Source organism: Hymenobacter sp. BT730 (genome assembly GCF_030542105.1).
In the GTDB taxonomy this organism is placed as follows: domain Bacteria; phylum Bacteroidota; class Bacteroidia; order Cytophagales; family Hymenobacteraceae; genus Hymenobacter.
The window spans coordinates 1,437,427-1,552,769 of sequence record NZ_JAUOFB010000001.1 but is presented as its reverse complement, the minus strand read 5'-3'; the positions used below and the strand labels follow the sequence as shown (position 1 = coordinate 1,552,769).

General features: G+C 55.6%; 92 protein-coding genes, 1 tRNA gene and 1 pseudogene (2 of these 94 only partly in view). 49 read left to right on the top strand and 45 right to left on the bottom strand.

Going from position 1 to position 115,343, the window contains the following annotated elements:
- Positions 1–1,222, bottom strand: partial view of a D-alanyl-D-alanine carboxypeptidase/D-alanyl-D-alanine-endopeptidase gene (locus Q4G72_RS06695; RefSeq protein WP_303310626.1) — the 5' portion only. The gene continues 134 nt to the left of window position 1, outside the view; only the first 1,222 of its 1,356 coding nucleotides appear in the window; the start codon lies at positions 1,220–1,222; the stop codon falls past the left edge of the window.
- Between the two features lie 366 nt (positions 1,223–1,588).
- On the opposite strand from Q4G72_RS06695, the gene pyrG reads away from it, so the two are divergent.
- The 3 genes from pyrG (at position 1,589) to Q4G72_RS06680 (ending at position 5,990) form a co-directional block, all read left to right on the top strand.
- Positions 1,589–3,232, top strand: a complete 1,644-nt coding sequence (gene pyrG / locus Q4G72_RS06690) for a CTP synthase (RefSeq protein WP_303310625.1) — start codon at positions 1,589–1,591, stop codon at positions 3,230–3,232.
- Between the two features lie 273 nt (positions 3,233–3,505).
- A complete protein-coding gene (gene yidC, locus Q4G72_RS06685) occupies positions 3,506–5,329 on the top strand; it encodes a membrane protein insertase YidC (protein WP_303310624.1) in 1,824 nt (607 codons plus the stop codon).
- 103 nt (positions 5,330–5,432) lie between these two features.
- Positions 5,433–5,990, top strand: a complete 558-nt coding sequence (locus Q4G72_RS06680; protein WP_303310623.1) for a DUF6438 domain-containing protein — start codon at positions 5,433–5,435, stop codon at positions 5,988–5,990.
- Between the two features lie 69 nt (positions 5,991–6,059).
- Here the strand turns inward: Q4G72_RS06680 and Q4G72_RS06675 are convergent, their stop codons facing one another.
- Complete coding sequence (locus Q4G72_RS06675) at positions 6,060–7,727, bottom strand: ABC transporter substrate-binding protein (protein WP_303310622.1); 1,668 nt, start codon at positions 7,725–7,727, stop codon at positions 6,060–6,062.
- A gap of 253 nt (positions 7,728–7,980) precedes the next feature.
- On the opposite strand from Q4G72_RS06675, the gene Q4G72_RS06670 reads away from it, so the two are divergent.
- The 6 genes from Q4G72_RS06670 to lepB all read left to right on the top strand — a co-directional run bounded on the left by Q4G72_RS06670 (position 7,981) and on the right by lepB (position 14,550).
- Complete coding sequence (locus tag Q4G72_RS06670) at positions 7,981–8,787, top strand: ParA family protein (RefSeq protein ID WP_303310621.1); 807 nt, start codon at positions 7,981–7,983, stop codon at positions 8,785–8,787.
- 252 nt (positions 8,788–9,039) lie between these two features.
- Positions 9,040–10,746 (top strand): PA14 domain-containing protein, encoded by a 1,707-nt coding sequence (locus Q4G72_RS06665; protein WP_303310620.1) that lies wholly within the window; start codon positions 9,040–9,042, stop codon positions 10,744–10,746.
- 204 nt (positions 10,747–10,950) lie between these two features.
- Positions 10,951–11,901 carry a ParB/RepB/Spo0J family partition protein gene (locus Q4G72_RS06660; RefSeq protein ID WP_303310619.1) on the top strand — a complete coding sequence of 317 codons (951 nt, stop codon included), beginning with the start codon at positions 10,951–10,953 and terminating at the stop codon, positions 11,899–11,901.
- Between the two features lie 8 nt (positions 11,902–11,909).
- Positions 11,910–12,551, top strand: a complete 642-nt coding sequence (locus Q4G72_RS06655) for a DUF5683 domain-containing protein (RefSeq protein WP_303310618.1) — start codon at positions 11,910–11,912, stop codon at positions 12,549–12,551.
- Positions 12,552–13,271 carry a 4-hydroxy-tetrahydrodipicolinate reductase gene (gene dapB, locus Q4G72_RS06650; protein WP_303310617.1) on the top strand — a complete coding sequence of 240 codons (720 nt, stop codon included), beginning with the start codon at positions 12,552–12,554 and terminating at the stop codon, positions 13,269–13,271.
- A 112-nt stretch (positions 13,272–13,383) separates the two neighbouring features.
- Positions 13,384–14,550, top strand: a complete 1,167-nt coding sequence (gene lepB, locus Q4G72_RS06645; protein ID WP_303310616.1) for a signal peptidase I — start codon at positions 13,384–13,386, stop codon at positions 14,548–14,550.
- A gap of 104 nt (positions 14,551–14,654) precedes the next feature.
- Here lepB and Q4G72_RS06640 read toward each other — a convergent pair whose 3' ends face one another.
- On the bottom strand, positions 14,655–15,320 hold the full coding sequence (locus Q4G72_RS06640) for a uracil-DNA glycosylase (protein WP_303310615.1): 666 nt from the start codon (positions 15,318–15,320) through the stop codon (positions 14,655–14,657).
- Between the two features lie 111 nt (positions 15,321–15,431).
- On the opposite strand from Q4G72_RS06640, the gene apaG reads away from it, so the two are divergent.
- From apaG to Q4G72_RS06625, 3 genes are all read left to right on the top strand, one after another.
- A complete protein-coding gene (gene apaG / locus Q4G72_RS06635; RefSeq protein WP_303310614.1) occupies positions 15,432–15,818 on the top strand; it encodes a Co2+/Mg2+ efflux facilitator ApaG/CorD in 387 nt (128 codons plus the stop codon).
- A gap of 48 nt (positions 15,819–15,866) precedes the next feature.
- Complete coding sequence (locus tag Q4G72_RS06630; protein WP_303310613.1) at positions 15,867–16,697, top strand: O-methyltransferase; 831 nt, start codon at positions 15,867–15,869, stop codon at positions 16,695–16,697.
- A gap of 235 nt (positions 16,698–16,932) precedes the next feature.
- Entirely contained in the window at positions 16,933–17,916 is a 984-nt protein-coding gene (locus tag Q4G72_RS06625; protein ID WP_303310612.1) for a hypothetical protein, read from the top strand.
- 93 nt (positions 17,917–18,009) lie between these two features.
- Here the strand turns inward: Q4G72_RS06625 and kdsA are convergent, their stop codons facing one another.
- Both kdsA and Q4G72_RS06615 read right to left on the bottom strand, forming a co-directional pair.
- Positions 18,010–18,834 carry a 3-deoxy-8-phosphooctulonate synthase gene (gene kdsA, locus Q4G72_RS06620; RefSeq protein WP_303310611.1) on the bottom strand — a complete coding sequence of 275 codons (825 nt, stop codon included), beginning with the start codon at positions 18,832–18,834 and terminating at the stop codon, positions 18,010–18,012.
- A 5-nt stretch (positions 18,835–18,839) separates the two neighbouring features.
- A complete protein-coding gene (locus tag Q4G72_RS06615) occupies positions 18,840–19,460 on the bottom strand; it encodes a methyltransferase domain-containing protein (RefSeq protein WP_303310610.1) in 621 nt (206 codons plus the stop codon).
- 111 nt (positions 19,461–19,571) lie between these two features.
- Here Q4G72_RS06615 and Q4G72_RS06610 point away from each other — a divergent pair, with 111 nt between their 5' ends.
- A complete protein-coding gene (locus tag Q4G72_RS06610) occupies positions 19,572–20,519 on the top strand; it encodes a DUF8428 domain-containing protein (RefSeq protein WP_303310609.1) in 948 nt (315 codons plus the stop codon).
- A gap of 152 nt (positions 20,520–20,671) precedes the next feature.
- Here Q4G72_RS06610 and cphA read toward each other — a convergent pair whose 3' ends face one another.
- The 5 genes and pseudogenes from cphA to Q4G72_RS06585 form a co-directional block, all read right to left on the bottom strand.
- Positions 20,672–23,311 carry a cyanophycin synthetase gene (cphA, locus tag Q4G72_RS06605; RefSeq protein ID WP_303310608.1) on the bottom strand — a complete coding sequence of 880 codons (2,640 nt, stop codon included), beginning with the start codon at positions 23,309–23,311 and terminating at the stop codon, positions 20,672–20,674.
- A gap of 257 nt (positions 23,312–23,568) precedes the next feature.
- A tRNA-Cys gene (locus tag Q4G72_RS06600) sits at positions 23,569–23,639 on the bottom strand.
- A gap of 599 nt (positions 23,640–24,238) precedes the next feature.
- A pseudogene (gene rpsA, locus Q4G72_RS06595) lies at positions 24,239–26,020 on the bottom strand (30S ribosomal protein S1); the annotation flags it as partial.
- Between the two features lie 162 nt (positions 26,021–26,182).
- Positions 26,183–26,833 carry a hypothetical protein gene (locus tag Q4G72_RS06590; RefSeq protein WP_303310606.1) on the bottom strand — a complete coding sequence of 217 codons (651 nt, stop codon included), beginning with the start codon at positions 26,831–26,833 and terminating at the stop codon, positions 26,183–26,185.
- An 89-nt stretch (positions 26,834–26,922) separates the two neighbouring features.
- Complete coding sequence (locus Q4G72_RS06585) at positions 26,923–27,987, bottom strand: fatty acid desaturase family protein (protein WP_303310605.1); 1,065 nt, start codon at positions 27,985–27,987, stop codon at positions 26,923–26,925.
- Positions 27,988–28,389: 402 nt separating this feature from the next.
- On the opposite strand from Q4G72_RS06585, the gene Q4G72_RS06580 reads away from it, so the two are divergent.
- Positions 28,390–29,238: an alpha/beta fold hydrolase gene (locus Q4G72_RS06580; protein ID WP_303310604.1), complete on the top strand. Its 849-nt coding sequence runs from the start codon at positions 28,390–28,392 to the stop codon at positions 29,236–29,238.
- Positions 29,239–29,321: 83 nt separating this feature from the next.
- Here Q4G72_RS06580 and Q4G72_RS06575 read toward each other — a convergent pair whose 3' ends face one another.
- From Q4G72_RS06575 to tsaD, 5 genes are all read right to left on the bottom strand, one after another.
- A complete protein-coding gene (locus tag Q4G72_RS06575) occupies positions 29,322–29,816 on the bottom strand; it encodes an HNH endonuclease (protein WP_303310691.1) in 495 nt (164 codons plus the stop codon).
- Positions 29,817–30,067: 251 nt separating this feature from the next.
- Positions 30,068–30,871 (bottom strand): C40 family peptidase, encoded by an 804-nt coding sequence (locus Q4G72_RS06570; RefSeq protein ID WP_303310603.1) that lies wholly within the window; start codon positions 30,869–30,871, stop codon positions 30,068–30,070.
- 104 nt (positions 30,872–30,975) lie between these two features.
- Positions 30,976–31,449, bottom strand: a complete 474-nt coding sequence (gene smpB, locus Q4G72_RS06565) for an SsrA-binding protein SmpB (RefSeq protein ID WP_054411663.1) — start codon at positions 31,447–31,449, stop codon at positions 30,976–30,978.
- 93 nt (positions 31,450–31,542) lie between these two features.
- Entirely contained in the window at positions 31,543–31,947 is a 405-nt protein-coding gene (locus Q4G72_RS06560; RefSeq protein WP_303310602.1) for a thioesterase family protein, read from the bottom strand.
- Positions 31,948–31,956: 9 nt separating this feature from the next.
- Positions 31,957–32,967 (bottom strand): tRNA (adenosine(37)-N6)-threonylcarbamoyltransferase complex transferase subunit TsaD, encoded by a 1,011-nt coding sequence (tsaD, locus tag Q4G72_RS06555; RefSeq protein WP_303310601.1) that lies wholly within the window; start codon positions 32,965–32,967, stop codon positions 31,957–31,959.
- Positions 32,968–33,215: 248 nt separating this feature from the next.
- Between tsaD and Q4G72_RS06550 the strand changes: the two genes are divergently transcribed.
- The 12 genes from Q4G72_RS06550 to Q4G72_RS06495 all read left to right on the top strand — a co-directional run bounded on the left by Q4G72_RS06550 (position 33,216) and on the right by Q4G72_RS06495 (position 48,331).
- Positions 33,216–37,784: a translocation/assembly module TamB domain-containing protein gene (locus Q4G72_RS06550; RefSeq protein WP_303310600.1), complete on the top strand. Its 4,569-nt coding sequence runs from the start codon at positions 33,216–33,218 to the stop codon at positions 37,782–37,784.
- 101 nt (positions 37,785–37,885) lie between these two features.
- On the top strand, positions 37,886–38,779 hold the full coding sequence (locus Q4G72_RS06545; RefSeq protein WP_303310599.1) for a cell division protein FtsX: 894 nt from the start codon (positions 37,886–37,888) through the stop codon (positions 38,777–38,779).
- A gap of 76 nt (positions 38,780–38,855) precedes the next feature.
- Complete coding sequence (locus tag Q4G72_RS06540) at positions 38,856–39,164, top strand: DUF3098 domain-containing protein (RefSeq protein WP_303310598.1); 309 nt, start codon at positions 38,856–38,858, stop codon at positions 39,162–39,164.
- A complete protein-coding gene (locus Q4G72_RS06535; RefSeq protein ID WP_303310597.1) occupies positions 39,165–39,956 on the top strand; it encodes an undecaprenyl-diphosphate phosphatase in 792 nt (263 codons plus the stop codon).
- Positions 39,953–40,813, top strand: a complete 861-nt coding sequence (truB, locus tag Q4G72_RS06530; RefSeq protein ID WP_303310596.1) for a tRNA pseudouridine(55) synthase TruB — start codon at positions 39,953–39,955, stop codon at positions 40,811–40,813. The genes Q4G72_RS06535 and truB overlap by 4 nt, the downstream gene beginning before the upstream one ends.
- A 4-nt stretch (positions 40,814–40,817) precedes the next feature.
- Positions 40,818–41,771 (top strand): bifunctional riboflavin kinase/FAD synthetase, encoded by a 954-nt coding sequence (locus tag Q4G72_RS06525; protein WP_303310595.1) that lies wholly within the window; start codon positions 40,818–40,820, stop codon positions 41,769–41,771.
- A 219-nt stretch (positions 41,772–41,990) separates the two neighbouring features.
- Complete coding sequence (locus Q4G72_RS06520) at positions 41,991–42,698, top strand: CoA transferase subunit A (protein ID WP_303310594.1); 708 nt, start codon at positions 41,991–41,993, stop codon at positions 42,696–42,698.
- A 57-nt stretch (positions 42,699–42,755) separates the two neighbouring features.
- Positions 42,756–44,063 carry a serine hydrolase domain-containing protein gene (locus Q4G72_RS06515; RefSeq protein WP_303310593.1) on the top strand — a complete coding sequence of 436 codons (1,308 nt, stop codon included), beginning with the start codon at positions 42,756–42,758 and terminating at the stop codon, positions 44,061–44,063.
- 23 nt (positions 44,064–44,086) lie between these two features.
- Positions 44,087–44,743: a 3-oxoacid CoA-transferase subunit B gene (locus Q4G72_RS06510; protein WP_303310592.1), complete on the top strand. Its 657-nt coding sequence runs from the start codon at positions 44,087–44,089 to the stop codon at positions 44,741–44,743.
- 306 nt (positions 44,744–45,049) lie between these two features.
- The gene (locus tag Q4G72_RS06505) at positions 45,050–46,594 is read left to right on the top strand and encodes a bifunctional GNAT family N-acetyltransferase/carbon-nitrogen hydrolase family protein (protein WP_303310690.1); all 1,545 of its coding nucleotides are present in this window, start codon (positions 45,050–45,052) and stop codon (positions 46,592–46,594) included.
- Between the two features lie 217 nt (positions 46,595–46,811).
- Positions 46,812–47,447 carry an energy transducer TonB gene (locus tag Q4G72_RS06500; RefSeq protein WP_303310591.1) on the top strand — a complete coding sequence of 212 codons (636 nt, stop codon included), beginning with the start codon at positions 46,812–46,814 and terminating at the stop codon, positions 47,445–47,447.
- A gap of 161 nt (positions 47,448–47,608) precedes the next feature.
- Positions 47,609–48,331 carry an SDR family oxidoreductase gene (locus tag Q4G72_RS06495; protein WP_303310590.1) on the top strand — a complete coding sequence of 241 codons (723 nt, stop codon included), beginning with the start codon at positions 47,609–47,611 and terminating at the stop codon, positions 48,329–48,331.
- A 92-nt stretch (positions 48,332–48,423) separates the two neighbouring features.
- Here Q4G72_RS06495 and Q4G72_RS06490 read toward each other — a convergent pair whose 3' ends face one another.
- Positions 48,424–49,143, bottom strand: coding sequence for an RDD family protein (locus Q4G72_RS06490; protein ID WP_303310589.1), 720 nt, complete (start codon positions 49,141–49,143; stop codon positions 48,424–48,426).
- A gap of 179 nt (positions 49,144–49,322) precedes the next feature.
- On the opposite strand from Q4G72_RS06490, the gene Q4G72_RS06485 reads away from it, so the two are divergent.
- The 7 genes from Q4G72_RS06485 to Q4G72_RS06455 all read left to right on the top strand — a co-directional run bounded on the left by Q4G72_RS06485 (position 49,323) and on the right by Q4G72_RS06455 (position 58,023).
- Positions 49,323–50,276: a stage II sporulation protein M gene (locus tag Q4G72_RS06485; RefSeq protein WP_303310588.1), complete on the top strand. Its 954-nt coding sequence runs from the start codon at positions 49,323–49,325 to the stop codon at positions 50,274–50,276.
- Between the two features lie 25 nt (positions 50,277–50,301).
- The gene (locus tag Q4G72_RS06480) at positions 50,302–51,258 is read left to right on the top strand and encodes a hypothetical protein (protein ID WP_303310587.1); all 957 of its coding nucleotides are present in this window, start codon (positions 50,302–50,304) and stop codon (positions 51,256–51,258) included.
- 28 nt (positions 51,259–51,286) lie between these two features.
- The gene (locus Q4G72_RS06475; RefSeq protein WP_303310586.1) at positions 51,287–52,072 is read left to right on the top strand and encodes a DUF4129 domain-containing protein; all 786 of its coding nucleotides are present in this window, start codon (positions 51,287–51,289) and stop codon (positions 52,070–52,072) included.
- On the top strand, positions 52,072–53,373 hold the full coding sequence (locus tag Q4G72_RS06470) for a DUF4350 domain-containing protein (RefSeq protein WP_303310585.1): 1,302 nt from the start codon (positions 52,072–52,074) through the stop codon (positions 53,371–53,373). The genes Q4G72_RS06475 and Q4G72_RS06470 overlap by 1 nt, the downstream gene beginning before the upstream one ends.
- Positions 53,374–53,385: 12 nt before the next feature.
- Complete coding sequence (locus Q4G72_RS06465) at positions 53,386–54,447, top strand: AAA family ATPase (protein WP_303310584.1); 1,062 nt, start codon at positions 53,386–53,388, stop codon at positions 54,445–54,447.
- A 48-nt stretch (positions 54,448–54,495) separates the two neighbouring features.
- Complete coding sequence (locus Q4G72_RS06460) at positions 54,496–55,848, top strand: DUF58 domain-containing protein (protein WP_303310583.1); 1,353 nt, start codon at positions 54,496–54,498, stop codon at positions 55,846–55,848.
- An 87-nt stretch (positions 55,849–55,935) separates the two neighbouring features.
- On the top strand, positions 55,936–58,023 hold the full coding sequence (locus Q4G72_RS06455; protein WP_303310582.1) for a beta-N-acetylhexosaminidase: 2,088 nt from the start codon (positions 55,936–55,938) through the stop codon (positions 58,021–58,023).
- Between the two features lie 81 nt (positions 58,024–58,104).
- Here the strand turns inward: Q4G72_RS06455 and Q4G72_RS06450 are convergent, their stop codons facing one another.
- The 19 genes from Q4G72_RS06450 to Q4G72_RS06360 form a co-directional block, all read right to left on the bottom strand.
- Positions 58,105–61,779 carry a DUF8818 domain-containing protein gene (locus Q4G72_RS06450; protein ID WP_303310581.1) on the bottom strand — a complete coding sequence of 1,225 codons (3,675 nt, stop codon included), beginning with the start codon at positions 61,777–61,779 and terminating at the stop codon, positions 58,105–58,107.
- Between the two features lie 89 nt (positions 61,780–61,868).
- The gene (locus Q4G72_RS06445) at positions 61,869–65,600 is read right to left on the bottom strand and encodes a sensor histidine kinase (protein ID WP_303310580.1); all 3,732 of its coding nucleotides are present in this window, start codon (positions 65,598–65,600) and stop codon (positions 61,869–61,871) included.
- A gap of 87 nt (positions 65,601–65,687) precedes the next feature.
- Positions 65,688–66,092: a DUF983 domain-containing protein gene (locus tag Q4G72_RS06440; RefSeq protein WP_303310579.1), complete on the bottom strand. Its 405-nt coding sequence runs from the start codon at positions 66,090–66,092 to the stop codon at positions 65,688–65,690.
- Positions 66,092–66,349, bottom strand: coding sequence for a hypothetical protein (locus Q4G72_RS06435; RefSeq protein WP_303310578.1), 258 nt, complete (start codon positions 66,347–66,349; stop codon positions 66,092–66,094). Before Q4G72_RS06435 ends, Q4G72_RS06440 begins: the two co-directional genes overlap by 1 nt.
- Before the next feature lie 52 nt (positions 66,350–66,401).
- Complete coding sequence (locus Q4G72_RS06430) at positions 66,402–66,956, bottom strand: DUF420 domain-containing protein (RefSeq protein WP_303310577.1); 555 nt, start codon at positions 66,954–66,956, stop codon at positions 66,402–66,404.
- Positions 66,931–67,608, bottom strand: coding sequence for an SCO family protein (locus Q4G72_RS06425; protein WP_303310576.1), 678 nt, complete (start codon positions 67,606–67,608; stop codon positions 66,931–66,933). Before Q4G72_RS06425 ends, Q4G72_RS06430 begins: the two co-directional genes overlap by 26 nt.
- Before the next feature lie 3 nt (positions 67,609–67,611).
- A complete protein-coding gene (locus Q4G72_RS06420; RefSeq protein ID WP_303310575.1) occupies positions 67,612–67,956 on the bottom strand; it encodes a cytochrome C oxidase subunit IV family protein in 345 nt (114 codons plus the stop codon).
- 90 nt (positions 67,957–68,046) lie between these two features.
- Entirely contained in the window at positions 68,047–68,817 is a 771-nt protein-coding gene (locus tag Q4G72_RS06415) for a cytochrome c oxidase subunit 3 (protein WP_303310574.1), read from the bottom strand.
- A 21-nt stretch (positions 68,818–68,838) separates the two neighbouring features.
- Positions 68,839–69,426 carry a cytochrome c oxidase subunit 3 gene (locus tag Q4G72_RS06410; RefSeq protein WP_303310573.1) on the bottom strand — a complete coding sequence of 196 codons (588 nt, stop codon included), beginning with the start codon at positions 69,424–69,426 and terminating at the stop codon, positions 68,839–68,841.
- 92 nt (positions 69,427–69,518) lie between these two features.
- On the bottom strand, positions 69,519–70,376 hold the full coding sequence (cyoE, locus tag Q4G72_RS06405) for a heme o synthase (RefSeq protein ID WP_303310572.1): 858 nt from the start codon (positions 70,374–70,376) through the stop codon (positions 69,519–69,521).
- A 52-nt stretch (positions 70,377–70,428) separates the two neighbouring features.
- Entirely contained in the window at positions 70,429–71,505 is a 1,077-nt protein-coding gene (locus Q4G72_RS06400; RefSeq protein ID WP_303310571.1) for a COX15/CtaA family protein, read from the bottom strand.
- Positions 71,506–71,653: 148 nt separating this feature from the next.
- Complete coding sequence (locus tag Q4G72_RS06395) at positions 71,654–73,513, bottom strand: cytochrome c oxidase subunit I (protein WP_303310570.1); 1,860 nt, start codon at positions 73,511–73,513, stop codon at positions 71,654–71,656.
- A 22-nt stretch (positions 73,514–73,535) separates the two neighbouring features.
- Positions 73,536–74,603, bottom strand: a complete 1,068-nt coding sequence (locus tag Q4G72_RS06390) for a cytochrome c oxidase subunit II (protein WP_303310569.1) — start codon at positions 74,601–74,603, stop codon at positions 73,536–73,538.
- A 78-nt stretch (positions 74,604–74,681) separates the two neighbouring features.
- Positions 74,682–75,986 carry a quinol:cytochrome C oxidoreductase gene (locus Q4G72_RS06385; RefSeq protein WP_303310568.1) on the bottom strand — a complete coding sequence of 435 codons (1,305 nt, stop codon included), beginning with the start codon at positions 75,984–75,986 and terminating at the stop codon, positions 74,682–74,684.
- Between the two features lie 6 nt (positions 75,987–75,992).
- The gene (locus Q4G72_RS06380) at positions 75,993–76,736 is read right to left on the bottom strand and encodes a c-type cytochrome (RefSeq protein ID WP_368408965.1); all 744 of its coding nucleotides are present in this window, start codon (positions 76,734–76,736) and stop codon (positions 75,993–75,995) included.
- Positions 76,736–77,260: a DUF3341 domain-containing protein gene (locus Q4G72_RS06375; protein WP_303310567.1), complete on the bottom strand. Its 525-nt coding sequence runs from the start codon at positions 77,258–77,260 to the stop codon at positions 76,736–76,738. Before Q4G72_RS06375 ends, Q4G72_RS06380 begins: the two co-directional genes overlap by 1 nt.
- Positions 77,253–78,710, bottom strand: coding sequence for an NrfD/PsrC family molybdoenzyme membrane anchor subunit (nrfD, locus tag Q4G72_RS06370; protein WP_303310566.1), 1,458 nt, complete (start codon positions 78,708–78,710; stop codon positions 77,253–77,255). Before nrfD ends, Q4G72_RS06375 begins: the two co-directional genes overlap by 8 nt.
- Before the next feature lie 71 nt (positions 78,711–78,781).
- The gene (locus Q4G72_RS06365) at positions 78,782–81,814 is read right to left on the bottom strand and encodes a TAT-variant-translocated molybdopterin oxidoreductase (protein WP_303310565.1); all 3,033 of its coding nucleotides are present in this window, start codon (positions 81,812–81,814) and stop codon (positions 78,782–78,784) included.
- 103 nt (positions 81,815–81,917) lie between these two features.
- A complete protein-coding gene (locus tag Q4G72_RS06360; RefSeq protein WP_303310564.1) occupies positions 81,918–83,261 on the bottom strand; it encodes a cytochrome c3 family protein in 1,344 nt (447 codons plus the stop codon).
- 382 nt (positions 83,262–83,643) lie between these two features.
- On the opposite strand from Q4G72_RS06360, the gene rpsF reads away from it, so the two are divergent.
- The 6 genes from rpsF to priA all read left to right on the top strand — a co-directional run bounded on the left by rpsF (position 83,644) and on the right by priA (position 91,603).
- Positions 83,644–84,021, top strand: coding sequence for a 30S ribosomal protein S6 (rpsF, locus tag Q4G72_RS06355; protein WP_054411596.1), 378 nt, complete (start codon positions 83,644–83,646; stop codon positions 84,019–84,021).
- A 4-nt stretch (positions 84,022–84,025) separates the two neighbouring features.
- Positions 84,026–84,277: a 30S ribosomal protein S18 gene (gene rpsR / locus Q4G72_RS06350; protein ID WP_044514807.1), complete on the top strand. Its 252-nt coding sequence runs from the start codon at positions 84,026–84,028 to the stop codon at positions 84,275–84,277.
- A gap of 2 nt (positions 84,278–84,279) precedes the next feature.
- On the top strand, positions 84,280–84,723 hold the full coding sequence (rplI, locus tag Q4G72_RS06345) for a 50S ribosomal protein L9 (RefSeq protein ID WP_303310563.1): 444 nt from the start codon (positions 84,280–84,282) through the stop codon (positions 84,721–84,723).
- A gap of 236 nt (positions 84,724–84,959) precedes the next feature.
- Positions 84,960–86,831 (top strand): GSCFA domain-containing protein, encoded by a 1,872-nt coding sequence (locus tag Q4G72_RS06340; protein ID WP_303310562.1) that lies wholly within the window; start codon positions 84,960–84,962, stop codon positions 86,829–86,831.
- 58 nt (positions 86,832–86,889) lie between these two features.
- Positions 86,890–88,932 carry a thioredoxin domain-containing protein gene (locus Q4G72_RS06335; RefSeq protein WP_303310561.1) on the top strand — a complete coding sequence of 681 codons (2,043 nt, stop codon included), beginning with the start codon at positions 86,890–86,892 and terminating at the stop codon, positions 88,930–88,932.
- A 130-nt stretch (positions 88,933–89,062) separates the two neighbouring features.
- Positions 89,063–91,603 (top strand): replication restart helicase PriA, encoded by a 2,541-nt coding sequence (gene priA / locus Q4G72_RS06330; protein WP_303310560.1) that lies wholly within the window; start codon positions 89,063–89,065, stop codon positions 91,601–91,603.
- Positions 91,604–91,686: 83 nt separating this feature from the next.
- Here the strand turns inward: priA and Q4G72_RS06325 are convergent, their stop codons facing one another.
- Complete coding sequence (locus Q4G72_RS06325) at positions 91,687–92,253, bottom strand: hypothetical protein (protein WP_303310559.1); 567 nt, start codon at positions 92,251–92,253, stop codon at positions 91,687–91,689.
- Positions 92,254–92,798: 545 nt separating this feature from the next.
- On the opposite strand from Q4G72_RS06325, the gene Q4G72_RS06320 reads away from it, so the two are divergent.
- The 3 genes from Q4G72_RS06320 (at position 92,799) to Q4G72_RS06310 (ending at position 95,300) form a co-directional block, all read left to right on the top strand.
- A complete protein-coding gene (locus Q4G72_RS06320) occupies positions 92,799–93,581 on the top strand; it encodes a class I SAM-dependent methyltransferase (protein ID WP_303310558.1) in 783 nt (260 codons plus the stop codon).
- Positions 93,582–93,618: 37 nt separating this feature from the next.
- On the top strand, positions 93,619–94,842 hold the full coding sequence (locus Q4G72_RS06315) for an S-adenosylmethionine:tRNA ribosyltransferase-isomerase (RefSeq protein WP_303310557.1): 1,224 nt from the start codon (positions 93,619–93,621) through the stop codon (positions 94,840–94,842).
- Between the two features lie 92 nt (positions 94,843–94,934).
- Complete coding sequence (locus Q4G72_RS06310) at positions 94,935–95,300, top strand: hypothetical protein (protein WP_303310556.1); 366 nt, start codon at positions 94,935–94,937, stop codon at positions 95,298–95,300.
- Between the two features lie 78 nt (positions 95,301–95,378).
- On the opposite strand, the gene Q4G72_RS06305 is transcribed toward Q4G72_RS06310, so the two are convergent.
- Positions 95,379–97,937, bottom strand: coding sequence for a M14 family zinc carboxypeptidase (locus Q4G72_RS06305; protein ID WP_303310555.1), 2,559 nt, complete (start codon positions 97,935–97,937; stop codon positions 95,379–95,381).
- Between the two features lie 113 nt (positions 97,938–98,050).
- Entirely contained in the window at positions 98,051–98,335 is a 285-nt protein-coding gene (locus Q4G72_RS06300) for a hypothetical protein (protein WP_303310554.1), read from the bottom strand.
- A 188-nt stretch (positions 98,336–98,523) separates the two neighbouring features.
- Between Q4G72_RS06300 and Q4G72_RS06295 the strand changes: the two genes are divergently transcribed.
- Both Q4G72_RS06295 and Q4G72_RS06290 read left to right on the top strand, forming a co-directional pair.
- A complete protein-coding gene (locus Q4G72_RS06295) occupies positions 98,524–99,003 on the top strand; it encodes a hypothetical protein (protein WP_303310553.1) in 480 nt (159 codons plus the stop codon).
- Between the two features lie 105 nt (positions 99,004–99,108).
- The gene (locus Q4G72_RS06290; protein ID WP_303310552.1) at positions 99,109–100,020 is read left to right on the top strand and encodes a prohibitin family protein; all 912 of its coding nucleotides are present in this window, start codon (positions 99,109–99,111) and stop codon (positions 100,018–100,020) included.
- Positions 100,021–100,105: 85 nt separating this feature from the next.
- On the opposite strand, the gene Q4G72_RS06285 is transcribed toward Q4G72_RS06290, so the two are convergent.
- Complete coding sequence (locus tag Q4G72_RS06285) at positions 100,106–101,548, bottom strand: RagB/SusD family nutrient uptake outer membrane protein (protein WP_303310551.1); 1,443 nt, start codon at positions 101,546–101,548, stop codon at positions 100,106–100,108.
- A 24-nt stretch (positions 101,549–101,572) separates the two neighbouring features.
- Positions 101,573–104,596: a SusC/RagA family TonB-linked outer membrane protein gene (locus Q4G72_RS06280; RefSeq protein ID WP_303310550.1), complete on the bottom strand. Its 3,024-nt coding sequence runs from the start codon at positions 104,594–104,596 to the stop codon at positions 101,573–101,575.
- 202 nt (positions 104,597–104,798) lie between these two features.
- Here Q4G72_RS06280 and Q4G72_RS06275 point away from each other — a divergent pair, with 202 nt between their 5' ends.
- Entirely contained in the window at positions 104,799–105,968 is a 1,170-nt protein-coding gene (locus tag Q4G72_RS06275) for a ribonuclease D (protein WP_303310549.1), read from the top strand.
- A 126-nt stretch (positions 105,969–106,094) separates the two neighbouring features.
- On the opposite strand, the gene aceA is transcribed toward Q4G72_RS06275, so the two are convergent.
- Both aceA and aceB read right to left on the bottom strand, forming a co-directional pair.
- Positions 106,095–107,375, bottom strand: a complete 1,281-nt coding sequence (gene aceA / locus Q4G72_RS06270; RefSeq protein ID WP_303310548.1) for an isocitrate lyase — start codon at positions 107,373–107,375, stop codon at positions 106,095–106,097.
- Positions 107,376–107,523: 148 nt separating this feature from the next.
- Positions 107,524–109,155, bottom strand: a complete 1,632-nt coding sequence (aceB, locus tag Q4G72_RS06265) for a malate synthase A (protein WP_303310547.1) — start codon at positions 109,153–109,155, stop codon at positions 107,524–107,526.
- 210 nt (positions 109,156–109,365) lie between these two features.
- On the opposite strand from aceB, the gene Q4G72_RS06260 reads away from it, so the two are divergent.
- On the top strand, positions 109,366–110,850 hold the full coding sequence (locus Q4G72_RS06260; protein ID WP_303310546.1) for a helix-turn-helix domain-containing protein: 1,485 nt from the start codon (positions 109,366–109,368) through the stop codon (positions 110,848–110,850).
- A gap of 59 nt (positions 110,851–110,909) precedes the next feature.
- Positions 110,910–111,947, top strand: coding sequence for an endolytic transglycosylase MltG (gene mltG / locus Q4G72_RS06255; protein ID WP_303310545.1), 1,038 nt, complete (start codon positions 110,910–110,912; stop codon positions 111,945–111,947).
- A gap of 4 nt (positions 111,948–111,951) precedes the next feature.
- Here the strand turns inward: mltG and Q4G72_RS06250 are convergent, their stop codons facing one another.
- Positions 111,952–113,502, bottom strand: coding sequence for a glycosyltransferase family protein (locus Q4G72_RS06250; protein ID WP_303310544.1), 1,551 nt, complete (start codon positions 113,500–113,502; stop codon positions 111,952–111,954).
- A gap of 60 nt (positions 113,503–113,562) precedes the next feature.
- Here Q4G72_RS06250 and dtd point away from each other — a divergent pair, with 60 nt between their 5' ends.
- Positions 113,563–114,018, top strand: coding sequence for a D-aminoacyl-tRNA deacylase (dtd, locus tag Q4G72_RS06245; RefSeq protein ID WP_303310543.1), 456 nt, complete (start codon positions 113,563–113,565; stop codon positions 114,016–114,018).
- 88 nt (positions 114,019–114,106) lie between these two features.
- Positions 114,107–114,433 carry a nucleotide pyrophosphohydrolase gene (locus tag Q4G72_RS06240; protein WP_303310542.1) on the top strand — a complete coding sequence of 109 codons (327 nt, stop codon included), beginning with the start codon at positions 114,107–114,109 and terminating at the stop codon, positions 114,431–114,433.
- A gap of 5 nt (positions 114,434–114,438) precedes the next feature.
- Here Q4G72_RS06240 and Q4G72_RS06235 read toward each other — a convergent pair whose 3' ends face one another.
- Both Q4G72_RS06235 and gcvT read right to left on the bottom strand, forming a co-directional pair.
- Positions 114,439–115,152: a 2-phosphosulfolactate phosphatase gene (locus tag Q4G72_RS06235; protein ID WP_303310541.1), complete on the bottom strand. Its 714-nt coding sequence runs from the start codon at positions 115,150–115,152 to the stop codon at positions 114,439–114,441.
- Positions 115,153–115,309: 157 nt separating this feature from the next.
- Positions 115,310–115,343, bottom strand: partial view of a glycine cleavage system aminomethyltransferase GcvT gene (gcvT, locus tag Q4G72_RS06230; RefSeq protein WP_303310689.1) — the 3' portion only. 1,073 nt of this gene lie beyond the right edge of the window; only the last 34 of its 1,107 coding nucleotides appear in the window; its start codon lies beyond the right edge, outside the window; it ends in the stop codon at positions 115,310–115,312.

Below are 115,343 nucleotides of genomic sequence, written 5' to 3'. Positions count from 1 at the left end.
GGTTGTGGGTGTTGGAAAGGGTGCCGGTTTTACCCCACACCCAGGGGCCGCGCTGGTCGTGGTAGAGGCGGCGGAGCGTGCCGTGCCCGCCTCCGGCGGCCAGCAGGCTCAGCAGGCGCTGCTCGGGCACTTCCTGGTGCAGCTTCAGCAGCAGCACGGTCATGTCCCGGGGGGTGATGAGGTTCTGGCGGGAGAGGCCGGAGCCATCTACCCACACGGGTGCATCGGGCAAGTCAGAGAGGTAACGCTGCTTCATGATGCGGATGGTGCGGGCAGTATTCAGGGAATCGGGACCCAGGCGGCTGGAGCACATGAGCAGCAGCTGCTCGGCCAGGAAATTGTCGCTTACTTGAATCATGCGGCGGTACAGCGAATCGACGGGCAGGCCGGCTACGGTGTGTACCTGCTCCTGGGCGCGCGGCTGCCACGGAGCCGGCAGTATAGGCCGATGCAGGGTATCCTGCAGCAGAGTCATCAGCAGGGCCGGGCTGGTGCGGAAGGGCGTTTCATCCACCCAATTTTTCTGGATGGGCATGACGTAGAACCGGTTTTCCAGTGCGGCCCGCCGCACATGGTCATAGCTGTTGAGGTAGCCGGAGGGGGCGGGCTCTACGCTGGCCGTGAATACCTGAGGCAGCACCAAGGGCTGAGCTTTGCCGGCACGGGCGTAGAAGCGCACCGTGTGGCCGTAAATGGGAAAGGGTCCGCGCTCGGGCTGGTAATAGTAGTTGTAGTCGTCCCAGCTCCAGCCGGGGCCGAAGGGCTCTACGCAGGGAATCTGGGCATAAAACAGCTTCTCGGGGCGGCGCTGCAGGAATTGAAAGGCTGCGCGGGAGGGGACGTCGCCGTGCAGGAGGGTTGGGTCGCCGGTGCCCCAGAAGATGAGAGAGTCCTGGCGCACTACGTAGCGCAGGCTGGGCAGGGAATCACCCAGCAGGTGCAGGCCAGCATACAGGCTGAACAGCTTCATGGTACTGGCCGGCACAAAGTATTCTTCGTCGCGGTAGCCGAAGACTCGCTCCCCGGTAGCAGCATCGGTAATGCTCAGGCCCACCTGGTGCTGCTTGAGGACTGGCGAGTGCGCCACCAGCTTATACAGCCAATGCGGGCCCTTATTACCGAAAAGCGCCATTTCGGCTGCCTCTTTCTCATCGTTGGCCCTGGCTTGAAAAGCCATACCAAAGCCTAAAAGAAGTAACAGGAAGTAGAGCTTACGGCGCATAGGCTAGTTGCGCCTGCAATTTTGCTTTCAGCGCTGATTACATGTGAAGTAATAGCACCTAATTAAAGCAATACTTTAATATAATGTCAAGCATTTATTTCACAATGATATCTTTTACTTCTGTTAGTCAGATACTTAAGATATCAATTATTTTTTCTAATCTACTTTTATATTGATTCTCAGCGCTTTTTACAGTGGATAGATGACTTGAATTAGGGCTGATACTGCTGGTCTGAATAGCCAGTTGCTACCTCCCACCAGAAGCCTCCCCTACCCTGTTAGTCAAACCAGATGAAGGTGTTTTTTCGGGCAAATGTGTTTCCGGTCCGTCGGCCTTCAACTTATTCCCTACCTTTGTTTCCCGTTATGCCAGACCGAATTCTCCCCCCCACGGCTGCAACGGCCAAGTTCATTTTCGTAACCGGAGGAGTGACCTCCTCGCTGGGCAAAGGTATCATCTCAGCCTCCCTGGCTAAGCTGCTGCAAGCCCGCGGCTTCCGTGTCACCATCCAAAAGTTCGACCCCTATATCAACATCGACCCCGGCACGCTGAACCCCTACGAACACGGGGAATGCTACGTGACCGACGACGGCGCTGAGACTGATCTGGACCTGGGCCACTACGAGCGTTTTCTGAACGTGCCCACCTCCCAGGCCAACAACGTAACCACGGGGCGCATCTACAACCACGTCATCAGCAAGGAGCGCGAAGGTGCCTACCTGGGCAAGACCGTGCAAGTAGTACCGCACATCACCGATGAGATTAAGCGGCGCATGCTGCTGCTGGGTCAGGACGATAAGTTCGACGTAGTCATCACCGAAATCGGGGGCTGTATTGGCGACATTGAGAGCCTGCCGTTTGTGGAAGCGGTGCGCCAGCTGCGCTGGGAATTGCCGCCGAATGATTCACTGGTCATTCACCTTACCCTCCTGCCCTACCTGAAAGCGGCCGGTGAGTTGAAAACCAAGCCCACCCAGCACTCCGTGCGTGACTTGCGTGAAGCGGGCTTGCAGCCCGATATTCTGGTGTGCCGCTCGGAGTACCCGATTCCGGCCGAAATGCGCCGCAAAATTGCGTTGTTCTGCAACGTTAAAATCAACTCGGTTATCGAGAGCCTGGACGCAGACAGCATCTACTCGGTGCCGTTGCTCATGCTGAAAGAGCAGCTCGACGACCGGGTTATCAAGAAAATGAAGCTGACGGGCGGCACTGCCCTCCCCGATCTGGAAGCCTGGAAAGACTTCCTGGGCCGCCTGAAAAACCCCACCGAGGAAGTTACTATTGCACTGGTTGGCAAATACGTGGAGCTTCCCGATGCCTACAAGTCCATCAACGAATCCTTTGTGCACGCCGGCGCTCAGAACGAGTGCAAGGTTACCGTACGCAGCATTCAGTCGGAGAATATCAACGCCGAGAACGTAGCCCAGCTGCTGCACGGCGTAGATGGCGTGCTGGTAGCGCCGGGCTTTGGTGAGCGGGGCTTCGAGGGCAAAGTAGCGGCCATTAAGTATGTGCGCGAAAACGGCATTCCGTTCTTCGGTATTTGCCTGGGCATGCAGTGCGCCGTGGTAGAGTTTGCCCGCAACGTGCTGGGGCTGAAAGATGCTTCCTCCACGGAAATGGATCCGCACACGGCCAACCCCGTCATTGCCATGATGGAGGAGCAGAAAAGCATTACCCAAAAGGGCGGTACCATGCGCCTGGGGGCTTATGACTGCGAGCTGCGCAAGGGCTCCAAAGCCGCCAAAGCCTACGCCCGCAACCACATCAGTGAGCGGCACCGCCACCGTTATGAGTTCAACAACGAGTACCTGCAGCAGTTTGAGCAGGCCGGCATGCTGGCCTCGGGCATCAACCCCGACACTGGCCTGGTGGAAGTGGTAGAGCTTAACAACCACCCGTGGTTTGTGGGCGGGCAGTTTCACCCGGAGCTGAAAAGCACCGTGCAGAACCCGCACCCGCTGTTTGTGCGCTTTGTAAAGGCGGCTATTCAGTATCACAAAGGGTAATATTTGCTTGAAGTGATATCAGCTTTTGGCTCTTCAAAATGAAAGCCGGCCGCTATACAAGGGGCTTCCTGAGGGGAGCCCCTTCGTTATTTCTTTCACCTGCACCTGGTGCGCTCCACCCTTATTTTGGGATATCCAGCCAAAGCCTCTTGGCATCTGATATATCACAACTGAATATTCACCGATAACTGCGACCTTTGTGGCCGCATTGCCGGGCTTTTGTCGGGCGGCTTTTCCTTCTGCAACTCTTTTTTTGCCCTCACCTCTTCCTAAATGGATAGAAATCAAGCAACCGGCCTGTTTTTAATTTCGGCCATGCTCCTCGCCTACCTGTTTTTCTTCAGGCCTACGCCGAAGGAGCCAGTTGCCGAAAAAGCCGCTACTACTGCTTCAGCCAAAGTAGCAGCCGATAGTACGATAAGCGCCCCGCTGGATTCGGCTACTGCCGTGCGCACTTTGGGCGCTTTTGCCGCCGCTGCTCAGGGCACTGCCCAGCAGGTAGAGCTGAAGAACGACCGTCTGGCCATGACTTTCTCTACGAAAGGTGGCCGGATTGAAGCGGTTCGTCTGAACGAGTATAAGACCTTCTTTGGGCAGCCGCTGTTCCTGTTTGATAAGCAGAGCGCCCAGATGGACCTGAGCCTGCGCACCAACGACGGACGCACGGTGAAGTTCTCGGACCTGTATTTCCAGCCCACGCAAGTGCAGGCGGTAACGGTAGACAATAAGAAAGGCCAGCAGTTGGCTTTCACGGCCAGCGTGGCCGGCGGCACCGTTCAGCAACTCTATACGCTGTTCGATAACAGCTATGAGGTAGGCTACGACCTGCGCCTGAATGGTCTGAACACGGTGGTAGCGCAGCAGCCCGTAACATTCACCTTCGTGGATAACGTGCGCCAGACCGAGCAGGACAAGCAGCAAAACCGCAACCACTCCACCATTAACCACTATCTGGCCAACGACGACCACGGCGCCCTGGCCGAGGCCAGCGAGAAGCCGGAAGAAATTGTGGTGAACGAACCGCTGAAGTGGGCCGCGCACAAACACGACTTCTTTGTAGCCGGTATCATTGCCAACTCCACCTTCGCCACCGGTAAGTTTGTGTCGAACGTGAATCTGGCGGATTCCACTTTCATCAAAACGCTCAGCACCACGCTTACCATTCCCGCCGCCGATGTGCAGCAGGGCAAGGCGCAGCTCCGGTTCTTCTTCGGTCCTAACTCCTTCAGCCTGCTGAAAGACGTAGCGCCCGGCTTCGACCGGAACGTCTACCTGGGCTGGGGCTTGTTCCGCTGGGTAAACCGCTTTGTGGTGCTGCCCGTGTTCCACGTGCTGGAGCAGTTCATCAGCTCCTACGGTATTATCATTGCCATTCTGGTGGTGCTGATTAAGCTGGTGACCTGGCCTTTGACCTACAAAACCTACGTGTCGCAGGCGCGCATGAAAGTGCTGAAGCCGGAGATTGACCAGATCAAGGAAAAGTACGCCGATGACCAGGTAAAGCAGCAGTCGGAAACGATGAAGCTGTACCAGAGCATGGGCGTTTCGCCGCTCAGTGGCTGCGTGCCCATGCTGCTGACGATTCCGATTCTGTTTGCCATGTTCCAGTTCTTCCCCAACGCCATTGAGCTGCGCCAGCAGCCTTTCCTATGGGCCAAGGACCTGAGCACCTATGACGTGTTCATCAAGCTTCCGTTCTACGTGAAATGGTACGGCGACCATGTGAGCATGTTTACCTTGCTGATGACGCTTTCCACGCTGCTGATGACGTGGCAGAGCAACCAGATGAACACGGCCATGCAGGGCCCCATGAAAATGTACAGCTACCTGATGCCGCTGATTTTCATGTTTGTGCTGAACAGCTTCTCGGCTGGTCTTACCTGGTACTACTTCATGTCGAACATCGTCACCTTCGCGCAGCAGGCCATTACCCGCCGCTTTGTAGACGACTCCAAGATTCGGCAGCAGCTGGAGGCCAACAAGGTGAAGAACAAAGACAAAAAGCCCAGCGGCTTCCAGGCCCGCCTGGCCGAGGCCATGAAGGCCACGCAGGAGCGGGAGTCGGATGCCCGCAAGGAAAGCAAGAAGAAAAAGTAACACCAGCGCTTCCCGCTAAGTAAAATGCCTTTCTGCCGATGCGCGGAAAGGCATTTTTATTTTCGGCTCCTTGTTACGCACTAGTACCCTTCTCTCTTCCATCATGCGTTTTGTCTTCTGCTTTCTGTTGCTGATGGCCTTCCATTACTTGCCCGCCCTTGCGCAGCCAGGCTCGGCTCCTGCCCCCATTCGCTACAACCCACCCAAAGCCAAGCCGAGCGTTTCGTCTCCCCAGGTCTTGCAGGATACGCCGGTGGTAGCCCCCAAAAAGCAGGAAATGGCCAAGCTGCCCGTGCTCATTTTTGAGAAAACGCCCTGCTTTGGTCGCTGCCCCACTTACAAAGCCACCGTTTACCGCAATGGGCGTCTGAGCTATGAAGGCACTAAAAACATGCCCCTGCTTGGCCGGCATGAGCTGCAGCTACCGGCCACGGCAGTCACCTATATCCTGAAAGAGTCCCAGAGAATAGGATTTTCTAAACTGCAGGGCGTGTATTCCCAAAACACCTCAGATCTGCCCTCCACCTATATTTCCATTCTACAGCCTGACTGCAACTTAAAAGAGGTGCGAGTGGAAGAAGGCGCTCCGGAAGAATTGAATAAGCTCATCCAATATATTCATGAGCAGATTGTAAAAGTAGCACTGCCCCCTACCAGGTAAAGCAAGCACTAAAAAAGCCCTGCCAAAGTATGGCCGGGCTTTTTTAGTGCTTGTTCAGTTGATTACAAGCTACTCTTTCCGCACCCGCTCCAGAACCAGTTGATTCATGGGGTTGGGCGTTAGGCCGCGCACGTTGTTCTGCGTCAGCCGCACGACTTCATCATAATACAGGGCAATAACGGGGCATTCTTCTACAATGATGCGGTCCATCTGCCGGTAGAGGTCATAGCGTTTATCGATATTCTGCTCCAGCTTGGCCTGTTCGTAGAGCTTATCGTAAGCTGCATTTTTGAAATGCGTTTTGTTAGGGCCGGCCGGGGAGAAGTTTTTGCTGTAGAACAGAGCCAGGTAATTTTCCGCGTCGGGGTAGTCGCCCAGCCAGGATTTGGTGAAGAAAGCGGCCCGGCCGTTATCTACCATTTCCTGCTGCGCGGCCGATTGATTTACATCAATTTCCACCTGCACCCCCACATCAGCCCAGTTCTTCTGCAGATATTCGCACACTTCTTTGCGCTCCGCCACGGTTGTCAGGCGCAGGCGCAATGGCTTACCCGGACCAAAACCAGCGGCCCGCAGTAGCTCCCGGGCTTTTTGAGGCTGATAGGTATAGCCGGGCACTTGCTTCTGACTGAATGAAGGCAAAGAAGCGGGCACGAAGCCGGAAGTACCGGGCACACCCACGTTGTTCAGAAAATAAGCTAACAGTTCGGGGCGGTTCAGGGCATAGCTCAGGGCCTGGCGCACGCGCTTATCCCGCAGCGCCGGGTTGGCAGCTTCTCCGCGCAGATTGGTAGGGTCCTGCTGCAGGCCCAGATATTCCGTGTTTAGATAGGGCACTTTCTGCAGCTGAAACTTGCCCTGAAAATCCTCGCGCACCGTGCCGTCGGGGTGCATAATCAGGTCCCGGGAGCCGGCCCGGATGCCGCTGAGAAAATCCAGGCGGCCCTGCATAAAGGTTAGGAACTCCGTTTTGCGGTCCTGAATAAAGCTGATCTGGACGGCATCCAGGTACGGCAGCTGCTTACCCTGGGCATCCTTTTTCCAATAGTGGGGGTTGCGGTGGTACACAATGGCGTTGCCTTCATCCCACTCCTTAAATACAAAAGGGCCGGTGCCTACCGGGTGCTCCCGAAAATCTTTACCGTAGCGCTGCACTGCCTCACGGGACACTACATAGGCGTAAGGCATGGTCAGGATTCCCAAAAATGGAATGAAAGGCTCCTGCAGATGAATGCGCAGCGTGGAGTCGTTCACAGCTACAAAGCAGGTATCGGAAGGCTCACCCTGGCCATTTTCCAGCACCTTGCCCCGAAAAATCCAGCCGCCAGGGCTGGCGGTGGGGGCGTCCAGCAGACGACGAAAGCTGTAAACAAAATCCTGCGCCGTTACCCGGCGGCCTTGACCGTTGGCAAACACCTCGGAATCGTGAAAAAACACATTGGGGCGCAGCGTGAAGGTATACTGGCGACCACTGGGCGAGATGCTGTAGCGCCGGGCAATAGAGGGACCGGGCTTGAGCTGCTCATCGAGCTCCACTAGCCCGTTGTAGAGCTGCGTGGTAGCCCAGATGTTAGCCTGGTTGCGAGCAAAGGCAGGGTCCAGGGAGGTAAGTGCCTCAGGCTGGTTGTAGCGGAATACGCGCCGGGCGTCGGTAGTTTGCTCGCTCCCGCCGCAGCTGGCCAAAGCAGGCAGCAGCAGAAAGACCATCCGGTAAAAGCGACGCGAAAACGGAATCATGGGAAAGACGAAAGCGTGTATATTTGTGCAAGTGTAAGGGTTCAGGGGTTAGCCATTGCCTTTTGGCTGGCAGCTTTTCTCCAGGAGCCCACTGTACTTGCCTCTCCCCTTGCCGGAGAATCAGTGCTACGGCGCCTTGTTGAAACTCTTATATTGTCATAAACTAGCAGTCGGCTGATGCCCCTGGTTATCGGCTTTTTTGCGACATCCTCTTACCAACTAGCTGGCAGCCAACGGCTGATAGTGCAAGCAAATGGGAAAAATCATTGCGGTAGCCAATCAGAAAGGCGGGGTGGGCAAAACCACCTCCTCGATTAACCTCGCGGCCTCGCTGGCAGCGCTGGAGTATCGCACCTTACTGGTAGACGCCGACCCTCAGGCTAACGCCACTTCCGGCGTCGGCTTCGATCCGAAAGACATTCAGAACAGCATTTACGAGTGCATGGTGGATGGCATCAATGCCCAGGATATTATTCTGACCACCAACGTACTACCCCACCTCGACCTGATGCCCTCCCACATTGACCTGGTAGGCGCTGAGGTAGAGATGATTAACCTGCCCAACCGCGAAGAGCGGATGAAGGAGGCGCTGCGCCCCCTGGCCGATCAGTATGATTTCATCATTATTGACTGCTCTCCTTCCCTGGGTTTGATTACGGTCAATGCCTTAACGGCGGCCCATTCGGTTATTATTCCGGTTCAGTGCGAGTATTTCGCCCTGGAAGGCCTGGGCAAGCTGCTGAACACCATCAAAATTATTCAGAGTCGCCTGAACACGGAGCTGGAAATTGAAGGCATTCTGCTCACGATGTATGATGTGCGCCTGCGCCTGAGCAACCAGGTGGTAGAGGAAGTAAAGTTGCATTTCCAGCAGTTGGTGTTCGATACTATCATTCCACGCAACGTAAAGCTCTCGGAGTCGCCGAGCTTTGGCATTCCCGTTATTCTGCACGATGCGGAGAGCAAAGGCTCCATTAGCTACCTCAATCTGGCCCGCGAAATTGTGGAAAAGAATGCCGTAGATGCCACCCCGGAGGCCGCCGAAGACAGCGCAGCCTAATAAAATCAGTCAGAAAAAAAGCCCCCAACTTGTTGAGGGCTTTTTTTATGCTCTTTGTAAACAGCACAAATTTGACTCTTTTTATTAAGCCCTAAATATACCATACAAGACTAGAAAAGCTGTTTTTCAAAAACATACGGCAGACTAAGTACAAATTTTACTGCGCCTGAATTGGCTTGACAAATACAGAAGCTGTAAATTCCGGTCTTCTTTTGAGGTATCATCGGCCACATCCGCCCAAAATCGTTTCCTGTGCATTATCCGTTGTTTTGCTCCCTACTGACTGGTCTTGTCCTGGCGGGTGCCACGCCCGCCAGCACTCCTGCCTGGGCGGGCCCAACCAGTAAACTTCCTGTTCCTACTACCAGTGTCCCGTCGGTTGTGGCAGGCAGTGGCCTTACAGCCAGCTATTACCCTAATGGCACTTTTGCCGGAGCCCCGGTGCTGCGCCGCATCGATGCTTCCGTGGATTTTAACTGGGGGTTGGGCGCACCATCAAAGGACCTGCCTACCGATTACTTCTCGGTTCGTTGGGAAGGCCTGCTGGCAGCCCCTACCACGGGCACTTACCGCTTTCAGGTGCCCACCAACGACGAAATTCGGCTGTGGGTGAATGGCAAAAAAGTACTGGATACCTGGGATGGTCGCCGGGAAGACAATGCCAATGCCTTTGTACAGTTGGCGGCCCACGAAAAAACCAGCATTAAGCTGGAGTATGTAGATGCCGATGGCGAAGCCCACCTGCAACTGCAATGGATGCCACCTGGTCAGGGCGCGCAGATTATTCCCATGAGTAACCTCTTCCCCTTGGGCTCCAGTCTGCTTCCCGACTCTGGCGTACCCGCTCCGGCTGTAGCAGCAGCTCCGGTGAAGCCCGCGCCAACTCCCATCGTTGCGGCTCCTGCCCCGGCTCCCGTAGTTCCTACTCCTAAGGCTCCTGCACCTACCCCCAAACCAACGCCTCCACCTGTTGCCGCAGCCCCGGTGCCGGTAGCGGCAAAGCCAGCGCCGCCCGCTCCGAAACCAGAACCTAAGCCAGTTCAGAAAGCAGTAGCCACCTCCCAAAAAGCAGTGGCCCCGCCTCAGAAAGCAGCTGCTACGCCTGCTGTAGTGGCCAAACCCAAGCCCACTCCCGCACCGCCAGCGCCGGCCGTAGTAAAAGCTCCTGCCCGGGTAGAACCTGCGGTTTACATCATTACCTCTCGCACAACTGGCAAGCCTCTGGAAGTGCACGACCCTAGCCGCCCTAATATGCGGGCTTATCAAACAGCCTCTGCGGGTGGCATGGCAACCAGCCCTCAAAATGAGGCCACACATTGGCGTATTGAGCAGCAGAACGATGGTTTCTACCGCCTCATGGTACCCGGAAATAACCGTGTGCTGGAAGTACTGGGCAGCTCTACCTCTAACGGCGCGGCCCTGAACCTGTGGCCCTATTATAGCGGCAACAACCAGCAGTGGAACATTGAGCTGACCGAAGACGGCTATTATAAGATTGTAGCCAAGCACAGCAAAAAAGCCCTTACCGCCCGTGATTCTACAGACAGCGGGGTAGTGCAATGGCGCTTTAAGGACAATGAAACCCAGGATTGGAAGCTGACTAAGGTGGTACCTAGTCAAAACCGGGAGTTGATGCAGGCTGCCGTTGAACGTCCGGGCATTGGCGCTAACCGCATGAGTCTGTACCCCAACCCCAGCAACGGAGTAGTACAGCTGACATACCGTTTGCCAGAGGAATTACCAGTAGGCTGGGTATTATATAACCAGAATGGCGCAGTAGTACGCGTATCAGACTACCGCCGCCGCACTACCGGCATCCAGCTGCAGACGCTGGAGTTTACTGACCTTCCCCCCGGCGACTATTACCTGCACCTGACGGTTGGCACCACTACTACCCGCCATCCGCTGAAGCTGCGCAAACCCACCGCCTCGGCTCCAGAGGCCAGCGCTGAGCAATAGCCAGCAGGCATCGGAAATAAATTCTTCGCGGCCAGCGTTATCCAAAGGATAGCGCTGGCCGTTTTTTTCGTTGAGACGCAAGCAGATACTACCGTCGCAAAGCCCGCCCTTCTGCTTCCCAACAAAATTTCCCATCCTTCCCGGGCGTTTGTGTATTTTTGAATCCTGCTTTTGCCCGGTGTTGGGCAAAAGCCTATTGCAGGTATGTCAGAGAAACCCGAAGAGAAATCTACGCCAGCGGCGGCACCCAAGCGTAAAATAGGTGGACTGGGCCGGGGGCTCAACGCCCTGATTGAAGGTAGCTACGAGAAGAAGAGTGACCGGCTCGTCTCGCACCCCGTCAACTCGGTGGGCTTTATTCCAGTGGCCCATATTGAGGCTAACCCCTACCAGCCTCGTACTCATTTTGATCAGGAAGCGCTGCAGGAACTGGCCGAAAGCATCCGGATTCAGGGCATCATTCAGCCCGTAACGGTACGTCAGACGGGCACGAACGCCTACCAGCTCATCAGCGGAGAGCGGCGTTTGCAGGCCTCCAAGCTGGCTGGCCTGGATACGATTCCCGCCTACATCCGCAAGGCCGATGACCAGCAGATGCTGGAAATGGCCCTGATTGAGAACATCCAGCGGGAGAACCTTAACGCCATTGAAATTGCCCTCAGCTACCAGCGCTTGGTGAGCGAGTGCAACCTCAAACAGGAAGAGTTGGGCGACCGGGTCGGCAAAAACCGCTCTACGGTAACCAACTACCTGCGTTTGCTGAAGCTGCCACCCGATATTCAAGTAGGCCTGCGCGACGCGGTTATCAGCATGGGTCATGCCCGGGCCCTGATCAGCATTGAAGATGCCGAGCAGCAGCTGGCTTTGTTCCGCCGTATTGTAGCTGAGGAGCTGTCGGTGCGCCGGGTAGAGCAGCTGGTGCGCGCCGGAGCCGGTGCGTCCAAGCCTGCCGATGCTCCCGGTGCCCAGCAGGTACAGGAAACCAACGTGCAGGTGCCGGTAGCCGAGCTGCGTCGTACTGAGCGCCACCTTTCAGAGCGTTTTGGCAGCCGCGTCATGGTGAAGCCAGGCCCCCAGGGCCGTGGCGAAATCAAAATTGCCTTCGACTCAGTAGAGGACATGCAGCGTATTCTGCATATTCTACAACCTGCGTAAGCATAGCTATGCATAACGGGCTGCGTCATATTCTGCTGGCTGTGCTGCCCGTTTTCCTGCTAGCCGGCGCGGGTAAGGCGCAAACCGTGGTTACGGCCGGCCCCGACTCCGCGCAGGTTAGCACCCCGCCTACCCCACCCGATACTACCCGCCGCACCGAGCGGTTGTTTGGCTGGCACGTAACGCGGCCCAAGAAAGCCGCTATTCTCTCGGCCGTGTTGCCAGGCGCCGGGCAGATCTATAACCGCAAATACTGGAAGCTCCCGTTGGTATATGGTGCCATAGGCGGCACGCTGGCAGTAGAAATTTTCTACCAGCGTCTCTATAAAGAGTACGCTGAGGGCTACCGGGCCCGCATCGATGGAGACTCGACTACTTTTGATAAAGGTCGCCACTCCCGCCTTGAGCCCACGGACGAATCCCAAAAAGCCAACTTGGTTACCTACCGGGCACGGCGTGACACCTGGATTGCTTATACGGCGGTGGCTTATACCCTCAATATTGTAGATGCGCTGGTAGATGCGCATTTGCATGACTTCGACATCAGCGACGACCTGAGTCTGCACTGGGAGCCCAGCGTACTGCGCGTACCTACCAGTGGCATTACCCCCGGCGTTGCCTTTTCTCTGCAATTGAAATCTAAGCGTTAAATGAATATTCTGCTGATTGGCTACGGTAAAATGGGCCATGCGCTGGAAGCGCAGGCTATTGCCCGGGGCCACCGCATTGCGGGCATCATAGACCCTTCCCGCCCCGAAAGCCGCATTACGGACTTCACCCCGGCCACCGTGGATGTGGCTATTGAGTTTACCCACCCCGATTCGGCCTTTCTGAACGTATCTACGGCTTTGCGCCAGGGCATTCCGGTGGTATGCGGCTCCACGGGCTGGCTGCACCACTTTGAGGAAGCCCGCGAATTATGCCAGGAAGCGGATGGCTCACTGTTTTATGCCTCCAACTATAGCGTGGGCGTAAATCTGTTTTTTCACTTCAACGAGTACATGGCTGCCAAAATGCATCAGTTTGGCGGCTACGATGTGCAGGTAAAGGAAATTCACCACGTGCACAAAGTAGATCAGCCCAGCGGCACGGCCCTGACCACCGCCGAAGGCATTCTGCGCCATTTCCCTTCTAAAACTCACTGGCGCAATGAAACTACCGCCAATGAGAAGGAACTGGCCATTCTCTCCGAGCGCGAAGGCGAAGTGGTGGGGACGCACATAGTTACCTATACATCTGCCCTCGATACCATTGAGCTAAAGCATGAAGCCCACAGCCGGGATGCCTTTGCCCAAGGGGCTTTGCTGGCGGCAGAATGGCTGCCCGGCCATCAGGGAGTTTTCGGAATGAAAGACTTGCTGGGCCTGTAGCCAGAAGCTTATTCCACATTCGCATAATTAGTCGGATATTCCGCCGTTTATCAGGAACTCCCCAAGTGTGGGGTGGCTTTCCTCTTCTAGTTGCTATCTGCTGACCTGACTCATGGCCGTAAAATTCTGGGAGAAAAATCCCGAGACGGAGACTACCCCCAAAAAACCTAAAAGCGTAGCGCGCGAGTGGGGTGATGCCATCCTGTTTGCCGTAGTAGCGGCCACGCTGATTCGCTGGGCCACCTTCGAGGCATATACCATCCCGACGCCCTCCATGGAAAACTCACTGCTGGTAGGCGACTATCTGTTCGTGAGCAAGCTGCACTATGGACCTCGTACGCCACAAACCCCGTTGCAGGTCCCACTCACGCATCAAACCATCTGGGGCACCAGCATCCCCAGCTTTTCCGATGCCATTCAGCTCACCTCCCACCGCCTGCCGGGCTTTTCCGAGGTAAAGCGCAATGATGTGGTTGTGTTTAATGTACCTTTTGAGAAGCAGTACCCTGCTGACCTGCGCACGAACTACATTAAGCGCTGCATTGGCTTGGCCGGCGACCAGATTGAGGTGCGTCAGAGCCAGGTATACATCAATGGACAGCCTGCCCAGAACCCGCCCAAGCTGCAAACCAGCTACGAGTTGGCAACGGATGCGCCGATTCGGGATGATATCTTCCGCGAGCAAAGCGTGGTAGACTATGACCACATGGGCATTCCGCAGCCGCTGTTTCAGGGGGATACCGCCTTTTATACCGTGCATCTTACCAACCAGGCTGCTGCCTTTTTGCGGGAGCAGCCGTACGTGAAGCGCCTGAAAGAGCAGCGCCTGCCGGCCGGTATTCCCGACCCCAGCGTATTTCCGAACACCGTTGATTTCCCGTCGCCCACCCCGCTGAGCGCCAATACCCGTGCCTGGAACGCCGACAACTACGGCCCACTCCAGATTCCGAAGGAAGGCCAGACGGTGACTATTACGCCAGACAATGCCGGGATTTATTTCAAAATTATTGCCCAGTATGAGCACAATTCAGGCGTAACCTGGCAGGATAACCGCATTTATCAGAATGGCCAGCCCATTACCCAGTACACGTTCAAGCAGAACTACTACTTCATGATGGGCGACAACCGCCATAATTCGCAGGACTCCCGCTACTGGGGCTTTGTACCCGCCGACCACATTGTAGGTAAGGCCGTGCTTATCTGGCTATCAGTCGACCCCTTCGCTCCTAGCTTCTTCAGCAAAATCCGCTGGAGCCGCTTGTTCCATCTGATAGATTAGGCTTACCGGCCAGCCATAAATGAAAAAGACGCGCTGTACAGCGCGTCTTTTTCATTTATGGCTGGCCGGCTTAAGTGGCATTAGCCAGGTGAGGAACCCATGGTTTACCAATTAATGGGCTTTTTACCGTGCGCCAACAAATATTCATTGGTTTGGCTGAAGGGACGAGAGCCGAAGAAGCCCCGGTCGGCGGCGTAGGGAGATGGATGAGCAGCTTTCAGGACTAAGTGCTTGCTGGTATCAATGATTTCACCCTTTTTCTGGGCATAGGCCCCCCATAGAATAAACACCACGTTTTCCTTCAGCTCAGAGACTTTCTGAATAGCCACATCTGTAAACTGCTCCCAGCCTTTTTTCTGGTGAGAGCCAGGCTCCCCTGCCCGTACTGTAAGGGTAGCATTCAGTAATAGTACGCCCTGCTGAGCCCACCGGTCGAGGTTGCCATTGGGAGCAGGCGGGGTGCCGGGAATATCTTCCTGCAGCTCCTTAAATACATTTTGCAGGGAGGGCGGAGTACGCACACCTTCAGCCACCGAGAAGGCCAGCCCATGCGCCTGCCCTTTGCCGTGGTAGGGGTCCTGCCCCAGAATAACCACCTCCACCTGGTCGAAGGGGCAGGCTTCGAAGGCGTGAAAAATCTGCGGGCCAGGTGGGTACACGGTGGCCGTGGCATATTCCCCGCGAAGAAAAGCTGTGAGGTGCTGAAAATATGGTTTCTCGAACTCTGAGGCGAGTACCTTACGCCAGCTTTCTTCTATCTTTACATTCATACCAGAAAAGCAGTTATTGAAGTTTTGGTAAGCCAAGGCGGCCCGGTTTTGCGTACACAAACCATATTTCGCAACCGGGTGTTACGTTCTTCACCGCATAGCTCAGGAGTCATGAATACGACCACTACGCAGGGAGTAACCGTAAGTGTTACGACCAACTATCTACCAGATTATTCCAGCCCCAGCCAGGAGCACTTTGTGTTTGCCTATAAGATTGATATTCGCAATAACAGCGAATATACCGTGAAACTCTTGCGTCGCCACTGGTATATCTACGATGCCAACGGCGTGGTGCGTGAAGTAGAAGGGGAAGGTGTAGTGGGCCAGCAGCCCGTTCTGGAACCCAGCGAGGCTCATCAGTACGTATCAGGCTGTAACCTGAAGAGTGGGATGGGCAAGATGCGGGGCACCTACCAGATGGAGCGCCTGGTTGACGGTAGCCACTTTGATGTGGATATACCTGAATTCACCTTAGTGGTTCCTTTCCGTCTGAACTAGCCCCTTGTTTTGACCTTCTGAGGTTGCTACCTAATTAAGATTTCCTCCTTGCTGCATCAGGCAATCAGTTACTTCCGGTTTTTACTCCGCTCGGGGAATGCGCACGGTCTGCATTCCCCGTTCGTTTTTGCGCTATATACCCACGTTATCAACCACCGGGGAGAGTTTGCCGCTTTCGGCTCTATTGAAGCCCGGCGGCAGGAGTTGCGCCAGAGTCAGCAAAGCATAACCGTGCGCGACTTTGGTGCCGGCTCCCATACCGGAGCCGGCCAGCAGCGCCGCGTGCGCGACATAGCCCGCACTGCGGCCAAGCCAGCAGCCCTGGCGCAGCTCCTGTTTCGATTAGTGAATCATTTCCAGCCTCGCACAGTGCTGGAGCTGGGCACTTCCCTGGGTCTCACCACTGCTTACCTGGCCGCCGCCGATTCGCGCGCCCACGTTATCAGCTTTGAAGGTTGCCCTCAAACCGCTACCATAGCTCGTCAGACCTTTGAGCAGCTGGCTCTGCCAAACGTAGAGCTGGTATTGGGCAACCTGGATGAAACCCTACAGCCTGCTCTGCAGGCGCTGTCAGCGCCGCTTGACTTTGCCTTCTTCGATGGCAACCACCGCTACGAGCCCACCGTGCGCTATTTTGAGCAGTGCCTGGCCTGCAGCACCGAAGACAGCGTGTTTGTGTTTGATGACATTCACTGGTCAGAGGAGATGGAACGTGCCTGGGCCACTATTCAGGCTCACCCGCAGGTGCAACTCACCATCGACCTTTTCCATGTGGGGCTGATATTTTTTCGGCGCAAGCAGCCCAAGCAGCATTTTACCCTGCGTTTTGATAGCCCGTTGGACAATGTGCTGGAAAGCACCCGCTGGCTATCAGCTTAAGAACTTTCCTATTCACTGCGTTCAGTCTGAAGTCTCTGTCTCTAAACAGAGGCTTTTTTATTCATAGTATTAATTAACAGTCATATACGTAAAATGATAAAGGTTATAGCACCACCATTTTAGGTTAAAATAATAGTAAGCATACATCATAATCTTATCCTAAAACCATAATTTATATAACTATTAATATATTATTTTTAACTAAATCAATTCAAACCCTTTATACCCAATTATTATGACCCACATTATAACCCGCAGCCTGCTACTGGCCACATTATGTGTAGCAGCCCAAACTGTTCAGGCGCAGGAAAACACCAGCGCCGTCTCCCAGATCGGCAACGACAATCTGACCACCGTCACACAGGTGGGCTACCTAAACCAGGCCTCGGCAGAGCAGGTTGGGAATCACAACAGCATTGAGCAGCTTCAATCCGGCCAGATTTCCTCCACTGTTCAGGCATCCCAAAAAGGAAATTCCAATGCCATAACCCAACAGCAGCTCGGAAGTGGAGCCGACCTGGTTAACCGGCTGCAGGCCACACAAACGGGTAATGAAAACAAGATTGATCAGGTACAGAAAGTAGTTGGCAACCTTGGGGTAGCTACGCAAACCGGCAACAACAACGAAGCTATCCAATTTCAGTTTGGTCGGGCAAATGAAGCCACCACCGAGCAAACGGGCAATCAGAATTACAGCGAACAGCGGCAATTAGGAAACTTTAACGTAGCTACGATAAGTACCACGGGCAATAATAACGGTGCCTATCAGGAACAGCACGATTTATCCAACCGGGCTTCCATCACCCAATTGGGCAATGGAAATCTGTCTGCTCAGTACCAGGCTTTAGGCAGCTCTAATAAAGCGGATATTTATCAGGAAGGGAATAACAACCTTGGCCTGCAGTCGCAGGAGGGGTCTGATAATATTGCTTCACTAAGGCAGGTTGGCAATGCTAATGCCTCTCTTCAGGTGCAGTTGGGGTCTGGTAACGAAGCATCCACGGATCAGGAAGGCAATGGAAACCTGGCCCTGCAGTACCAGGAGGGAATAGCCAACGCTGCTACTATAGACCAGGATGGCAATAACCACGTAGCAGCGCAGGTTCAGCTAGGCGATTTTAATACAGCGCAGGTTTGGCAAGGCAGCAACGGGCAGACCAGCTCCATTCTGCAAGCGGGCAACAATAACACCGCCACCGTTCACCAGGATCATCCTTAATTTTTTCTCCTGAATACTCTCCTTTACCAAGCCAAACGCCCGGGTGCTACACGTGTAGCACCCGGGCGTTTGGCTTACAGTTGCTAGTTCATGTTAGCGAATAGCTTCCCGAACGCGCGTAAGCTTCACCAGCAAAGCTTCCAGTTGATCCAGCGGAAGCATATTGGCCCCGTCCGATTTGGCAGTGGCCGGCGTGGGGTGCGTTTCAATGAAGAGCCCATCGGCCCCCACGGCAATAGCCGCTTTGGCAATGGTTTCGATGAGGGCCGGTTGACCGCCGGTTACGCCGCTGCTTTGGTTGGGACGCTGCAGAGAGTGGGTTACATCCATTACCACCGGTACACCAAAGCTGCGCATGGCCGGCAGGTTGCGGAAATCCACCACCAGGTCGGAATAGCCAAAGGAGTTACCCCGGTCAGTGAGAATAACAGGCGAGTTGCTGGTCTGGCGCACTTTATCTACCGCAAACTGCATGGCCTCCCCATTTAGAAACTGGCCTTTTTTGATATTGACCACCTTGCCCGTGGCAGCAGCAGCTATCAGCAAATCGGTCTGGCGGCACAGGAAGGCAGGAATCTGGAGCACGTCTACGTACTCGGCGGCAAAAGCAGCCTCGTCCGATTCGTGGATGTCGGTTACGGTGGGCACACCCATTTCGCGGCCTACTTTATGCAGAATGCGTAGAGCGGTTTCGTCGCCTATGCCGGTAAAGGAATCGAGGCGGGAGCGGTTGGCTTTGCGGTAGGAGCCTTTGAAGATGTAGGGAATCTGGTATTTGTCAGTGAGGCGCTGCACCTGTTCTGCAATGCGCAGGGCCATATCTTCGCCCTCAATTACGCAGGGGCCGGCCATGAGAAAGAACTGACCGGAGTTGGTATTCCGGAAATGCGGCAGTTGGTTGGCGAGGGCTGTGAGCATAGAATTCAACGTAAGTCAGGGCTTTTTTTCTTCAGGCATATAAAGAGCTCGGCCCCTTGCCGGGGCGGAATAGAGTTATAGGCCGTGTCGAAGTGAAGGAAATCAAAATAAGGAGCGAAGTAGTTCTGGTATTCTTTGGGCGTGCCGCCAAACGGAGGCTCCTGGGAAGTGCCAAAGTCCTTCTGAAACAAGAGGCCCATGAGCGTGCCGCCCTGCCGCAGCAAGCGGGCACATTGGGCCGCATACGCCGGACGCAAGCTGGGTGGCAGCGCACAAAAGAAGGTTTGCTCCACAATCAGGTCGAATGGCGCCTGGGGCTCCAACTGAAAAAAATCCTGTAGCAAGAGGTGTTCTGCCGGGAAATCGGGGACGCGGCTTTGCAACTCCTGTAAGGGCTCGGGTGCCACATCAGCCACCCACACATTGGAGTAACCGTGGCGGTGCAGGTATTCGGCCTCATAGGCCTTACCAGCCCCTGGGATAAGAATATGGCGGTTATCTGGCCCACCCATCTGCTCAAAATAGGTTTGCAGGGGTGGGGTAATAGCGCCGGTATCCCAGCCGGTGCGGCCGGCCTCATAGCGGCTGCTCCAATAGGATGCATCGAGGGTTGGTGCAACTTGCATAGAAGTATGTATTTTCGGGCACCCTCTTGCGTGGGCAGCCAATCCCTTTATTTTTGTGCGCAAAGGTAACGCACAGCCCGGATTGTCCGGGTTTAACTTAACCCCTTTCTAATGGAACAAGCCCAAAATCCGGAGCCCAAGAATAACAGCCGCGTGCTGCTGATTGTAGCCCTCATCCTGGTGCTACTGGGCATCAACGGCGTCCTTTTCTACATGAACCAGCAAAAGGGCAAGCAAAATGAGCAGCTCACTGCTGATGTGCAAGCCAAAGACGCCAAGCTGGAGGAGCAAATCAAGCAATATGAAGCGCTGAAAGCTGATTTTGAGCGTCAGAGCCAGGAAGTGCAGTCCATGGGCCTGGCAAATGATTCCTTGGAAAACAAAATTGCCGCTATTAATGCCGACTTGCTGAAGCTGCGCTCTTTCCGCGCTGGTAGCTTTACTCTCTCAGAGCAGAAGCGCTTCCGCGACCGGGCCACCAACTTTGAGCGCCAGCTAAAGCAAAAAGACGAAGAAATTGCTAAGCTAAAGGCCGATAATGAGGCTCTTTATACAGAGACAACCACGCTGAAAGAGCGCCAAAACAAGCTTACTGACACCATTACTACCATTGCCCGCACCAACCAGGAGCTGAATGAGAAGGTGAGCATTGCCTCTCGCCTCCAGGCCGAAAACATTCGCGTAAACGTCATCAATGCTCGTGGCAAGGAGAAAGATGATGACGATGATGTGTTTAAAGCCAAGCGCGTAGAGAAAGTGAAAGTGGCCTTCAACCTGGCTCGCAACGATGTGGCCCCGAAGGAAACCAAGCAAATCATGATGCGCCTGATTGAGCCTGATGGCTCGGCTCTTTACAATCTGAGCACCGGCGGTGGCACCTTTATGGTAGATGGCGCTGAAGCCTTTTACACCGCCAAGCAGGACATGGTATTCGATAATACCAAGCAGAACGTACAATTCGTGTATGCCAAAGGCACCAGCTATAAGCCCGGCGTTCATACCGTAGAACTGTACGCCGATGGTTACCTGATTGGCACTACCAAGTTCACACTGAAGTAATAAACAAAGGAATGGTGGAGTAGGTAGAGTCGCAATGGGCTATCCTTCTAAACCCTAACCTTATAAAAAAGCCCCGCTACAAGCTCGTAGCGGGGCTTTTTTATGGATTCTAGCTATTCAGCCGATATGGCTCTCACAAGCTCTGGCCGCCGTTATTCTTTATTGATGCTGGCTTCATATGCATCCAGCTTCTTAACAGCGCCGGCTATGTTTTCCGTGAACAAGACCACTACAGCACCTTGGGGAGCATTCTCCAAGGCATAGTCAATAGCCTCCATTTCGTCTTCAATGTAGGTGATAGGCAATTTTGGTTTATCCAGTTGCAGGCCCCGGGTCATCAATTCCCGAAGCTCCTCGGCCGTTTTGCCGCGCAGGTCCCGGTCCTGGCGCAGAATTATCTCATCGAAGATCTGGCCGGCTATACGGGCAAAGCCCAGCGTATCTTCTTCGCGCCGGTCGCCCAGTCCTGATACAATCCCGATTTTACGGGATGCCGGAGTATCATTCAGAAACTCCGCAAACTTGCTGATGCCGTGGGTATTGTGAGCATAGTCCACAATGACCTCAAACTTCGGAAACTTGTACACATTCATGCGGCCCGGCGTTTTAGTGGCCGAAGGCACGAAGGTGCGCAGCGCGGTTTTGATATCGTCACGCTCAAAGCCGCACAGGTAGCCGGTCAGAGCCGTAGCCAGGGAGTTTTCGATGTTGAAGCGGGCGCGGCCGCCAAACGTAATGGGAAATTCCGCGGCCCGGTCTATGCGCAGCTTGTAGCTGTTTTTGTAGATGGAAATGTAGCCTTCCTCGAACACGGCTGCCACTCCCCCATTTTCTACGTGGTCCAGAATGCGTGGGCTGTGCTCGTTCATGCTGAACAGGGCTACGCGGCAATCCAGCTTCTCACGCATAGCATATACCAGGTCATCATCGGCATTGAGCACCGCCCAGCCGCTTTTGCGCACGGTGCGGGGCAATACGCCCTTCACCTGCGCCATTTCCTCCACGGTATTAATGTCGCGCATGCCCAGGTGGTCAGCGGCCACGTTGGTTACAACGGCAATATCACAGGTATGGAAGCCCAGACCGGAGCGCAGCATCCCGCCGCGGGCGGTTTCCAGCACCGCAAAGTTTACGGTTGGGTCTTTCAAGACAAACTCCGCGCTCTGCCCGCCGGTGCAGTCGCCTTTCTGCAGCTGCCGGCCCTGAATGTAGATACCATCGGTGGTGGTGAAGCCCACTTTGTAGCCGCGCGAAGATACCATATGGGCTATCAGGCGGGTAGTAGTGGTTTTGCCGTTGGTACCGGTTATGGCAATGATAGGAATGCGCGAGGTGCTGCCCCGGGGGAACAGCATGTCTACTACCGGAGCCGCCACGTTGCGGGCTAAGCCTTCGGTAGGCGAAATGTGCATGCGGAAGCCAGGCGCGGCATTCACTTCAATCACAGCGCCGCGGGTTTCATTCAGCGGAATGGCAATGTCGGTCGTCAGTAGGTCGATGCCGCAGATATCGAGGCCCACGATGCCGGCTACCCGCTCGGCCAGCAGCACGTTGTAGGGGTCTACCTGGTCGGTCACATCGGTGGCAGTGCCGCCCGTACTGATGTTGGCCGTGCTCTTCAGATACATCACCTCACCGGCCGGCAGCACCGATTTTACCGTAAGCCCCTGGGCCTTCAGCAAATCGACGGTGTGCTTATCGGCTTTTATCTGGGTGAGCACCTTCTCGTGGCCTACGCCGCGGCGCGGGTCCTTATTTACTTCATCAATCAGCTGCTGAATAGTGCTTTTGCCGTTGCCGGTTACACTGGCGGGGGTACGGCGGGCGGCAGCTACGAGCTTGCCATTTACCACCAGGAGGCGGTAGTCATGGCCCACCACAAACTGTTCTACAATAACGGCTCTGGAATACGCCTGGGCGGCTTTCAGGCCCGCCAGTGCATCTTTCCAGTTCGTGATATTGATGCTGGCGCCTTTGCCGTGGTTGCCGTCCAGCGGCTTGGTTACGATGGGGAAACCCAGCTCCTCAATGGCGTCGCGCAGGCCATCGGGGGAGTACACGGTGGTGCCGCGGGGCACGGGTACGCCCGCATCGTGCAGCAGGGCTTTGGTGCGGTTCTTATTGCCCGCCACCTCTACCCCGGCGTGCGAGGTATAGCTGGTGGTAGTAGCCCAGATGCGCTTCTGGTTTACCCCATAGCCCAACTGAATAATGTTGCTGTTCTTGAGCTGTATGTAGGGAATATTGCGCGAGGCAGCCTCGGCCACAATGCTGTAGGTACTCGGGCCGAAGAATTCTTCCTCCCGGATATCGTGCAGCTCGTCAATAATGGGCTTGATGTTGATTTTCTGCTTTTTGCAGAGTGCCTCCACAATCTCCACGGCGGCTTCGGCGGCCCGGCGGCCGGCGCGCTCTTCCTGGTAGCAGAATACTACATACTCTACACCGGGCTCATGCGCCGGATAGGACTTGCCCCAATGCACCGGCATACCAGCCAAGCGCTGCAACTCCAGGGCTACGTGCTGAATGATGTGGCCCAGCGGCTCACCATCAGCCAGCATTTCCTGCGTGAGTGGCGGGTGTTTCAGCGCTTGTTGCTGGGTATAGGAGGTATGCGTTTTCTCCTGTCCCAGATCCGGCAGTAACTTCGTCAGCCGCTTGTCCAACCCCGGAAACTCATTCGACCACTTACCTGCAAATTCCTCCAGGTTCACCTTCAGGACAATCAACTTGTGATGTTTGACCGACCAGTAACTCGGTCCGCGCATGGTGCGCAGTTCTACAATTTTCATAGAGGGATTAGGGTGGGTATTTGTGCTTCGTGCGCAGTTCTACGGAGCAAAGCGGCCTATGGATAGTCACTTTGGGAGCTCACCCCATTATTTTTACGCGCGCTTCTGCTAAGCCGCTGGCTACCTTGCCGGAAGGTCGTGATTTTTCCTCTGCTTCCAGCCAAACTCTTTACCGGAAGGGCCTAAAAAGCCAAAACCCCAGCCGGGGCTAATCGGCTGGGGCACTAGGCAATAGAAAACAGGAACTAGGAAAAAAGAGGTGACGAGCGGATTCGAACCGCTGTAGGAGGTTTTGCAGACCTCTACCTAGCCACTCGGTCACGTCACCGGATTGGGGACGCAAACATACACCATTATCTGGCTTCTGCCAAACTCAGAGGCACTTTTTCGCATTACCGGTGCTAAGTTGCTGGCGTTCTGAGCAGATGATTGGGCCGTTCACTGGGTAGTTTTTGCGTTGATATTAACCACCCTTCACCCCGAGACCATAGCAAACAAAAAAGCCCCGGATTGCTCCGGGGCTTTCTTTACTCAGAGGAGAAAAGCTTAGGCTTTCTCTTCGTCCTTCTTGCCTTCGGCTTCGTCGCCGGCAATCAGGTCTTTGGCTTTGTCAACTACGTCGCCGGCAACTTCCGTTACCTTCTCTACCACGTCGCCGGCTACTTCCTTGGCTTTGTTGAAAGCATCGGAGTGGGTAGCAGCGTCGATGGCCTCACCAGCAACTTCTTTAGCTTTATCGAAAGCGGCCGAAGCGGCACCGGTGATAGTGGAGAGCAGGCCACCTTCTTCCGTAGCTGCGGGAGCTTCGGCAGTTTCAGGAGCTTCCGTAGCCTCAGCTTTAGCGGCTTTCTTAGGAGCAGCGCTGGTTTTCAGCTTCTGCTCACCAGCCTCACGCTCGTTGCCCATCATCTTGTCGCGCAGAGCGGACAGAGCATCCAGGTCACCGAGGGTCGACTTCTCAGCCGTTGCGGGCTTCTTGAGGTCGCTCAGCTTGCCTTCGCCTTGTGCAGGAGCACCGGCAGCACCACCTGTGGTCTTCTTCTTGGTGAACTTCGAAGCGCGGCTGTCGTCTTCCTGCTGCTGGTTAAATACAGCAGTGTGCGACAGTACGATGCGACGGTCATCCTTGGAGAATTCTACCACGCGGAAGTCGAGCTGCTCGCCGTTTTCAGCCTGCGAGCCGTCTTCTTTGGCCAGCGACTTCGGATAAGCGAAGCCTTCGATGCCGTAAGGCAGTTCGAGAACTGCGCCACGGTCGGTTTTCTCCGTGATGGTAGCCTTGTGCACCGAGCCGGGGGTGAATACCGTCTGGAAAGTATCCCAGGGGTTTTCTTCCAGCTGCTTGTGGCCCAGGGCCAGACGACGGTTGGCAACGTCCAGTTCCAGAACTACTACGTCCAGACGGTCGCCTACCTTCACTACTTCCGAAGGATGCTTGATCTTCTTGGTCCAGGACAGGTCGGAAACGTGTACGAGGCCGTCAACACCTTCTTCCAGCTCTACGAACAGGCCGAAGTTGGTCAGGTTACGCACCAGACCGTTGTGCTTGGTACCTACGGCGTACTTGGTGCCGAAGTCGCCACGAGTCCATGGATCTTCGCTCAGCTGCTTGATACCCAGGCTCATCTTGCGGTCTTCGCGGTCCAGGGTCAGAATCTGAGCCTCTACCACGTCGCCCTGCTTGATGAAGTCCTGCGGGTTGCGCAGGTGCTGGCTCCAGCTCATTTCTGAAACGTGGATCAGGCCTTCTACGCCAGGTACAATTTCCATGAATGCGCCATAGTCGGCTACGTTCACGATGCGGCCTTTCACTTTCGAGCCAGGCTGCAGGTCCTGGGGCAGAGAATCCCATGGGTGAGGAGTCAGCTGCTTCAGGCCCAGCGAAATACGCTTCTTGGCTTCGTCGAAATCCAGAACTACTACGTTCAGCTTCTGGTCCAGCTGCAGCACTTCGCTCGGGTGCGCGATACGGCCCCACGAGATGTCGGTGATGTGCAGCAGGCCGTCTACGCCGCCCAGGTCGATGAACACACCGAAGTTGGTCATGTTCTTGATAACGCCCTCGAGGATCTGGCCTTTTTCCAGGTTGTTGAGGATGGCTTCGCGCTGCTTCTCGAGGTCTTTCTCGATCAGGACTTTGTGCGAAACTACCACGTTGTCGAAAGCAGCGTTGATTTTCACCACTTTCACTTCCATGCGACGACCTACATAGATGTCGAAGTCACGGATAGGCTTCACATCAATCTGCGAGCCGGGCAGGAAGGCTTCTACGCCGTCCAGGTCCATGATCAGACCACCTTTGGTACGACGCTTTACAACGCCTTCCAGGATGGTGTCATTCTCCAGTGCATCGTAGATGGCTTTCCAGGCCTGCTTGATCTTCGCCTTCTTGCGCGACAGGATCAGCTGACCGTTGGAATCTTCCTGGTCCTCGATGAATACCTCTACCTGGTCACCGATTTTGAGGTCGGTCAGGTCGCGGAATTCGGAGAGGGGCACCAAACCGTCGGACTTAAAGCCGATGTTCAGGATTACGTCGCGGTCGGTGATACCTACCACGGTGCCTTTTACTACTTCTTCTTCCTGTACTGTGGTGAGGGTCTCACCGTACATCTGCTCCATTTCGGCGCGCTGCTCAGCGGTATAATTACCACCGAAGCCGCTGGCTCCAACGTTGTCCCAGTCGAAGTTGTCTACTACTTCTGCCATATGATATGGTTGGCCCTTATGTACACGTCCGGCGCAGGGCCCGCCTCCGGAACGCGTTTTTGTTTGATCCACAGCGCAAAAGCGCCGGCCCGCCACCCTGGCGGGGGCGCAAAGATAGGGAGTTTGGGGGGAAATATGAGTGTCAGTTGATAGTTTTAGCAGCTAGTCAAGCACATAGTCCGAGGTAAACTCAATAGCGGTAAGTTTCTGATTTCTGAAGGTGTAGTAATGCTTTATTCCATCCAACGCCGATACCAGCTCAATCACTTGCCCGCCCTGCACCAGCAACTGGGGAATGTGCGAGAAATACTGTTTTAAAAAATCGTTTTTGCTCATTCCTACCATAACCCCATTAGCCAGCTTCAATGAGGTGCCCGTTATTCTGCCTGCCACGATATATACCTCCGCCTCCTCATTCGTCTTGATGAACTTGACCGTATCTGCACTAATATGCATCTCATCAGTACTAATCTCCTCGTTGCCGTTAACCTGATGTGTGAGTTGTAAATATTGATTTCGGATAGCGGACAAACTTGGGTATTTCCCCAGTGGGAAGAACAGCGCCCGATTCTCCAATACGAGAATAACAGTATCGTTATGGGCCATAAGCGTATTTAGTTGATGCTCTTGCTTGACTACTGCAGACAACCGCTCAGTTTCCTCTGAATCTAGGCGGCTAATGTAGATTAGCGCATCCATCTCGGCTTTCGGCTTCGTCAAAGTCGTTTGTGCAGGTAATGCTTGTTCGTTTTTGTTTTCAATAGAACAGGCAGACGATACCAGCACGCAGATAAAAAGGATAGTTTGCTTCATTCTTAAAATTGTGAAATACAAAGTAAACACAACGGCCCGCTTCAATTGAAGCGGGCCGTTGTGTTTTTGACACAAAATATAACGATTCTTTACCGACGTCCCAGCTGCCGCAAGTGCGCCACGTGTGAAGCCACCGCATAGCGCATGTTCGGGTATTCATTGTACTCAATGCCGAACTCCAGGCACATCTGGCGCAGAATCTTGTTCAGGGCCGGGTAGTGCACGTGGGAGATGGTAGGGAACAGGTGGTGTTCTACCTGGAAGTTGAGGCCGCCTACCAGCCAGCTGATGATTTTGCTGTCGGTGGCAAAGTTGGCAGTGGTTTTAATCTGGTGAATGGCCCACTCGTCCTCAATCTTGTTGGTGGTGGCGTGGGGCACTACAAAGCTGGTGTGCTCTACGGTATGCGCCAGCTGGAACACAATGCTGAGCGAGAAGCCAGCCACACAGGCAAAGACGGCGAAGCCAATCAGCCAGGGCAGAAAGCCCACCATATAAATAGGCAAAGCCACAAAAAGGCCCAGGTGCAGCACCTTAAAGCCCCAGAACACGCCCTCGTCGGTGGCAGTCATTTTCTTGATGGGCATCTCCCCTATTTTCCGCTGGAAATATTTCTGGTAATCCATGTAGAAAATCCAGGCAATAAACAGCAGGGCGTAAAAGAACCAGAAGTATAGGTGCTGAAAGCGGTGGAGCATACGGCGAGGCTGGTCGGGGCTGAGGCGCAGCCAGGGCTGGGCATTCAGGTCGTCGTCCACGCCTTCCACGTTGGTGTACATGTGATGAATGAGGTTGTGCTTAGCATTCCACATGAAGGAGCTGCCGCCCATTACGTTCAGGGTGAAGGCGGCAAACTGGTTCAGCCACTTGGATTTGCTGAAGGAGCCGTGGGCGCCATCGTGCATCACATTAAAGCCAATAGCGGCTCCAATACCGCCCAGCAAGGCGCATTCCAGTACGGCCACCCAGGCAGGAGGCGTCAGAAACACTAAGTGCAGGTACACGGCTACAAAGGAGGCCGTGAGGAGAATGGCTTTGAAGTACAGGCTTTTGTTGCCGGTGGGGGCAGTGCCCGCCTCAGCGAAATAGGCATTGGTGCGGCGCTTAAGCTCCTGGTGGAAAGAGCGTGACGCGGCAAATTTGGGTGCTTGCATTGAAATGGGTAAAAAGAATGGCGACAAAGGTACCGCCAACTGCTGCGTTAACGCCGCATCAGCCGTAAAAAAGCCGGATTTTATTAAGTCAGAGCGCTTCCCCGCCAAAAGTTGGGAGCCGCCGTAGGCCTTTCTAGCTCATCTAGGACAGGCTCGACAATGGAATGGTTCAGAAGTAAGAGGCCGCCACTAGCCGCCGGCAGGCAGATGTTGGCGGTGAAACCCCGGCCAGCAGCCTAGCTGGACAGTAACTGCAGTGCGTAAATCCTATACGAGAAAACGGACGAGTTAGACTGCCTTGTGCCACATCATGTACAACATATTGTTCCGGCAGGTCCGCTTATCTAAAAGGGCTCGTATGTAGCAACACTATTCTTTCACCTTTACTGCACCCCTCCTGATATGAGCTACATTAAAGCCGGCCCCGATGCCAATGGCCACCCCGTAAAACTACACTATACGGACCTAGGCCAGGGCGCTCCAATCGTCCTGATTCATGGCTGGCCCCTGAATCACGAATCCTGGGAATATCAACTGAAAGAGCTGCCCAAGCATGGTGTACGGGTAATAGCCTATACGCGCCGGGGCTTCGGCAACTCCGATAAGCCCTGGGATGGCTACGACTACGACACCCTGGCCGACGACCTGAAAGCTGTGCTGGATGAGCTGAACCTGCAGAGCGTGACCTTGGTGGGCTTTTCTATGGCTGGCGGCGAAGTAGCCCGTTACATGAGCCGGCACGGCGGCGCCCGCGTGAGTCAGGTAGCCTTTGTTTCGGCCGTAACGCCTTTCCTGCTGAAAACGGCCGATAACCCGGACGGTGCCCCGGAATCAGCTTTCACCGGCATATTTGAAGGCCTGGAAAAAGACCGGCCCGACTTCATGCGGTCCTTCGCCAAGAAATTCTACGGTGTGGGCCTCATTAGCCACCCCGTGAGCGACGCCACCCTGGACTGGAACCAGTCTTTGGTAATGCTGGGCTCGCCACGCGCTACGGAAGCCTGCGCCCACTCTTTCGCTGAAACCGACTTCCGCCGCGACCTGCCCACTATTAAAGTGCCGACCTTAATTATTCACGGCGACCAGGATGAAACCGTACCGATTGAAGTGAGCGGGGCCCGTATGAAGGAGTTTGTGCCTCACGCTACTTATAAGGTCTACAAAGGAGCCCCCCACGGCCTTTTTATTACCGAAAAGGACAAGCTGAACAAAGACATTCTGCCTTTTGTGGCCGGAAAAGAGGTCAGCTAGCAGCCTTCTGCTTACTCTTAGAGGGAGGAAGGAAGCCTACACGAGGTAAAAAAAACGGCAGCGAGCTTAAGAGCCTGCTGCCGTTAGTGTAGATAGGCGTGCCAGTTTTCGTCAATGGTACCGGCACTAAGCTTGAGGAAACCGGCAAGCGTGGGTTTTTTAGGCTGCTGCCTGATAGTGAGCCCGGCTTCATTCGGCGTTCGATGGCCTTTGGCATGGTTGCAGCGGGAGCAGGCCGTGAGCAGATTGCCCCAACTGGAGTCGCCGCCGCGGCTGCGGGGCAGCACGTGGTCCAGCGTCAGGTTTTTGGTGGAGCCGCAGTACTGGCACTCGAAATGGTCGCGCTTCATGATGTTGTGCCGGCTCAGGGCAATGCCTTTGTAGGGCACACGCACGTAACGCTGCAACCGGATGATACTAGGCTTGGGATATGCCTCACTGATAGTGCGCAGAAAACCGCCCTCCGTCTTGGCAATCATTTCAGCTTTATCGAGGAAGAGCAGGACAAACGCCTTCTGCACGCTGCAGAGCGTTATGGCGGTATAGTCGCCGTTTAGCACAAGTACTTTCTGGTCCATATACACGGTGGCAAGAATCATCTGAGGATTAACGAAAGCTAGATGATTCTAAGCGCATTAACAACAGTTTCAGCCTGCTAGTTTTATCGGGTAGCGCTTATAAATTTTGTGTGGTAAGCCGGAGAATATCTTTAGTCTTCCTCTACTGAAGCCCCACCTTGCCAATCAACAGAAAGCCCCGGATGTCGGGGCAGACGTCCGGGGCTTTCTGTATGCTAAAGGCTAATGCCTCTGGAGAATTGTTTACTTTGCTAGTCGACTAGCATGCGCTTAATCAGGCGTAGCTTGTGGGAGTACTTCTGCCGGTCGCGGTTGAAGATGCCATTATGGTCGAGCGGGTCGATGCGGACTTCGCCGTGGGCGTGCAGGATGGTCTGGTCATCGAGAATAAGGCCTACGTGCACAATGTTGCCATCGGCATTATCGAAGAAGGCCAGGTCGCCGGCGCGGGACTGGGCCACGAAGTGCACCGTCTGGCCGTGGTCTATCTGCTGGCGGGCATCGCGCGGGAGCGGCACCCCAATCAGGCCATAGAGCTGCTGCACCAGCCCGGAGCAGTCTAGCCCAAAAATGCTTTTGCCGCCCCACACGTAGGGCGCTTTCAAATAGAGCTGGGCAATTTTGATGAGCAGGCGCAGGCGCTGATCCTGGGGACCTTGCGGGCCGTGGCCGTTCTGGGGGTTGGTAGCCGCGCCGTTGTAGAAGTACTGGTGCTGGCCCAGGCGCAGCGTCATGCCATCAAAAAAGGGTAGGCGGCAGCCCAGTGTCACCGGAATACGGCTTTTACTCTCGCTTACTATCTGCACCACGTCCAGGCTGCGCGGGTGGTCCTGCTGCTGCCAGGCAGTAAAATACTCGCTGGTGACGGGCGTGTGCTGTTTGAAATCCATCCAGCCCACGTACTGGTCGGCGGCAATACGGATCTGGTGCCACTGGCCCTGCGTTTGCAGCACGCTGTAGCATTCGCCAAACATTAACTCGGTTACCAGTTCGGCTTTATCGGTAGGCTCGGCGCGTACCGGCACGGCGCTCAACGCGCAGATTCCGTATTCCAAAAGAAGAATTCTAAACTAAAAGGAAGAAGAGCAAATTTGGGGAATTATCAGGGTACCCGAAATGCAGCGGGCCGGTTTTTTACGACCGAAGCTTTGTTCCTCGATTAATAATCCCGCAGGCGGTCCATTTCGCGCTTCTGGTCCTTGGCTTTCAGGTCTTCGCGCTTGTCGTAGAGCTTTTTGCCTTTGGCCAGGGCTATTTCCAGCTTGGCAAAGCCCCGGTCGGTGACGAACAAGCGGATGGGAATAATGGTGAGGCCTTGCTCCTGACTTTTATCGGCTAGCTGGCGCAGTTCCCGCTTATTGAGCAGTAGCTTCCGCTCGCGCTTGGGCTCGTGGTTGTTATAGGTGCCCAGGGCATACTGCGCAATGCTCAGGTTGTGCACCCACAGGCTGCCATCGGAATGAAAGGTGCAGAAGCCGTCCTGCAGGTTCACGTTGCCGTCGCGGATGCTTTTTATTTCCGTGCCTTGCAGCATCATGCCCGCATCATACTTCACCAGAAACGCATATTCGTGGCTGGCACGGCGGTTCAGGATGCTGATGCGCTTGGGAGTATCGTCTTTTTGTTTTGCCATGAGGGGTTTGCCGCCGGTGGGCGGGTAATGCAGACTTCGCAGATAAGCCCGGTAAGGTTGCGCGCAGCCCGCAGAAAGAACGGGAGAAACCGGCTAATCCGCCGACTCGCGCAACAGGGCAAAGCGGGCGGCCAGCCGGGCGCCATCTACAATGCGCTGACCGGTGCGGCCGGTAGCCACCAGCCGCTCGCCCACGCGGGCTTCTACGTGGCAGGTCAGCTCCTGGCCTTCCAGATGCTCAAAAGTAGCCTGAAATTCCACGGTTTCGCCTTCAAAAGCCGGGGCGTGGTGCTTTATATGGAGCATGGTGCCAATTCCTTCCTCACCATCTTCCAGCATTTCTTCCACAAACTGCCGGCTGCTCCACTCCAGGGCCTGCCCCAGCGCAAAGGTGCTGAGCACGGCATGAATCAGCTTGCCATCCAGCACCGCAAAATCAGAGGGCTTCACCTGGATGGAATAGGTGCGGACGTCGCCGGGGAGGAAGGGGTTTTTCATGCTGCGGGGTTAAGCCAGCTTCAGGCGCGGATCGGGGCTGGTGAGCTGGGTGGTAAAGTCGCCGGCCAGGTACTGAAAATGGGCCGTCATGGCCACCATGCCGGCATTATCGGTGCAGTACTGAAACTCGGGGATGAACACTTCCCAACCTTGCGCAACGGCTTCCTGCTGCAGGGCTTCGCGCAAGCCGGAGTTGGCGGCTACACCGCCGGCCAGGGCAATATGAGTAAGGCCCTGGTCGGCGGCAGCGCGGCGCAGTTGGCGCAGCAGCGTCTGGATAATGGTGTGCTGAATGCTGGCGCAGAGGTCAGCCTGGTTTTCCTGAATGAAGCCCGGGTTCTGGGCCATTTCCTTTTTCAGGAAGTACATCACGGCCGTTTTCAGGCCGCTGAAGCTGAAATCGTAGCCGGGCATGGCACCTACCGGGAACGGGAAGCGCGTGGGGTTGCCCTGCCGAGCCAGCTTATCCAAGTGGGGGCCACCAGGATAAGGCAAACCCAGCAGCTTAGCGGTTTTATCGAATGCCTCGCCGGCGGCATCATCAATGGTCTGGCCGATGACCTGCATTTCCTGGGGGCTGCGCACTACTACCAATTGGGTGTGACCACCGCTTACCGTGAGGCACAGAAACGGAAACGCGGGGCGCGGCTCCTGAATAAAGTGCGCCAGAATGTGGGCGCGCATGTGGTTTACGGCAATCAGCGGCTTATCAAGCCCCAAAGCCAGGCTTTTGGCGAACATGCTGCCGACCAATAAGGAGCCTAGCAGGCCCGGGCCCTGGGTAAAGGCCACGGCATCCAGCTCGGTTTTGGCAATGCCAGCGCGCTGCAGTGCCGCTTCTACCACCGGAATAATATGCTGCTGGTGGGCACGGGAAGCCAGCTCGGGCACCACGCCGCCATATTGCTCGTGCACTTGCTGGGTGGCCACCACGTTGGATCGGATTTCGCCGCCTACCATCACGGCAGCCGACGTATCGTCGCAGGACGATTCAATAGCCAGAATTACGGGTGCGTTCATGCGGGTTCTTCTATCAGAATCAGACTGCCGTTTTCTTTTTTGAGCAACTGCAGCTTATTTTCTCTGCAAAGGTCGTTGTAAAAGCGGTATGTGCCTAACTGGCCCCAGTCAGGCAGGCTTCCCATTTAACCCCAACAGCCCCACGTACGTTTGCGGGCTGTGCCCGAAATACCTGCTTTTAGGCAACGGTTGGGCCGAACCCTGTATCTTCGCTACTCCGCCACTCTCCCACTGCGTTTATTCCACCTGTGCCACGCTTCGTTGCCATCCTGCTCAAAACCCTGCTGGTACTGGTTGTGCTGCTGGCCGTGGTGCTGGGCGGCACCCTAGTAGCTCTGCGGTTGCCGGGCGTGCAAACCCGCCTGGCGCAGAAGGCCGCTACTATGCTTACCAAGCGCCTGGGCCATAAAGTAATGGTGGGCCGCGTAGATGTGCGGCCGTTTTCCCGGGTGCTATTAGAAGAGGTGCGCGTGCTGGACCGCCGCGGTAATGAGCTGTTCAACATTGGCCGGGCCGATGCCGACATCAAGCTGTTTTCGGTGTTCGACCCCACCCACCTGCACGTGGGTAAGCTCACGCTGGAGGAGCCGCGCTTCGCCATGATTACCTACGCCAACCAGCCCGACAGCACCAACCTTTCGGAATTTCTGGCCGCGGTGAAGCGCTTAATTGGCCCTACCGATACCACAAAAGTCTCCAAGCCCTTCGATTTTAAGATTGATGCCATTGGCCTGCGCAACGGCCGCTTTGTGCTGGACCGCCGGAACGTGGCCCGCGAGCCGTACTACGGCCGCACCATGGATTACGGTCACATGCGCATCGACAGCATTTACGGCGACTTTAACGCCATTCAGCTGCGCGGGGATACTATAATGAGTGAAGTGCGGGATTTGAAGGCGGTGGATACCCCGTCCCGCACCCGCCTGCAGAAGCTGAGCACCGACATGGTTTTCGCGCCCACGTTCTGGGAGTTCGATAAAACCGACCTGCGCGTGGGCCGCAGCCACCTGCAGCACTACGTCCGCTTCGACTACAAGCACTTCCTCAACTTCACCGACTTCAACGACTCGGTACGCGTCACGGCCCGCCTCTCCCCCACACGCATCTACTCCGACGATATTGCCAAGTTTGCGCCCCAGCCCGCCATCCGCGACCTGCATGAAACCGTGCTGCTTTCGGGAGAGGCCAAAGGCTACGTGCACGATTTCCACACCAAAAACCTGGATGTGCACTACGGCAAAAACACGCATGTGCTGGGTGATATTGGGGTGGAAGGCCTGCCCAACCTGAAGGAAAGCTTCGTGGATATGCGCCTGAAGCCTTCTGTTATCGACGGGCGCGACATTCGCCGCTACATTCCGGACTCCGGGTGGCCGTATGTACAGCGCCTGGGCACCGTGAAGCTGAATGGCGAGTTCCAGGGCTTCTACAACGACTTTGTGGCCAACGGTGCTTTCCAGACGGCACTGGGCAACGTGGTGTCAGACGTGAACCTCAAGTTCAAGACCGACCCGCGCTACTCCAGCTACGAGGGCAACGTGAAAACCACGGGCTTCCAGCTGGGTAAGCTGCTGGGCGATGAAAGCACCGTGCGCGACATCACCATGAATGGCCGCGTGGAAGGCGTGGGCTTTACACCGGAAGGTGCCCGCCTCACGGCTAAGGCTACCGTGCAAAGCATCTGGCTGCAGGGCTACCGCTACCGCAACATCGTCACCAACGGGCAGTTCCGAAAGCAGGCCTTTCAAGGCAAGCTTTCCATTGATGACCCCAACCTGCGCGCCACCGCCGACGGCAGCATTGACCTGAACAAAGCCCGGCAGGCCTTTGACCTGCGCGCCAAAGTGCAGCGTGCCAACCTGCGCGCCATTGGCCTCACCAAGCAGAATTTCACGCTTTCCACTACCGCCGATGTCCGGTTTCAGGGCCTGAAGCTGGACAACCTGCTGGGTACTATTGTGCTGCGCGATTCGCGCCTGGGCTACAATGGCCGCGTGGTAGCTATTGACACGTTTGACGTTTTCTCGCGCCGCGACCCGGACGGGCAGCGCCGCTTAGCCATCCGCTCGGAGCTAGCCGACCTCACGGCCGTGGGCAACTTCGACTTCACGCGGGTACTGCGCGATGTAAACGTGCTGCTGGAGGAATACCGCCTCAACTTTGCCAGCGACGAGGCCGCCACCGCCGCCTACTACCGTCGCAAGCGCCGGCAGCCCACCCCCGATTACGCTATTCAGCTGAATCTGTATCTGAAGCATCCCAACCCGGCGCTGAAGGTATTTGTGCCCGGCCTTACTCTCTCTGATTACTCCCGGATTGACGGTTCCTTCCGTAACGGCAACACCTCCATATTCTCGCTGGGCGGTCATTTCGATGCGCTGCAGTATGACAGCGTGCGGACCAAGAACACGGAATTCGACTTTACTACCTCCAAGTTGCCCTACCAGCCGGAAGTGCTGGCCCAGGCCAACATCACCTCCGAGAAGCAGAACCTGCCGACGCTGGGCCCCACCGAGAACTTCTACGTGGAAGGCGTGTGGGACCAGGAGAAAATCAATTTCTCTACTTCTCTGGCCCAAACCGGCACCACCAACCGGGCGCAGATTAACGGGGCGCTGGTATTTTTGCCCGATGCCGTGCGTATTGTGTTCCGGCAGTCGGGGGTGAACCTGCTGGGGCGCGACTGGACCATTGCGGCCGAAAACTCGGTGGTGATTTCCGGCGGGGGCAAGGAAATCGATATTCAGAACCTGAACCTGGCCAATGGGGAGCAGAGCGTAAACGCCCAGGGACAGATTTCCCGTGACCCAACAAAGCTACTGCGCCTGGCCGTGCAGAATTTTGAACTCGGCACCCTGAACTCCGTCACGAAGCAAAACATTACGGGCCGCGTGAATGCCGTGGGCGATATGCGCGCCGTGTATGGCAACCTGGTAGCCAATGCCCGCCTGGATGTTGACTCCTTGGTATTCGACAATGTCCTCATTGGCGATGTAGCCGGCGTGGCCGACTGGGACAACCCTTCCCAACTGCTGCGCCTGAATGCCAATGTGCTGCGCGACGGCTCCCGCCTGGTAGCCTTGGCCGGCACTTATAAACCTAGTGAAGAGATAAACCAGCTGAACGTAACCGCGGTGCTGGACAAAGCCCCCGTGAAGCTGGCTGAGCCGCTGCTCAACACCCTGTTCAGCAACATGGGCGGCACCGCCGATGGCACCCTTCGCCTGACAGGCCGCCTGGCCGCGCCTAATCTGGTGGGCTCCCTGGATGTAACGGACGGGCAGCTCACTTTTGACTACCTGAACACCACCTACACCTTCTCCGACCGGATTCGGTTTGCCGAAGACCGGATTGCCTTCCGCAACATCCGTCTGCGCGACCCGCTGGGTAACTCCGGCACCCTGAACGGCAACATTTACCACAAGGGCTTTCGGGATATGTCCTTGGCCTTGCATGCTACCTTCCGCAAGCTGCAGGTGTTGAACACCACCCGCAAGGATAACGAACTGTATTTCGGCACCGCCTACGCCACCGGCGAAGCCCACATAACCGGCCCCACCGACGACCTGGTGGTGAATGTAACAGCCCGCAGCGAAGATGGCACCCGTTTCTCCCTGCCCCTGGACAACGCGGCAAAAGCTGAAAAAGCCAACTATATCAAATTTGTAAACCGCAACCTGCCTGATACCGCCACTACGGCGCAGGTACCCGTGGTTACTACTGGTCAGGTAGACTTATCGGGGTTGCGGCTGAATTTCAATCTGGATATTACCCCGGACGCTTACATCGAGATTCTGCTGGATGAAAGCACCGGTGACGTGATTCGGGGCACGGCCAGCGGGCAGTTGCGCCTGAATATTGATACCCGGGGTGAGTTCAACATGTTTGGGCAAGTGGAGATTGTGCGCGGCCTATACAATTTCACCCTACAGGGGCTGGTGAACAAGGAGTTCCAGGTGCGGCCGGGTGGCACCATCAGCTGGAACGGCGACCCACTGGACGGGCAACTAAACGTGACCGGCACCTACACACAGCGCACCTCTATTCAGCCCATTGTGGCCAATAGCAACGCCACCGTGCCGGTGACGGCCGTGATGAATCTGACGGGCCCCTTGCTGCTGCCCGTGATTCAGCTGAACCTGGAATTCAATGACATTCCCTCCACAGCAGAAGGCGAAATCAACTCCTTTATTGCTTCGCTCCGAAATGATGAGCAGGAGCTGAACCGGCAGGTATTTAGTCTGATTGTTTTCCGACAGCTGGCCTCACCTGGGTCTTTAGCCTCGGTAACCAAGTTTTCAGGGCAGGATAATGCCTTTGGCAATAGCCTGGGACAAATTATATCTACCCAGTTGGGTTTGCTCACCGCCCAGATTGACCCTAACCTGGAAATTGCCTTCAATATTAATGGGGTAACGCCCGAGGAGTTGCAGGCCTTGCAAGTGCGTCTGAGTTATAACCTGATGGGGGGCCGCCTGCGCGTAACGCGGGAAGGCGGCTTCAGCAATTCCACTACCTCTACCCAAACCGGCCTCACCACGCAGTCGTCTCTGCTGGGCGACCTGAGCGTGGAATACTTCCTGCGCGAAGACGGCAAGCTGCGCGTGCGTCTGCGCTACGAGACTACCTCCCGTGATAATCCGCTGTACACAACCGCCAACCAGTCACGGGCCGGCATTAGCGTGCTCCATACAGAGCAGTTTAACTCCCTGCACGAGCTGTTTGCCCGCAAGCGACTGAACCGCCGGGACGAAGCCCGCCGCAAAGCCCGCGAACAGCTGAACGTGGACGATGACCCCCGAACGGTTATTAATTGAGTTGCCGGTTAAGTGTTGTTGGTGGCCGGTATCAGGTGAAAACCGGAAAAACTCCTAACCGGCAACTCACAACTGGCAACTGAAAGCTACCTTTGCCCCCTATGCCTCCAGCCCGTCCTACCCGCAAAAAGAAGCTTGGCAATTATCCGCACGCCATGGTGGTGTTCAGCATTACGCTGGCCTTGCTGGTCATCGGGCTGTTTGGGCTGCTGCTGTTGCACGCGCATAAGCTCTCAGAGGTAGTGAAGGAAAACATTGAAATGCAGGTGTATCTGGAGCGTGACCTGCCCGAGGCGCAGTTGCTGCGCCTGCAGCAAACATTCTCCAGTAAGCCCTTTATTGCTTACCGCGACAACCGGCCGCAGGTGCGGTTCCTTTCCAAAGAAGAAGGGGCCAAGCAGTTTGTGGAGCAGACCGGCGAGGACTTCCAGCAGTTTCTGGGTGACAACCCCTTGCGCGACGCCTATATCCTGAAAATCAACCCGGAATACTCAGATACGGAGCATCTGCACCAGGTAGAGCAGGAGCTGAAAGCGGAAACCGGCGTGTTTGAGGTGCAGTATGTACAAAGCCTGATTACTTCCATTAATGAGAATGTGCGCAAGCTTAGCCTGATCCTATTAGGCTTTGCGGCCGTGCTCACCTTTGTGGTGGTGGTGCTCATCAACAATACCATTAAGCTGGCTTTGTTCTCGCAGCGCTTCCTCATTCGGAGTATGCAGCTGGTGGGCGCAACGTCCTTCTTTATTCAGCGGCCTTTTCTGCGGCGGGCCACCTGGCAGGGCTTTGTGAGTGGTGTGCTGGCCTCACTGCTGCTGCTGGCACTGCTGCAGTATGCTTACCTGGAAGTAGACGAGCTGCGCCTACTGCGCGACGAGCGCCTGCTGATAGTGCTGCTGTTGATTCTGGTGGCGCTGGGCAGCTTTATTGGTTTTATCAGCTCCTACCGGGCCGTGCGCAAATACCTGGGCATGTCGCTGGATGAGCTGTATTAATTTCGTGCCTGTTTGCCCCATCACTCGCTGAACAGCACTCGTACAAAACGAATTACACCCCCTGAATTACGACCTCATGGCTGCTACTAAATTCGCCTTTGGGCGGCGCAACTACCGACTGATGCTGCTGGGCCTGGCGCTGCTGGCGGCCGGCTTTATCACCATGACGCTGGATACCGCCGATTATGGCGAAGGCTTCCTGGGCATTACGCTGGGGCCCCTGTTGCTTGTAGCCGGTTTTATAGTCGAGTTTTTCGCCATTATGGCCAAATCCGACAACGTGCCGGTAGCAGAAACCACTGCCCCTTCCGCCACGGCCACGCTTGAAAATTCTCAGCCTGTTGCGCCCGTTGCGGCACCTCGCCCTACTTACAAGCGCTCCTAAATGAATTATTGGCACGCGTTGCTCCTCGCCGTGGTCGAGGGGCTCACGGAGTTTTTGCCCGTTTCCAGCACGGGTCACATGGTTATCGTAGCCAATCTGCTGGGGATTGGCCAATTGCCTTACACGGAAACCTACATTACGGGTATTCAGCTGGGCGCTATCCTCTCGGTGGTAGTGCTGTACTGGCGGCGGTTTTTGCAGAGCACCGGTTTCTACATGAAGCTGGCCGTGGCGTTTCTGCCTTTTGGCTTTTTGGGTTTCCTGCTGAAGGATGTTATTGAGCAGCTGCTGAAAAGCGTAGCGGTAGTAGCCTGGGCCCTGGTGCTGGGAGGCATCGTGCTGCTGTTCGTAGACCAGATGTTTAAGAACAAGAAGCCCCACTACGTTTCCATGCCTAAGTATAAGCAGGCGTTTCGTATTGGTTTGTACCAGTGCATTGCCCTGATTCCGGGCGTATCCCGCTCTGCGGCTACTATTTTGGGTGGCTTGGCGCAGGGCTTCGACCGGCGTTCGGCAGCTGATTTCTCCTTTCTGCTGGCCGTGCCTACTATGGTGGTTATCACGGGGTATCAGCTGCTGAAAGGCTATAAATCAAACCCGCTTTCTATAGCGGAGCTGAAGATGCTGCTGTTTGGCAACGCCGTAGCATTTGCGGTGGCCATGCTGGCGGTGCGCTCTTTTGTAAATTTTCTTACCCGCTACGGTTTCCGTGCTTTCGGTTTCTACCGTATTCTAGTTGGCGTCGTCATTCTGATTATGCTGGGTCTGGGCATCAACCTGAAGCTGATATGAGCACGCACCTTCCTGATTCCGGCCTTACGCCTGCCACTGGCTTCGATTTTGAAGCTGGTGAAGTGCTGCTGCTTGACAAGGCCCTGACCTGGACTTCGTTTGATGTGGTGCGCAAAGTAAAAAACACCCTGCGCATCAAGAAAATCGGCCATGCGGGCACGCTGGATCCACTGGCCACGGGCCTGCTGATTCTATGCACCGGCAAGAAAACCAAGCAGATTGACCTGATTCAGGCACAGGAAAAAGAGTATACCGGCACCTTCCGCCTGGGCCATACCACCCCGAGCTTCGACCTGGAAACGCCTGTGGATGCCGAGTTGCCTTATCAGCACCTCACGGAGGCCGAACTACACGCTGCCACCGAGCAGTTTGTGGGCTTAATCCAACAAACGCCGCCCCTGTTTTCGGCGGTGAAGGTGAATGGAGAGCGCGCCTACGAAGTAGCCCGTCGCGGCGAAGAGGCCGAAATCAAGTCCAAGCAAATCGATATTAAAGCCTTTGAGCTGACGCGCATTGCGCTGCCGGAAGTAGATTTTCGGGTGGTATGCTCCAAAGGCACGTATATCCGCAGCCTGGCCCGCGACTTTGGCGCAGCCTTGGGCTGCGGCGCGCACCTGACTAAACTTGTACGTACCCGTATTGGGGAGTATCGGCTGGAAGATGCCCTGAACATGGAGCAGATTCAGGCCCTGGCCCCACCCCGGCCGGCGGGCGCCGAAAATGCCCGTCCACGCTCAGAGCGGGGCAACCGCCCCCGCCCAGTCCGGGCCGGTCTGGAATATTATGCTGCTCAGCAGGCCGCTACACCAAGTACTGAGCCTTCTACTGATCTGGATTCAACCGCCTCCAACTCCTAAGCATATGCAAGTCGTTCGGGACCCCGCGCAGTTTCCGTTTCTCGGCCAGGCCGTGGTTACCAGCGGCACGTTCGATGGCGTGCATCTGGGGCACCAGAAGATTCTGCACCGGCTGCTGGAAGTAGCCCGACAGAGTGGTGGCCCTTCGGTGGTGATTACCTATTGGCCGCACCCCCGCCTGGTGCTGGCGCCGCCGCTTTCGCACCCGCAGCCTCTGGATTTGCACCTGCTTAATACCCTGGACGAGCGGATTGAGAAACTGCGTGAGTACGGCGTAGATTACCTCCTGATTGTCCCCTTCACCCGGGAGTTTGCGGAGCTTACCTCGGAAGAGTTTATCCAGCAGATTCTGCTGCAGACCGTAGGCACTAAAAAGCTGGTTATCGGCTACGACCACCGCTTCGGTAAAAACCGCGAAGGCAGCTTTGAATACCTCAGCCAGAATGCCGACCGGTATGGCATGGAGGTGGAGGAGATTCCGCGCGAAGATGTAGATGCGGTGGGCGTAAGCAGCACCCGCATTCGGAAGGCTTTGCAGGCCGGTGATGTGCAAACGGCCCACCGCCACCTGGGCTATTACTATCCTTTCACGGGCATTGTAGTGCGTGGCAAGCAATTGGGCCGCACTATCGGCTGGCCCACCGCCAACATTGAGCCCCAGGAACCCCTGAAGCTGGTGCCAGCCCGCGGCGTTTACGCCGTAATGGCAACTACCGCAGCCGGCACCCACCACCCCGCCATGCTCAACATTGGCGTGCGCCCTACCGTGGGCGGCGACGTCACCCAGACGGTGGAAGCGCACCTGCTTGACTTCGATGGCGACCTTTACGACCAACCCCTGACTGTGGATTTTGTGGCTCGCCTGCGCGAGGAGCAGAAGTTTGAAGGCATGGAAGCCCTGAAAGCGCAGCTTGCGCTGGATGCCCAGGCTGCCCGCCAGCATTTGATTGGCGGTTAGCTTATTTACTCGCTCAAAATTTCACTCCCAAAAACTGTCATCCTGAGCTTGCGAAGGACCTTCTCACCAATGAACGATAATCGTAACAACGACTCGTGCTAACGTGAGAAGGTCCTTCGCAAGCTCAGGATGACAGTGTTATTATGGGTGGGTTAGCACTTCTGCTGGCTCATATCCCACTTCTAATTACCTTTCCGCTCCCAACCTTACCACCCATCCATGATCAATAAAGTTGTAGCCGATGCTCAGGCGGCCCTGCAGGGCATTGAGGACGGCATGACGCTGATGCTCGGCGGCTTTGGCCTGTGCGGTATCCCCGAAAACGCCATTCAGGAATTGCTGCGCCGGGGCGTGCGCGAGCTTACCTGCATCAGCAACAATGCCGGCGTCGATGACTTTGGCATTGGGCTTCTGCTGCAAACCAAGCAGGTAAAGAAGATGATTTCCAGCTATGTGGGCGAGAATGCGGAGTTTGAGCGCCAGTTACTTTCCGGCGAGCTGGAAGTAGAGTTGATTCCGCAGGGCACGCTGGCAGAGCGCATCCGCGCGGGCGGCGCGGGTATTCCGGCTTTCTTTACGCCGGCCGGCTATGGCACCGAGGTAGGTGAAGGCAAGGAAAGCCGCGAGTTCTATGGCAAAATGTATTTGATGGAAACCTGGCTGAAGGCTGATTATGCCTTTGTAAAAGCCTGGAAGGGCGACACGGCCGGTAACCTCATCTACAAAGGCACGGCGCGCAACTTCAACCCCATGATGGCCACAGCCGGCAAAATCACGGTAGCCGAAGTAGAAGAGCTGGTGCCAGCCGGCGAGCTGGACCCCAATGAGATTCACACGCCCGGCATTTTTGTGCAGCGCATTTTTGAGGGCAAAAACTACGAGAAGCGCATTGAGCAGCGTACCGTGCGGGCAGTTGCTGCTGGTTAACCAGAGGAGCCAATCTGCTTTCTGGCTCTATTCATAAGCTCTACCTCTGGTGTGAAAATGATAAACAGGATAACCCTCGGTCTGCTTAGCTACTTGGTTTGCGGCGGCGCTTTTGCCCAAACCTTGGCACCAGCGGCCCCTAAGCAGCCTAAGGTCCGCACCCTTACTGTTAGCCCCAAGAAGGCAGCAGGATTGGACAACCTGTTACGCGAGTACACGGCCGCAAACCGCGTACCCGGTGCCGTGGCTCTGGTGGCGCAGAATGGTAAGGTTATCTATCGGAAAGCATTTGGGCTGGACGACCTGGGCACGAAAACGGCGCTTCGGCCCGATGCTATTTTTCGTATTGCTTCCCAAACCAAGGCTGTTACCAGTGTGGGCGTAATGCTGCTGTACGATGAAGGCAAATTGCAGCTCGATGACCCCATCTCGAAATACCTACCGGCATTTCGGAACCCTAAAGTGCTGGCTACTTTCAACGAGAAAGACTCCACGTACACTACGGTACCGGCCAAATCGGAAATAACCATCCGGCAGCTGCTCACGCATACTTCGGGAATCAGCTACCCTGTCATTGGTTCCAAGGAAGCTTGCGCTATTTATGCAAAAGCGCATATCCCCAGCGGCATTGGTACGCCAGGCGACACGCTGGCTGCGGCCATGAATAGGCTGGGCGCCTTGCCGCTGATGCATCAGCCGGGCGAGCAATTTACCTATGGCCTGAGTATAGATGTACTGGGGCGCCTGATTGAGGTACTTGCCAAACAGCCCTTAGATCAGTTCTTCCGGACGCGCGTTTTTGAGCCCTTGGGCATGCGCGACACCTACTTTTACTTACCTGCCGCCAAGCAGGCGCGGTTAGTAGAACTCTACATAGAGGATGGCGCCAACAAAACTCCGGTGAAAATGCGCCCGCAAAACGGCATGACGCCCGACTATCCCAAAGCGGCGGGCACCTATTTCTCGGGTGGGGCTGGCCTATCTTCCACTATCGATGACTACGCCGTTTTCCTGCAAATGCTGCTGAATGAGGGCGAATATAACGGCCGCCGCTTGCTGAAGCCGGCTACTGTACACCTCATGACCACCAACCAGATTGGTGCCCTTGACCAGGGCCAGAATAAGTTTGGCCTGGGCTTCAGCATCACTCCAGCTAAGTGGGCCGATAAAGGCGGGCTGTCCGAAGGTTCTTATGAATGGGGCGGCATTTTTGGCACCACGTATTGGGTAGACCCCAAGCTCAAAATCGTAGCCCTCCTGTACACCCAGAAATTCCCGAATACGACGGCCGAGGACCTGGCCGGCAAATTCAAACAGCAAGTGCGGCAGGCAGTAGTGCCGCCCACAGCTGAATCCGGAAAATAAATTCGCTCTTCTCTCCCACCCATATGTTAGATAAACACGGCATTGCCAAACGAATAGCGCAGGAAGTGCGCGACGGCTACTACGTAAACCTGGGTATTGGCATTCCTACGCTGGTAGCCAACTACATTCCCACCGGCATTAATGTGGTGCTGCAAAGCGAAAACGGCCTGTTGGGCATGGGCCCCTTCCCTACTGATGCCGAAGTAGACCCTGACCTTATCAATGCCGGTAAACAGACCGTTACCACCCTGCCCGGTTCCAGCCTCTTTTCCTCCGCCGACTCCTTTGGGATGATTCGCGGGGAGCACGTGGATCTGACCATTCTGGGCGCCATGGAAGTCTCGGAGCGCGGCGACATTGCCAACTGGAAGATTCCCGGCAAAATGGTAAAAGGCATGGGCGGCGCCATGGACCTGGTAGCTTCGGCCAAGAACATTATTGTGGCCATGCAGCACGTAGCCAAAGATGGCAGCAGCAAACTACTAACCGACTGCACCCTGCCTATTACCGGCTTGCGCTGCGTGAAGAAAGTAGTAACCGAGCTGGCCGTAATGGATATCACGCCCGATGGTTTTGTGCTGCGCGAGCGGGCACCGGGCGTATCCGTAGAGCAGATTCAGGCCGCTACGGCCGGCAAGCTGGTGATACCGGAAGGCGGCGTGCCCGAAATGGTGCTCTAAGGCTGACCTTTTCTCTTGGATAGTTGTTGTACTTCTGCCCGTTTCAGCCTCTGAATCGGGCGGATTGCTTTTGCCCTTTTCTGACAAGCCCAACGTAAGGCCCACTGACGCCGTACCTTTGAGCAAACTTCGTTTTCAACTTTTCTTATGTCTTCTTCCAGTTCCAAAGCGGGCGGCCTCGCCAAAAAACAAGGTTCGCCCGGCAAACCGGCTCCGCTTGAGCGGCTTACGCCCACAGCAGTACCGGCCCACAAGCTGGTACTCCGCACCCTACGCCGCAGTGACTATAAAGCTGTGCGCGACATTATGGACAAGGTGTATTCCAATATGGAAGGCGCCTGGGCGCAGGACGAATACAATAACCTGCTGCGCAAATTTCCCGAGGGACAGATCTGCATCGAAGATAATGGCATGGTGGTAGCCGCCGCCCTGGCCATTATTGTGCAGTATTCCGATTTCGGCGACCGGCACACGTACGCCAAAATAACCGGCCTTGGTAAGTTTGACACCCATAACTCCGATGGCGACACGCTCTATGGCGTGGACGTGTTCGTGGACCCGGAATACCGCAGTTTGCGCCTGGGCCGCCGCTTGTACGACGCCCGCAAAGAGCTGTGCGAGAACCTGAACCTGCGCGCTATGGTGGCCGGCGGCCGTATTCCCGGCTACGCAGCGTATGCCAATGAAATGACGCCCGCCAAGTATGTGGAGATGGTGCGTAACAAGGAAATCACCGACCCCATCCTCACCTTCCAGCTCTCCAACGACTTCTATGTCCGCAAAATCATTCGCGGCTACCTGCCCTACGACTCCGAGTCCAAGGCATTTGCCACGCTGCTGGAGTGGATTAACGTGTACTACGATGAGGATGTAGACAAGCTCATCGGTAACACGAAGAGCAACGTGCGCATTGGCATTGTACAGTGGCAGATGCGCGCTACCCGCTCCCTGGAAGACTTGCTGCAGCAGATTGAGTTTTTCGTGGATACCGTGTCGGGCTATAAGTCTGACTGCGTGATGTTCCCGGAATTCTTCAACGCCCCGCTCATGGCCCTCACCAACGAGGATTCGCCTTCGGTAGCTATTCGGGCTATGGCGGCCTTCACCGAGCCTATCAAGGCGAAGATGATGGAGCTGGCCGTGAGCTATAACATCAATATTGTGGCCGGCTCTATGCCGGTGTATGAGGATGGTAAGCTGCACAACGTGGCCTACCTCTGCCGCCGTGACGGTACGGTAGATGAGCAGTACAAGCTGCACGTAACCCCCGACGAAGCCTCCTACTGGGGCATGCGCGGCGGCGATAAGCTGAAGTGCTTCGACACTGACTTCGGCAAAATTGGCATTCTGGTGTGCTACGACGTGGAGTTCCCCGAGCTGGCGCGCATGCTTTCTGATGAGGGCGTGAAAATCCTGTTCGTGCCGTTTTGGACCGATACCAAAAACGCCTACCAGCGCGTGCGCATCTGCGCCCAGGCCCGGGCCATTGAAAACGAGTGCTACGTGGCCATTACCGGCTCAGTCGGCAACCTGCCCCGCGTAGAAAACATGGACATTCAGTACTCGCAGAGTGCCGTGTTCAGCCCCTCAGACTTTGCCTTCCCCCACGATGCCATCGTGGCCGAAGCCACCCCCAATACGGAAATGACCCTCATTGCTGACCTGGACCTGGACCTGCTCAAGGATCTGAATACCAGCGGGGCCGTGCGTAACCTCCGTGACCGGCGCAAGGACCTTTACTCGCTCAGCTGGACCGTGAAAAAGTCGGACCGCGACGAGGAACTGCTGGCCCAGGGTAGCGAGGAGCGTCATCCTCGGGTAACCAAGCGCAAGGCTATTGCGGCCGGGTAAAACCGAGGTTTGCTCAGCAAGAACCCCTACCCGAAGCTAGCCAATTAGCTTCGGGTAGGGGTTCTTTTGTTGACGCGAATGGATAAGCTTAACAGTTGTAAATACTGGCTACTTTTGAATTCTCTATACATCGTTATTCTGTTCGGTACCTATGAGGTTACTTCTACTTGCTTTCTGCTTATTAAGTACGTTACGGGGGTACGCCCAGCCTCCCAAAATGAAACCTGGGAAGAATCAATTCGAAAAGGGGAAGCTTGCCGCCAATCGGCCGGTGGGGGTGTGGGAGTATATTGATTACAACGGCAAGACCGAACTCACCTTCGACTATGACTCAAGCCGGATAATTTATATACGGCCGGATACCACGCGCTACTGGCTTAAAGTAGATACCACCTGGCAGCTGGTGCGGCCAATGAGAGCACCGCGCCTGCTGGGCAGCCGGGAACATGATTTAGCCCAGATTGGCCAGAGCATCCGATACCCATCCGCAGCCCTCAGATCAGGAACGGAGGGCACGGTGCTCATCTCCTATATTGTAACGCCCACCGGACAGGCCCAGGACTTTCTGATTGAAAATGGCCTCTCGCCCGCCTGCGACGAAGAAGCCTGGAAGGCCCTGCGGGATAATTTCAACGTCTGGATTCCGGCTATTTACCGGGGCAAGCCAGTCCCTGCCCGGTTCTACCTCATGGTTACGTTTCGCATGGTTGGCTCCGAGCAGCGCAGGAAAGAGTCAGACAAGGAAATGGAGGCACTAACTGCCGGTAAAAACGTGCACTTTGTCGACCACGTGGTCGTCACGGCCTTGGGTATTGAACGCAAAAGTGGCACTTCCCCCTTACCCAAACCATAATTTTAACCAAAACCAAGCTCCGAACAGTTGCCAGGCATAAGAGGACAACGCTTGGTTTTTCCTTTCATCAATGCTGGGTTTCGGCTGGGTTAGCTTTTATTGACTAAACTTCGGGGCCGATATCCTTGGCTTTTTTTACTAACTGATACCGATCCCCCCCTATGAAACGTATCTTCATCACAGGCGCTAACCGGGGCCTTGGCCTGGAGCTTACCCGCCAATACCTGGAGCGCGGCGACCAAGTGTTTGCCGCTAGCCGCACGCCCGATTCGGCTACTGAGCTGCGCGCCCTGCGTGCACAATACCCCGACCGGCTGACCCTGGTTGCCCTCGACGTTACCGACCCGGCTTCCATCAATGCGGCCCGCAGAGCGGTAGAAGCCGTTACCGATGGCCTGGAGGTGTTGATCAACAACGCCGGTATTTACCCCGGCGCTGGGGCCGATGGGCAGGCTGCTTCCCAGCGGCTGGGCGCACTCACGGTTGAGGATGCCGTATCCGTAATGAAAACCAATGCTATTGGCCCGTTGCTGGTTTCGCAGGAGTTTCTAGGTTTGTTGAGAGCCGGCAAGAAAGGCCGTATTATCAGCCTGTCCTCAGGCCTGGGCTCTCTCACGTGGAAAGCCTCCGGCGACCCCTACCACTATAGCGCCAGCAAAGCCGCCCTCAACATGTATATGCGCGCCCTAGCCGCCGAAATTGGCAACATGGGCCTGATTTGTATCCTGGTAGACCCCGGCTGGGTACGGACGGATATGGGCGGCTCCAGCGCCGCCCTGCCTCCTTCCGATTCGGCCAAAGGTATTATTCGCTTGGCCGAGCAGCTGCACGCGGAGGAAAACGGGAGCTTCGTGACTTGGCGCGGTGAGCCGGTGCCGTGGTAAGTATTAAGTAAACCTAGAATCAGCTAAAGCAAAAAGCGGAGGCAGGCCATCAGGCTTGTCTCCGCTTTTTTTTAACAGACGCTATATAAGTTTTATCCGTGAGTGGCGGCCAAATGAGCATGGTCGCGGATGATGGTATGTAGAAAGGACTCGTCCTGTAAATCGGTGTGCACACCAGTCAACTCTTTCACTTTGTTGGCCGCCTTATTCAGCAGCATATAATTCTCCCGGGCTACCGCTTTGTGAAGAAGTACCCGCAGGGTAGCCACATCGTGGTCAGCGAGCAGGGCCGCTTGCGGGAATACTACCTGGTACCCTTCAATCGGGCTGATAGGCGACAGTGGATTGTCGCGACGTAGGCTGGTGTTCACTACGCTGGTACCAGCGGCTAAGTCGCCAATGCGCTGCCCTTTGCCGTTCAACAGCACCACCATAACGGCCACGGCCCCGCTGAACATGCCCATATCGACAATGCGCAGCAGCCAGCGCAGCAAATAGTCACCTATCCCGGGGCGGGCACCATCCAGCCGAATAACTTTGATATTGCGGGCCTTTTTGCCCGGGCTTTGGCCATTCAGCAATACCTCACAAGCCAGGTTGTAGAACACAAAAGGCAGGCCGGCAAAGATGACCATTATGATGACCAAAGTTGTGCCATTGATTTTGGCCAGGGTAAGGCCCAGTCCCAGCAGGCCAATCCAGCCAAATAGAATCAGGTTATCAATAATACAGGCTACAATTCTGTCGCCTACGCTGGCTACTTCATACTCCAGCGAAACGTTTTGGGTAGTGTGAACACGAATAGTACTCATTGCGGCTAATAACTAGACAGATATACAAGGAAAAGTACTGCAACTTACAGAAGTTAAATCAGCTTCAAAAATTACAATCTCCACCCCTGAAGCCTGCTATAAACCCTCTATATTTGCTCTGGAGCCTCCTTTGGTTTCTTTATCCTGCGTGACTTATCCTTGTTTTTGGGGTTGATTTTATGCGTGAAGCAGTATTTCTGCGGCAGAATGAGGCTAAATGGCGGCACTATGAAACTGCGCCCCCTGGCTCCCCTGATGAGTTGGCAGCACGATTCATTGAGCTAACCGACGACCTGGCTTATGCCCAGACGTTCTATCCGGCCTCGCCTACCACCCAATATCTCAACGACCTTACCGGCAAGCTGCACCAGCACTTATATAAGAACAAGCCCGAGCATACGCACCGGTTCGGATTGTTCTGGCGGCGGGAACTGCCGTTGTTGGTAGCCCGGCACCATCATACGCTGGCCTGGTCTTTGGCCATTTTCGTGCTTTGCACGCTCCTGGGCGCGCTTTCTGCCGCTTACGATGATTCCTTTGTGCGCGTGGTGCTGGGCGACGCCTATGTAAACAGCACCCTGGAAAACATTGCCAAAGGCGACCCAATGGCCGTGTATAAAGGACAGAGCGAAACACCTATGTTTCTCTTCATCACGGCCAATAACATTAATGTGGCCCTGATGACTTATGCTCTGGGCGCCACGCTGGGGCTGGGAACGGTGTTTGCCCTTTTCCGCAATGGCCTGATGCTGGGCTCCTTTCAATACTTTTTCTACCAGAAAGGGGTACTCCTGCCCTCCCTGCTCACCATCTGGATTCATGGCACGCTGGAAATATCGGCCATTATTCTGGCCGGCGGGGCTGGGCTGGTGATGGCGCGGGGCATGCTGTTTCCGGGCACCTATTCCCGCGCCCACGCTTTCCGCCAGAGTGCCCGCGACGGACTGAAGCTGGCCATTGGGCTGGTTCCCATTTTCATAGTAGCGGGCTTTCTGGAAGGATTCGTTACCCGCCACACCGAAATGCCTATGGCTGCCAGCCTGGCCATTATTGGAACTTCGGCCGCTTTCATTGGGTGGTATTTTGTGGTGTACCCTTACCGGCTGGCCCGTCAAAAAAACCTCACTTCTTAACGACTTTATTCTTTACAGCTTTTCTATGCAATCAACCTTTACTCAGGAAATCGATTTTCGGCAGGAGCGGGACTTTGGAGCGAAGATTAGTGCCACGTTTGAGTTCCTAAAAGCCCACTGGCGCCCGCTGGGCAAGTGTTTTGTCTATTTTGTGCTGCCGGCGGCGCTTTTGATGGGCGTAGGCATGGGCTTGTTCACAAATGCCACCTGGAACCAGCTGGCTAACGCTAAAAATGGCGTTCCTACTGTGCAGCCGGCCTTTTCTGTGTTGGGCATTGCTCTTATAGTGTTGGGTGGTCTATCGGCAATGATTCTGCTCTTGGGCACCTTGTATGGCTACATCAGCCTGCGGATGGCATTGCCGCCGGAACAAACGGTAACGCCCCGGTTGGTCTGGAAGAACATTGTAGCAAAGCTCGGTCGGGTTTTTCTGGGCTTTCTTCTGGTAGGGGCAGTTTTTGGAGTGATGGTATTAGGGCTGGGCTTTCTTTTGATGAAAATACACCCCATGATGTCCATACCGGTTATGTTCATCTTCATGTACCTGTTTGTACCCCTGACCCTGTTCTATCCGCTGCTCTGGCTGGAAGATGACAACGTAATCAGCGCATTGCAACGCAGCTTCCGCCTTACGTATGGCCATTGGTGGTCTACCTTCGGGCTGTACATGGTCATCAGCATACTACAGGTGTTATTGGTATTTGTATTTGCCCTGCCGCAGTATGCAGTTCTCATCGGCAAAATGATGAAAGTACCCGGGCTGGAATCCGATGTTCTGGGCGTTATAGCCCAGTGCATTTATGTGATGGGGCTAATGGTTACTTATGCCATTCCGCTTACCGCCCTAGTATTCCAATACTTTAACCTGGTAGAAAAGCGCGAAGGCTGGGGCATGTACCTACAGGTTGAGGCGCTGGGCCAAACCAATGCGCCGATAGTCGCTAACACTTATTACCGCGCCGACGACGAAGGCGAATACTAACCTCTCCGCCTGTCCAATTCTCCTTTTTGTGCTATACCAATCCGCCATTCCGGGCTTAACAAACCGTAGATCAGCCAAAGGGCTGTGTCTGCTGTGCTTGCTATGGCTGCTGGCCGGTGGATTTCCCCTTGCTTCCGGCAAGGCGCCCACTCCTGCCCCTATCTACAGCCTGCCCGCCGACCAGTCGGCGGTTATTCTGCGGAAGCCAAGGGCGGCTCGTTTGCGGGAGTTTCGGCGCCAGCGCGCCTTTCAGTATATCCAGATAAAAAGTGAGCAAAACGCCTGGGACCGGTTCTGGCAGCGGCTGGCAAACTGGCTACAGGAGTTGTTGCGCACCCCTGTGGGCCGTATCACCTGGAAGTATGGCGTATATGCCTTCATGGTTGCGGCGCTGGTATTTGCGGTATTAAAGCTGCTGCAGGTAGATGTGACGAAGGCCTTTGGCAGAGCACCCAAGCGGGCGGCGCTGGCTTACGATACCACCACGGAGAATATCCATGCCTTGGATTTCACCGCTTTGCTCACAGAAGCGGAAGCTAAAGGAAACTACCGCCTGGCAGTGCGGCTGGGCTACTTGTTCGTCCTCAAACAGCTCACGGACCGCAGCCTGATTCAGTGGCAACCGGACAAAACCAACCACGATTATCTAACGGAGCTTACCACCACTCAGCTGCGCGCCGGTTTCCAGGAGCTGACCCGACAGTTTGAGTACGCCTGGTATGGTGAGCAGCCGCTCACCGCCGAGCAGTATGCGCTGGTCCGCACGGCCCGCCTGGGCTTTCTCCATCAGCTGACTAGTAACCGCGCCGCCTGATGACGACTTTTCGCTGGTATTTGCTGGGGCTCACGGCGCTGTTTGCGGCCTATGTAACCGTGGAGTACTACCGCCCCAAGCCCCTAGACTGGACCCCTACCTACCAGAACAAAGACAAGATTCCTTACGGCACCTATGTGCTCTACGACCTGCTGCCCGAGCTAATGCAGGTGAATCAGCGGGAAGTAACTGCCGTGCGCGTTCCGGTCTATACGCAGCTCTACGGTAACGCTCCGACCGAGGCTGCACAAGTGCTGGATTCCTCAAAAGCCACTCCGGCACCTACCGAGCCCGCTTTACCGCCCACTGCGAAGGCTACTTATTTATTCATTAACAAGGATTTCAGCATCAGTCCGACAGACAGCCGCGCCTTACTGCGGCATGTAGCGCAAGGCAATCAGGTATTTATTGCCGCCGAGGAGTTTAGCAAGACGTTTCAGGATACGCTTGGCTTTACTACAGCCGCTATAGCAGGCAACATACAGTTCAAAAAGGGCACACCCCAGGACTGGCTTGCTGATTCTGTCTCCATCCATTTCACTAATGCTGGCCTGCGGCGGGCAGCGGGGGCAGCGTTTTACCTGCCGCAGTTGGGGGCGTCCTACCGCATTCAGCCCGATAGCACCTTGGCAGGTGCTACCCAGTTGGCGGCGGCCGCGGACGGACAACCCGTGCTGGTGCGCATTCCGCACGGCCGAGGCGCATTCTTTATCTGCACGCTTCCGCAGGCCTTCACCAATTACTTTGTGTTGCAACCACGTACTCATAACCTGGCATTTGCGGCGCTTTCCTACCTACCCAGCAACCAGGCGGTATGGTGGGACGAATACCAGAAACAGGGCCCCTTAGGCGAGCAGTCTTTGCTGCGGGTATTGATGGCGCACGATGCCCTGCGCTGGGCCTATTATCTGCTGCTGGTCAGCGCGCTTCTGTTTGTAGTGATTGAAGCCCGCCGTCGGCAGCGCGTTATTCCAGTGCTCAAGCCCCTGCCCAACACCACGCTGCTGTTCACCCGCACCGTAGCCTCCCTGTACCAGCAGGGCGGCAACCATGAGCGCATCGCCGAGAAAAAAATCAATCTATTCCTGGAGTTCCTGCGCACCCGCTTCCAGGAAACCTCCACCGACCTCAACGACGAAGCCTTCCGGGAGCGGCTGGCTCAGAAAGCCGGCATGCCCCGCTCCCGTATCGACGAGCTGATTCGTCGGATTCACTTTGCCCGCACGGCCCCCACCGTCACCGACCAGCAACTGCTGCTGCTCAGCCGTTCTTTGGCCGCCTTCCGGCGCGATGCCCGTTAACTTATTTCCTCTATGACTTCTGATTTCTCCTCCCCAGACACTGATTCAACCACGATTCCGTCGGCGCTTCCTGAAAACGAACTGGCATCTACTAATAAAACGGAAACTTCCTTTGGCTCCCGCACCGATTTCAACCAGCTGCAAACTGCTGCTACCGCCATCCGGCAGGAACTGGGGCGCATCATTGTAGGCCAGCAGGAATTGATTGAGCTGCTGCTGACGGCTATTCTGGCCAATGGCCACGTGTTGCTGGAAGGCGTGCCGGGCGTAGCCAAAACTCTTACGGCCAAACTCCTGGCCCGCACCCTGGATGTACCTTTCAGCCGCATTCAGTTCACCCCGGATCTGATGCCTTCCGATGTGCTGGGCACTTCCATTTATCGGCCTAACAAAGCAGAGTTTGAATTCCGGCCCGGTCCCATTTTCGCCAGCGTAGTGCTGATTGACGAAATCAACCGAGCGCCAGCTAAGACGCAGTCGGCGCTGTTTGAGGTGATGGAAGAGCACCACGTGACGCAGGATGGCGTGACCTACACCATGCAGGAGCCCTTTATGGTGCTGGCCACTCAAAACCCGGTAGAACAGGAAGGCACCTACCGCCTGCCGGAGGCCCAGCTGGACCGCTTCTTATTCAAGATCCACATTGGTTACCCCTCCACGGAGGAGGAAGTCACCATTCTGCAGGGCCACCATGCGGGCCGGGGCAGCGCTATGCTCTCGGCGGTACAGGCTGTGCTTACGGCTGAGCAGGTGGCGCAACTACGGCAGCAGGTTCAGCAGCAGCACGTGGAGCCCAAACTGCTGGAATACATTGCCCGCATTGTAGGCCAGACGCGGGCGCACAAGTCTCTGTATCTGGGCGCTTCTCCCCGTGCCTCTCTGGCATTGCTGAACGGTGCCAAAGCCCTGGCCGCCCTGCGGGGCCGCGACTTTGTGACGCCCGAAGATGTCCAGTATCTGGCCCCGGCCGTGTTGCGCCACCGCATCCTGCTCACACCAGAGCGCGAGATGGAAGGCACCACGCCCGATGAAGTAGTGAAGCTGATTCTGCAGCAGATTGAAGTACCCCGCTAGGTTGTAGCCGCTCGATTCTGCTTTCTCACCCGCTTTGCTTTCTGGCTCTTGACGTCCTTTTTCCTCACTAAGCGCCTTTTCCTGCTGCTGGCCTCTCTAATAGCCGGGCTGGTGGTAGCGTTTTTCTGGCCCGTGCTGCTGGCGCCCATACAATTGGCGCTGGGGCTGGTAGTACTGCTGGCTTTGCTGGACGTGGCCTTGCTGTACCTGCCGGGCTCTAACGGCGCGGGACAGGTATTCGGGCGGCGTGTGATGGGTGAGAAGCTGGCCAATGGCTCCGACAATGACGTAGCCATCTACCTCGAAAATCACTACCGGTTTCCCATTCAAACCGAAACCATTGATGAGATTCCGCATCAGTTTCAGCGGCGCGATGTGCTGTTTCGGGTAAGCCTGGCCGCCGGCGAAACCCAGACCATTCACTATCAACTGCGCCCCGTGAAGCGCGGCGAATACCAGTTTGGGGCCGTGCACGTGTATGTAGCCTCGCCTATCGGGCTGGTGCGGCGGCGTTTTCGCTTTAGTCAGAACCAGACGGTACCGGTGTACCCCTCTTTCCTGCAGATGCGCCAGTACGAACTGCTGGCCATTCACAACCGCCTCACCGATGTGGGCGTGAAGCGCATTCGAAGGGTGGGGCACAGCATGGAGTTTGAGCAGGTGCGTCCCTACGTGCCCGGCGACGACCCACGCGCCATCAACTGGAAAGCCACGGCCCGCCGTGCCGGCACTGGCGGCACCGATGCCCTGGTGGTGAACCATTTCCAGGATGAGCGCGCCCAGCAGGTGTATTGCCTGATTGATAAGGGCCGGGTAATGCGCATGCCGTTCGAAGGCCTGAGCCTGCTGGATTATGCCATTAATGCCACGCTGGTGGTCAGCAATATTGCCCTGCTCAAGCACGACAGAGCCGGCCTGTTTACCTTCTCCAACCGCCCCGGCGCCATGCTGCCCGCCGACCGCCGTAGCGGCCATATGCTTAAGCTGCTGGAGATACTGTACCGACAGAAAACCAAGTACCTGGAAACAGATTTTGAGCTTCTGTACGCCACCGTGCGGGCCAAAATCCGGCAGCGCAGCCTGCTGATTCTTTTCACCAATTTCGAAACCCTGAACGGTCTGCAACGGCAGCTGCCCTACCTGCGCCGTCTGGCTAAAGACCACCTGTTGCTGGTCGTATTTTTTGAAAACACCGAGCTGCATCAGTTTCTGAATACCCCCTCGCAATCTACCGAAGACGTTTACAACCAGACTATTGCCGAGCAGTTTGCGCAGGAGAAGCGGCAGATTGTACTGGAGCTGCAGCGCTATGGCATTCATGCCCTGCTCACCGCCCCGCAGCACCTCACGGCCAATACCATCAACCGGTATCTGGAGTTTAAGGCCCGGGGGCTGATTTAAGCCCGGCAGGCTGGCATGAAGTTCGAAGGGCTACCCAAAACCGCGCTGTCCCGTATCTTTCAGCGCTTCTGTTCCCTTGTGTAGCCTATGCTTCTGCGCCTCCGCATCTTTGCTCTTTCGCTGCTTTTCCTTTTTCCGGTCTTTCTACTGCAGGCACAGCCTGCGGCCACCCGCAACCTAATGCCGGTGCCCGCCGAGCTGAAATGGGGCAAAGGCCGTTTTGTGGTAAAGCAGCACTGGCGCGTGCTGCTCCCCGCCAGCCCCGCTGATTCTGCCGTAACGGCCGCGGTGCAGCGCTTCAATTTCTGGCTGATTGAGCGCACCGGGCGCCCGAGCCTGGCCTTTGCCCAAAGTCAGCCTACCCAGCCCACCGAGCTGAGCATCCGGTATGGCCGCTCTGGCAAAGTAATGTTGGGCGAAGATGAGTCGTACACCTTGCGCGTCACGCCGATTGGCGTGGTGCTGGAAGCGCCCACCAGCCTGGGCATTCTGCGCGGGCTGGCTACGTTGCAGCAGCTGCTCACTGTAGAGAAAAAGACCTTCTATTTCCCGGAGGCCGATATTCACGACCGTCCCCGCTTTGCGTGGCGCGGGCTGCTGATTGATGCCGCCCGGCACTTTATGCCGGTGCCCGTGCTCAAGCGCAACCTGGATGCCATGGCCGCCGTGAAGCTGAACGTGCTACATTGGCACCTCACCGATGATCAGGCCTTTCGGGTAGAAAGCCGCGTGTTTCCGCGCCTGCATCAGGCCGGCAGCACTACGCCCGGCTTCTACACCCGCGCCCAGATTCAGGAAGTACTGGACTATGCCACCGCGCGGGGCATTCGGGTAATTCCGGAGTTTGATGTACCTAGCCATACCACCAGCTGGCTGGTAGCCTACCCGCGCCTGGCTTCTATTGATACCGTTTACACGCCCTATCAGAGCTTTCGCACCTCCAATATTGCCCTCGACCCTACCCGCGAAACCACCTATAGCTTTATCGACTCCCTGTTTGCGGAGATGACGCAGCTGTTTCCCGACCCGTATTTCCATATTGGCGGCGACGAGAACGATGGGCGGCAGTGGCGGCGCAACCCGCGCATTGCTCAGTACATGCGCGCGCAAGGCATGCTCACCCCCAAAGGCCTGCCCGATAAGCACCAGCTTCAGACCCAGTTCAACCGCCGGGTGCTGACCATTGTGCAGAAGTACAACAAGAAGATGATTGGCTGGGACGAAATTCTGGGTCCGGGGCTGCCGCCTGATGCTGTGATTCAAAGCTGGCGCGGCAAGAAGGGCCTTTTCGATGCTGTCAAAGAGGGTCACCCGGCCCTGCTCTCCAATGGGTATTACCTGGACCTGAACTTCTCCGCCGCCTCCCACTACCTTACTGACCCGCTACCGGTTGACGCCCCGCTCACGGAAGCGCAGAAGAAACTGATTCTGGGCGGTGAGGCCACCATGTGGGCCGAGTTTGCCGATTCCAATATCATTGATAGCCGCATCTGGCCCCGAGCCGCCGCCGTAGCGGAGCGCCTGTGGTCTGCCAGCACGGTGACCGATGTACCCGATATGTACCGCCGCCTGGCCGCCGTATCAGCTCAGCTGGAAAACCTGGGGCTACAACACCGTCAGGCTCCGGAACAGCTCTTGCAACAGCTGGCTGGCTCTCCCGATGTCACGCCCTTACGTACCCTGGCCGAAGTGCTGGAGCCTGTGAAAGAGTATAAGCGGCATTTCCAGGGCTTCATCTACACGCCCCAAACCCCACTAAACCGCCTGGTAGACGCTGCCCCCGCCGAATCAGAAAAAGCCCGGCAGTTTGGGGTGCAGGTGGATAGCCTGCTGGCATTAATAAAAGCCAACCAAGGCAAGCTTCCCCGCACCGCCACTACCCGCCGATTGTTCAATAGCCTGCGCAGCCAGCTGCAAACCTGGCAGCTAAACGAGGTGCGCGTGCAGCCGCTACTGCAAACATCTCCCAGCCTGCGCGAGTACGCCCCGCTTTCTACTCATCTGGCCCAGGTGGCCTCATTGGGCCTCCTTCGACTGGCGCAATTGGAGAAAGATCAGCAGCCCCCCGTAGGCTGGCTTACCCCCTTGCAAAAGCAACTGGATGCCGCCAAGGCGCCAGCCGGGCAAACGGAACTGGTGGTTGTGGAGCCTATCAAACGCCTGTTAAGTCAATAATCCCACTTTAAATAAATAGCCCCGCTACAATCATGTTTGTGGCGGGGCTATTTGCTGAAAATGGATCCGGCCGCTAGGTCTTTAAAATAACACCGAAACCTGCATACGGCCCGTGTGTACCGGGCTTAGCCCATTTGGCTTACGGCCATCATAGCTGAGCGTTAGGTTCAGGCCATTGCTTAGGCGCTGCTCGGCGTTCAGGTTCCAGGTGAGGTTGTTGCCGGGGCGCAATGCATTCAGGATTTCCAGGCCTACAACGGAGGATATTTCGCCCTCGAACCCTACCCGCACCAGGCGCGTGGCCGCCGTTACGGTGCGTTTTCCTACCTGACTGAGCCGGGTTTCTATGCCCAGCTCGTCAAACACCCCGCGCGCGTCCGGGTCGGGCCCGTCGGCCAGAGTATTGGCCTTGGTGGTGTGCAGATACGTGCCGGTAAAGCGGAGCGTGTTGCTAGGCTGATAGCTCAGCTCGGGCGCGAATTCATACAACAGCAGCCGGTAGTTGCGCGCACTCAGGTAATCAGAGGCCGTTTCCCGGATACTGCGAGCCGTAACCACCCGCGCGGTGAACGACTGCGCCAGCGTGCGGCGCAGCAACAGGCTTTGACTGGCCAGGTTGCGGATGTCCGTTCCCTGCGCCAGCAGTACTTTTTGCTGGGTTTGCTGCACGGTAAACTCAGCACCAAAAATTGGATTGGATCGGTTGAAGTACAGCGTATTGCGCAGCAGCTTATTCAGACTTAGCAACGACAACGCTTCGGTCTGCAGCGCAAACGGATTCAGGCGAGAGCTCAGGCTTTTATCCGTGGTTTTTCGGTCCAGCGTAACGGAGGTGAGGGCCGAAAAACGGGCGGCAAAGCTGCGCAAACCCGGCTGCTCCCGCCAGCTGGCCGGTGCCGTGGTATTCAGGCGGTAACTGAAGCGGTTGGTGAAAGCCAGCAGGTAATCATCCGTCGGCAAAAACACCTTGATGTGCGTGCGGTACTGCGCATCGGGGGTCTGGGCTTCAAAGAACTCCTCCTTTTCCTCCCGACCATTGTTGTTGGCGTCGCCGCCGTAGAAGTGGGTGCCCTGGCCGTTGGGTACAGGCAGAAAGGAATAGTCCCGCTTCAGTTCCCGGCCCGAGGCCACGCTGTAGCTTAGCTCGGAGCGCAGCACATTCTGCAGCAGACTGGCGTTCCAGTCCAGCTTACCCAGCACGGTGCGCTGGCGGGCAGAGTCGCGGGAGGCCAGGTCCCGGTAGGTGGCCAGCAGGTTCAGATCCTGCTTTTTGCCCAGGCGCGTGGTCAGGCTGCCCTGCCAGGTTTGGGCGCGGCCCCGCTCCTGCAGGCTGTTTTGCTCTGGGTTAGGTGTTTGGTCGCGGCGGTAGCTGTAGTCCAGGCGGAAGCGGGTGCGCGCGCTGTCCTGGCTTTGCAGGAAAATGTTGTGCTCGTCGAAATAGTTGGCAGAGGTCAGGGAGTCACCGGAAGGCAGAGCCACGCGGTTTTTATCGAAGCGGTAGGCGTAGCCCGGCACCAATGGGCCGCGGGTGTAGCGTGCCTGTGCTTCGCCTCGTGCCCAGCTGGAACGCCGCCGACCTACCTCCGAGTTCAGCAGAAACAAGGCGCTGCGCAGCTCTACGTCGCCTACCTCGCGGGCCACATCCAGCCAGTGCTGCACGCCATTTACCTCGCCGGCGCGGTAGCGCCGGCTCAGGCGGTAGGTGAACTGGTTGTCGGTATCTTTCACGGCCCCGGCCGAGAAGTTAAAGATGTTGTCTTCACGGGGTGGGCGCTGCGTGCCGTTGCCGCGCACAGTGCTGGTGGTGCTCCAGTTGCGGTCAAACTCAATATCCCGATACCGGTCTATCGGCGCAAACAGCTTGCTGGTATACTCATAGTCCATGGTGCTCCGGAACTTATAGTTCTGCAGCACCGGCAGGTTCATGGGGCGGTCCACCACAGCATAACCCACCCGGAAAGCCCGGCCCTGATCTGCCTGCGGTGAAAAGCGGTTCAGATCGAGCTGCGACGAAGCCAGATCCACAAACACCGTGGCCGTCGAATCAACCCGTAAACTAACACCCGCCGATATGACCTGCTTTTGCAGGGGCGTGGGCAGGCGGCGCACGGGCTGGTAGTTACCCTGCGGCACCCCGTTGATGGGCGCCACGTACTCAAACACCCGGCCGTTGGCACTCACGGCCGTGGAGCTCAGCACGTAGTCGCCGCGGTTATTGCCCACGTTGGTAAAGCGCACGTTGTACACGCCGCGCGTGGAGTCTGGTGGGTAGGTGAAGATGGCTGTGCTTTGGCCCGTCAGAGTATCAGTTAAAACAGAGCGGTTATACTGCACCTGGCGTCGGTCGTAATTGGTCGAGTCGCCGCCGGGCACGTCTACAATGCTCACGTTTTCGCCCACGTTGCGCAGCAGCTCCCGTTCGTCTTCTTTCAGGTCGAGGTTGGGTGAGTTGTTGGGGTTGTCGGCTTCGCGGTAGTAGTTGGCGTGCACGCTCAGGCGGCCCAGCTGCTGATAATGACTCAGGTGTGTGAGCGAGCGGGCGTAGTTGAAATCAGAATACTCAAAATCGATGCGGATGCGCGAGTTGCGCGTGATGAGGTGCTTGGGCGAAAACGTCACCTCGGCCTGGTTATAGTCAATGATATAGTCGAAATCGAAACCACGGGTAAGCAGGCGCCCATCCAGGTACACCCGCTCGGAGTTAGCCAGCACAATGATAAACTGCTCGCCGTTGGGCCCGCGCAGGCGGTACGGGCCCTGTACGTTTTCAATGGGTGTTATTTCAATGGAAGCAAACTTGCCCTTGGCTACGCCCGCGGCCACACTGGTAGTAGCGTAGCGGCCGCGCCCCAGCACCGTGGAGGTGGTGGCCGTGGTGGGCGCGGCCTGGGCAGGAATGGTACTGTTGCCGGAAACATCGGCGCTGCGGCCTGCTACCCCCATCGGCAGCTTTCCAAAATTGGCTTCGATAGCCGCGCCCTGAATGTTTTTGTAGAAGCGCAGGAAGTAATCAGGCTTGCTGCGCAGCACTACGTCGCCGGCCGTTAGGTTCCAACGCGGGTGCGTCAGGGTCACATAAATCCGGTCGAACTCCTGTAGCTGCTGGGTGTTGCCTTCGGGCTGAAAGGGTACGTTCTGGTCGGAAATAGCCGCTGTAAGCTGCACCTGCTCCGTCAGCTGCCCTTCCAGCTGCAGGTTTAGGGAGGAGTTAACGAAGACGTTCTGCGTGTTGCCAAAAGATATACCCCGGCTCAGGTTGCCGGTTTTGTTGATGCCGGGCGTGGCCAGGATCTGCTCCTTCACTGTGAAATCATCGTAGCCAAACGGCCGGCGCGGAAAGCTAATGCTGTCCATCTGGCTGCGCGGGCGCTGAAACCGGGGCGCCGCCAGCCGCAGCGGCAATACGCGGTAACAAACCAGCACGGAATCCAGGCGCGGGCTGGGCAGCACAATGTCCGGCTCGCCGGGATTCAGGGCCGGGTAGCGCGTCCGTTCCCGGATAAAACGGTACTGATCCGTGCGGGCATCATAGGCCACTGAGCGGCCGTTGATACTCACTGAGGAAGGTACCACCGTCAGCGTATCAGATAGCTGAAATAAGGTGGTATCCCGCGCCGGTAGTAGTCGTACCCACTGGCAGCGCCGCGAGTTGGGCACCGTCTCCGCTCGCTGCTGCCCCGCTGCCTTTTGCAGCGGACTTAGCAGCAACAGCAACCAGCCCAGAAGCAGAAAGCAACGCGGAAAGCTGCGAGTCATAAGCGCGGGTTGGATGGCAGCAGTGGCAACAGGCCGTACAACGCGAAGTACGGGATTATTCGTGCCCGGCAAACTAAGTCAGGCAGGCTTTACGCCGGGGCCAGCGGCAGCTCAATGTAAAACGTGGTGCCGTCCCCCTCCTGGGTTTCAAACCAGATGTTTCCCCCGGCACTCTCGATGCCCCGCCGGGCTACGGCCAGCCCAATACCCGAGCCCGTAACTTTCGTGGTGAAGTTGGGCACGAAGATCTTTTCCTGCACGGCCAGGGGAATGCCCCCGCCATTGTCTTTGATGCAGATGCGCACTTTATCGGAGGCGGGCTGGGCCAGCAACACCTCAATTTCCGGGCGGCGGTCTTCCGGCACGCTCTGAATGGCGTTGATAAGCAAATTGTTGAAGGTGCGCACCAGTAAATTTTCGTCGGCGAAGACCAAGAAAGCACCTTCCTGCAGCCCATCGGGCATGGTAAGCTGCACTTTACCTCCCGTAGAGCTATCCTGATGCAAGGCCACGCAGCGCCGCAGAATGGGCACGATATCCAGGCGCTCGGGGCGCATGGCGGGCAGGTTGGTAAACGTGCTGAAGGAGGTAGCAATGTCCGAGAGCACATCAATCTGGGTGATGAGCGTCTGGGAAATCTTGCCAATCAGCTCTTCGGCATTTGGCCGACGCTCGGCAATGGCTTTCTGCAGAAACTGCAAACTCAGCTTCATGGGCGTGAGCGGGTTCTTGATTTCGTGAGCTACCTGCCGGGCCATTTCGCGCCAGGCGGCTTCCTTTTCTTGCGCCGCCAGCTCCTGCTTACTTTCCTCAAGCTTCAGCAGCATGCCATTATACTCGCGCACCAGCAGGCCAATTTCGTCCGAGGACTCATAGGAAAGCAGCTCATTTTGGCCAGTAAGGGTGGTGTGCTTGAGCTTTTCGGTTATGAGCTTAAGAGGCGTAGTAAGGATGCGGGAGGCCACAAAAGTGAGCACCAGGAAGAGGATGAACATCACCGTGAAGATGTTCAGAATGGTATCTACCAACTCAATCAGCTTGGTATCCAACTCCTTTTCCGAATCGAAAAACGGAATGCCCACATACCCCATGACCGGCCCTAAGCCCGGCTTAGTGGAAGGCATGCGCAACGGGAGGTATAGTGCATTAAACGAAAGGCTGCCCGCCTTCTCAGAAAGCAGCACCCGGGGCTGTGCCCGCTCATTAAGCGCCTTAATAGCTTGCGGATTCATCAATGGGCTGAGCAAGCCGCTCTCAAAAATGAGTGGCTGACTGCTGACCAGCAACTCTCCGTGCTCATCGTAGAGGTTCAGGTCGGTTTCGGTGAGGTTGGCTACCACTTCGGCCACATCTGTGAGTTTCTCGCGGCCGGTAGAATCGGCCAACAGGGCGCGGTTTTTTAGTAGGTTATCCTGCACGGCTTTGCCGCGCCGCTCATAGCTATGCAGCAGGTCGTGCTTATAGGACGAGGTGACCTGGCTGGCAATGGCCACACTGACGACCAGCAGCGGCACCAGAATACCCATGTTCAGGAAGAGTTGGATTTTGGTGCTGAAGTTGGTGCGCAGCATATGCGGATAGCGTCCCTTGGCCAACAGATACGCCAAAATGCATAGCAGCCCAAAGAAGGTATGCAGCAAAAAGAGGAAGGAGAAGTTGGCAAACCAGCTTCGGAAGGAATACTTGGGCGTACTGACGACAATGGTTCGATCCTGAGACCCATGAATACCCAGATGGTGCGTCCCGGCTACGGTAATGCCGGAGGTATACAGGTGCGGGTCAGCCAGTTGCTCGGGTTTCAGGTCATTGCCGTAGTCAAAATCCCCTTCGCTATACACCAGTCGTTTATCCTGATAGCCAGCATAGCTGAGTTCAGGCCCGAGACCGGGCTGGAAGAACTTCTCGTCTACCAACAGCTCAGGAACCAGGCTATTGGTAGTCAGCTTTTTCAGTACCAGTTCCAACACAATGGTAGCTGTGCCAGTGCCCCGGGTTACGGGTACCGGGACAAACAATACATATCGCCGTGAGCTGAATGTGGCCCCGTTATGAATCAGGTACAGGTTAGGCTGATCGGTGGACATAGCACCGGCCAATAGCCGCCACCGTTTACGGCGTAACGGGGCTGCCAGGCTATCCTCCCCCAGGGGCCGCCCGGTAGGATCAAACAGCCACACCGTGGATTCGTACTTATCGAAATAGTCACGCAGATAGTACTTAACAATCTTTTGGCGTACCACTTCCTGATTATCGAAAGGACTGGCTAGTTTGGCCTGCAGAAGTGGGTCACTGGCCATTTCGCGGGCGCGCTCGGCCAGCAGAAACTCTCCTTGTAGGTCATTGTCCAGCAACAGGTTTCCAGCCAATTTTTGCTTGGTTTGAATTAGCTGGCGGTCGAAGTGCTCGTAGAGCGCCAGGGCACCTACCGTAGCGCTCAGGCCTACCATTAGAAACACAAACAGGTACAACTGGTAGGGTACTACTGCTGAGAGCTGGCGCAACCCGGTCAGGCGTAGCGTAAAGAAGAAGGCCAGCGTCAGCCCCAGCAAAGTCAGCGACGGCAACTCCAGGGTCAGGCCTAAAATCAGCCAGAGCAATGCACTGGTAGCTAATAGCCCCAAAGCCAGCTTTTTGGTAGCCGGGCGCATAATAGCCACAAAAACCTGCGCTAGCATGTAAAAAACCAGCAGAAAGCTGCCCGTATGCAGCACAATAGCCAGCAGCAGCAGCAGCTTGAAACCGGATAGCTCAATGCTTTGGGTAATATCCAGCACCAGTTGGGAGTTGGTGAAGGTGCTGGCATAAAACTCATACAGCGTGAGCAGCAGGGCATAAAAAAGCAGCACTGTGGCCGTGCCAATCCCGGCTCGTTCCCGCCAATCCTTTAGGTGCCAGATGCGGCGCATCACCCCAAAGCGCCGGAAAAGCCGGAGCGCATAGATTACAATCAGCGCCAGCAGCAAGGCGTTTATCAACAGGTCGCCCAAGGATGGCGACAGCCAAGATGCCGCGTAGACGCGGGGGTCAAACAGCTCTAGCTCAATAAACGAAAACGGCAGGCCCCAGTACAGCAGCACCGCCCGAAATACCACCAGGGGTAGCACCACTGCTGCTGCTCCGGCCAGCAACCGGCGCTGCTGAAATAGCCCGCGCGCCAGCTTGCCCCAGCCAGCCAGATAGAAACCAAAGCCAAGCAGCAGCAGCCCCAGCGGCACATATTTCCCCGTAATGGGGTTAGGATGTACGCTCTCTAATGAAAACAGATAGGTGCCATCGGCGGAGTACAGCCGGGGTAGGCTGGCACGGGCATTTGCGGTAACAATGCGTAAATCCAGCCCCCGGAACAAGGCCCTTTCGGCACCCTCGCGCAGGTAGCGGTTGCTGATACCGTAGCGCCGCTCCAGAGGGATATATGTCAGAATGGTAAAAGCTCCAGCCTGCCGGCGCAGCACCAGGTACCGCCCAAACTTCATATCCACGAGCTTTTCGTGGAATGTCTGGTTGATGTTATCCGGATCGGGGCGGGTGGTATGATCTGACCAGTAGAGCAGCTGCGTACCCCGATAAATAAAGGTGGGGTAAGTGCTGTTCCTGAGTAAAGACGTGAACGTGACGCCACCGTGCTGCACCTCTGCCGCTATATTTTCCGCATCTTCCTTGGCCGTCAGTTCGGCCTTATGCAGCAGCGTTTGCAGTTGGGCCGCTTCCGCCCGCAGCAGCACATCCGATGCCAGCCCGTAATGGTTTCCCACGTAGGCCCCCAAAAAGCACAGGGCTGCCAGAAGCAGTAATACTAACGGAGATTGACGGAGAAACTTCAACGGTAAATAGCTAAGCAGCCGGAGCTGAACGGGCAGATAGCAGGGGTTGCTAACAAAAATGCCGCCATTCGGCGGCATTTCCTATTATTATGGCTGGTGAGGTGGCTGTAGCGGCGCATCTGGCTGGTAACGTACACTCCCGAACAGGTAAAGCATCAGGGTACGCGCATACCGGAATAAGAGCGGAGTAAGCGCCAGCATCGTAATGGATACAGCCCCTATATAAACCCATACGGCTGGGTCATGAGCTATAAAATATAGCAGAAGGCCTACCACTAAGACTACTCCTACGGACAGACCGTAGCTGATATACATAGCCCCCCAGTAAAAGCCTACTTCCGGCTCGTAGTGCTGCCCGCAGATAGGACAACGCTCAGGCATCTCATCAAACTTGCTCAGGTTGTAGGCCGAGTGTAGAAACAATGGCCCCTGCTGGCACCTTGGGCACTTCTGCTCCATTATGGCCAGCCAAGTGGAACTGGTTCCGGCCATTAGCGCAGCCCTTGCTTTTTCTTCTGTGAGTTGCGGTACCAGAAAAAGCCCACTGTACCAATCAGCACATAGGGAATAGTCATCAGATACAGAATCCCCTTGTTCAGACCAGTAGTATCGTATCCTGATTTCTCCGTCCGTGAGGCTTCCACCTGTGTTTTACACATGGTGCACTGCGCCTGCACGCTAAGCGGCAGCAAACTTAGGCCGCAGCTCAGCAGCAAGGCCAAAATTCCCCAAGCAAATACCTTTTTCATATCTTCTTTAACATCAGCCGGCGGGCAAAGTTTCCGGTAGTTGCGTTTCCCCTCAGGTATAGTACGGCGCTATCATGAAGTACACAATGACGCCGGTAATCGAGACGTAAAGCCAAATCGGGAACGTCCAGCGGGCTATGCGGCGGTGCTTGGCAAATTGTTCTGTCAGGGCAAAGTACAGCGTGAACAGAACCAGCCCTACCGTAACGATGGCCAGCAGTATGTGAGAGAGCAGCAGCACAAAATAAACAGTGCGCACCAGGCCCTCACCCCCAAATTTGGTAGAAGGCACCTGGGAATGATAGATAACATACGACACCAGAAACAGCGACGAGAGCAGAAACGCAGTTCCCATCATGGCGCGGTGCCGCGCTACTTGCTTGTTGCGGATGAAGTAGAAGCCGATAAGCAGACACAGAGCCGTTAGCGAGTTCAGCACAGCGTTTACTGCGGGCAGAAACTTTACCTGCGCGCCCGGCACCCGAAAAGCTTCCGGAAAGTAATACAGCCCGGCCACCACCAGCGGTACGGCGGCCGCCAGCATGCCCAGCAGGAGTTTGTACTTGGTATACTGGCCGGCGTTAGCGACGGGGTTGGTTATGGTCATACATGTACAGCAGTACGCTGATTTCGGTCAGGAGACGCTCAATATCCCGGGGCTTGGTTCCGTCGTAGATACCGCGCACGTGCTGGTCGCGGTCTACCAGGAATAGCTGTTGGCTATGTACCAGGCCTGGGGCCACCCCGGAAGGCCGGGGTAAGCGAAACTCTTTTTCGGCCAGCTGATAGATGTCGGCCTGATTCCCCGTCAGGAAAAACCATTTACCGGCAATAGCCCCATACTGCTCCGCATAGCGCTCCAGAGTAGCCACCGAATCCTGGGCGGGGTTGACGGTGAAGGAGGCCAGACGCACGCGGGGCTCATGGCGGTATTTTTCCTGTACGCGTTGCAGATTACTGTTTACCTGCGGACATGCGCCCGGGCAGCTTGTGTAAAAGAAGCTGGCCAGGTACAGACCATTGCCGGCTAGTTCCTGCCCGGTTACCATGCGCCCTGTTTGTGCCTGTAAGCGGAAGTTGGCAATAGGGTGAAAAACAGTATCGCGCTGCCACTTCTCGCCGACGCGCACTGAATCAATGCGGTCGGGCAAGTAAGTTGGCAGCGCGTAACGGTTGGTACCGAAGGTTTTCAGAAACAAAAACGCCAGTACCGGAACGAGCAGTAGCAGGCCCAACAGCAAAGTTTGTTTGGGCCGCATTGACTAGCGGTTGAAGATAGCCTCGCCGATATAGGAGCCTTCCGTCACCAGGGCAACCAGCAGCCAGATCAGCAGGGCCATAGGAATCAAAATGGTCCAGATGAGGCCTTTGGTTTCATGCTTCAAGTGCATGAACTCGCCTACAATGAAGAAGGCCTTCAGGATGGTCATCACAATGAAGATGCTGTTCTTCAGCGTAGCCATGGTATGGGGCAGCGCAAAGGCAATAGCAAACTCCAGCGTGGTGATGCCAACAATCCACGCCAGGGCAATGAAGATAGGGCGCGTGTTGGGCTTGGCGTGATGTGCTTCTACCGAGGGGTCGAAATCGTGAGCAGTATGATCCATATGGGCGTTGATATGGTGAAATAGTGAGTGGTGAGTGGCCGTGAAAAGCAAGCGTCAGCTCATCCTTTCACAAGCGCACCATTTCACAAATCAGATGAGATAGAAGAAAGTGAAGACGAATACCCACACCAGATCCACAAAGTGCCAGTACAGGCCAATCTTCTCTACCATTTCGTAGTGGCCGCGCTTATGGAAGGTGCCGTTGGTGGTGGCAATGAAGCACCAGGTCAACAGGCAGATGCCCGAGAATACGTGGAAACCGTGGAAACCGGTGATGAAGAAGAACAGGTCGGCGAAAAGTACCGGCCCGTATTCATTCTGGGTGAGGGCAGCGCCAAATATGGTACTGCCGTCTGCCATTTTCAGGCCATGCTCACTACCAGTGATAAAGTGGCCCCACTCCCACGCCTGGCAGCTGATGAACATGCTACCGAACAGGATGGTCCACAACAGCCACTTCTGTACATCATTCTTGTCCATGCGGTGGCCGGCTTCTACTGCCAGTACCATGGTTACGGACGAGAAAATCAGGATCATCGTCATCAGGGCCACAAAGGCTAGCGGGATGTCCATGCCGTGCAGACCGGGGAAGGAATTAAATACCTTTTCCGGAATGGGCCAGTAAGCAGTAGAGAAGGTGAAATCCTTCGGTGCGCCAACGTATGCCAGGTGGCGCTGGCGCATCAGACCATACGTGGTCAGGAAAGCCGCGAACGTGAAAGCATCCGTCAGCAGGAAGAACCACATCATCAGCTTGCCATAGCTAGCCTTGAAGGGTTCGTTGCCTCCGTCCCAGGAACCGCTGCGGGGCTCGGGCAGAGTAGCAGCCGGAATGGTCTGTGTCGTGGTTGTGGTGGACATTGCGTGCGTGGTAAGACGAAATCAGTGGTTCAAAAGTAGGAACAAATACAGGTACAACCAAAGGCCTCCCAGGAAGTGCCAGAAGATGGTCACATTACCAATAGAAAGCATCTGACGCGAATGCACCTGATAGTTAAAGGCTTTGCGCAGAACTTTGAGCAAAAAAATCAGGCCGGCCAGCAGGTGAAAAGCGTGTACGCCCATCAACACATACAGGAAAGAGCCCGATGGATTAGCATCAACGCCGCCAAAGTGAATCTTGTTACGTACCAGCTCGCCCCAAACGTTGTATTGTCCTACCAGAAATACCAGTCCCAGGGCAATAGTCAGCAGCAGGCCCAGCTTCACATTCTTCAGGTTGTCTTTGCGTGCGGCAAAGTAGGCCCATTGCACGGTGGCGCTGCTCAGCAGGATTACAATAGAATTGGTGAGCAGACTGGCTGGCAGGGCAAACTCCAGCCAGTTGCCTTCCTCCCGGCGCACAATATAGGCGCTGGTATACGCCGCAAAAATCATGGCGCTGCTGATCATCATCAGCCACAAAAGCAGGCGCAGCGGATGGGTACCGGTGCCGGGCTCTTTATCGGTTAGGGGTTCAGCAGAATACATATTCATTTTTCAGTTATCAGATGGGAGGATGAAAGAACAGTCGCTTCATATTTACTATGAGCCCGCCTCTCCTACTTACACTACCTGCTTTACTACATTTTGATTTTATCCATGACCAGGGCTATCTGCACAATAGGCAGATAGAGGAATGAGCCAAACATGATGCGCATAGCCGCTTTTTTACTGACGGTACGCATCAGATAAAACGTTTGCATCAGAAACAGCACACCGCAGATTGCCGCTATCATAGGATACGTCGTGTTCGTCATTCCAAAGTAAAATGGCAGCAGGCTCAGGGGAATCAGGACCAGCGTGTACGTCATGATCTGCATGGCCGTGCGCAGGTCTTTGCCTCCGGGTGTAGGCAGCATCTTAAAGCCGGCTTTTTTGTAGTCATCGTCGAGCACCCAGGCAATGGCCCAGAAGTGCGGGAACTGCCACATAAACTGAATACCGAACAGAATCCAGCCTTCGGCGCTGAGCATACCCGTGGCCGCCACCCAGCCAATAAGTGGCGGCATTCCGCCGGGAATGGCCCCTACCGCCACACAAATGGGCGAAATGGTTTTAAGCGGCGTGTAAATAAACCCGTACAGAATCAGCGACACCAGGGAAAGTGCGGCTGCCAGCGGGTTAAAGAAGTAGGTTAAAATACCCAGGCCTATTATACCCATCACGGCTACAAAAACCCAGGCTTCCGTTATGGACAGCACTCCTTGCGGCAGCGGGCGTTTGGCGGTGCGCTTCATCAGCTTATCGAGGTCTTTCTCGAAAATCTGATTAATGGTATTGGCGGCGCCTGTGACAGCCAGCCCGCCTAGCATCACCAGCAGGGCGCGACTCCAGTCCAGCTCTTTTGCTCCCAGCAGGTAGCCAATGGCGCTAGAGAAGGCCACGGTTAGCGAGAGACGGAACTTTAGCAGCTGAAAGTAAGCCCTGACTTTAGTCATCAAGAGGAATAACAAGGAAACGGGCATACTCCCGCCCGATGGGGCCGCAAAGTTACGCAACAACGCGCGGAATAGCGGCCTGCCTCCTCAATTTCGTTGCCCTTCGGTACATTACCAGCGCCAGAAACTGCACTCCGAACAACACGGTTGCCAGCGTGAGGTGTATCGGCTGCACGGCGGCAGGAAAGGCCAAATAAGCCAGCACAATTCCCGCCCCAATTTCGGCTACCAGAACTCCTATTATGACTACTGCCAGGCGCTTCAAGGAACGCAAGGACAAAGAATACAGCCGGAAAGCCACATACACGTTCAGCAGCAGCAGTACTGCGGAAAAGGTGCGGTGAAAGCGGAAAGCCCCGCCTAATTGCTCCACCCAGTTTTCGCGGCCCAGATACTGCGCCGCAAAGGCGACCATATCAATCTGCTCTCGAACCTGCGTGCCCAGCACAATCTGGCCAAAGGTGAGCAGTATGGCCAGCCACAGCCAGCCGGTGAGCCCTGCTGCACTTGTAACGGGGGCCGCAGCCGTTGCTTGTTGTGAGCGGTTTACGGCATATAGCAACATAGCTACTATGAGCAGCGCTAACCCCATATGAATAGTAACCATGACAGGCAGCAGGTTGGTGGATACCACCAACGAGCCCAACCATCCTTGTACTCCCGTCAGCAGGAAGCTACCCAGCGCCAGCCAGAATACTACCCTGTCCCGGCGCCAGTATGGCAGGGCGAATAGCACTGTTAGAAATACCAGCACGCCGATGAGTGCCCCTAATAGTCGGTTCAGGTATTCAATCCAGGTTTTGGTGGGGTTGAAGTCCGTTTCCAGATACTGGGTAGGGTGAGCGAAGATGTCACTGGCCACCTGTCGAAATCCCAGCCGCTCCAGCGTAGCCGCCAGTTTGCGGTTTTTAGCGACGCGCTGCGCCGTGTATACTTCCTTATAGTTTGCTGGCAGTTGGCTGATATGCGTTGGCGGCACCCAGGAGCCAAAACACTTAGGCCAGTCAGGGCAGCCCATGCCGGAGCCCGTACTACGTACAATGCCGCCCACCAAGATCAGCAGGTATACTGCCGTTACAGTGAGAATACCTACCACCCAAAAGCGGCGGCTATAGGCAGGTGAATTCATATGCGAGGTACTGTTTTGGGTGATGAGTCTTCCGTATTGTGGGAACAACATCAGCCGAATTAAATGGCAGACACGCAGCCAAAGTCAATAAAAAACGGGCCGCCGTAAGTACAGCGGCCCGTTTCTAGGCAATCAGGCCAGAGGACCTTTACTCCATTTCACGCTCGTAGGGCAGATTGGAAGACTGCGTCTGTGAGTATGGGATGTTTTGTGGGATGAAATCCTCAGCAGCACCGGGCTTGCTATAATCATAGGGCCAGCGGTATACAGCGGGAATAGCACCAGGCCAGTTACCGTGACCGGGATGGATAGGCGCTGTCCACTCCAGTGTCGTCGAGTTCCAGGGGTTCTGGGTAGCACGACGGCCACGGAAGATGCTGTAGAAGAAGTTGAAGAGGAAGATAAACTGCGCAAAGAAGGCCAGAATTGCCGCAATAGAGATAAAGCGGTTCAGGTCAGCAAACTGCGAGAACATATCAAAACCAGTCCAGGCGTAGTAGCGACGGGGGAAACCGGCAATACCTACGTAGTGCATGGGCAGGAACACCAGATACACACCCAGGAACGTGAGCCAGAAGTGTACATAGCCCAGCTTCTCGTCCATCATGCGGCCGAACATCTTGGGGAACCAGTGGTAAACACCGGCAAACAGACCGAAGAAGGCCGAGCTACCCATTACCAGGTGGAAGTGAGCTACCACAAAGTAGGTGTTGTGCATCTGAATATCCAGTGCGGCGTTACCGAGTACAATACCCGTCAGACCACCCGAGATAAACAGCGACACAAAGCCAATGGAGAACAACATAGCAGCAGTAAAGCGGATATTACCGCGCCACAGCGTAGCCAGCCAGTTAAAGGTCTTCACAGCCGAAGGCACGGCAATAATCAGCGTCAGGAACATGAACACCGAACCCAGGAAGGGGTTCATGCCGGTTACGAACATGTGGTGAGCCCACACAACGAATGACAGCAGTGAGATACCCAGCAGCGAGCCAATCATGGCGCGGTAGCCGAAGATAGGCTTACGAGCGTTGGTAGCCAGAATTTCCGATACCATGCCCATGGCAGGCATAATAACGATATATACTTCCGGGTGACCCAAGAACCAGAACAAGTGCTGGAACAGTACGGGCGAGCCGCCTACATTATGCAGCGCCTGACCAGCAATGTAGATATCCGACAGGAAGAACGAGGTACCGAACGAACGGTCGAAGATCAGCAGCAGAGCCGCCGACAGCAGAACCGGGAATGAGAGCAGACCCAGAATAGCCGTCAGGAAGAACGACCAGATGGTCAGCGGCAGCTTGCTCATGCTCATGCCGCGGGTACGCAGGTTGATTACCGTGGTAATGTAGTTTACACCACCCAGCAGCTGCGATGCAATGAACAGTGCCATGGACACCAGCCACAATGTCTGACCCAGGCCGGAGCCAGGAATAGCCTGTGGTAGGGCACTCAGCGGCGGATAAATTGTCCAGCCGGCCGAAGCAGGTCCGGTTTCAATAAACAGCGAGATAAACATGATAACGCTGGATACAAAGAAGAACCAGTACGAAAGCATGTTCATGAAGCCCGAAGCCATGTCACGGGCACCAATCTGCAGTGGAATTAGGAAGTTGGAGAACGTACCCGACAGACCAGCCGTCAGCACGAAGAACACCATGATGGTTCCGTGCATGGTTACCAGCGCCAGATAGAACTCGGGGTTCAGTTTGCCGGCTTCAATCCATTTGCCCAGGAAGGGCGAGAGCCACTCAAAGGTAGACTCTGGCCAGCCCAGCTGCAGACGGAACAAGCTAGAGAGTGTACCACCCAGAATGGCCCAGAAAATACCGGTGATGAGGAATTGCTTGGCAATAACCTTGTGGTCAGTGCTGAAGACATATTTCTCTAGAAAGCTTTGCTCATGATGCTCGTCATGATGCAGATGCTCATCGTGCTCGGTATGCGGCTCGGTTACCCCGATGCCACCTTGCACTTGAGATTGAGTAGGAAGATTAGCAGCCATAGAAGAGCGTGCGATTAAGAAGTTACAGCGAAGCCTTGGCGGCGGGAACTACGGCAGCGGCCGCCGGAGCAGCTACTGGAGCAACCAGATTACCCGACTTCTGTTTGAAGGTAGCCAGTAAATCCGGGTTCTGAGATGAGAAAGACTGTTGCTTAGCAAACCACGCTACATAGTCATCTGGTTCATCTACAATGATGGCCAGTTTCATAGCGAAGTGACCACGGCCGCAAATCTGGTTGCAGGCCAGCTCATAGTTGAAAGCGGGATTACCCAGTTGGGCACGCATCTCATCCGTGGTTTTGGTAGGCGTAAACCAGAATTTAGTAGGCATACCGGGTACTGCGTACATCTGCACGCGGAAGTGCGGCATATATACAGCATGCAGTACGTCGCGGGAGCGAATCTTTAGCAGTACAGGGTGGCCTTTAGGCACGTGAATTTCACCAGCTACAAAGTCATCCAGGCTAGCATTGTCATTCAGATCGAAACCAAACTCGTTGGTAGCGTCAATCAGACGGTAATTCACCACACCCAGTTTCTGGTCGCGGCCGGGGTAGCGCACCAGCCAGTTGAACTGCTTGCCCATTACTTCCAGTACTACGGAATCTTTAGGAGCAGGACCTGTGATTTTAGACCACTCTTTCCAGCCGGCAAATACCAGACCTGCCATTACAATGGCCGGAATCAGCGTCCAGATGATTTCAATCTTGTTATTGTGCGGGAAGAAGAAAGCACGACGGCCTTCTTTGTGCTGGTACTTGTAGGAGTACACAAACAGCGCAACCTGCGTAATCACGAACACGATACCCAGAATGATCATCGTGGTCCAGAACATGCGCTCGGTAGCATGACCGTGTACCGAGGCAATGGGCGGATTCATCTTATCGAAGCTGTCAATGAACGACCACGCAAAGGCCGCACCACCCAGTACCAGGAAAAGAATCATCAGAATACCATTCACACGGTTGCTCATGCCCACATCGCGCACAAAGCTTCCCGAGAAAATAGAGGTCAGGATCTGGAGGCGGAACAGCAGGCCGAACACGACCAACAGCAACACCAGTACCAGCAGAATACCAAGAACTGTCATGGTTTAAGGAGTTAGAAGCTAACAGCTGGGAGTTAGAAGCCGGAAAATCCGTGGCTTCTAACTCCCAGCTGTTCAGAATTAGGTGGTATGGTGTACGCTTTCGTCCAGGAACGGGTGATGTACCGGAACCAGCGAAGCTTGTGACAAACGCTTGGTAAATAGGATCAGGAAGGCACCCAGGAAAATCAGGGCCACGCCAATCTCAATGATAAACCCGTTGTCCGCCTTCATAGTAGCTGGCATGAACATCAGATAGAAGTCCGACCAGTGACCGATGATAACGGCAATGCAGACGATTTTCAGCATGATCATCTGACGCTTGGCATCCCGGGTCATCAGAACCAGGAAAGGGAAAGCGAAGTTGATGAGCAGGTTGAAGAAGAAAATCCAGGTATACTGACCATTGAATCCGCCCAGTCGCTGGTTGTAGTACACTGCTTCTTCAGGAAGGTTAGCGTACCAGATCAGCATGAACTGGGAGAACCATACATAAGTCCAGAAGATGCTGAAGCCGAAGATGAACTTACCCAAATCATGCAAATGGCTGGCATTCAAAAATTTCAGATAGCCGGCTTGCTTAAGGTAAATAGCCGTGAGCGTCGTGGCAGCAATACCCGTCACCCACCAGGAAGCGAATACATACCAGCCGAACATTGTGCTGAACCAGTGAACGTCCACTGACATTACCCAGTCCCAAGCCGACATGGACGAGGACACTGCATACAGTACCAGGAACAGGGCGGCTACATTGATGCTCTTGTGGAAATACTCGGTGCCACCGTTGAGGTCTTCTTCTAAAGACAGCTTACGCAGGCGCTGGGAGAAAAACCACCAGATACCCAGGTACAGTACTGTGCGAATTATATAGAAAGGCGTGTTCAGGAAACCGCTCTTCCCAGCAATAATAGCATCGTAGTGCTCCGATTTAGGATCCATGATGCCTTCGTGCGTCCAGTGGAACAGGTCATGACGACCCAGGAAAAACACCACCAGCATAATGATAGCACCGGGAAGAATCCAGGCACTCATGGCTTCGTTGATACGCTTGATCAATACGGACCAGCCAGCGTAGGCTACGTATTGCAGGGCCACGAAGAACGTTCCAATAGTGGATACACCCACAAAGAATACGTTGTTGTGCCACAAGCTGACCAGAAGCCGCTTTAGCCAAATGGGTGAACCTTCCGCCTGGGCATGCTCCGCGCCGTGCGCAGCAGCACCTGCAGCTTCGTGGTGTGCCCCAATGCCCATGGCGGACATAATCAGACCAATAGCCAACAGGACAACGCCTGCTACCAAGATCATGATAAACTTTCTATTCGTGCGCGGCGACACCTCCAGGTATTCAGCCGTGGCGCTTTCGTGATGCGTCAGAGTTGCCATAGTGGATTAGTTAGCCTTGCCGTTAGTTGCAGTATCACCCTGACCGGGCGTTATCGATGCCTTACGGGAGCCCGCCTGGGTCATATTCTCGTTCATATCACCGGAGTTCATGGGCGAGTCGGCGGTAGGAACGTTAGCGGAAGCGCTTCCGGATTTTACCATGTCCGCCAGTCCATCGGGGCCTTTTCCTTGCTGCAGTACGCGGACGTACATAGCAATTTTCCAGCGCTCCTCTGGATTCACCTGTGAGCCATGTGGCATCATGCGGCCTTTGCCCCACTCAATTACATGGTACACGTGGCCTTCGTTCATGGTCTTGTATGCACCAGTCGAATAGCTCGGCACACCCTTGAACTTCGCTCCTACCAGGCCCTGACCGTCGCCCTGTTCACCATGGCAATGCTGGCAGTTGCGCAGGTATAGCACCTTGCCTTCTTCCAGATTAGCCTTGGTATAGGCGTAGGGGTTCTTCAGCGTCTTTTCAGCAATAGACACACTGTCTTTGCCGATATGGTCGTAGTAGTTCAGCTTGCCACGGGGAACGGTGCCCACCACCGGGGTGCGCTCATTCAGCCCCATTGGGTTAACTGTATTGGCGTTAACCTGGCGGAGTGGATCGTACGGAATGGACTCGTACATCTGCGGCGCATACTCAATGCCCGGATCATCGGCCCGATTACAGGCGGTGGAAGCCACCGCGGCGAACAGCAATGCCGACGCCTGCAGAGTTAGTTTCAGCGAATGCGTCATTAGAACTTAGACATTTCTTTTTCGTTCACTTCCGAAGCACCGTTGGCACGTAGCAGTTGAGTCAAATGACCCAGGTCCGTACCGTCTTTCAGCTCAATGGCCACAACAAACTTGTCATCGGTTGAGCGCACATCCAAGACTGGCGTTTTCCAGCGGGGATACAGCTTGCTGATGGCATAGAAGGTAATAACCATGCCGTGGCAGCAGAAAAACACTGTCAGCTCGAAGGATACAGGAATGAAGGCAGGCAGCGCAATGTGCGGCTTACCACCAATGATCATTGGCCAGTCAACGCCCAGCGTGTAAATCTGGAGCCACAGCGCAAATGCCAAACCCGTTAAGCCATAAAAGAAGGCGGCGATGGGAAGACGTGAACGTTCGATGCCAAGCGCATCGTCTATGCCGTGAATGGGGAACGGCGTGAAAACTTCGTAAATCTTAACGCCGGCTGCACGTATGTTTTCAACGGCGTGCAGCAGCACGTCTTCGTCTTCGAAGACACCGAGGGCGAAGCGCTTAGTCATGCTTATTATAGTTTACAGGAGCCGATGCCGGAACCCCGTGGGTGGCGGGTTGGTGAGCGTGAGCATGGTGCGGATCAACACCGGTATAAGTCGGCCCGTTGTCCACGGTGTATTTCAGTACCGATTTCACTTCAGCCATGTTAATCACGGGGAAGAACTTGGCGAAGAGCAGGAATAGGGTAAAGAACAGACCCAGCGTACCTACATAGATACCGATATCAATGATGGTAGGCGAGAACATAGCCCAGCTGGAGGGCAGGTAGTCGCGGTGCAGGGAGGTTACGATAATCACGAAACGCTCGAACCACATACCGATGTTCACGATGATAGACAGCACGAAGGTGGCGGGGATGCTGTAGCGTACCCGACGAATCCACACCAGCTGAGGCGTAATTACGTTGCAGGTCATCATAGCCGCATAAGCCCACCAGTAAGGACCAGTAGCGCGGTTAATGAAGGCGTACTGTTCGAATTCTACCTGCGAGTACCAGGCAATGAAGAACTCCGTGATATAAGCCACACCTACAATAGAGCCCGTAATCATCATGATTTTATTCATGAGGGCAATGTGCTCCAGGGTAATGTAGTCTTCCAGCTTAAATACTACGCGGGTAATAAGCATCAGCGTAAGTACCATGGCGAAGCCGGAGAAGATAGCACCAGCAACGAAGTAAGGTGGGAAGATGGTGGTATGCCAGCCGGGAACAACCGAGGTAGCAAAGTCCATGGATACGATGGTGTGTACCGAAAGTACTAGTGGTGTAGAAACACCAGCCAGAATCAACGACACCGTCTCGTAGCGCGACCAGTGCTTGGCCGAGCCCTTCCAGCCCATACTCAGCAGCGAGTAAGCCACTTTGGCAATCGGGCCTTTTGCCCGGTCACGGATGGTAGCAAAGTCTGGCACCAGACCCGTGTACCAGAACACCAAGGATACCGTGAAGTAGGTAGAAATGGCGAATACGTCCCACAGCAGTGGGGAGTTGAAGTTTACCCACAGCGAGCCAAACGTGTTTTGCAGCGGGAACACCCAGTAAGCCAGCCACGGACGGCCCATGTGCAATACCGGGAACATGGCTGCGCAGATTACGGCGAAAATCGTCATAGCCTCCGCAGCACGGTTAATAGAGGTCCGCCATTTCTGACGGAACAGCAGCAGTACTGCCGAAATCAGGGTGCCGGCGTGACCAATACCTACCCACCATACGAAGTTGGTGATATCCCAGGCCCAGCCAATGGTTTTGTTCAGCCCCCACTCCCCGATGCCGTACCACAACGTACGATAAACGGAGTAGAAGAAGATACCGAGGAAAAAGAGGGCAACGCTCAGGGCCGCCATCCACCGAATATTCGGCTTGGCTTCTACCTGGCGGCACACGTCCTGGGTGACGTCGTGGTACGATTTCCCCCCGGTTACGAGCGGCTCCCGTACAGGCGATACGTGCTGCATAGTTTTGGACTTAAATTAGTAATGGAGAAGCAATTGGGCTGGAAGCCATCCTGCTCCCCAGGAGCTCATTTCTAGGCGTTAAACTCTGACTTCTCCGTGTTGCGAATCTTGGTCAGGTAGGTAATATTCGGCTGTACGTTGATGGCGTCCAGTACGTGGAAGGCACGCTCACCGTCTTCACGACGCAGCAGCTTACCAATCCGCGAGTCCGCATCACGCATATCACCGAATACAATGGCCTGTGTGGGGCAAGACTGGGCGCAAGCCGTCACAACCTCGCCATCCTGCGGACGACGCTTTTGTTTCTTAGCTTCCAGTTTGCCGAGCTGAATCCGCTGTACGCAGAAAGAGCACTTCTCCATCACACCACGGGCGCGTACCGTCACGTCCGGGTTCAGCACCATACGGCCCAGGTCCGTAAACATGTGCCCGTTTACCGCCTCAAACTTCTCGTTGGAAGTATAAGAGAACCAGTTAAATCGACGCACTTTGTAAGGGCAGTTGTTCGCGCAATAGCGGGTACCCACACAGCGGTTGTAGGTCATCTGGTTGAGACCTTCCGAACTGTGCGTAGTAGCCAGTACCGGGCATACCGTTTCGCAGGGAGCGTGGTTGCAGTGCTGGCACAGCATGGGCTGGAAGATTACCGAGGGATTCTCGGAGGGGTCTTCCATGGCTGCATATGTATCCAGCTTGCCTTTGGTATCGAAGTCTGACTTATGTGCGTCGGAGCTATAGTAGCGGTCAATGCGCATCCAGTGCATCTCGCGGCGGTTGATAACCTCCTGCTTGCCTACTACGGCTACGTTGTTTTCAGCCTGGCACCCAATCACGCACGAGCCACAGCCAATGCAAGAGTTCAGGTCGATGGCCATACCCCAGTGGTGGTTCTTGTATTCGTAGTCCTGCCACAGAGATACTTTGGCAGGCGCTTCAAGACCATCCGGAGTCGAAATCTTCTCGTACTCAGTAACCTCTTTGGGGTTTTCGATATACTGCTTCAGCGTCGACTCCTGCACCACCGGCTTGCGGTCCATGATGGTGTGGTGCGTCTGCGTCTGGGCAATTGGCGACTTGGCATCGGTTTTTTCCAGCGTTACGTTGTTGGCGTAGTTAACCACACCGTTGCGCACCGTGGCCATCGGGAATACGTTGGCGCCAACGTTATTGCCCACTTTGCCTGCCAGCTGGCGGCCATAGCCCAACGCAATGCTTACCGTACCGGCAGCCTGACCGGGCTGAATCAGCACGGGTAGCTCCACGGACTTACCGTTTGCGGTTACTTTCACCACGTCGCCCTGCTCCCACTTCTGGGCCACAGCCATAGCGCGCGGAACTGCTACGTAGTTCCCCCAGGTAGCTTTCGATACGGGGTCTGGCAGTTCCTGTAGCCACGGGTTGTTAGCCTCAGCGCCATTGCCGATACCAACTTTTTCGTAGATAACCAGTTCAACGCCGGAGCCTTTAGGAGCTGAATTGATAGCCGAAATAGCTTCGCTCACGCCCATAGCCGGAGCAACCGGAGCAGCAGGTGCGGTTAGGGCTGTACCCAGCGCCACGCCATCATGTACGGCTTTATCCCAGCCTTTCTGGAAGTTACCGCCCAGCAGGCCTTTCCACTGATTGCGGAGGTAGTTGTAGTAGCTGGAAGGATTGCCGGCCCAGGTCAGCAGGGAGTCCTGCGCCTGACGGGTGGCAAACAGCGGCGAAATAGCGGGCTGAGCCAGGCTCAGGAACCCACGCTTAGGCTCATAGTCATTCCACGATTCCAGATAATGATGATCCGGAACAGCGTAAGTACACAGCGAGCCAGTCTCATCAAGACGGTCGTTGAGCGAGATAGTGAGCTTTACGTTGGGCAGCGCAGCTTTCACTACGTCGCCCATCGGATGGTCGTATACCGGGTTGGCGTTGTAGAAAATGATGGCGCCAACCGAGCCGGCTTTCAACTCATTCACCAGACGCATCATCCGGGCATCGTCGCCCTGGCGGATCATCGAAGGGTTGGCCAGATCCACTGCGCCGGAACCCAGGCTGCTGTTGATAGCCGCTACCAATGTCTGGACTGCCGGATCGTTGGAGCCGGATACAACCAGACCACGGCCGCGGGCAGCTTTCAGTTCTGCCGCTGCCTTCTTGAGCTGGGCATTGTTGTAGGAAGAAGCCGCACCGCCGCCTACCACTTCATTATAAAGAGCCAGGGTAGCAGCACCCAGTTCCGAAGGCTTCAACGGCACGCGTACGTCGGCGTTGGAGCCCGTCAGCGACAGGGCTGACTCGAACTGGAAATGGCGCGACATGGTCTTCTTGTCGCTCGATACTTTTCGGTTTGTGATGTACTGGCGGGCATATTCCACCGGCGAGAGCCAGGTACCGAGGAAGTCGGCGCCTAGGCTTACAATCACATCGGCTTTGCTGAAGTCATAAGCCGGTACTACACCACCGTTGGCGCGCAGCAGGCCCGATGCCGAGTTGGCATCGTACATCACGTGCTCCGTGTTGGGGTAACGCGAGGCAAACTCAGCAATTACCTTTTTGGTAGAAGGGCTGATAATGGTAGGCGACACGATGGCAATTTTGCCGGTCGTGGAAGCCAGTGCAGTCCGGATTTCCTGGTCTACCCGGTCCTTTTCAGCTTTCTGGCCTTTAATGGCGAAGTTCTGCAGGCGGCCACCATCGTAGAGGCTCAGCACCGAGGCCTGAGCCCGGGCCGACAGGCCACCACGCGTGATGGGCGACTCCGGGTTGCCTTCCAATTTAATTGGACGGCCCTCACGGGTTTTCACCAGCACACTGTTATAATCCTGACCCGTGAAATAGGTAGAGGCGTAGAAGTTGGCAATGCCTGGATCTACTTCCTGGGGCTTATTCAGGTAAGGAATGGCTTTCCGGACGGGCGTCTCGCAGCTGGCCAGGGTGGCAGCGGCAATGCCGAAGCCCATTAGCTTGAGGAAGTCGCGGCGCGGGGCAACCGTGGCGTCGGAAGAGCCAAAGGATTCCTTCACCGGCAGAAAGTCTGCAAACTCCGTGAAGGCATCCTTCACGAACTCCGGCGAGTTCTCCAGTTCCTCAATTCCCTTCCAGTACTTAGGCGACTCTTGCATCGTGTGGGGTATTGTGGTATTCGGTATTGGGGTTGGGTATTGGCTATTTGGGAGCAGAAAGGGTTTCAGGTTAAAACCTGAAACCCAATCCCCAAAACCTTTCTTAGTAGTGGCACTTTGAGCACTCCGTGCCGCCGTTGGACGACACCGTGAATGGCACGGCGCCATTCTCTTTGTCGTGCAGCTTCACGAGGTTATCGTAGTAAGCATTGCCCTTCGTATTGAGCGGGGTTTCGCGGTGGCAGTTGATGCACCAGCCCATGGTGAGGGGCGAGTATTGGTACACCACATCCATATTCTGAATCGGGCCGTGGCAGGTCTGGCACTCAATGCCACCCACCTGGGTGTGCTGCGAGTGGTTGAAGTAGGCCAGATCAGGCAGGTTATGAATTCGAACCCACTGAATTGGCTGGTTCTTCTGAATAGCCCGGTAGATTTTCTTGATTTCCGGCGACTCCGTTTTGATCTGCGAGTGGCAGTTCATACAGATGTTAGCCGACGGAATGTTGGCCGACTTGCTCTTGTATACCGAAGTGTGGCAGTAGGCGCAGTTAATCTGATGCTCACCAGCGTGCAGCTTGTGCGAGAAGGCAATGGGTTGCGTCGGCTGATAGCCCTGCGAGAGGCCAATGGCCATAACACCCTGTACTGACTCATACAACACCACCAGCGCGAAGATACCCAGGGCCAGACCACGGATCAGTTTCGACTTGTACAGTTGCGTCCAGTCAAAACGCTGCTCCAACAACTCCACATCCCGACCGTCCAGGTCTTTGCGGCCGCGCAGCACATCTTTCATGATGTTGGCAATGATTACCAGTGTTACCACCAGTACAATCAGCACAACAACCAAGATGATCAGCAGCAGGTCTACATACTTAGCAGCACCAGCTTCGGTACCGGCAGCAGCGGCATCGCCACCAGCAGCGGCTTCACCGCCAGCTACTTGCTTAGTATCACCACCAACAGGGCTAGCTTTTTCTTCCTCAGCAGTGATATAAGATACAATGGAGGTGATTTCAGCATCCGACAGCTGGAAGCTGGGCATCTGCTGCTTCTGATACTGATTGAAGATCTTCACTGCATATTCGTCGCCAGAGGCTACTACTTTGCTGGAGTTCTTCACCCATGGAATGATCCATGACATCGGGCGGCGCTTGGCAATACCGGCCAGAGCCGGGCCAACCACAACCTCTTTCACAGCGTGGCATTGGGCGCAGTTACCTTTAAAAAGAGCATCGCCGGCGGCAATGGCAGCGGCGTCACCAGTGGTGGCTCCCGCCGCCGCAGCGGGGGCAGCCGCGGCCGTAGCGCCGGGCACCACTCCTTCTTTACTCACGGCTGGCGCTGAGCCAACGGTTTGAGCCGAAGCCTCACCGAAAGCAGCAAACGACAGAAAAAGAGCAAGTAAGAAATGGGGAAGGGTACGAAGTCGGATGCTATTCATAGCACAGGTTGACGGGAAAAAAGAAACGCGGGGGTGCTTCAAGGCCACAAATGTAGGTCGTGAATGGTTTAGAACAAACCAGGGCAAGCTAATTTTCGCCATTTGCAGCTTGCTTAGAATGTTTCTAAAAAACATTCCCCTGTTGCTCTTATATATAGGTGTAAGAAATGCGGCCGAATGGCTTTAGAGTAATTCCTGACAGGCTTTCCAAGAATCCTGTTAGTACTCCTTCTCTGAGTACAAGGTTTATGGATATCTGATAATCAGATAATTCTTCTCCGCCTTGGCACAATAAAAGTACCTTATATAATAGGCTTGTGTTGAAAAAGCGTATCTTTGCGCCCTCATTTAGTTTTTTCATCACAATTTTCACCCCGTCGTAATGGAAGTAAGAAATTACGAGACGGTCTTCATTCTGACTCCCGTGTTGAACGAGAGCCAAGTGCAAGAGACGGTCGAGAAGTTCACCCAGGTGCTTAAGGAAAATAGCGCCGACATTATCAACCAGGAAAACTGGGGCCTGCGCAAGCTGGCTTATCCGATTCAGAAGAAGAACACCGGGTATTACTTCCTGGTAGAATTCACTGGCTCGGGCAACATCGTGGATACGCTGGAAGTAGCGTTCCGTCGTGACGAGCGGGTAATCCGCTTTCTGACCACTGTTCTGGACAAGCACGCTGTAGCTTACAGCGAGCGTCGCCGGAAAGGTGAGATGAACCAGCAGAAAGCCAAAAAAGAAAACGAAGCCGTAGCCCAGTAAGACCATGAGCCTCGCAAACGAAAGAATCCACAAGCAAGAGCAGCGTACCAAGTACTGCCGCTTCAAGAAAGCTGGCATTAAGTACGTGGACTACAAAGACCCGAACTTCCTGCTGAAATTTGTGAATGAGCAGGGCCGCATCCTGCCCCGTCGCATCACCGGCACCAGCCTGAAATTCCAGCGCAAAGTGGCCCAGGCCGTAGCAAAAGCTCGTCACCTGGCCCTCATGCCGTACGTAACTGACTCGCTGAAATAGACATGGAAGTAATTCTGAAAGACGACGTTAAGAACCTCGGCTACAAGAACGACATCGTTACTGTAAAGCCTGGTTATGGTCGCAACTACCTGCTGCCGCAGGGTCTGGCTATTCTGGCCGACAAGACCAACAAGAAAATCGTAGCCGAGAACGTACGCCAGGCAGCCCACAAAGCTGACAAAATCAAAGGCGACGCGCAGGCCATTGCCGACAAAATCGGTGCTGTAGTGCTGGACATTCCTGCTAAAGTGGGTGAGAGCGGCAAAATCTTCGGCCGTGTTACCACGCTGCAGTTGGCCGAGTCGCTGAAAAGCAAAGGCATCGACGTAGACCGTAAGCGCATTTCTTTCGACCAGGAGCCTTCGGTAGCCGGTGAATACACCGCTACTATTAACCTGCACAAAGAAGTGAAGCACCAGGTTCGCTTCAACGTAGTAGCTGAATAAGCACTTCGCTGGCAAAAAAGCCCGTCCGCTTACGTGGACGGGCTTTTTTTATGTACTGCAACCTATAGCGCAACCACTAGGTAGGAAGTGAGGCGGCCTGTTACCTTTGCAGAGGTCCAAACACCTATCTTTCTGTTTCGGTAGTAACTTTTGGCTGCCCTGGCGCTGCCAGCAGTTACCGGCCATTTGTGGCCAGCCATTTATCCGCGGCCCTTTTTGGAGTCGAACTTATTCTGATGTTCCGTACTGAACTCCCACTTACGCCTCATCCTCAGCAACTGCCCCTTACGGCGCGGGTGTTAACTATGGGTTCCTGCTTTTCGGAAACCATCGGCAGCCGCCTCACCGATTTCAAAGTATCCACGCTGGTTAATCCCTTCGGCACTGTTTTCAATCCCATTGTGGCTTGTCAGCTGCTGCGCGCGGCCGCCGGCGAGGATATGGACTGGCAGCAGCACCTGGTAGAAGCCCGCGGCCGCTGGCAGAGCTACGATCTGCATGCTTCCATTGGCGCACCTACGCCGGTAGCCCTGCTCCAGCAGATCCAGGAGGTAGTGCAGCGCACCGGCACGTTTCTGGCGCAGGCCGATGTGGTTATGCTCACGCTGGGCACGGCGTTTACGTATCGCCTGAAAGAAACCCAGGAACTGGTTAATAACTGCCATAAGCTGCCAGCTGAGCGCTTCGAGAAGGAGCTGCTCACGCCGGATGAGATTATCAATGCTGTAGCGGAAACGCACGCGTATCTGCGGCGCCAGAACCCCAAGCTGCGGTTTGTGCTTACGGTAAGCCCGGTGCGCCACCTGAAGGATACGCTGCCCCTGAACTCTGTGAGTAAATCGGTGCTGCGCGTAGCCTGCCACTACCTGAGCGAGTTGCTGCCGGATGTGAGCTACTTCCCGGCGTATGAGCTGTTGCTGGATGATTTGCGCGACTATCGGTTTTATGCTTCCGATATGTTGCACCCATCAGAAGTGGCGGAAGACTATATCTGGGAGAAGTTTACCCGTACGTATTTCGACGCCAATTTTGGCCGGTTTAAGAAAGAATGGGAAGCTGTACGGCAAGCCCTGGCGCATCGCCCACTATTCGATGGTTCGCCGGAGCACCGACACTTTCTGGAGCATACGTTGGAGCGCCTGCAACGCCTGAGCAGTCAGGTAGATCTGCGCGCTGAAATCCGTCAGTTACACAAGCAGATAGTGCAACTACCACCGCCGCCGAAAATTCAGCCTGTTATAGAGCCTGAATTAGAGGATGATGAGGAACGGATTGATGTGGGTGGCGAAACGGAAAGAATTAGCGAAGTTCCGACGGAGGAGCAGCCCCTACTAGAGCAGGAAGTTGTTACGAGCCCCTCTCTTCTTGCGGAGATAGAAGCTCCCGCGGAAGTGCCGGTGAAAAAGAAGCGCCGTACCCGGGGTGGTGCCAAGCGTAACAAAAACAAAAAAGCCGCACAATTGGCAGCTCAGACCTCAATGCCCGACGCTGTTATTACCGAAGCGCCTGCGCCTGCAGCTGAAGTACCGCAAGCGGCCCCTTTGCTACACCCGGCTTTGCCCCCTGCTGTAGCGAAAGCGGCAGCTATGTATGAGGCTTCACGTCAGGTTACGGCCCAGGAAGCCATGCCGGAAGTATTGGAAGCGCCTGCCCTACCCGAAGCCCTGCCCGTGCAGCCGGCTCCTACCGAGGAAACGAATAAACGCCCTGCCCGGCGCACTGCCAGTCAGGTGCGAGCCTCGGCCAACCGTAAGCCCCGTCGTCCGGCTAAAGCCGTGGCAAAGCCGGAAGCTACTGCCGAAATTACTCCGCCGGTTATTGCACCGGTTCCCGCGGCCGAAGCGCCCCTGCCTGCAACCCCTGCCCCGGCGCCAGAAGTGCCCGCAACGGTAGCAGAAGCACCTGCTAAGCCAAAGGCCCGGCGCCCGGCCCGCCGAGCCACGCCAGCCAAAGAAAAGAAAGCGCTGCCCCCGCCGCCCAAGCCTAAAGCACCAGCGGTAGCTTCGTCCGCAACCGCCGATGCTGCTGATAACACTGCACCCAAACGGCGGGGCAGACCACCACGAAAAAAGCCGGTAAGCCCGGACGAAGCCCCTCAGAATTCGTAAATGCAAAACCCGGCCTCTACAGCCGGGTTTTGTCTTTCTGACTTATCTGCTTCCCGTTATGAACTCGTCTCAGCCCGCCCATACGAACCGCCTGGCCCAGGAATCGAGCCCCTATCTGCTGCAGCATGCCCACAATCCGGTAGACTGGTACCCTTGGGGCGAGGACGCGCTACGCCGCGCACAGGAGGAGCAAAAGCCGATTCTGGTCAGCATTGGTTACGCGGCCTGCCACTGGTGTCACGTCATGGAGCGGGAGTCGTTTGAGAATACACGCATTGCGGAGGTTATGAACCAGCATTTTGTGTGTATTAAGGTAGATAGGGAAGAGCGCCCCGATGTAGATCAGGTATACATGGATGCGCTGCATAGCATGGGCTTGCAGGGTGGGTGGCCCCTCAACGTGTTTCTGAACCCCGAAGCCAAGCCTTTCTACGGGGGCACCTACTTCCCGCCGCGCAACTGGGTACAGCTACTGGAAAGCATTGGGCAGGCATATCAGAGCGACCGGCGCAAAGATCTGGACGCTTCTGCCGAACAGTTTGCCCAGGTGTTGCAGGCCAGCGACCTAGACAAATACCGCATCCCAGAAAGTGCTGAAGGCCTCACCGACGACCAGTTCAAGCTGCTGGTATATAATCTGGCTACTAAATTCGACCGGGAGCTGGGCGGCATGAACCGAGCCCCCAAGTTTCCGATGCCCAGCATCTGGCGCTTCCTACTGCGCACGCACCAGCTTACCGGCAGTCAGACAGTGCTGGATCAAACCGTGTTAACGTTGCGCGAGCTGGCCTGGGGCGGTATCTACGACCAGGCCGGTGGAGGCTTTGCCCGCTACTCGGTAGATGCGGAGTGGCTGGTCCCTCACTTTGAGAAAATGCTCTACGACAATGGCCAACTGGTAAGCCTGTATGCCGAAGCCTACCAGGTAACCCAGGACTCGCTGTTCCAGGAAGTAGTGTACGATACCATTGGGTTTGTGCAGCGGGAGTTGATGAGCCCGGAAGGCGGCTTTTACTCTTCTCTGGATGCCGATAGTGAAGGCGAGGAAGGTAAATTCTACGTCTTCACGAAGGACGAGCTACGGGAGATTCTGGGCGATGAAGAACCGCTCGCTTCTGACTATTACAACTGCACGGCACTCGGCAACTGGGAGCATGGCCGCAACATCCTGCACCGCCACCAGTCCGACGCCGACTTTGCACAGGCCCATCAGCTTACCCCGGGCGTCTTAGCCAGTATGGTGCAAGGCTGGAAGCAGAAACTCATGGCCGTGCGCGCCACCCGCATTCGCCCGGGCCTCGATGATAAAATTCTGACCGGTTGGAATGCCCTGATGCTCCAAGGCCTGATTGATGCTTACCGCGCTTTCGGTGAGGCTGATTTTCTTGCACTGGCACTGCAGAATGCTCACTTCCTGCAGCAAAACCTGCGCCACGAGGCCAGCCTGTTCCGTAACTACAAAAACGGGCGAGCCACCATCAGTGGCTTTCTGGAGGATTATGCCTTGGTTATTCAGGCCTATACCAGCCTTTATGAAGCTACCTTCGATGAAACCTGGCTCCGTGAGGCAGAGCGGTTGACGGAATATACCCTGACCAACTTCTTTGACCCTATTGAAGGACAATTCTTCTACACCGATGCCACGGGTGAAGTGCTGATTGCCCGCAAAAAGGAGCTATTCGATAACGTAATTCCGGCCTCCAATTCCATTATGGGCCATAACCTGCACCGGCTAGGCCTGCACCTGGAAAATGCTTCGTATAGCCAGTTAGCAGCGTCTATGATTCGCCGAGTGCAGGACTTAGTGGTACGGGAGCCATTGCATCTCACAAATTGGGCCTCCCTATACGCAGCTTTGCTTCGCCCTACTGCTGAGCTGGTTATTGTTGGGCCCCAGGCCGAGCAACGGCGCCAGGAACTTAGCCGGCATTACCTGCCCAATGTTGTGCTGGCCGGTACCACCACTGCCAGTACATTGCCGCTGTTGCAGGGGCGCACGGCACACAATGAGCAAACCACTTTGTATGTGTGCTTTAACCGGGCCTGCCAACTGCCAGTGCATACCGTTGCGGAAGCACTGGCACAGCTTTATCCTGGCTAAAGAAAGCCAAAGTTGTCGAGTTGGATTCAGACCAGATGAACAGGGTGATGTTCGAACAAATCGAAGGCAGCGCCTGCATCCTTGTTATCTGCGGTCTATCTTTACCCTTCGCTTCCAGTCTGATTTTCCTTTGAGCCTTTCCTTTGACTTTGTTCAGCCCGAGCCGGCTGCAGTAGACCGCGTCACCCTGTTTGCCGACGTGATTCTGCCGCTCCCGTTGCCCAAGCTGTACACCTACCGCGTACCCTTCGAGCTGAACGACCAGGTAGTGGTGGGCGGCCGCGTGATTGTGCAGTTCGGCGCCAAGAAAACGCTCAGCTGCATTGTAGCGGCCGTGCACGAAAACCCGCCCAAGGAGTATCAGGCCAAGTACATTCTGGAGTTTATTGATGACGCGCCCGTAGTGACGCAGCCTCAGCTGAAGCTCTTCCGCTGGATGGCCGACTACTACATGTGCACGCTGGGCGAAGTCATTAACGCGGCCCTGCCCTCCGCTCTTAAGCTAAGCTCCGAGTCCCGGGTACAGCTGCATCCGGCCTTTGTGGCCGAGGAAAACCCGTATCCGCTCAGCGAGCAGGAGCAGAAAGTAGTGGAGGCGCTGAACACTGGTGAAGAAGGCAAGTCGCTCACGTTTACTGATGTCGGCGAAATCCTCGGTATCACCTCTTTTCATCGGGTTATTAAGTCCCTGATGCAGAAAGATGTCATCTTTCTGTTTGAGCACCTGGCCGATAAATACTCGCCCAAAGTGGTGAAGAAGGTGCGGCTGGCCCACCACTTTGTGGCCGAGGCGGCGCTGGAAAGCCTGTTTGCGCAGCTGGCTACCCGGGCCAAGCAGCTGGATGTGCTGATGCGCTACTTACAGAAGGTGCCCGTGTACCAGAACGAACACCGCAACCACCAGGGCATCGAAAAAGCCTACCTCACCAGCGCCCCGCACCTTTCCGCTTCGGCCGTAAATACGCTGATCAAAAACGGCGTACTGGAACAGTTTGATGTGATTGTGTCGCGCTTTCCGCTGGACGATTCAGCCGAAGCCAAAATCAACTTTACACTCAGCGAAGCCCAGACCACAGCCCGCGACGAAGTGCTGCAGCACTTCGGGGAGAAAGACATTGTGCTGCTGCACGGCGTAACGGGCGCCGGCAAAACTGAAATCTACATCGACCTGATTCGCAAGGCCATGGAGGGCGGCGGACAGGTGCTGTATCTGCTGCCCGAAATTGCGCTTACCGCCCAGATTGTTACCCGTCTCATGCGCGTGTTCGGCACACGGCTGGGCGTATATCACTCCAAATTCTCCGACAACGAGCGGGTAGAAGTGTGGAATGGGGTGCTTTCCGGCCGTTTTCAGGTGGTGGTAGGCGTGCGCTCCGCGGTGTTTCTGCCCTTCGATAATCTTTCCTTGATTATCGTGGACGAGGAGCACGAGTCGAGCTACAAGCAGTACGACCCGGCCCCACGCTACAATGCCCGGGAAGTGGCCCTGATGATGGCTAATTTCCAGGGTGCTAAAACGCTGCTGGGCTCTGCTACGCCGGCCGTGGAAACGTATTATCAGGCCCGGGCCGGCCGCTATGGACTGGTTACGCTGAGCAAACGTTTTGGAGAAGCTGGTTTGCCGGAAATTGTGCTGGTAGACACGCGTAAGTCCCGCGAGGCGAAGAAGATGCACAACCACTTCACGCCCGAGCTGATGACGGAAATGGAGACTAAGCTGGCCCTGAAAGAGCAGATTATTCTGTTCCAGAACCGGCGCGGCTACTCCCCTTTCATCAACTGCCTGGATTGCGGCTGGATACCTAAGTGCCAGAACTGCGCTGTGAGTTTGAGCTACCACAAGCACGCCCACGAGCTGCGCTGCCACTATTGCGGCTACCATGACCGGATGCCCGTGGAATGCCCGGCCTGTGGTTCGCGCAACCTCAAAACCGTGGGCTTCGGCACCGAAAAAATTGAGGATGACCTGAAGGTGATGCTGCCCCAGGCCAATGTGCAGCGCATGGACCTGGACACTACCCGCGCCAAAAACTCCTACCAGCAGATTATTGCTGATTTTGAAAAGCAGGTAACCAACGTGCTGGTGGGCACCCAGATGGTAACCAAAGGGCTGGACTTTGCCAACGTGAGCCTGGTGGGCATCATCAATGCCGACAGCATTATTCACTACCCCGATTTCCGGGCGCACGAGCGGGCTTTTCAGATGTTTGTGCAGGTGAGCGGGCGTGCGGGCCGTAAGGGCAAAAAGGGCAAGGTCATCATCCAGACCGGCGACCCGATGCAGGTGATTTTCGACAAGGTTATCCGCAACGACTATATCGAATTTTACGAGTACGAAATTCTGCAGCGACGCGAGTATGGCTTTCCGCCTTTCATGCGCGTCATCCGGCTTACGGTAAAACATATGGACCAGCACCTGGCCGAAGGTGCCGCCATTTTGCTGACCAATGAGCTGGTTGACCGGCTGGGTCGCGAGGCCGTACTGGGGCCGGAAGCGCCGTACATTTTCCGCATCCGCAACTTCTACCTGCAGGAAATCACCATCAAGCTCAGCCGCGAGCATACCGTGCTGAAATCGGCTAAGGCGGATATACTGGCGGCCATTAATGCGGTGAAGGATCAGAAGGAATACAAGCAGGCGCGTTTTGTGGCTGATGTTGACCCGATGTAAGCCAGCTTCTAACAGGCAATACCAACAAAAAGCCCCGACCATGCTATGGTCGGGGCTTTTTCTAAACCAGATTGGCTACCGACTTATACTTCGTCGAGCAGGCCCAGAATGATGAAGATGATACCGATGATGGCAATAATGCCGCCCAGGATACCAAAGATGCCGCTGATACCACTGAACAGTGAAATCAACAGACCAATCAGCAGCAGAATGATACCCTTGCGGATGTTACCGCTCAGCGCATCAGCCTTGGCTACGTCGCTGTGGGTTTTTACCTGTGCTTTTTGCGCCAGCTTGTTCATTTGCTTGGCTACTTTGCCTACTGCTACTTTCTGCAGTGTGCTCATTTTCTTGGGCGTGGCAGTAGCCATGGCATGTGAAGCCGCACGAGCTGCTTGAGCGGTAGTGGCAGGGGCCGCTTTGGGGGCTGCCGCTACAGGAACTGCTTCTAGGGCTGGGGTAACTACTGCTGCCTCTTCGGCCGCTACGGGTGCCGGTGCAGGCTTCGCCGCTACAACACGCTCAGTACCGTGGTAAGGCGTAGTTTTGGGCAGCATAGCATACTCAGCACGACTGCAGCTGCTAAGACCAGCAGCTACGACAACCAAAGCCGCCAGGCTTTGGCGCAGGTAGTGGAAATGTTGTTTCATAGGGGTTTGGGAAAGGTGAAAAAAGAAAATACGGAGGAAAGCATGTTCACGGATCGGCCACCTTATGGCCGCCAGCTACCTTTGCTTACTGCAATTATAGCTAATAAAACTGCCAAGGCAACAGGTAATAAAAATCTCCTTTCCCGCATTGTTTCTCCATAGGGCGCCATCACCTCAAACATTTGCCCCAACTTGCCTTCTAAGTCTGGTTCTATTTATGCTCCTATTTATCAGGACAGGCACTGTTGAGCATTCATGAAGTAGGGCCACAGCAGAATGGTTTTAAGATCATTAGCTCACAGTCCGTTCTTTGCCGGGGCTGAAGCAGGAACCAGCCTTAATAAGGGAAGGGTAAAGGTTCAAACCCATCCGGAAACCAGAAAAACAAACTACTGGTTAATAAACAAGCCAGACACTGTGCCTCCCAATAAAGCGTTGTGTTGGATGATAAAGGCCTTTTGTCATTCGAAAGCACCTTACAGCAGTAGGGTTAGCCCTTTAACCATACTACTGTTGGTCAAAAACCAGTAGCTCTTCCACTGTATATGCGTAGTAGTCCTTCTTATTTCTTGTGTTGCTCCGGCTTGCTGGCTTTGGGTGCTTTGATGCTGGCCCCGGCCTGTACACAGCCGCCCGCTGAAAGCCGGGCAGCCGCCGCTGCTGCTCATGCCTTTGTGCCTGATAGTACGGGCTATGAGCACCGACCCCCGCAGGACCCTAACGGCATCAGCAAATACTATCATGGCCGGCAGATTGCTCACGTTATGGGGCACGAAGGGGCTGATTGGCTGGAGCGCCCAAACCGCGCAGAAGAAGAGCGCACAGATTTGCTGCTTCAGGCCCTGCAGTTGAAGCCCACTGATGTAGTAGCCGACTTAGGGGCGGGCACCGGCTTTTTCACGTTTCGCCTTAGTCCACTGGTGCCCCAGGGCCGCGTTTTGGCCGTCGATATTCAGCCTGAAATGCTACGTGCCATTGAAAGCACGAAAGCCCGTACCCACCTAACCAACGTGGAGCCTATTCTGGGCACCACTAAAAGCCCGAACCTGCCCCCCGCCAGCGTAGATCTGGTGCTCCTGGTAGATGCTTATCACGAGTTTGACCACCCCCGGGAAATGATGCAGGCCGTACGCCGCGCCCTCAAGCCGGGTGGCCGGGTGGCGCTGGTAGAATACCGGGCTGAAGACCCGCAGGTGCCTATCAAGCGCATTCATAAGATGAGCATGGACCAGGCCCGCCGGGAACTGGAAGATGTGGGACTTGAGTTTGTGGAAAATATAGACAGGCTACCGCAGCAGCACCTGCTCATTTTCCGCCGTCCCCGCTAGTACATTTTGCGACTGGGTGGCCGTACCTTTGCTGGCTATGAATGCCAATCCGCGCCATCTTTCCATCCACGATTTCACCTATCAGCTTCCGCCGGAGCGCATTGCCCCAGAGCCCCTGCCCAACCGCGACCAGTCCCGCCTATTGGTGTATCGCCAGGGCCAGGTGACAGACCGGCACTTTTATCAGCTGCCCGCTGAGCTACCTGCTGATGCTTTGCTGGTTTTTAATGATACCAAAGTAGTGCGCGCCCGCCTCTTTGCACATAAGCCCACCGGCGGCATCATTGAGTTGTTTTGCCTGGAACCTGTGGCCCCGCATCGTGCTATAGAGCCGGCCATGCAGCAAACCGGCTCCTGTGTATGGAAATGCCTGGTTGGCAATGGCAAACGGTGGAAAAGCGGCCCGGTGCTGCTGGAGTTTATGGCTAACAACCAGCCGGCTACCCTGACGGCTGTGCGCCAGGAAACGGCTGATGGCTATTCCCTGATTCAGTTCAGTTGGGAGCCGGCCGAGCTGCCTTTTGCTGAGGTGCTGCGCGGGGCCGGCCACTTACCCCTGCCCCCTTACCTCAACCGCCCGGATACGGATGTAGATGCCGTGCGCTACCAAACGGTATATGCCGCGCAGGAAGGGGCGGTAGCTGCTCCTACGGCCGGACTGCACTTTTCAGAAGCGGTACTGCAGGAGTTGCATGCCCAAGGGGTAGACACCGCGCACGTGACGCTGCATGTAGGGGCAGGCACGTTTCAGCCCGTTAAAGCCGACCGGATGGCTGAGCATCCCATGCATGCGGAGCCTATCAGTGTTACGCCCGCCTTGCTGCAACAACTGCTCTCCCACCAGGGGCCAATACTGGCCGTGGGCACCACTAGCCTACGCACACTGGAAAGCCTTTATTGGTTGGGAGTACAGCTACTACAAGAGCCAGGTGCCGTAGATACATCCCTGCACATAAGTCAGTGGCAACCCTACGAGCCAGGCTCTGAAATACCACCAGCAGAGGCGCTGCAGGCCCTTTTGCACTACCTGGAACGTACCGGAGCCGATGTGCTGCACGCTACTACGCAGCTACTTATTGCGCCAGGCTATCAGTTTCGTATCGGGCAGGGGCTAATTACCAACTTTCATCAGCCAGAAAGCACTTTGTTGCTGCTGGTAGCGGCATTAGTAGGCCCACAATGGCGGCAACTCTATGAGCATGCGCTTAGCAATAACTACCGTTTTCTAAGCTACGGAGACAGTTCATTGCTGCTACCATAAGCCGCTTTGTGGCGATTTTACTGCTCTTTTATTGGTCCTTTTTTCCTACACCCGTATAAGGCTGAATTATTATCCCTAAACTCAACTCAGCCATGAAAAAGATAGTATTGCTGCTGGTATTTGCAGCCTTCTCTACTGCCGCTTCGGCGCAAACAGAAACCAAGACTGAAATTAAGGATCCGGCTACCGGCGCAAAAACCACTACCGAGGTAGATGTGCGGGACAATGGCACCGTGCAAACGGAAACGGAAACCCGCACCGGCCGTACCAAAGTGGGCGAGGCGGCTCATAATACCGGCCAAGATGTAAAATATGCTGGTAAGAAAACCGGCCGTGTAGCGAAAAGAGCCGGCCAGAAAACCGGACATGTCGTAAAAAGAGGCGCCCAGAAAACGGGCCACGGCGTAAAGAAAGCCGGTAAAGCTGTCAAAAATACCGCTAAGGATGTTGTAGACTAAGGTATTCAGCTTCCATTATACAAAAGCCCCCGATACAGCTGTATCGGGGGCTTTTGTATAAGTAAAAGGGTAGTGCCCTTACTGTCCTACAAAGAAAATAGCATTGCCGAAGAGGAGCTTCCCTCCTTGCCAAAAGGCCCGGAACAAAGGGTTATCGGCCAGATAAACTACCTGGCCACGACCCATTTCCTGTGCTCCCAGCACCATGGTATCCGTTAGCTTGCGGCGGGCACGGGAGCCGGCAAAACCAGCGGAATAGTTGTTCTTTTTCAGTACGCCTACATTCCACCCTCCCTGGCCCAGGAACTGATAATTGACGGTATCCCGAATCAGAGCGTAGTAACTGCTGCCATAGCCAAAGGCAAGCGGGTGGGTGTTGTCTAGCTGTACGCGGAAGATGCTGCCCTGCACCAGTTCCTGCAGCTGCTCCCGCTCGGAGTCGGCGTAGCGGCGCAGCTGGCGATAAGGGTCCTGTTTTTTAGTACTGGCGCTGTCAGCGGGTTTGGCTTTCAGGTCGAAGTCTTTCTTGCCGGCCAGGAAAGCAGCGGCGCCTTCCATTGCAATTAATTTTCCGCCGCCTCGCACCCAGGCTTTCAGGTTTTCGAGGCCTTTCTCCGGGAAGATGTCGCCGTAGTTTCCATCGGGCAAAATCAGTACGTCAAACTTAGCCAGGGGCACGCTGCTGAGGTAGTCTGACCCCAGCACTGTAACGGGGTAGCCAATCTGCTGCTCAAAGAAGTGCCATACTTCGCCAAAAGCCGTGGGCGAAACGCCTTCCCCGGCCAGCACCGCTACATTAGGCTTGTTCACGAAGCGCACGTAACCAGAGCCCAGGTCGGCCCCGCTGGTGGCAAAGCCGGAGCTGACCGCCTGCACCACTACGCCGGAAGAATCGGCCTGGGAGCGGACCAGCTGGTCGAATTTCGGGCCCAGTCCTTCATTGCCGTTGCGCGTGATAACCAGCGTACCGGAGGAGTATTTCTGCCCTTCGGCTTCAAATGGACGGGCTGCTACCCGCACTTTCACTTTTTGCTGCAATAGCCGACTCAGAAAGCGGACATCCTGCAAGTTGTTCCAGCGTGCCACATAGGCATAAGGCGTAGCGCCTGCCGTGGCCGTACCCTTCACCGTAGTGGCCGTAGCGGCAGCTCCAGAACCATCTATCCGCTGCTTTACCGCATAGGCTTTCAGCCCGAAGGCATAGGGCAGTGCCCAGGAAGTAATATCATAGGTAAGGGAGTCCTCCAGCGTGGGCTGGGGCTCAAACAACACCTTTACCAGCGTGGATTTGGGCTGGTACATGCTAACCACCACGTCGCGGGGCTCAATCTGAACGTTTTCGGTTTTCCCGGTGGTGTAGTTGAAACCCTTTGTTTTGACGCGCTTCGGCGCGTAGCCGTAACGGATCTGCTGCCGGTCGAGAAACTGGGTGAGGGCCTTCAGCTGGCCGGGGTCGCCGCTGCCTGCCAGTACAAAGGACTTATACTCGCCCTGCGGCTTGTTGAGGGCATTGGTGTAGTACTGCTGGAAGTTCTTGACGAGTTCATCGCTCCGCTCGGCCGTAGCCTGAATGGTAGCCAGGCTAGTGGCATAATGGTGCGAAATGCGCTGCTCCAGCGTCAGGGTATCGCCATCGGACTTAGCAATGCGCACGCCGGCACGGCCGGAGCCGCCCTGCTCATAGGTCATGCCAATGGCGCCGTTGAAGGACGGATAGGTGTCGCCGTAGCTGGGGTAAAACAGGTCGAAGGTTTCGCGGGTGAAATACAGCCAGTTATTCTGGTCAAAAACCTTGCGGTTGTAGTCGCCGATGATGTTCTGGAAGTTGCGCTGCCAGGGCGTAATATCAGCATGAAAAGGCTTGGCGGCCGGCGAGAAATAGTACGGCTCATCCACACCCATTTCGTGGAAGTCGGCGTGTACCTGGGGCAGCCACTGGTTATAGAGCATGAGACGCTGCCGGCTTTCCTGCTGCGTCTGCCAGGCCCAGTCCCGGTTCAGATCGAAATAATAATGGTTGTAGCGGCCACCAGGCCAGGGCTCGTGGTGTTCCCAGGCGTAAGGTGAGGCATTGGGTGACTGGCTGCGCACCCGGTTGTACCACTGCGCATACCGCTCGCGCCCGTCCGGGTTGATGCAGGGGTCTACTACTACCACCACATTCTGCAGCCATTTCTGTACCTGCTCATTGCCGGGGTTTGCCAGATCATACAGTACCTGCATCACTGCTTCCGACGACACGGCCTCATTGCCATGCACGTTGTAGCTCAGCCACACAATGGCTGGTTGCTGGCGCTGCACGGCCCCGGTTTCCAGCCCGGCCAGGCGCAGGTTGTTGCGCCGGATTTCTTCCAGGCGGCTCATGTTATCCGGCGTGCCCACCTGCACTACCTCCAGCGGACGGTGCTCGTAGGTTTCGCCGTAGCGCTGCAGGTGCATGCGCCCTCCGGATGCTTTTACGACGTGGTCTACATAGCGCAGCAAATCGGCGTGCGGGGTAAAGCGGCTGCCCAATGGATACCCCAGGAACTGGGCTGGTGTCAGCAGCTGGCTGGCGGCCTGTTGCGCATAGCCCGCAACCGGTAGCACCAGCCAAAGCAACAGGGGCAGCCATGCCGCCCAACGGCGAATCTTCATGCGAAACAGATTAGGGTGAGCGGGAAAGGAATCAGCGAAAATACAACCCGCTACCAGAACCCCACACCTCTGGCCCGCCTTTCTGCCTGGCAGCTTACTTAGGCGAAGTGCCTTTAAGCGGATTCTACCTCTGCGGCTTGCGGAATAGGTTCCGTTATGACGGCTGAAGGCCCTTTTTCGCGCACTTCATGCAGCACCTTTTCTACTACACCGCGTCCAAACAAACTAATGCCGGCATTAAACACGCCCAGCGCCAGCGTACCTGCACCTACCCATTTACCGGTAGGTGCGCCTTTCTGCTTCATCTCCGTGGCCCATTGTATCAGGCAGGTGCCCAAACCAATTACTATCAGCCCGGAAGGGGCAAAAACGAGCCATTTTGTTTTGTGCGTTGTCATGCTATGAGTATTTAAAAGGAGGGTAATCGGGACTCAACCCGTAAACGAAAGCCAGCCTGTAGCGGCCGGTCTTATCTGGGCAATCGTACCTTTGCGGGCCGGGGTTACCATTGGGCTGCTATTTCCCTCGGCTTACGGCCCTGTTTCTGGCTTATTTACTGCCAGCCACCGCTATACGTTACTGGACTATGAGTGCTCTTGCCTACGAACAACTGCTGCGCGAAGCTTTTCGCACTGAGGAAGATGCCGCCCGCTACCTCAAAGAGCCCGACACCTCGGCTTATGCGGCGTTTGAGCATGCTTCCCAAACGGATCTGGCCTTCCGCTTTGAGCGGGTGCGCCTGGGTGTGGCCATGAGCCTGATGAAACTGCTGGCCGAGTTAGGCGACCATGACGAAAGCCGCCGCGTGCTGGATGTGCTGCACCGGGCCCTGCGCGCCCGCACCGTAGCTGACATCGACAACACCATTACGCGGGATGCCAAAGCCTTTGAGCGACTTTACACCAACCTGTATGTAAATGAGGAAGGTGGGCTGCTATTACAACTGTTTGAAATGACGCTGGATGCTGACTCCAAGCAGCGCATGGACGAGGTTATTGCCGAGGCACTGGCCCTGCTGCCTGAACTGGACTTCAGCCACCACAACGAAGATGAGGACGAAGAATAACTAACGGCCTCCCCTATTTCAGTTTAGCAGCAAACAACTACCTTTTCAGCGTTTTCGGGCGGGTGTTTCTACCGGCCTCACACGTAGCCTTTTTCGGTTGTTGTTATGACGCTCATTTTTCTGGGGCTGGTATTGCTCATTCTGGGGCTGAATGCTGCCAAAATATCCTACGCCTTTGAGCGGTTTCGGGGGTTGCTGATATTTGGCGGAGTGCTGTTGGCAGTGCTGGGCCTGGCCCTGAGCACGATTGTGCAGATAGAAGCAGGAAACGTGGGGGTACAAACGCTCTTTGGGCAGGTGCAGCCGCGCATTCTCAACAGCGGCCTCAATCTGGTGAATCCGCTGGTGGAAGTCACGCGGTTTGATACCCGCACTCAGAACTACACGATGTCGGCGCTGCACTCAGAGGGCAAGCAGGAAGGCGACGATGCCATCCGGGTACTCTCGGCCGATGGTCTGGAAGTCATCATCGACCTGACGGCCCTATACCACGTAATTCCCAGCGAAACCCCGCGCATCCTCACCACCATCGGCACCGACTACGAGAACAAGATTGTGCGCCCCATTGCCCGCACCCGCATCCGCGACAATGCCGTGTATTATGATGCTGTAGCGCTGTATTCCTCCCGCCGCGACGAGTTTCAGAACCGCATCTACAAGTCCATTGAGGCTGATTTTCGGAAAAATGGCCTGCAGTTGGACCAGCTCCTGATTCGGAATATTCAGCTACCGAATTCGGTTAAAGCCAGTATTGAGAGCAAGATTTCCGCCGAGCAGGATGCGCAGAAGATGCAGTTTGTCCTCCAGAAGGAGCGGCAGGAAGCGGAACGGAAGCGTGTGGAGGCCCAGGGTATTGCCGACTATCAGAAGATTCTGAGCACCGAGCTTAGCGACAAGTTGCTGCAGTACGAAATGATTAAGGCCAACAAAGAAATTGCAACCTCACCCAACAGTAAGGTCATCATTATGGGCAGTGGCCGCGGCGCCACTCCCCAGTTATTAGTTTCGGATAAGTAGCGGCCAGGTTTCTAATAACCATAAAGCAAAAGGCGGCTCCGGTTACCCGGAGCCGCCTTTTGCTTTATGGTTATTAGGCTAAAACTTAATAGCCATCATTCTGGGGCAGGGCATTCCCCAGATTGATTTCGTACTGCGGAATAGGCATAACCAACTCCGGGCTGCTGGCAGTAAAATCACCGATGGCGCGGCCAGTACGCTTGTAGTCGTGCAGGCGGAAGCCTTCAAATGCCAGCTCCAGGTCACGCTCATTCAGGATACTTGTTAGCGTAACGGCGGCTAGCAAAGGTGCCTTTGCCCGGCTACGCAACATATTGATATCCTCCAAAGGGGCAGCGCCCACGGCAGAATTCAGCCGCTGATTTGCTTCTGCCCGGATCAGGTACATCTCGCTGAGGCGGATAATGGGGATGTTCTGCGAAGAGGTATTCCACTTATAGGAGCGCAGCCGGCCTGCCCTGCGCCCATCACCGGTGTAAATAAGGGACGCACCGATTTGCTCGGTAGCACCGCGCTGGTCACCCTCTTCATACCGGGCAGCAAAGGCTTCCAGCACGCGCACATCACCACGGCCACCAAAGCCCCGGATATTGCTGGAATAGAATGTGGCCAGGCCATCGTTGGAGGCACCGGCGTTGTTCTGGTCGTTCTGCTGCACCTCAAACAATACTTCCGACGAATTCTTGTTGGTGAAGGTGGAAATGACCGAGGCGTTCAGCGAAGCACCGCTGTTTTCGATAACGTCGTTCGACAGTTCCAGGGCTTTGGCATAGTTGCCCATCTGCAGGTACACGCGGGCCAGCAGGGCTTTGGCATCATACATATCAAAGCGGCGCACATCGGTTCCCTCGTTGGGGTCGGGCAGCAACTCCATGGCGGTGGTCAGATCGGTCAGCACCTGGGTGTATACTTCCTGCACGCTGGCGCGGGCCAGCCGTACCGAAGCCTGCGCTTCCGTTTTATTAGCCGTCAGGCTAAGTGGGATACCCGGTGTGCTGGCCGGATCCGGCACGCCCTCCGGAGCATTACTGGGGGTTTGGTAAGGCTGGGCGTACAGCCGAACCAAATCGAAGAACAGCATACCCCGGATCATATGCGCCTCGCCCTCAATCAGACTTTTCTGCGCTTCATCGGTTAGCACTGGAGTAGCCTCCAGCACCAGATTGGCCAGGTTGATAGTCTGGTAGTTCTGGTTCCAGGTCCGGTCGGCTTCCGTGTTAATGGAAGTCATGTTCTTGGCGGTTACCTCCTGGTAGCTCTTGAAGGTCCCCTGCCAGGTCAGATACTCAGGGCCAGCCCCGAGCAAATCGGGCAGCAAAACCAGATTGGTTCCATAAGACTGGGGCAGATCCAGGCGGGCATAGGCCCCAATGATGGCGCTTTCTACGCCTTGCGGCGTGCTCAGTGCTGTTCCGGCATCAACGGATTGCTGCGGCGTGATATCCAGCTGTTTGTCGCAGCTCATGAGCCCTAACGTGAGCAGAAAAGCAAGCGACGCAGCCGAGCGACGTAATCCTGTATATTTCATGATGAAGGTCAAAGTTTAGAGGAATTAGAAGCCCACATTTACGCCCACCAACCAGGTTTTAGCCAGTGGCGGCGTGTAGAAATCGTGACCAAGCAGGTAGTTGGCCTGCCCGAAAGTGGTGGTGTTTACTTCCGGATCATATCCATCATAGTTAGTGATAGTAATGAGGTTCTGGCCGGTTACATACACCCGTGCCGACTTCATGAAACCACGCTTGGCCATTTCGGCCGGAATAGTATAGCCCAGGGTTAGGTTTTTGAAACGGAAGAAAGAGCCATCGGAAATCCAGCGCGAAGAAGGGGCCGTGCCGTTAGCATCGGCAAAGCTGGCGCGGGGCACATTGGTGATGTCCCCGGGCTTCTGCCAGCGCTTCAGTTGATCAATCGTCTGGTTATCAAAATAATCCCCGTTTACGGACTGGAACACGCCGCCAATGTTGTAGATATCATTGCCGTAAGTGAACTGATTCAGCAGGCTTAGATCAAAACCTTTAAAGCTGAATGTGTTGGTCAGCCCACCCGTGAACTTGGGGTTAGGGTCGCCCAGCTTCTGCTGGGAGGCTGCGCCATAATCATTGGTCTTGGAGCCATCCTCAGCATAATAAAGCGCATCCCCGTTATCCGGATCAACCCCGGCATACTTCACGCCCCAGAATACACCAATGGGCTCACCCTGCCGAACCCGGCCCAGGTTACGGCCACCGGAGATAATCTCGCCACCAGGCAGTTCCGTAATTTTGTTCCGGTTAACGGAGATGTTAAAGTTTGTTAACCACTTAAAGTCCCCATCAATGTTGCGTGTGTTCAGGCTTAATTCGATGCCGCGGTTCTGCAGCTTACCCACGTTGCGCGTAACGGAGGGGTAGCCACCTGTATAAGGCAATTGCAGGTTCAGCAACAGGTCGCGGGTTTTCTTTTGGTACACATCTACTTCGCCGGAAATACGGTTATCGAGGAAGCCAAACTCTACGCCAAAGTCAGCCTGCGCCGTAGTTTCCCAGGTCAGATCGGGGTTGCCCAGACCAGTAGGCTGAATACCCGCTACATCGGCATAAGGAATGGCCGAATACAAACGGCGGAAGGCAAAGTTGCCAATCTCGGCGTTACCCGTGAGGCCATAGCTGGCGCGCAGTTTCAGGAAGTTCAGAATGCCGTTTTCGCTCAGAAAGTCTTCCTCCGTTATCACCCAGCCAATGGAGCCGGCGGGGAAAGTACCATAGCGGTTGTTGTCGCTGAAGCGCGAGGAGCCGTCCGTACGAATACTGCCTGAGAGCAGGTATTTATTCTTGAACGTGTAGTTTACCCGGGCCAGATATGACAGGAAGCTATACCCCGTACCGGCGCTGCTGGCGCCGGTGATACGGGCAGCCGAAGCAATTTTCTTGAACTGGTCGTTGGGGAAACCCTGCCCTTCTGAGGAGTTAGACTGCTCGTTGTAGCGCTGGTAGGAAATACCGCCCAGCAGCTCCACGTTATGATCTTCGCCGAATGTCTTCAGCCAGGTAGCCGTGTTGTTAGAGGTAAAGTTGGTGCCCTGCAGCTGGTTCTGGTAGCCGTAGCCCGTAGGTGCCCCGTCTTCGGTAAGGCTGCCATAGTAGAGGCTTTCGTTCAGGTTCAGGAAGTCAACCCCATTTTCTGTCCGCAGCATCAGCCCTTTTATCGGCTCATAACCCAGCGTAGCGGTGCTGAAAGAGCGGTACGTACCAGCCCGGTTAGAAGCATTATCCACATCTACTAAACCATTATAATAGAGCGTATTCCGGTTCAGGCCACTAGGGTCGCTGGCATCGTAGGCCGACTGAATAGGCGGCAGAGCATTCAGCTGCACCGGGTTGGAAAACGCGGCATCATCCGATACCCGGTCATTCACGGAACGGGTGAAGGACAGGTTCAGCCCTAATTTCAGCTTATCAGAAATAGAGTGGTCGAAGTTGGTGCGGATAGAACCACGGCGGTAGCGGTTCCGGATAATAATACCCGTCTGGTCGTTGAAGGTAGTGCTGATAAAGAAGCGGGTTTTGGCATCGCCACCCGAGACGTTAGCATCATACTGCTGCACACTGCCTTTGCGGAAAGCCAGGTCGCCCCAAGGGGTGTTTTCCGTTGAGTTCAGGTCCATACCACCCTCTTCCGCAAACACCTGCTCTAAGTCCGGATCCTCCCCGTAGTAAAAGTTGATGTAGCCATTCGGGTTTTTGGCCGAGTTGAGGATAGCCTCCGAAAAGAGCTCCTTGTACTGATCGGCATTCAGGAACTTCCGAATCCGGGTTGCCTCACTTCTGCCATAGTAAGCGCCCACATTCACGCGGGTTTCACCGGCCCGGCCTTTTTTGGTGGTAACCAGAATAACCCCGTTGGATGCGCGCGAGCCATAAATAGCGGATGCGGCCGCATCTTTCAGAATGGTAATGCTCTCAATGTCGTTCGGGTTCAGGTCGGCCATGGGGTTAATGGGGTCCGTATTGGCCGCACCCACGTCCTGGGAGGTTACCGGAATACCATCAATAACATACAGCGGCTGGTTGGAAGCAGTAACGGAGGAGGCACCGCGTACCCGGATCTGCACCGCAGAACCCAGCTTACCCGACCCTTGGTTGATTTGTACCCCCGGCGTACGGCCCTGAATAGCCTGCTCAAAGCTGACGGTAGGCACGTTTTCTACCTCTTTGCTGCTGAGCTGGGTGACCGAGCCAGTAAGCTCCCGCTTGGCCTGAGAGCCATACCCAATGACCACTGTTTCGCCCAGTATTGTTTCGTTGGTTTGCAGGCGTACCGTTATGTTACTTTGGTTGCCTACCGCTACTGTTTGCGCAGTGTAGCCAATGGAGCTGAACACCAGGCTGGCCCCTTCCTGCACGGTTATCGTAAAATTACCGCTCCCATCGGTACTGGTACCGTTGGTAGTACCGCGCTCCAGCACGGTTACACCGGGCAGGCCCGAGCCATCACCTGCCGCCGTAACCCGCCCGCTTACGGAGCGCGTCTGAGCCCAGGCTGCTACCCCCAGCACCAAATACAGGACTAGGGTAAGAAGTAGTCTGTGTTTCATGATAAGTGACCTTGCGGCCGTTTTAAGTGAATATTATTTGATAAGGGTAGTTAGAGTGCCCCCTATCTAACGCATTTGACAATACTAAACAATTATGCAGGATTTCAACACCCATTAGGATTTTGCCCGCCTATTTTGATGATGCCATGAAGAATCAGAATGCACAGCTAAAATCCCTGTTTATTTGTATCAACTTAGATTTATGTCACAGATTCAGTACCTCACGGCCCACGTGGCCATTCAACGCGCCGCTGAGGCGCTGCAAGCCTGCCCCCGTATCGGCGTCGATCTGGAATTCGATGACATGCGCCACCGCTATGGTCGTAATCTGGCCCTGATTCAGATTTTTGACGGCCAGACCGTTTATCTGATTGATCCGCTGCCACTGACCAATCCGGCCCACGAGCTAGAGCCCATTTGGGCCATTCTGCGCGACCCGGCCGTGGAGAAAGTCTTCCACAGCTGCAAGTCCGATATTCTGCTGCTGGATGAGCTTTACAGCGTGCACGTGCGCAACATCACCGATACCAGTGTGCAGTACACGCTACTGGCGGAGTCGGAAAACAATATTTCGCTGGGCCGCCTTATTCAGGCGGAGTTGGGGCTGGAAGTAGATAAAGGCGAGCAGAAATCGAACTGGCTAAAGCGCCCCCTTACGGAGGCACAGAAGGAGTATGCGGCTAATGATGTGGTATACCTGTTTGAGTTAGCTGACCGCCTGGCGGCTAAGCTGGCCGATCTGGGCCGCACGCAATGGGCCGCCGAGGAAAATGCAGCCCTCGAAGATGTGCGCTACACCCGCGACGAGCGGCCCTACCTGCGCATTGCCGGCAAATACCGCATCCAGCCCGATGAAATGCCCCTGTTCCGCGACCTGTACCTGGTGCGCGACCAGATGGCCCGGCAGTTGGATCGGCCACCCTACATGGTCTTCGCTAATGACCGACTGGCTGAGCTGGTGCGCGACACGCCACGCAATGAAAACGACTGGAAATCAGCTCGTGGCCTACACCCAGACCTGAAGCGCGCGCCGTATCTGGAGCGTCTCTCGGCCCTGTCGCCGCACAACTTTGTGCCTACACCCGAACCGGCACCCAGCGCCGAAGGCCGCCGCTTTCCGTTCCGGCGCCGTCTCAGCGGGGAGAAGGCCACCCGTGCCGATGCCCGCGAACAGCTATTGATTCAGCTAAAGACCCACATTACAGAGGATGTAAACAGCTATGTTGCCAACCTGGTGCTTTCCAACCGCCTGGTAGCCGATATAGTAGAGTTAGGCGCCGAGCATGTGCTACGCCCCTGGCAGAAAACCATTCTGCGCGAAACTGCGCAGCGCCACAACCTCGATTACGACCTGATTGCGCTGCCTTTCTAGCCCATAGCTTTGCCAGACAGGTTGGTTTCTACAGATAGCAGCTAAAAAACAAAAGCCTCCAGTCTGGGGGCTTTTGTTTTTTAGGCGTTTTTATACCTGCCCAACAAATCCAGCCAACTTCGCAGGCTAGAATTGCGCCGCCTCAGTGCTGCCTACTAAAGCCGTCGTACTGTTCTTGCCCGCTGATACGACATTCTGCACCGCATCAAAATAGCCAGTGCCTACAAACGCCTGGTGTTTTACAGCTTTAAAGCCCTGCTTCTGCAGCGCGAATTCCCGTTCCTGCAACTCAGAATATCCCGCCATGCCCCTGTCGCGGTAAGCCTGGGCCAGCTCAAACATGCTGGTATTCAGAGCATGGAACCCGGCCAGGGTAATAAACTGAAATTTATAGCCTAGCGCCGCCAGCTCTTCCCGGAAGGTTTCCATCTGCTCTACACTTAGCTTGGATGCCCAGTTGAAGGAAGGCGAGCAGTTATACGCCAGCAGTTTGCCAGGGTATTGCGCATGAATACCCTCGGCGAATTGTCGGGCCTGTTCCAGGTCGGGGTGTGAGGTTTCCATCCATATCAGGTCAGCGTAGGGCGCGTAGGCCAGGCCCCGGGCAATGCAGGCAGACACCCCACAGCGTACCCGGTAGAACCCTTCGCTGGTACGCTCGGCTTCCTGTAGCACAAAAGGTTTGTCGCGGGGGTCTACATCGGCCGTGAGCAGATCAGCGGCATCTGCATCGGTGCGGGCTACAATGAGGGTGGGCACACCCAATACATCGGCAGCCAGCCGGGCGGCTACCAGCTTTTGTACCGCTTCCTGAGTGGGCACCAATACTTTCCCGCCCAGATGCCCACACTTCTTGGCCGAGGAAAGCTGGTCTTCAAAATGAACCCCGGCAGCGCCGGCCTCAATCATCATTTTCATGAGTTCAAAAGCATTCAGATTGCCGCCAAAGCCTGCTTCCGCATCCGCTACAATGGGCACCATCCAATGCACTTCTCCATCACCGGTTAGGTTTTGAATCTGGTCGGCGCGGAGGAGGGCATTGTTGATGCGGCGCACTACACTGGGCACGCTGTCCACCGGGTACAGACTTTGATCTGGGTACATCTGGCCGGCACCGTTGGCATCGGCAGCTACTTGCCAGCCGGAGAGGTAAATGGCATTTAGCCCCGCCTGTACCTCCTGCACGGCCTGGTTGCCGGTGAGGGCGCCTAAGCCTGCCACATAGGGTTGCGTATGCAGTTGCTGCCAGAGGCGCTCGGCCCCCTGCCGCGCCAGCGAGTACTCAATCTTCACGGAGCCCTGCAGCTTTACAACATCCTCGGCGGTGTACGGCCGCTTGATGCCCTGCCAGCGCGGGTTCTGGATCCAGTCCTGGGTAATGGCGGCAATGCGTTCCTGCTTATTCATGGGGTTTGCGTTGTGGGATGAAAAGGATTAGGAAAAGGCAAAGCGCTGCCCGGCCGGCGTTAGGGCGGCTTTTTGGAAAATCAATTCACACGAATCAGGTCAGGCCTCCCGCTTCAGCGAGGGCAAGGCAACCTTGATGCTTGCTATGCTAGGCTAACTGTTCGTAAGCGGGCACCGTCAAAAACTCAATAAATTTCTCACTGGCAACCAGCCGGTCGAACAGGCGGGCTGCCTCCAGGTAGCGTCCCTGCTCAAACTGCTCCTCACCTACCACTGCCTTCATTTTCTCTAGCTGGCCCGGTACCATAGAGCGGTACAACTCCAATGTTACGACGCGGCCATCCGCCAGCGTAGTGCCCGGTGTATGCACCCACTGCCACACCTGTGCCCGGCTGATTTCGGCCGTAGCCGCATCTTCCATTAGGTTATAAATGGGCACGCAGCCATTGCCCCGCAGCCAGGACTCTATATATTGAATGGCTACGTCGATGTTCAGCTTCAGGCCTTCCTCTGTAATGCTGCCTTCGGGCGCCCGCACCAGATCAGCTGCCGTTACCTGCACATCTTCGCGCTTGTTTTCAATTTGGTTGGGACCTGGCATGAACTCATTAAACACATCCAGAGCTACCGGTACTAGGCCAGGGTGGGCTACCCAGGTGCCATCGTGGCCGTTTTTGGCTTCACGCACTTTATCCAGGCGCACTTTCTCCAGCGCGGCCTCGTTGGCTTCCGGGTTATTTTTGATGGGAATCTGGGCTGCCATGCCACCAATGGCATGTACCCCGCGGCGGTGGCAGGTTTGGATAACCAGCTGCGAGTAGGCCGCCATAAAAGGCACGGCCATGGTTACCTGGGCACGGTCGGGCAAGCGGAATTCAGGTTTCAGCCCCAGTCGTTTGATGTAGGAGAAAATATAGTCCCAGCGCCCACAGTTGAGGCCCGCGCTGTGCTCACGCAGCTCGTATAGGATTTCATTCAGCTCGAAGGCAGCAGGCAGCGTCTCAATGAGCACTGTGGCCTTAATGGTGCATTTGGGGAGTTTGAGCGACCATTGTGCAAAGCCAAAAACATCGTTCCATAGGCGCGCTTCCAGGTGGCTTTCAATCTTGGGCAGGTAAAAGTATGGGGCACTGCCGCGGGCACACAGCTCGTGCACGTTATGGAAGTAGTATAAGCCAAAATCGAACAGAGAAGCGCTGATGGGCTCCCCATCCACCAGCACGTGCTTTTCTACCAGGTGCCAGCCGCGGGGGCGCACTACCAGCGTCGCTATTTCCGCGTTAAGCCTGTACTCTTTAGCCGGGGTACTCAGGCTAATGGTGCGGCGGACAGCATCCCGCAGGTTACGCTGGCCTTCTACCACATTCTCCCAGGTAGGCGCGTTGGAATCTTCCAGATCCGCCATGAACACTTTTGCCCCGGAGTTCAGGGCATTGATCATCATTTTCCGATCCACGGGTCCGGTAATCTCCACGCGGCGGTCCTGCAAATCCTGCGGGATAGGGGCCACTGTCCACGGCTTTTCCCGGATCAGCCGGGTTTCCGGCAGAAAGTCAGGCAGCTTACCGGCTGCAAACTCCTGTTGCCGCGCTTCCCGGCGGGCCAACAAATGGCGTCGGGTAGGATCGAACCGACGGTGCAACTCGGCCACAAATGCCAGGGCTGAGGGCGTAAGAATCGCCGCAAATTCCGGCTTGAAGGCTCCTGTTACCCGTACTCGCTCCGGTGTGAGGTAAACAGACTCGGGTACTACCGTTTGGGTGTCGGAAAAGGGCAACATACACAGGGAGTTTGAAGGTGAGACAGTTGAGGACCTGACCAAACATACAAAAGCGAATATTTACATACAAGCGAATATTCGCTAATTATAAATAATCGCCAAATCCTGTTAATTTTGTAGGCTTTTCTTGCCTGATTCAGCGCTGAGTTCTAAAATCCGCGTTACTTGCAGGTTAGTACTTTGTCGCCTCTGCCCCTCTTTCTTCCGCCTATGCTTAGTCACGGCCAGGTTGTCCGCCTGATTTTTGGTCTTAAACTGCGCGAGTTGCGCCAGGAACGCGGCTTTACGCCCGCTGAGCTGGCTCGAGCCTGTGATGTATCGGTATCCTACCTCAATGAGATTGAGAAAGGCAAGAAGTACCCCAAGGCAGATAAAATACTGAGCATGAGCAAGGTGCTGGGCGTAAGCTACGACCAGCTCACTTCGCTTACACTGAGCCGCCGCCTGGAGCCTATTTCCCAGTTGCTTCAGTCAGATGTTTTAAAAGAGTTTCCACTGGAGATGTTCGGGCTGGAGCCCATTCGTATTGTAGAGCTCATTGCGGATGCGCCGGCTAAGATGAATGCCTTCATCAGCACGCTCTTCGAAATTGCCCGCAATTATGAGCTGCGCCAGGAAAACTTTTTTCTGGCTGCGCTGCGCTCCTATCAGGAGATGCATGACAACTACTTTGAGGAGCTGGAGCAGGACGTACGCACCTTCATTGTAGAAGAGCAGCTGAGCTTTGCTGCGCCCTTTGATACCACCCAACTGGAGCGCGTGCTGGTAGAAAAATATGGCTATTCCATAGACCGCACCACCTTGGGCGACTATGGTTCTTTAGGCCGTCTGCGCTCCGTATATCAGCCCAAACTAAGCCGACTGCTGTTGCGCCCCGGCCTCACCCGGGCCCAGGAGTCGTTTGTCCTGGGCCGCGAGGTGGCCTTTAACTACCTCAACCTGAAAGAGCGCCCCTATGTGAATGCCAACTTCCCGGTGCGCTCTTTCGATGAGGTACTGAACAACTTCAAGGCCTCTTACTTTGCCAGTGCCCTGCTGATGGAAGAGGATAGCCTGGTGCGCGACGTGCAGCAATTCTTCAGCTCCGACCACTGGGACCCGAACCGTCTGCTGGATTTGCTGACCAAGTATGGGGTGTCGCCGGAGATGTTCATGCAGCGCATCACTAACCTGCTTCCCCGCCACTTCGGGCTGCAAAGCCTGTTTTTCCTGCGTTTTGATCAGGCTAAGGCCAACGCACCCTACGTCCTGACCAAGGAGCTACACCTCTCACGCCTGCACAACCCGCACGGCAACGAACTGCACGAGCACTACTGCCGCCGCTGGATTTCCCTGCGCCTGATTCACGAATGCCGCAGTGTGGCGCTTCGCCAGGCCCCCGCCTTCAGTATTGGTGCCCAACGCTCCCGCTACCCTAACGAGGACGAATACCTGTGTCTCACCCTTGCCCGCGCCGGCACGGCCGTAGAGCCGGCAGTAAGCGTCACGGTGGGCCTACTCTGCGACGATAACCTGCGCAACAAAGTGCGCTTTCTGGACGACCCGGCTATTCCGCAGAAACGCGTAAACGAAACCTGCGAGCGGTGCCAGATTCCGGACTGCGAAGTGCGGGCGGCTCCCCCCGTAGAAATTGAGCGGCGAGAGCGGCGCGAACAGTTGCGCGAAGCCATTTCCAACTTAGTAAATGCCGGCTAAGTAGGCTTGGGCTTATCTTTGAAGATAGGTAGTAAGTAACGCTTGAGGTATTGAAGGCTGTGTTGAGACGTTTCGGATGGATTTTGCTGGCTGTGTTGCTGCTGGTCGGCACATGGGCGGGCTACCAGGGCTGGCGCGTGTGGTGGAAGCCTAACGTAACACCCTCACCTGAGGGGCCGGCTTACCTGTTTATCCGTACCGGAGCCACTTTTCGGGAAGTGCTGAATACCCTGGCGCGGCAGGAACTGCTGCAGGATACGGCCACGTTCCGCTGGCTGGCCGTGCGCCGGGGGTACCCAATACAGGTACGGCCCGGGCGCTACCTGCTCTCGCCGGAGCTGGGCAATGACCAGCTCCTGGACAAACTGCTGAGCGGCCATCAGGACACGCTGGCTTTTGAGCTTGATGCCTTCAAATACAAGCCCCAACTGGCCCGCCAGATAAGTCGCCATCTGGAAGCAGACTCCGCCAGCTTGCGTCAACTGCTGGCCAACAATGCCTTTTTGAAGCAGAATTATCAGCTAGACACCACTACCATTCTGACGCTTTTTCTGCCGGGCAGTTATCGGCTGGTCTGGAATACCTCGGCCCGGCAGTTTCTGGACTCGGCGGCAGCCACGCACCGACGGTTCTGGACGCCGCGCCGCCAGCAGCAGGCCGACTCTCTGGGCCTGTCTCCGGTGCAGGTGCATGTGCTAGCGAGCATTGTGCAGCGCGAAACGGCCAAGAAGGAAGACAAGCCCGTCATTGCCGGCGTATACCTCAACCGCCTGCGCCGGAGCATGCGCCTGCAGGCTGATCCTACCCTGCTTTGGGCCATCGGTAATTTTGGGGTGAAGCGTGTGCTGAATAAGGATAAGCTGGTAGACTCTCCCTACAACACCTACAAGCACAAAGGCCTGCCGCCCGGCCCTATCACTTCCGCCAACCGCCAGAGCCTGGATGCCGTGCTGAAGCCCACTGCCCACCGTTACCTGTTCTTCTGCGCCCGCCCCGACCGCAGCGGCTTTTCTGATTTCGCCGAAACCTTCGCGCAGCATAAGCAAAATGCCCGCCGCTACCAGCACATGCTCGATAGCCTCCGGATTCTGCGCTAACGGGCTAAAGTCTGGGAATGCGCACAATGCGCAACGATGTGCCCCTTTTCAGGGCTTCTTCTCTACGCAGTAGCGTTTCCTCATAGCCCAGACCAGTAAACTCTGAGTGCTCCAGAAAAAGCAGTGGGGAAAGCAATAGCGGCTCGGTAAACTCAGCTTCTGCCGGCAGCTTTTCAAGTGATGGAAACTGGTTGATTCCGGTTACCAGCCGGTAGCCATCCAACACCACATATTGCACGCCAGCAGCCTGTAATGCCGGCAGTTGGTTGTCATTACTGATGACCTGCACGCTGATACCGGCTGGCGCCGCAAAAGGCAGCAGGGCATTACTCACTGTGCTGGCCACCTGTTGCTGGCCGTGGCTCTGTAGCCATTGTGCTACCTGGTCATAGCTTGTGGCGGTGTAGCGGTAAATGTAGTGTTGAATGCGCAGCAGGTTTCCGCCAATAATCAGCAGAGAAAACACTACCAATATGCTGGCGCGTATGGGTACGCTCAGCCGCTGCTGAATTATAGCAGTATTCAGTAGCTGCTGCAGGGACAAAAAGCCAAGAGCTGCAAACAGGCCATAAGCAAACAGCAGTCCGCGGGGGGCTTTCAGAATTAGGGACATCCCCCCCATAAATAACCAGGCCCAAACCAGCAGATAGATAGGCAGCGTGAGTTCCTTGCGCCAGGCACGGAGCTGCTGCCAGAATACGACCGGTGTCAGTAACAATCCCATCCACAGCAGCGGCGACTCAAACTGAATCAGCATGCGCGGGTAGTACCATAAATCTAAGCGCACATTGCCGGTGCGACCTGCTTCGTTCATGGCCGAGGGCCACAGAATACCGGCGTACGTGGCCAGCCAGCGGTACCAGGGCAGAATGGTCAGGCCTGTCACTACTATTCCCAATACCAGAAAAGGTGCCGCCAGAATGGCCATAACGCGCCACGCATTGCCGCGCTGCCACAGTAGCCCATCAGCCTGAAGTATTTCAAACGCACCTAGAATAGGGAAGATCAGCAGGAATTTATAGTTGATGCACAGCCCCACGGCCAGCCATACAGCTACCCGCGTTAGGGCTTTCCGGCTGGGCTGCTGCAGCCGTTCGTAATAGGCCCGCATCAGCTCGCCAAAGAGCAGCAGGCTGGCCGAACTCATGGTGAAGTCGCGACCAGAGAAAGTGAGCATAGTGCAGGTGCCGATGAGCAGCGCTAACAGGGCAGCTTCGGGGCCACGCAGGTGGGCATAGCGCGCCACAAAGGCTGCCAGCCGGCCTACTGCTGCTACAGCTAGTAGCGCATTCAAATACAGAAACCAGTGAAAATCGGGCTGTAGGGCCGCTACTGGCGCATACAGCAGGTAGAAGCCAGGGCTGGCATGATGAAAGATATTGCGCAGGTTACCCTGGGCTACTTCCTGCACAATCTGCCAGTTTCGTACCGAGTCGTAGTCGGGGAAGGCGGCCTGCGGCAGGCCGTGCAGCCGGATAGCAGCCAGCAGCAGCAAGGCCGGCAGCAACCAGAGCAAGGTTTTCGGGGAGAATTTGTCGTTTTTCGCGTCGGGCATGGACCGGCAGGTTACTAGCAGCCCACGAAATACGCAAAACAAACCACTTCCCTCCTTCTTATGCGTGCAGTTATTCAGCGGGTGCAACAGGCCAGTGTAACGGTAGAGGGCCGTGTAACCGGCGAAATAGGCCCAGGCTTGCTGGTTCTGGCCGGTTTCGCGCCCGACGATGATACCCGTTCCCTGGACTGGATGGCCCGGAAGCTGGTGCAGCTTCGTATTTTCTCGGATGAGGAGGGCAAGATGAACCGCAGCGTGCAGGATATACAAGGACAGGTGCTGGTGGTCAGTCAGTTTACTTTACTGGCTGATGCCCGCAAAGGCAACCGCCCCAGCTACATTGGCGCCGCCCCGCCTCCCATAGCCATTCCGCTATATGAGCAGTTTGTACAGATGCTGGAAAAGCTACTGAATCAGCCTGTGCCGACCGGTGAATTTGGGGCCGATATGCAGGTAAGTCTGCTGAATGATGGTCCGGTAACTATTGTGCTGGATTCGCCAGCGGCAAATCAGTAAAGCCTCAAACCATACTGTCATCCTGCGCGGGGCGCAGGATGACAGTATGGTTTTTAAATTTTCTTCCTCCCCAAATTCATCCTAGTACATGACCATCGAAGAAGCCCAAAAGACAGTTGACACCTGGATTCAGACCACCGGTGTGCGGTATTTCAATGAGTTGACCAACATGGCTATGCTCACGGAAGAAGTAGGCGAAGTGGCCCGCATCATTGCCCGGCAGTACGGGGAGCAGTCGTTCAAAGAATCGGACAAAGACAAAGTGCTGGCCGATGAGCTGGCGGATGTACTTTTTGTGGTTATCTGTCTGGCCAACCAGACCGGCATCAATCTGACCGAAGCCCTGCAGCGCAACCTGGAAAAGAAAACGCAGCGCGACGCTACCCGACATCAGGAAAACGAAAAGCTGCGCTAAACCAACTAGTTTACCACAATCTGCCCACCGCGGAACAGCGGCACTACCTTGTACTCATCCTGCCGCACGCAGAACTCCATGTCCTTGTGTGACTCCAGACTGTTGAGGCGGCGTACATGGGCGGATTTAAGCAGGTAGGCAGCCACATCGGGCTGAGCGGCCTGCCAGAGGTCCAGCGCCGCCAGGGTGGCATCCGAGCTAGTAGTATCGAAGGAACCGGATAGGCGCTCAGCCAGAGCACCGCCAAAGATGGTGTCTTCCAGGCAGAACTTGCCTTTCCAGCCGGCACACACCACTACTACATTTTTCTGCTGTTGCTGCAGGAAATCAGCTACCGCTCCCAGGTTGAGAAATGCCCCTACCACTACGGCATCGGCCGCACTGGAAAGCTGCAGGGCACGCGTGCCGTTGGTGGTGGTAATAGCCACGCACCGCCCCTGTACCGGCACCACCCCATCCAGATAACCGAAAGGCGAGTTGCCCAGATCCACGCCCTCCGCCTGTTTTCCATCCCGCTCGGCGGCGGTGATATAGCCTTGGGCGGCTAGGGCCTTACATTCGTGCAGTTCGCTTAGCGGCACCAGGTGCGTAACACCGTTGGCCAGTGCCGTGACAATGGATGAGGTGGCGCGCAGAACATCTACTACCACCGCCACCCGGCCCCGCAAATCATACAAAGGCAGCAACTCAGGCGAAAAGCAAATATCGATGGAGGGCATGATGCTTATTTAATCAACTACAAAAAGAACGTCATGCTGAGCTTGCTGAAGCATCTCGCTCGCTTGGTTGTAAGGGTAATAATTACCATCACAGTATCAGCACGCGAGATGCCTCGGCAAGCTCGGCATGACGTTCAAATAATTACTTCAGTTTCAATTACGCCTCTTCCGTGCCGGGCACGAAGGGCAGC

Excerpts from the sequence above, each read along its gene's own strand:
- pyrG (WP_303310625.1), top strand. The coding sequence starts at position 1,589 with ATGCCAGACCGAATTCTCCCCCCCACGGCTGCAACGGCCAAGTTCATT.
- yidC (WP_303310624.1), top strand. The coding sequence starts at position 3,506 with ATGGATAGAAATCAAGCAACCGGCCTGTTTTTAATTTCGGCCATGCTC.
- Q4G72_RS06680 (WP_303310623.1), top strand. The coding sequence starts at position 5,433 with ATGCGTTTTGTCTTCTGCTTTCTGTTGCTGATGGCCTTCCATTACTTG.
- Q4G72_RS06675 (WP_303310622.1), bottom strand. The coding sequence starts at position 7,727 with ATGATTCCGTTTTCGCGTCGCTTTTACCGGATGGTCTTTCTGCTGCTG.
- Q4G72_RS06670 (WP_303310621.1), top strand. The coding sequence starts at position 7,981 with ATGGGAAAAATCATTGCGGTAGCCAATCAGAAAGGCGGGGTGGGCAAA.
- Q4G72_RS06660 (WP_303310619.1), top strand. The coding sequence starts at position 10,951 with ATGTCAGAGAAACCCGAAGAGAAATCTACGCCAGCGGCGGCACCCAAG.
- Q4G72_RS06655 (WP_303310618.1), top strand. The coding sequence starts at position 11,910 with ATGCATAACGGGCTGCGTCATATTCTGCTGGCTGTGCTGCCCGTTTTC.
- dapB (WP_303310617.1), top strand. The coding sequence starts at position 12,552 with ATGAATATTCTGCTGATTGGCTACGGTAAAATGGGCCATGCGCTGGAA.
- lepB (WP_303310616.1), top strand. The coding sequence starts at position 13,384 with ATGGCCGTAAAATTCTGGGAGAAAAATCCCGAGACGGAGACTACCCCC.
- Q4G72_RS06640 (WP_303310615.1), bottom strand. The coding sequence starts at position 15,320 with ATGAATGTAAAGATAGAAGAAAGCTGGCGTAAGGTACTCGCCTCAGAG.
- apaG (WP_303310614.1), top strand. The coding sequence starts at position 15,432 with ATGAATACGACCACTACGCAGGGAGTAACCGTAAGTGTTACGACCAAC.
- Q4G72_RS06625 (WP_303310612.1), top strand. The coding sequence starts at position 16,933 with ATGACCCACATTATAACCCGCAGCCTGCTACTGGCCACATTATGTGTA.
- kdsA (WP_303310611.1), bottom strand. The coding sequence starts at position 18,834 with ATGCTCACAGCCCTCGCCAACCAACTGCCGCATTTCCGGAATACCAAC.
- Q4G72_RS06615 (WP_303310610.1), bottom strand. The coding sequence starts at position 19,460 with ATGCAAGTTGCACCAACCCTCGATGCATCCTATTGGAGCAGCCGCTAT.
- Q4G72_RS06610 (WP_303310609.1), top strand. The coding sequence starts at position 19,572 with ATGGAACAAGCCCAAAATCCGGAGCCCAAGAATAACAGCCGCGTGCTG.
- cphA (WP_303310608.1), bottom strand. The coding sequence starts at position 23,311 with ATGAAAATTGTAGAACTGCGCACCATGCGCGGACCGAGTTACTGGTCG.
- Q4G72_RS06590 (WP_303310606.1), bottom strand. The coding sequence starts at position 26,833 with ATGAAGCAAACTATCCTTTTTATCTGCGTGCTGGTATCGTCTGCCTGT.
- Q4G72_RS06585 (WP_303310605.1), bottom strand. The coding sequence starts at position 27,987 with ATGCAAGCACCCAAATTTGCCGCGTCACGCTCTTTCCACCAGGAGCTT.
- Q4G72_RS06580 (WP_303310604.1), top strand. The coding sequence starts at position 28,390 with ATGAGCTACATTAAAGCCGGCCCCGATGCCAATGGCCACCCCGTAAAA.
- Q4G72_RS06575 (WP_303310691.1), bottom strand. The coding sequence starts at position 29,816 with ATGGACCAGAAAGTACTTGTGCTAAACGGCGACTATACCGCCATAACG.
- smpB (WP_054411663.1), bottom strand. The coding sequence starts at position 31,449 with ATGGCAAAACAAAAAGACGATACTCCCAAGCGCATCAGCATCCTGAAC.
- Q4G72_RS06560 (WP_303310602.1), bottom strand. The coding sequence starts at position 31,947 with ATGAAAAACCCCTTCCTCCCCGGCGACGTCCGCACCTATTCCATCCAG.
- tsaD (WP_303310601.1), bottom strand. The coding sequence starts at position 32,967 with ATGAACGCACCCGTAATTCTGGCTATTGAATCGTCCTGCGACGATACG.
- Q4G72_RS06545 (WP_303310599.1), top strand. The coding sequence starts at position 37,886 with ATGCCTCCAGCCCGTCCTACCCGCAAAAAGAAGCTTGGCAATTATCCG.
- Q4G72_RS06540 (WP_303310598.1), top strand. The coding sequence starts at position 38,856 with ATGGCTGCTACTAAATTCGCCTTTGGGCGGCGCAACTACCGACTGATG.
- Q4G72_RS06535 (WP_303310597.1), top strand. The coding sequence starts at position 39,165 with ATGAATTATTGGCACGCGTTGCTCCTCGCCGTGGTCGAGGGGCTCACG.
- truB (WP_303310596.1), top strand. The coding sequence starts at position 39,953 with ATGAGCACGCACCTTCCTGATTCCGGCCTTACGCCTGCCACTGGCTTC.
- Q4G72_RS06525 (WP_303310595.1), top strand. The coding sequence starts at position 40,818 with ATGCAAGTCGTTCGGGACCCCGCGCAGTTTCCGTTTCTCGGCCAGGCC.
- Q4G72_RS06520 (WP_303310594.1), top strand. The coding sequence starts at position 41,991 with ATGATCAATAAAGTTGTAGCCGATGCTCAGGCGGCCCTGCAGGGCATT.
- Q4G72_RS06515 (WP_303310593.1), top strand. The coding sequence starts at position 42,756 with ATGATAAACAGGATAACCCTCGGTCTGCTTAGCTACTTGGTTTGCGGC.
- Q4G72_RS06510 (WP_303310592.1), top strand. The coding sequence starts at position 44,087 with ATGTTAGATAAACACGGCATTGCCAAACGAATAGCGCAGGAAGTGCGC.
- Q4G72_RS06505 (WP_303310690.1), top strand. The coding sequence starts at position 45,050 with ATGGACAAGGTGTATTCCAATATGGAAGGCGCCTGGGCGCAGGACGAA.
- Q4G72_RS06500 (WP_303310591.1), top strand. The coding sequence starts at position 46,812 with ATGAAACCTGGGAAGAATCAATTCGAAAAGGGGAAGCTTGCCGCCAAT.
- Q4G72_RS06495 (WP_303310590.1), top strand. The coding sequence starts at position 47,609 with ATGAAACGTATCTTCATCACAGGCGCTAACCGGGGCCTTGGCCTGGAG.
- Q4G72_RS06490 (WP_303310589.1), bottom strand. The coding sequence starts at position 49,143 with ATGAGTACTATTCGTGTTCACACTACCCAAAACGTTTCGCTGGAGTAT.
- Q4G72_RS06485 (WP_303310588.1), top strand. The coding sequence starts at position 49,323 with ATGCGTGAAGCAGTATTTCTGCGGCAGAATGAGGCTAAATGGCGGCAC.
- Q4G72_RS06480 (WP_303310587.1), top strand. The coding sequence starts at position 50,302 with ATGCAATCAACCTTTACTCAGGAAATCGATTTTCGGCAGGAGCGGGAC.
- Q4G72_RS06470 (WP_303310585.1), top strand. The coding sequence starts at position 52,072 with ATGACGACTTTTCGCTGGTATTTGCTGGGGCTCACGGCGCTGTTTGCG.
- Q4G72_RS06465 (WP_303310584.1), top strand. The coding sequence starts at position 53,386 with ATGACTTCTGATTTCTCCTCCCCAGACACTGATTCAACCACGATTCCG.
- Q4G72_RS06455 (WP_303310582.1), top strand. The coding sequence starts at position 55,936 with ATGCTTCTGCGCCTCCGCATCTTTGCTCTTTCGCTGCTTTTCCTTTTT.
- Q4G72_RS06450 (WP_303310581.1), bottom strand. The coding sequence starts at position 61,779 with ATGACTCGCAGCTTTCCGCGTTGCTTTCTGCTTCTGGGCTGGTTGCTG.
- Q4G72_RS06440 (WP_303310579.1), bottom strand. The coding sequence starts at position 66,092 with ATGGCCGGAACCAGTTCCACTTGGCTGGCCATAATGGAGCAGAAGTGC.
- Q4G72_RS06435 (WP_303310578.1), bottom strand. The coding sequence starts at position 66,349 with ATGAAAAAGGTATTTGCTTGGGGAATTTTGGCCTTGCTGCTGAGCTGC.
- Q4G72_RS06430 (WP_303310577.1), bottom strand. The coding sequence starts at position 66,956 with ATGACCATAACCAACCCCGTCGCTAACGCCGGCCAGTATACCAAGTAC.
- Q4G72_RS06425 (WP_303310576.1), bottom strand. The coding sequence starts at position 67,608 with ATGCGGCCCAAACAAACTTTGCTGTTGGGCCTGCTACTGCTCGTTCCG.
- Q4G72_RS06420 (WP_303310575.1), bottom strand. The coding sequence starts at position 67,956 with ATGGATCATACTGCTCACGATTTCGACCCCTCGGTAGAAGCACATCAC.
- Q4G72_RS06415 (WP_303310574.1), bottom strand. The coding sequence starts at position 68,817 with ATGTCCACCACAACCACGACACAGACCATTCCGGCTGCTACTCTGCCC.
- Q4G72_RS06410 (WP_303310573.1), bottom strand. The coding sequence starts at position 69,426 with ATGTATTCTGCTGAACCCCTAACCGATAAAGAGCCCGGCACCGGTACC.
- cyoE (WP_303310572.1), bottom strand. The coding sequence starts at position 70,376 with ATGACTAAAGTCAGGGCTTACTTTCAGCTGCTAAAGTTCCGTCTCTCG.
- Q4G72_RS06400 (WP_303310571.1), bottom strand. The coding sequence starts at position 71,505 with ATGAATTCACCTGCCTATAGCCGCCGCTTTTGGGTGGTAGGTATTCTC.
- Q4G72_RS06395 (WP_303310570.1), bottom strand. The coding sequence starts at position 73,513 with ATGGCTGCTAATCTTCCTACTCAATCTCAAGTGCAAGGTGGCATCGGG.
- Q4G72_RS06390 (WP_303310569.1), bottom strand. The coding sequence starts at position 74,603 with ATGACAGTTCTTGGTATTCTGCTGGTACTGGTGTTGCTGTTGGTCGTG.
- Q4G72_RS06385 (WP_303310568.1), bottom strand. The coding sequence starts at position 75,986 with ATGGCAACTCTGACGCATCACGAAAGCGCCACGGCTGAATACCTGGAG.
- Q4G72_RS06380 (WP_368408965.1), bottom strand. The coding sequence starts at position 76,736 with ATGACGCATTCGCTGAAACTAACTCTGCAGGCGTCGGCATTGCTGTTC.
- Q4G72_RS06375 (WP_303310567.1), bottom strand. The coding sequence starts at position 77,260 with ATGACTAAGCGCTTCGCCCTCGGTGTCTTCGAAGACGAAGACGTGCTG.
- nrfD (WP_303310566.1), bottom strand. The coding sequence starts at position 78,710 with ATGCAGCACGTATCGCCTGTACGGGAGCCGCTCGTAACCGGGGGGAAA.
- Q4G72_RS06365 (WP_303310565.1), bottom strand. The coding sequence starts at position 81,814 with ATGCAAGAGTCGCCTAAGTACTGGAAGGGAATTGAGGAACTGGAGAAC.
- Q4G72_RS06360 (WP_303310564.1), bottom strand. The coding sequence starts at position 83,261 with ATGAATAGCATCCGACTTCGTACCCTTCCCCATTTCTTACTTGCTCTT.
- rpsF (WP_054411596.1), top strand. The coding sequence starts at position 83,644 with ATGGAAGTAAGAAATTACGAGACGGTCTTCATTCTGACTCCCGTGTTG.
- rpsR (WP_044514807.1), top strand. The coding sequence starts at position 84,026 with ATGAGCCTCGCAAACGAAAGAATCCACAAGCAAGAGCAGCGTACCAAG.
- rplI (WP_303310563.1), top strand. The coding sequence starts at position 84,280 with ATGGAAGTAATTCTGAAAGACGACGTTAAGAACCTCGGCTACAAGAAC.
- Q4G72_RS06340 (WP_303310562.1), top strand. The coding sequence starts at position 84,960 with ATGTTCCGTACTGAACTCCCACTTACGCCTCATCCTCAGCAACTGCCC.
- Q4G72_RS06335 (WP_303310561.1), top strand. The coding sequence starts at position 86,890 with ATGAACTCGTCTCAGCCCGCCCATACGAACCGCCTGGCCCAGGAATCG.
- Q4G72_RS06325 (WP_303310559.1), bottom strand. The coding sequence starts at position 92,253 with ATGAAACAACATTTCCACTACCTGCGCCAAAGCCTGGCGGCTTTGGTT.
- Q4G72_RS06320 (WP_303310558.1), top strand. The coding sequence starts at position 92,799 with ATGCGTAGTAGTCCTTCTTATTTCTTGTGTTGCTCCGGCTTGCTGGCT.
- Q4G72_RS06315 (WP_303310557.1), top strand. The coding sequence starts at position 93,619 with ATGAATGCCAATCCGCGCCATCTTTCCATCCACGATTTCACCTATCAG.
- Q4G72_RS06310 (WP_303310556.1), top strand. The coding sequence starts at position 94,935 with ATGAAAAAGATAGTATTGCTGCTGGTATTTGCAGCCTTCTCTACTGCC.
- Q4G72_RS06305 (WP_303310555.1), bottom strand. The coding sequence starts at position 97,937 with ATGAAGATTCGCCGTTGGGCGGCATGGCTGCCCCTGTTGCTTTGGCTG.
- Q4G72_RS06300 (WP_303310554.1), bottom strand. The coding sequence starts at position 98,335 with ATGACAACGCACAAAACAAAATGGCTCGTTTTTGCCCCTTCCGGGCTG.
- Q4G72_RS06295 (WP_303310553.1), top strand. The coding sequence starts at position 98,524 with ATGAGTGCTCTTGCCTACGAACAACTGCTGCGCGAAGCTTTTCGCACT.
- Q4G72_RS06290 (WP_303310552.1), top strand. The coding sequence starts at position 99,109 with ATGACGCTCATTTTTCTGGGGCTGGTATTGCTCATTCTGGGGCTGAAT.
- Q4G72_RS06285 (WP_303310551.1), bottom strand. The coding sequence starts at position 101,548 with ATGAAATATACAGGATTACGTCGCTCGGCTGCGTCGCTTGCTTTTCTG.
- Q4G72_RS06280 (WP_303310550.1), bottom strand. The coding sequence starts at position 104,596 with ATGAAACACAGACTACTTCTTACCCTAGTCCTGTATTTGGTGCTGGGG.
- Q4G72_RS06275 (WP_303310549.1), top strand. The coding sequence starts at position 104,799 with ATGTCACAGATTCAGTACCTCACGGCCCACGTGGCCATTCAACGCGCC.
- aceA (WP_303310548.1), bottom strand. The coding sequence starts at position 107,375 with ATGAATAAGCAGGAACGCATTGCCGCCATTACCCAGGACTGGATCCAG.
- aceB (WP_303310547.1), bottom strand. The coding sequence starts at position 109,155 with ATGTTGCCCTTTTCCGACACCCAAACGGTAGTACCCGAGTCTGTTTAC.
- Q4G72_RS06260 (WP_303310546.1), top strand. The coding sequence starts at position 109,366 with ATGCTTAGTCACGGCCAGGTTGTCCGCCTGATTTTTGGTCTTAAACTG.
- Q4G72_RS06250 (WP_303310544.1), bottom strand. The coding sequence starts at position 113,502 with ATGCCCGACGCGAAAAACGACAAATTCTCCCCGAAAACCTTGCTCTGG.
- dtd (WP_303310543.1), top strand. The coding sequence starts at position 113,563 with ATGCGTGCAGTTATTCAGCGGGTGCAACAGGCCAGTGTAACGGTAGAG.
- Q4G72_RS06240 (WP_303310542.1), top strand. The coding sequence starts at position 114,107 with ATGACCATCGAAGAAGCCCAAAAGACAGTTGACACCTGGATTCAGACC.
- Q4G72_RS06235 (WP_303310541.1), bottom strand. The coding sequence starts at position 115,152 with ATGCCCTCCATCGATATTTGCTTTTCGCCTGAGTTGCTGCCTTTGTAT.